The organism is Luteimonas lutimaris, from assembly GCF_039537065.1.
Classification (GTDB): domain Bacteria; phylum Pseudomonadota; class Gammaproteobacteria; order Xanthomonadales; family Xanthomonadaceae; genus Luteimonas; species Luteimonas lutimaris.
Genome location: NZ_BAAAZU010000001.1, coordinates 199,168 through 289,146, shown reverse-complemented (window position 1 = coordinate 289,146; position 89,979 = coordinate 199,168). Strand labels below are relative to the sequence as shown.

At 70.7% G+C, this 89,979-nt stretch carries 79 protein-coding genes, 1 tRNA gene and 1 riboswitch; of the genes, 51 read left to right on the top strand and 29 right to left on the bottom strand.

Annotated features, from left to right (window positions below; genetic code table 11):
- Positions 1-126: 126 nt before the first annotated feature.
- The 3 genes from ABD679_RS01320 (at position 127) to ABD679_RS01310 (ending at position 7,194) form a co-directional block, all read left to right on the top strand.
- On the top strand, positions 127-1,902 hold the full coding sequence (locus tag ABD679_RS01320; protein ID WP_344758116.1) for an autotransporter assembly complex protein TamA: 1,776 nt from the start codon (positions 127-129) through the stop codon (positions 1,900-1,902).
- A 1-nt stretch (position 1,903) separates the two neighbouring features.
- Entirely contained in the window at positions 1,904-6,166 is a 4,263-nt protein-coding gene (locus tag ABD679_RS01315) for a translocation/assembly module TamB domain-containing protein (protein ID WP_344758115.1), read from the top strand.
- Positions 6,167-6,486: 320 nt separating this feature from the next.
- Positions 6,487-7,194, top strand: a complete 708-nt coding sequence (locus ABD679_RS01310) for an SIMPL domain-containing protein (RefSeq protein WP_344758114.1) — start codon at positions 6,487-6,489, stop codon at positions 7,192-7,194.
- A 27-nt stretch (positions 7,195-7,221) separates the two neighbouring features.
- Here ABD679_RS01310 and ABD679_RS01305 read toward each other — a convergent pair whose 3' ends face one another.
- Entirely contained in the window at positions 7,222-8,505 is a 1,284-nt protein-coding gene (locus ABD679_RS01305; protein ID WP_344758113.1) for a sialidase family protein, read from the bottom strand.
- A gap of 87 nt (positions 8,506-8,592) precedes the next feature.
- Here ABD679_RS01305 and ABD679_RS01300 point away from each other — a divergent pair, with 87 nt between their 5' ends.
- A complete protein-coding gene (locus ABD679_RS01300) occupies positions 8,593-8,967 on the top strand; it encodes a putative signal transducing protein (RefSeq protein ID WP_344758112.1) in 375 nt (124 codons plus the stop codon).
- 85 nt (positions 8,968-9,052) lie between these two features.
- Complete coding sequence (locus tag ABD679_RS01295) at positions 9,053-11,383, top strand: Tex family protein (RefSeq protein ID WP_344758111.1); 2,331 nt, start codon at positions 9,053-9,055, stop codon at positions 11,381-11,383.
- A gap of 149 nt (positions 11,384-11,532) precedes the next feature.
- Here ABD679_RS01295 and mnmG read toward each other — a convergent pair whose 3' ends face one another.
- Together mnmG and ABD679_RS15590 are read right to left on the bottom strand one after the other, a co-directional pair.
- Positions 11,533-13,419: a tRNA uridine-5-carboxymethylaminomethyl(34) synthesis enzyme MnmG gene (gene mnmG / locus ABD679_RS01290; protein WP_344758110.1), complete on the bottom strand. Its 1,887-nt coding sequence runs from the start codon at positions 13,417-13,419 to the stop codon at positions 11,533-11,535.
- Positions 13,420-13,940: 521 nt separating this feature from the next.
- Positions 13,941-14,609, bottom strand: a complete 669-nt coding sequence (locus ABD679_RS15590) for a hypothetical protein (protein WP_425561817.1) — start codon at positions 14,607-14,609, stop codon at positions 13,941-13,943.
- A gap of 117 nt (positions 14,610-14,726) precedes the next feature.
- On the opposite strand from ABD679_RS15590, the gene ABD679_RS01280 reads away from it, so the two are divergent.
- Positions 14,727-15,680, top strand: a complete 954-nt coding sequence (locus ABD679_RS01280) for a pyridoxal-phosphate dependent enzyme (protein WP_344758109.1) — start codon at positions 14,727-14,729, stop codon at positions 15,678-15,680.
- A gap of 185 nt (positions 15,681-15,865) precedes the next feature.
- Here ABD679_RS01280 and ABD679_RS01275 read toward each other — a convergent pair whose 3' ends face one another.
- From ABD679_RS01275 to bioB, 7 genes are all read right to left on the bottom strand, one after another.
- Complete coding sequence (locus ABD679_RS01275) at positions 15,866-16,450, bottom strand: hypothetical protein (RefSeq protein ID WP_344758108.1); 585 nt, start codon at positions 16,448-16,450, stop codon at positions 15,866-15,868.
- A 222-nt stretch (positions 16,451-16,672) separates the two neighbouring features.
- A complete protein-coding gene (gene bioC / locus ABD679_RS01270; RefSeq protein ID WP_344758107.1) occupies positions 16,673-17,590 on the bottom strand; it encodes a malonyl-ACP O-methyltransferase BioC in 918 nt (305 codons plus the stop codon).
- Positions 17,587-18,366 carry a pimeloyl-ACP methyl ester esterase BioH gene (bioH, locus tag ABD679_RS01265; protein ID WP_344758106.1) on the bottom strand — a complete coding sequence of 260 codons (780 nt, stop codon included), beginning with the start codon at positions 18,364-18,366 and terminating at the stop codon, positions 17,587-17,589. Before bioH ends, bioC begins: the two co-directional genes overlap by 4 nt.
- Positions 18,363-19,367: a multidrug resistance efflux transporter family protein gene (locus tag ABD679_RS01260; RefSeq protein WP_344758105.1), complete on the bottom strand. Its 1,005-nt coding sequence runs from the start codon at positions 19,365-19,367 to the stop codon at positions 18,363-18,365. The genes bioH and ABD679_RS01260 overlap by 4 nt, the downstream gene beginning before the upstream one ends.
- Positions 19,364-20,572 carry an 8-amino-7-oxononanoate synthase gene (gene bioF / locus ABD679_RS01255; RefSeq protein ID WP_344758104.1) on the bottom strand — a complete coding sequence of 403 codons (1,209 nt, stop codon included), beginning with the start codon at positions 20,570-20,572 and terminating at the stop codon, positions 19,364-19,366. The genes ABD679_RS01260 and bioF overlap by 4 nt, the downstream gene beginning before the upstream one ends.
- Positions 20,565-20,921: a hypothetical protein gene (locus ABD679_RS01250; protein ID WP_344758103.1), complete on the bottom strand. Its 357-nt coding sequence runs from the start codon at positions 20,919-20,921 to the stop codon at positions 20,565-20,567. Before ABD679_RS01250 ends, bioF begins: the two co-directional genes overlap by 8 nt.
- A 21-nt stretch (positions 20,922-20,942) precedes the next feature.
- A complete protein-coding gene (gene bioB, locus ABD679_RS01245) occupies positions 20,943-22,010 on the bottom strand; it encodes a biotin synthase BioB (protein WP_344758102.1) in 1,068 nt (355 codons plus the stop codon).
- A gap of 49 nt (positions 22,011-22,059) precedes the next feature.
- On the opposite strand from bioB, the gene ABD679_RS01240 reads away from it, so the two are divergent.
- From ABD679_RS01240 to ABD679_RS01230, 3 genes are all read left to right on the top strand, one after another.
- Positions 22,060-22,803, top strand: coding sequence for a ComF family protein (locus ABD679_RS01240; RefSeq protein ID WP_344758101.1), 744 nt, complete (start codon positions 22,060-22,062; stop codon positions 22,801-22,803).
- An 87-nt stretch (positions 22,804-22,890) separates the two neighbouring features.
- Positions 22,891-23,331, top strand: coding sequence for a MarR family winged helix-turn-helix transcriptional regulator (locus ABD679_RS01235; RefSeq protein WP_344758100.1), 441 nt, complete (start codon positions 22,891-22,893; stop codon positions 23,329-23,331).
- A 161-nt stretch (positions 23,332-23,492) separates the two neighbouring features.
- On the top strand, positions 23,493-24,971 hold the full coding sequence (locus tag ABD679_RS01230) for an aldehyde dehydrogenase family protein (protein ID WP_344758099.1): 1,479 nt from the start codon (positions 23,493-23,495) through the stop codon (positions 24,969-24,971).
- Between the two features lie 28 nt (positions 24,972-24,999).
- Here the strand turns inward: ABD679_RS01230 and ABD679_RS01225 are convergent, their stop codons facing one another.
- Positions 25,000-26,418, bottom strand: a complete 1,419-nt coding sequence (locus ABD679_RS01225; RefSeq protein WP_344758098.1) for a short-chain fatty acid transporter — start codon at positions 26,416-26,418, stop codon at positions 25,000-25,002.
- A 137-nt stretch (positions 26,419-26,555) separates the two neighbouring features.
- Positions 26,556-27,482 carry a 4-hydroxybenzoate octaprenyltransferase gene (ubiA, locus tag ABD679_RS01220; RefSeq protein ID WP_344758097.1) on the bottom strand — a complete coding sequence of 309 codons (927 nt, stop codon included), beginning with the start codon at positions 27,480-27,482 and terminating at the stop codon, positions 26,556-26,558.
- A 57-nt stretch (positions 27,483-27,539) separates the two neighbouring features.
- Here ubiA and ABD679_RS01215 point away from each other — a divergent pair.
- The 4 genes from ABD679_RS01215 to zapE all read left to right on the top strand — a co-directional run bounded on the left by ABD679_RS01215 (position 27,540) and on the right by zapE (position 30,189).
- Positions 27,540-27,616: transfer RNA gene (locus ABD679_RS01215), tRNA-Arg, on the top strand.
- Between the two features lie 57 nt (positions 27,617-27,673).
- On the top strand, positions 27,674-28,192 hold the full coding sequence (locus ABD679_RS01210) for a c-type cytochrome (RefSeq protein ID WP_344758096.1): 519 nt from the start codon (positions 27,674-27,676) through the stop codon (positions 28,190-28,192).
- Between the two features lie 199 nt (positions 28,193-28,391).
- Positions 28,392-29,060: an alpha/beta hydrolase gene (locus tag ABD679_RS01205; RefSeq protein WP_344758095.1), complete on the top strand. Its 669-nt coding sequence runs from the start codon at positions 28,392-28,394 to the stop codon at positions 29,058-29,060.
- Positions 29,053-30,189, top strand: a complete 1,137-nt coding sequence (zapE, locus tag ABD679_RS01200; protein WP_344758094.1) for a cell division protein ZapE — start codon at positions 29,053-29,055, stop codon at positions 30,187-30,189. The genes ABD679_RS01205 and zapE overlap by 8 nt, the downstream gene beginning before the upstream one ends.
- Positions 30,190-30,421: 232 nt before the next feature.
- Here zapE and ABD679_RS01195 read toward each other — a convergent pair whose 3' ends face one another.
- Both ABD679_RS01195 and ABD679_RS01190 read right to left on the bottom strand, forming a co-directional pair.
- Positions 30,422-31,891, bottom strand: a complete 1,470-nt coding sequence (locus tag ABD679_RS01195; protein ID WP_344758093.1) for an RNB domain-containing ribonuclease — start codon at positions 31,889-31,891, stop codon at positions 30,422-30,424.
- Positions 31,892-31,922: 31 nt separating this feature from the next.
- Positions 31,923-32,843, bottom strand: coding sequence for a LysR family transcriptional regulator (locus tag ABD679_RS01190; RefSeq protein ID WP_344758092.1), 921 nt, complete (start codon positions 32,841-32,843; stop codon positions 31,923-31,925).
- Positions 32,844-32,944: 101 nt separating this feature from the next.
- Here ABD679_RS01190 and ABD679_RS01185 point away from each other — a divergent pair, with 101 nt between their 5' ends.
- The 9 genes from ABD679_RS01185 (at position 32,945) to ABD679_RS01145 (ending at position 42,294) form a co-directional block, all read left to right on the top strand.
- Entirely contained in the window at positions 32,945-33,256 is a 312-nt protein-coding gene (locus ABD679_RS01185; RefSeq protein WP_344758091.1) for a putative quinol monooxygenase, read from the top strand.
- A 49-nt stretch (positions 33,257-33,305) separates the two neighbouring features.
- A complete protein-coding gene (locus ABD679_RS01180) occupies positions 33,306-34,298 on the top strand; it encodes an aldo/keto reductase (RefSeq protein ID WP_344758090.1) in 993 nt (330 codons plus the stop codon).
- A 337-nt stretch (positions 34,299-34,635) separates the two neighbouring features.
- Positions 34,636-34,941, top strand: a riboswitch (cobalamin riboswitch).
- A 179-nt stretch (positions 34,942-35,120) separates the two neighbouring features.
- A complete protein-coding gene (locus ABD679_RS01175; RefSeq protein WP_344758089.1) occupies positions 35,121-37,634 on the top strand; it encodes a ribonucleoside-diphosphate reductase subunit alpha in 2,514 nt (837 codons plus the stop codon).
- Positions 37,635-37,798: 164 nt separating this feature from the next.
- A complete protein-coding gene (locus ABD679_RS01170) occupies positions 37,799-38,860 on the top strand; it encodes a ribonucleotide-diphosphate reductase subunit beta (protein WP_344758088.1) in 1,062 nt (353 codons plus the stop codon).
- Between the two features lie 248 nt (positions 38,861-39,108).
- Positions 39,109-39,588 (top strand): flavodoxin, encoded by a 480-nt coding sequence (locus ABD679_RS01165; protein WP_344758087.1) that lies wholly within the window; start codon positions 39,109-39,111, stop codon positions 39,586-39,588.
- Positions 39,560-39,889, top strand: coding sequence for a thioredoxin family protein (locus tag ABD679_RS01160; protein WP_344758086.1), 330 nt, complete (start codon positions 39,560-39,562; stop codon positions 39,887-39,889). Before ABD679_RS01165 ends, ABD679_RS01160 begins: the two co-directional genes overlap by 29 nt.
- Before the next feature lie 40 nt (positions 39,890-39,929).
- Positions 39,930-40,394 carry a hypothetical protein gene (locus tag ABD679_RS01155; RefSeq protein WP_344758085.1) on the top strand — a complete coding sequence of 155 codons (465 nt, stop codon included), beginning with the start codon at positions 39,930-39,932 and terminating at the stop codon, positions 40,392-40,394.
- Positions 40,395-40,442: 48 nt separating this feature from the next.
- Positions 40,443-40,844, top strand: a complete 402-nt coding sequence (locus ABD679_RS01150) for an acyl-CoA thioesterase (RefSeq protein ID WP_344758083.1) — start codon at positions 40,443-40,445, stop codon at positions 40,842-40,844.
- Positions 40,845-40,953: 109 nt separating this feature from the next.
- Complete coding sequence (locus tag ABD679_RS01145) at positions 40,954-42,294, top strand: M20 family metallopeptidase (RefSeq protein WP_344758082.1); 1,341 nt, start codon at positions 40,954-40,956, stop codon at positions 42,292-42,294.
- A 115-nt stretch (positions 42,295-42,409) separates the two neighbouring features.
- On the opposite strand, the gene ABD679_RS01140 is transcribed toward ABD679_RS01145, so the two are convergent.
- Positions 42,410-43,054 carry a glutathione S-transferase family protein gene (locus ABD679_RS01140; RefSeq protein ID WP_344758081.1) on the bottom strand — a complete coding sequence of 215 codons (645 nt, stop codon included), beginning with the start codon at positions 43,052-43,054 and terminating at the stop codon, positions 42,410-42,412.
- Between the two features lie 90 nt (positions 43,055-43,144).
- On the opposite strand from ABD679_RS01140, the gene queF reads away from it, so the two are divergent.
- The 6 genes from queF to ABD679_RS01110 all read left to right on the top strand — a co-directional run bounded on the left by queF (position 43,145) and on the right by ABD679_RS01110 (position 48,903).
- Entirely contained in the window at positions 43,145-43,960 is an 816-nt protein-coding gene (gene queF / locus ABD679_RS01135) for an NADPH-dependent 7-cyano-7-deazaguanine reductase QueF (protein ID WP_344758080.1), read from the top strand.
- Positions 43,961-44,050: 90 nt separating this feature from the next.
- Positions 44,051-44,410 carry a LysM peptidoglycan-binding domain-containing protein gene (locus tag ABD679_RS01130; RefSeq protein ID WP_344758079.1) on the top strand — a complete coding sequence of 120 codons (360 nt, stop codon included), beginning with the start codon at positions 44,051-44,053 and terminating at the stop codon, positions 44,408-44,410.
- A 55-nt stretch (positions 44,411-44,465) separates the two neighbouring features.
- A complete protein-coding gene (locus ABD679_RS01125; RefSeq protein WP_344758078.1) occupies positions 44,466-44,969 on the top strand; it encodes a hypothetical protein in 504 nt (167 codons plus the stop codon).
- 369 nt (positions 44,970-45,338) lie between these two features.
- The gene (locus ABD679_RS01120; RefSeq protein WP_344758077.1) at positions 45,339-46,121 is read left to right on the top strand and encodes a hypothetical protein; all 783 of its coding nucleotides are present in this window, start codon (positions 45,339-45,341) and stop codon (positions 46,119-46,121) included.
- Positions 46,122-46,131: 10 nt separating this feature from the next.
- The gene (locus ABD679_RS01115; RefSeq protein WP_344758076.1) at positions 46,132-46,491 is read left to right on the top strand and encodes a hypothetical protein; all 360 of its coding nucleotides are present in this window, start codon (positions 46,132-46,134) and stop codon (positions 46,489-46,491) included.
- A 177-nt stretch (positions 46,492-46,668) separates the two neighbouring features.
- Positions 46,669-48,903, top strand: a complete 2,235-nt coding sequence (locus ABD679_RS01110; protein ID WP_344758075.1) for an NADP-dependent isocitrate dehydrogenase — start codon at positions 46,669-46,671, stop codon at positions 48,901-48,903.
- Between the two features lie 93 nt (positions 48,904-48,996).
- Here the strand turns inward: ABD679_RS01110 and ABD679_RS01105 are convergent, their stop codons facing one another.
- Positions 48,997-49,209, bottom strand: a complete 213-nt coding sequence (locus tag ABD679_RS01105; protein ID WP_344758074.1) for a hypothetical protein — start codon at positions 49,207-49,209, stop codon at positions 48,997-48,999.
- Between the two features lie 121 nt (positions 49,210-49,330).
- On the opposite strand from ABD679_RS01105, the gene ABD679_RS01100 reads away from it, so the two are divergent.
- The 5 genes from ABD679_RS01100 to ABD679_RS01080 all read left to right on the top strand — a co-directional run bounded on the left by ABD679_RS01100 (position 49,331) and on the right by ABD679_RS01080 (position 54,657).
- A complete protein-coding gene (locus ABD679_RS01100) occupies positions 49,331-50,254 on the top strand; it encodes a LysR substrate-binding domain-containing protein (protein ID WP_344758073.1) in 924 nt (307 codons plus the stop codon).
- Between the two features lie 232 nt (positions 50,255-50,486).
- On the top strand, positions 50,487-51,860 hold the full coding sequence (gene mgtE, locus ABD679_RS01095) for a magnesium transporter (RefSeq protein WP_344758072.1): 1,374 nt from the start codon (positions 50,487-50,489) through the stop codon (positions 51,858-51,860).
- A gap of 70 nt (positions 51,861-51,930) precedes the next feature.
- The gene (locus tag ABD679_RS01090) at positions 51,931-52,788 is read left to right on the top strand and encodes a class I SAM-dependent methyltransferase (protein ID WP_425561816.1); all 858 of its coding nucleotides are present in this window, start codon (positions 51,931-51,933) and stop codon (positions 52,786-52,788) included.
- 74 nt (positions 52,789-52,862) lie between these two features.
- Entirely contained in the window at positions 52,863-53,414 is a 552-nt protein-coding gene (locus tag ABD679_RS01085) for a pseudouridine synthase (protein WP_344758071.1), read from the top strand.
- A 127-nt stretch (positions 53,415-53,541) separates the two neighbouring features.
- On the top strand, positions 53,542-54,657 hold the full coding sequence (locus tag ABD679_RS01080; RefSeq protein ID WP_344758070.1) for a hybrid sensor histidine kinase/response regulator: 1,116 nt from the start codon (positions 53,542-53,544) through the stop codon (positions 54,655-54,657).
- Between the two features lie 156 nt (positions 54,658-54,813).
- Here the strand turns inward: ABD679_RS01080 and ABD679_RS01075 are convergent, their stop codons facing one another.
- Both ABD679_RS01075 and hrpB read right to left on the bottom strand, forming a co-directional pair.
- Positions 54,814-55,167: a hypothetical protein gene (locus ABD679_RS01075; RefSeq protein ID WP_344758069.1), complete on the bottom strand. Its 354-nt coding sequence runs from the start codon at positions 55,165-55,167 to the stop codon at positions 54,814-54,816.
- Between the two features lie 198 nt (positions 55,168-55,365).
- A complete protein-coding gene (gene hrpB / locus ABD679_RS01070; protein ID WP_344758068.1) occupies positions 55,366-57,888 on the bottom strand; it encodes an ATP-dependent helicase HrpB in 2,523 nt (840 codons plus the stop codon).
- A gap of 266 nt (positions 57,889-58,154) precedes the next feature.
- On the opposite strand from hrpB, the gene ABD679_RS01065 reads away from it, so the two are divergent.
- Positions 58,155-58,976 (top strand): TatD family hydrolase, encoded by an 822-nt coding sequence (locus ABD679_RS01065; protein ID WP_344758067.1) that lies wholly within the window; start codon positions 58,155-58,157, stop codon positions 58,974-58,976.
- On the opposite strand, the gene ABD679_RS01060 is transcribed toward ABD679_RS01065, so the two are convergent.
- Positions 58,951-59,124 (bottom strand): hypothetical protein, encoded by a 174-nt coding sequence (locus ABD679_RS01060; RefSeq protein ID WP_344758066.1) that lies wholly within the window; start codon positions 59,122-59,124, stop codon positions 58,951-58,953. The genes ABD679_RS01065 and ABD679_RS01060 overlap by 26 nt on opposite strands.
- Before the next feature lie 267 nt (positions 59,125-59,391).
- Here ABD679_RS01060 and ABD679_RS01055 point away from each other — a divergent pair, with 267 nt between their 5' ends.
- Together ABD679_RS01055 and ABD679_RS01050 are read left to right on the top strand one after the other, a co-directional pair.
- Positions 59,392-60,510 carry an efflux RND transporter periplasmic adaptor subunit gene (locus ABD679_RS01055; protein WP_344758065.1) on the top strand — a complete coding sequence of 373 codons (1,119 nt, stop codon included), beginning with the start codon at positions 59,392-59,394 and terminating at the stop codon, positions 60,508-60,510.
- Positions 60,507-63,587 carry an efflux RND transporter permease subunit gene (locus tag ABD679_RS01050; protein ID WP_344758064.1) on the top strand — a complete coding sequence of 1,027 codons (3,081 nt, stop codon included), beginning with the start codon at positions 60,507-60,509 and terminating at the stop codon, positions 63,585-63,587. The genes ABD679_RS01055 and ABD679_RS01050 overlap by 4 nt, the downstream gene beginning before the upstream one ends.
- Before the next feature lie 180 nt (positions 63,588-63,767).
- Here ABD679_RS01050 and panE read toward each other — a convergent pair whose 3' ends face one another.
- Genes panE through ABD679_RS01035 form a run of 3 tightly spaced genes read right to left on the bottom strand, consistent with a single transcriptional unit; the run spans position 63,768 to position 66,533 of the window.
- Positions 63,768-64,685, bottom strand: coding sequence for a 2-dehydropantoate 2-reductase (panE, locus tag ABD679_RS01045; protein WP_344758063.1), 918 nt, complete (start codon positions 64,683-64,685; stop codon positions 63,768-63,770).
- A complete protein-coding gene (locus ABD679_RS01040; RefSeq protein WP_344758062.1) occupies positions 64,685-65,506 on the bottom strand; it encodes an ABC transporter permease in 822 nt (273 codons plus the stop codon). Before ABD679_RS01040 ends, panE begins: the two co-directional genes overlap by 1 nt.
- A gap of 40 nt (positions 65,507-65,546) precedes the next feature.
- The gene (locus ABD679_RS01035) at positions 65,547-66,533 is read right to left on the bottom strand and encodes an ABC transporter ATP-binding protein (RefSeq protein ID WP_344758061.1); all 987 of its coding nucleotides are present in this window, start codon (positions 66,531-66,533) and stop codon (positions 65,547-65,549) included.
- A gap of 87 nt (positions 66,534-66,620) precedes the next feature.
- Here ABD679_RS01035 and ABD679_RS01030 point away from each other — a divergent pair, with 87 nt between their 5' ends.
- The 4 genes from ABD679_RS01030 to ABD679_RS01015 all read left to right on the top strand — a co-directional run bounded on the left by ABD679_RS01030 (position 66,621) and on the right by ABD679_RS01015 (position 71,096).
- Positions 66,621-67,388 carry a ferredoxin--NADP reductase gene (locus ABD679_RS01030; RefSeq protein WP_344758060.1) on the top strand — a complete coding sequence of 256 codons (768 nt, stop codon included), beginning with the start codon at positions 66,621-66,623 and terminating at the stop codon, positions 67,386-67,388.
- Positions 67,389-67,574: 186 nt separating this feature from the next.
- Positions 67,575-69,170 carry an alpha/beta fold hydrolase gene (locus ABD679_RS01025; RefSeq protein ID WP_344758059.1) on the top strand — a complete coding sequence of 532 codons (1,596 nt, stop codon included), beginning with the start codon at positions 67,575-67,577 and terminating at the stop codon, positions 69,168-69,170.
- Between the two features lies 1 nt (position 69,171).
- Positions 69,172-69,927, top strand: a complete 756-nt coding sequence (locus ABD679_RS01020) for an ABC transporter ATP-binding protein (RefSeq protein WP_344758058.1) — start codon at positions 69,172-69,174, stop codon at positions 69,925-69,927.
- Entirely contained in the window at positions 69,924-71,096 is a 1,173-nt protein-coding gene (locus ABD679_RS01015) for an ABC transporter permease (protein WP_344758057.1), read from the top strand. The genes ABD679_RS01020 and ABD679_RS01015 overlap by 4 nt, the downstream gene beginning before the upstream one ends.
- 94 nt (positions 71,097-71,190) lie before the next feature.
- Here the strand turns inward: ABD679_RS01015 and ABD679_RS01010 are convergent, their stop codons facing one another.
- The 5 genes from ABD679_RS01010 to rpmH all read right to left on the bottom strand — a co-directional run bounded on the left by ABD679_RS01010 (position 71,191) and on the right by rpmH (position 76,131).
- On the bottom strand, positions 71,191-72,246 hold the full coding sequence (locus tag ABD679_RS01010; RefSeq protein WP_344758056.1) for an energy transducer TonB: 1,056 nt from the start codon (positions 72,244-72,246) through the stop codon (positions 71,191-71,193).
- A 98-nt stretch (positions 72,247-72,344) separates the two neighbouring features.
- Entirely contained in the window at positions 72,345-73,697 is a 1,353-nt protein-coding gene (mnmE, locus tag ABD679_RS01005; protein ID WP_344758231.1) for a tRNA uridine-5-carboxymethylaminomethyl(34) synthesis GTPase MnmE, read from the bottom strand.
- Positions 73,698-73,755: 58 nt separating this feature from the next.
- Positions 73,756-75,492 (bottom strand): membrane protein insertase YidC, encoded by a 1,737-nt coding sequence (gene yidC, locus ABD679_RS01000; protein ID WP_344758055.1) that lies wholly within the window; start codon positions 75,490-75,492, stop codon positions 73,756-73,758.
- Positions 75,492-75,935: a ribonuclease P protein component gene (rnpA, locus tag ABD679_RS00995; RefSeq protein WP_344758054.1), complete on the bottom strand. Its 444-nt coding sequence runs from the start codon at positions 75,933-75,935 to the stop codon at positions 75,492-75,494. Before rnpA ends, yidC begins: the two co-directional genes overlap by 1 nt.
- A gap of 55 nt (positions 75,936-75,990) precedes the next feature.
- Positions 75,991-76,131: a 50S ribosomal protein L34 gene (gene rpmH, locus ABD679_RS00990; RefSeq protein WP_076585856.1), complete on the bottom strand. Its 141-nt coding sequence runs from the start codon at positions 76,129-76,131 to the stop codon at positions 75,991-75,993.
- Positions 76,132-76,392: 261 nt separating this feature from the next.
- Between rpmH and dnaA the strand changes: the two genes are divergently transcribed.
- From dnaA to ABD679_RS00935, 11 genes are all read left to right on the top strand, one after another.
- On the top strand, positions 76,393-77,718 hold the full coding sequence (gene dnaA / locus ABD679_RS00985; RefSeq protein WP_344758053.1) for a chromosomal replication initiator protein DnaA: 1,326 nt from the start codon (positions 76,393-76,395) through the stop codon (positions 77,716-77,718).
- 255 nt (positions 77,719-77,973) lie between these two features.
- Entirely contained in the window at positions 77,974-79,074 is a 1,101-nt protein-coding gene (gene dnaN / locus ABD679_RS00980; RefSeq protein WP_344758052.1) for a DNA polymerase III subunit beta, read from the top strand.
- Between the two features lie 72 nt (positions 79,075-79,146).
- Positions 79,147-80,232 carry a DNA replication/repair protein RecF gene (gene recF, locus ABD679_RS00975; protein ID WP_344758051.1) on the top strand — a complete coding sequence of 362 codons (1,086 nt, stop codon included), beginning with the start codon at positions 79,147-79,149 and terminating at the stop codon, positions 80,230-80,232.
- A gap of 130 nt (positions 80,233-80,362) precedes the next feature.
- On the top strand, positions 80,363-82,810 hold the full coding sequence (gene gyrB, locus ABD679_RS00970) for a DNA topoisomerase (ATP-hydrolyzing) subunit B (RefSeq protein WP_344758050.1): 2,448 nt from the start codon (positions 80,363-80,365) through the stop codon (positions 82,808-82,810).
- Between the two features lie 10 nt (positions 82,811-82,820).
- On the top strand, positions 82,821-83,642 hold the full coding sequence (locus ABD679_RS00965; RefSeq protein WP_344758049.1) for a CPBP family intramembrane glutamic endopeptidase: 822 nt from the start codon (positions 82,821-82,823) through the stop codon (positions 83,640-83,642).
- Between the two features lie 82 nt (positions 83,643-83,724).
- Entirely contained in the window at positions 83,725-84,534 is an 810-nt protein-coding gene (locus ABD679_RS00960; protein WP_344758048.1) for a M48 family metallopeptidase, read from the top strand.
- Positions 84,535-84,646: 112 nt separating this feature from the next.
- Positions 84,647-85,852 carry a tetratricopeptide repeat protein gene (locus ABD679_RS00955; RefSeq protein WP_344758047.1) on the top strand — a complete coding sequence of 402 codons (1,206 nt, stop codon included), beginning with the start codon at positions 84,647-84,649 and terminating at the stop codon, positions 85,850-85,852.
- A gap of 142 nt (positions 85,853-85,994) precedes the next feature.
- On the top strand, positions 85,995-86,669 hold the full coding sequence (locus ABD679_RS00950) for an energy transducer TonB (protein ID WP_344758046.1): 675 nt from the start codon (positions 85,995-85,997) through the stop codon (positions 86,667-86,669).
- 94 nt (positions 86,670-86,763) lie between these two features.
- Positions 86,764-87,540 carry a MotA/TolQ/ExbB proton channel family protein gene (locus ABD679_RS00945; RefSeq protein ID WP_344758045.1) on the top strand — a complete coding sequence of 259 codons (777 nt, stop codon included), beginning with the start codon at positions 86,764-86,766 and terminating at the stop codon, positions 87,538-87,540.
- Positions 87,541-87,563: 23 nt separating this feature from the next.
- Positions 87,564-87,992, top strand: coding sequence for an ExbD/TolR family protein (locus ABD679_RS00940; protein WP_344758044.1), 429 nt, complete (start codon positions 87,564-87,566; stop codon positions 87,990-87,992).
- A gap of 12 nt (positions 87,993-88,004) precedes the next feature.
- Entirely contained in the window at positions 88,005-88,421 is a 417-nt protein-coding gene (locus tag ABD679_RS00935) for an ExbD/TolR family protein (RefSeq protein ID WP_344758043.1), read from the top strand.
- Positions 88,422-88,574: 153 nt separating this feature from the next.
- Here ABD679_RS00935 and ABD679_RS00930 read toward each other — a convergent pair whose 3' ends face one another.
- Positions 88,575-89,318 (bottom strand): pyridoxine 5'-phosphate synthase, encoded by a 744-nt coding sequence (locus ABD679_RS00930; RefSeq protein ID WP_344758042.1) that lies wholly within the window; start codon positions 89,316-89,318, stop codon positions 88,575-88,577.
- 16 nt (positions 89,319-89,334) lie between these two features.
- The gene (locus ABD679_RS00925) at positions 89,335-89,592 is read right to left on the bottom strand and encodes a hypothetical protein (RefSeq protein ID WP_344758041.1); all 258 of its coding nucleotides are present in this window, start codon (positions 89,590-89,592) and stop codon (positions 89,335-89,337) included.
- Positions 89,593-89,979 lie beyond the last annotated feature (387 nt).

The window sequence follows — 89,979 nt, the reverse complement described above, 5'->3', positions numbered from 1 at the left end:
GTAAAGCCATCGCGGCTTCCGCCGCTCCTACAGCATCCGGCCATCGCGGGCGCCGCTCCCCACGCGACCGTCGCCCGTGATCGACCCGTTAATCGTCTTTTGACACATGCCGGTTATGCTCCCCGCATGCCCCCGGCCTTCCCCCGCACCGCCGCCGCAGCCCTGCTCCTGATCGCCTGCGGCGTCGCCGATGCGGCGACCGTGCGCTCGGTCGAGATCCACGGCCTCGACGACCCCATGACCGAGAACGTGCGCGTCTCGCTGTCGCTGGTCGACGCGATCGGCAAGGATGTGGCCGGCCGCCGCCTTGCCTATCTGGTGCGCGAGGCCGAGGACGAGACCCGCGAGGCGCTGGAACCGTTCGGCTACTACTCGCCGCAGATCACCGTCGAACGCAACCGCGGCGACGGCGGCCTGGACGTGGTGATCACGGTCGATCCCGGCGAACCGGTGCGCGTGCGCAACGCCGACATCGCGATCGTCGGTGCCGGTGGCCGCGACCGCTACCTCAGGCAGGACCTGGGCAAGTTCCAGCCCAACACCGGCGATGTCTTCAACCACGCCCTGTACGAGGCCAGCAAGACCCGCATCACCCGCCGCCTGGCCGAACGCGGCTACTTCGACGCCGACTTCGCCTCGCACCGGGTCGAGGTGACGCGCGCGGACAACGCCGCCGACATCGACCTGGTCTGGACCAGCGGCGACCGCTACGACATGGGCCCGATCGATTTCGAGCAGACGCCCAAGCGCGTCGTGCGCGAGCGCCTGCTGCGCAAGCTGGTGTACTGGAAGCAGGGCCAGTACTACCACCAGGGCCGGCTGGACCGCCTGCGCGAGTCGCTGGTGGCGCTGGACTACTTCAGCCGCATCGACATCCAGCCGTACCCGGAGAAGGCCGTCGACGGCGAGGTCCCGATCGAGGTCACGCTCACCCCGGCCAAGCGCGACGTCTACACCGCCGGCCTGAGCTACGGCACCGAGAGCGGGCCCGGCGTGCGCCTCGGGCTGGAGCGCCGCTACGTCAACACCCGCGGGCACAAGGCGCTGGCGCAGCTGGACTACGCGCAGAAGCGCAAGACGCTGACCCTGCAGTACCGGATCCCGGCATTCGCCTGGCTCGACGGCTGGTATACCGCCAGCCTGCAGTTCGCCGACGAACAGACCGACTACATCGACACGCGCCGGGTCGAGTTCGTCGCCAGCCGCAGCGGCCAGTACAACCGGCACCTGAACCTCGTCGCGGCGCTGCACGTGCTGCGCGAGCGCTGGGCCTACGTGGACGAGGACGACGGCGACCCCGACACGCCGACCGCGTACCGCTACGCCACGTTTACCTATCCGTCGCTCACCGCCGAATACGTGGACGTGGACAGCAAGATGTTCCCGCGCCGCGGCATCGGCGGCTCGCTGACCCTGCGCGGCGGCGTCGAGGGCGCCGGCTCCGACGCCAGCTTCACCCAGCTGCACGCGCGCGCGAGCTGGTTCAAGGGCCTGGGCGAGCGCAACCGCCTGATCGTGCGCGGCGAGATCGGCCACACCTTCACCGACGCGCTGACCGCGATGCCGCCGAGCCTGCGCTTCTACGCCGGCGGCGACCGCAGCATCCGCGGCTACGAGTGGCGCGAGGTCGGCCCGCGCATCGGCGACTTCTCGATCGGTGCCAAGAACGTGGTCACCACCAGCGCCGAGTTCGAACGCTACTTCACCGACAGCTGGGGCGGCGCGGTGTTCGTCGACAGCGGCAGCGCCTTCGATGGCACCGACCCCGACTGGCACACCGGCGTGGGCGTGGGCGTGCGCTGGCGCTCGCCGGTGGGTCCGCTGCGCTTCGACATCGCGCGCGGCCTCGACCACCCCGACTCGCCGTTCACCATCGGCCTGAGCATCGGGGCCGAGTTCTGACATGGCGCCGGGCTTCCGCCGCCGCCCGCGCATCGACCCCGGCCTGACGCCGGAGCAGCGCGAGGCGCGCATCGCCGAACTGCGCGCCAAGCGCCGCGCGCGGGCACGCAAGCTGGCGCGGCGCAGCGCGTTCACCGCGGTCGGGCTGGCGCTGCTGGTCGTGGTGGTGGCGTGGTGGCTGCTGTCCACGCTGGGCGGGCGCGACTTCCTGCTTGCGCAGGTCAAGGCGCGGCTGCCGGCCGGCGTCGAGCTGTCGTGGTCCAGCGCCGAGGGGCCGGCCCGCGGCCCGATGACGCTGCACGACGTGCGCTTCGTGCAGAAGACCTGCCCGCAGGAAGGCGGCGAGCCGGTGCCCTACGGGCAGTGCCCGAAGCCCGGCACGCTGACCTTTACCGCGCGCCGGATCGTGATCGATCCCGACATCCGTCCGCTGCTGGGCAAGCTGCTGCGGCTGGACACGATGATCGTCGAGGGCGCCACGCTCGATCTGCCGAAGACCGATTCACCGTTCGAACTGCCCACCTGGCCCGAAGTGCTGCCCGACATCACCCCGCCGCTGGGGCTGCAGGCCGACGCGATCCAGGTGGACGGCTTCCGCGTCTCGCAGGAGGGCGAGCACCTGATCGACATCCGTCGCGTGCGCGGCGGCCTCGATGCGCGCACCCAGACGCTGCACCTGGAACACGTCGTGGTCGACAGCGACCGCGGCCGCTTCACCGCGCACGGCGACTACGCGCCGCGCGACAACTACCGCATGGACCTGGCCGCGACCGCGGTGATCCCGGTGGCATCGGGCACGCTGCCGCTGCGCCGCGCGCTGCAGGTGGGCGTGATCGCGCGCGGCGACCTGGAGCACCTGGAAGTCGGCGTCGGCGGCGCCCTGCCGGGCCAGGTGCGCGCCCGCCTGTCGCTGTCCGGCAGGGACCGGCCAAGCTGGCAGCTGCGCGCAAGCGCCGACAAGATCGACACCGCCCTGCTCGCCGGCGCGGACGAGGCCAGCGAAAACCCGCTGTCGCTGCAGCTGCAGGCAGACGGGGTCGGCGGCCGCGCCACGCTGCAGGGCCGCTTCGAGCAGGGCGACCTGCACGCCACCGTGCGGCCGTCGAAGCTGGTGCTGGAAGACAAGGTGCTGGCGTTCGAACCGCTGGTGCTGGACATCTTCGACGGCACGATCACCGCGCGCGGGCGCGGCGACTTCAGCGATCCCGAACACGCCACGTTCCGCTATGCGACCAATGCGCGCGGCCTGCGCTTCGGCGGTGCGGCGGCCGATCCGGCCACGGGCACGGAGGCGACGCCGGTAATCGCGGTCGACGCCGACCTCGGCCTGGCGGGCACCACGGCCGCATGGGCCGTGGCGGGCAAGGCCGACGTCAGCCGCGACGGCGAACGCGCCGAGGTGGTACTCGACGGCCGCGGCCGCGACGGCGGCATGGCGCTCAAGTCGCTGCGCGCGACCACGCCGACCGGCGCGCTCGACGCCCACGGCGACATCGCCTGGAACCCGGCCACGCGCTGGAAGCTCGACGCGACCCTGGACGGTTTCGACCCCGGCTACTTCGTGGCCGGCTGGGACGGCGACATCGACGGCACCTTGGCCACGCAGGGCCGTGCGCTCGACGTCGGCGGCTTCGAGGCGACGCTGGACGTGCCCAAGCTCGGCGGCACGCTGCGCGGACGCACGCTCGACGGCAAGGCGCACGCCACCGCGCACGGCGAGGACTACACCGCCAGCGTGAACCTGGCGCTGGACCGCGGACGCATCGACGTGGAGGGCACCGCCGGCGTCGCGCCGCGCCTGCATTGGGACGCGAAGGCCACGCTCGACGGCTTCGACCCGGGCTTCTTCGTCGACGGCTGGAACGGCGCGGTCGACGCCAACCTCGCCAGCCAGGGCAGCGCGCGCGAGGACGGCGGCTACGACGCCACCGTCGATGTCCCCCACATCGGCGGCCAGCTGCGCGGACGCGCGCTCGACGGCCACGCCCACGCCGAGCTCAAGGCGCTGGCCAGCAACACGGTGCAGCCGGTCTACTCGGGCGAGGTCGCGCTGCGCGCCGGCAACAGCCGGATCGACGCCGAGGGCCGCGTCGACCGGGTGATGGCGATCGACGCCCGGCTCTCGCCGCTGCACCTGGACGACCTGCTACCCGACGCGAAGGGCACGCTGCGCGGCACCCTGCGGCTGGCCGGCCCGCGCGACGCGCCCGACGTCGAGGCCGACCTCGTCGGCAACGACCTCGCCTGGGGCGACTACACCGCCGCCGCGCTGACCGCGCGCGGGCACCTGCCCTGGCGCAACGGCAACGGCGCGCTGGCGCTTGAGGCCCAGGGGGTGCAGGCCGGCGTCGCGCTCGACAGCGTGCAGGTCGACGCCCGCGGCGCGGTCGAGGACCTGCAGCTCGACGCCCGCGCGCGCGGCGAGATCGGCGCGCTCGACCTGTCGGGCAGCGCGGAAAAGCGCGGCGCAAACTGGCAGGGCACCCTCGCCAGCCTGCAGCTCGCGCCGGCCAAGGGTGCCTTCTGGCGCCTGCAGTCGCCGGCGCAGTACGCGCAGCGCGGCAGCGCCTGGACGCTCTCGCGCAGCTGCTTCGCCGCCAGCGACGGCGGCGCGCTGTGCGCCAGCGCCGACTGGCCGCGCAACGGCCTGTCCGTCGAAGGCCAGGGCCTGCCGCTGTCGCTGGCCGAGCCCTACCTGCCCGAACGCGGCGACAGCCGCCCGTGGGTGCTGCGCGGCGAAATCGCGCTCGACGGCACCCTGCGCCCGGCCGGCGGCGCCTGGCAGGGCCACTTCAACGTCACCTCCGCCGACGGCGGCCTGCGCCTGAGCCAGCGCTCGCGCCGCGACGTGATCGGCTATTCCAACCTTGCACTCGAAGCCAGCTTCGATCCGCAGCGCATCGAAGCGACCCTCGCCAGCGGCTTCAACGGCGACGGCCGCATCGACGCGCGCGTGGCCACCGGCTGGAGCCCCGACGCGGCGATGTCCGGCGCGCTCGACATCAACACCGACGATCTCATCTGGCTGGAGTTGTTCTCGCAGGACATCGTGGAACCGGTCGGCCGGCTCGAAGGCCATGTCACGATCGCCGGCACCCGGGCCGAGCCGGCGCTGGGCGGGCAGGCGCGGCTCACCGGCTTCGGCACCGAACTGCCGGCACTGGGCATCGCGCTCGACAACGGCAACATCGACCTGGACGCGCTGGCCGACGGCACCGCGCGGATCAGCGGCAGCGTGCGCTCCGCGCCGCCCGACAGCGCCACCGACGCCGGCATCCTGCACATCGACGGCAGCCTGGGCTGGCGCGGCGACGACACCCCGCTGGTGCTGCGCCTGCACGGCGACGACGTGCTGGTGTCCAACACCCGCGACCTGCGCGCCAGCGCCAGCCCCGACATCACCGTGCGCTACGCCGCACGGCAGCCGCTCAACGTCACCGGCAAGGTCACCGTGCCCAGCGCGCTGATCGACCTGGAACGCCTCGACCAGGGCGTGTCGGCCTCGCCGGACGTGGTGGTGCTCGACCCGGTCGATCCCGAGGAAGGCCCCGCCGCGCCGCTGGAGCTCGACCTCTCGCTGGTGATGGGCGACGACGTCAAGCTCAAGGGCTTCGGCCTGGACGGCACCCTGGGCGGCCAGATGCGCGTGCGCGCGGTGCCCGGGCGCGAGATGACGGCCACCGGCAACCTCGAGGTCGGCGGCCGCTACGCCGCCTACGGCCAGAAGCTGCAGATCGCGCGCGGCCACCTGACCTGGTCGAACAGCCCGGTGTCCGACCCGATCCTCGACATCAGCGCGACCCGCAGGATCGAGGCCCAGGACATCACCGCCGGCATCGACGTCACCGGCCGCGCCTCGTCACCGCAGGCGAAGGTCTGGACGGACCCGGCGACCAACGACTCCGAGGCGCTGTCGTACCTGGCGCTCGGCCGCTCCACCTCCAACCTGTCCAGCGACGAGAACAAGCAGCTCAACGCCGCCACCGCCGCGCTCAACGCCGGCGGCAGCCTGCTGGCCGGCCAGGTCGGCAGCAAGATCGGCCTCGACGACGCCGGCGTGATGGAATCGCGCGCGCTCGGCGGCAGCGTGCTCGGCGTCGGCAAGCAGCTCTCGCCGCGGCTCTACGTCGGCTTCGGCGTGTCCCTGCTCGGCACCGGCCAGGTGCTCACGCTCAAGTACCTGCTGAAGAAGGGCTTCGACGTCGAGATCGAATCGAGCAGCGTGGAGAACCGCGGCTCGGTGAACTGGCGGAAGGAGAAGTAGGGACCGGAAGCCGGAAGCCGGAAGCCGGAAGCCGGAAGCCGGAAGCCGGAAGCCGGAAGCCGGAAGCCGGAAGCCGGAAGCCGGAAGCCGGAAGCCGGAAGCCGGAAGCCGGAAGCCGGAAGCCGGAAGCCGGAACAGCTTGCGGCCTGCCTTCCGGTCTGTCATCCCGAGCGCAGCGAGGGATCTGCTTCACGAAGCGACCAGGACAGCAGATCCCTCGCTGCGCTCGGGATGACAGGAACGGGGGCGTGGCGCTTCGGGCACACTCCGCAAAGCCCGCGGCGGAAGCCGCACCCACAAGAACCACGCGGAGCTCTCCGATGCGGATCCTGATCGCCACCCTCCTGCTGCTCGGCTGCAGCGCCGCCCTCGCCGGCACGCCGCTGCCCGACACGCCGCACATCGTCGCTTCCGGCCAGGGAAAGGCGACGGCAAAGCCGGATACGGCGCGCATCACGTTCCAGTTCGAACAGCGCGCACCACAGCCGCTGCCGGCCAAGCAGGCTGTCGATACGGCGGTCAACCGGCTGCTTGCCGGCCTCGATGCCTATGGCGTCGCGGACGATGACATCACCGCATCCAGCCTCGACGCGTCGGAAGACATCGACTACGACGACGACGGCAGGCGCACGAGCCAGGGCTTCGTCGCCGCGCGCAGTGTCACCATGCTGCTGAAGGACGTCGACCGGCTGAATGATTTCCTCGACGCCGGCCTGGCTGCGGGCGCACACGGCATCGGCGGGATCGAGTTCGAGTCGAGCCGCAAGGAGGCGCTGCGCGAGCAGGCCCGGCACGAGGCCGTCAGCGACGCGCGCGCGAAGGCGGCGGAAATGGCGGCCGCGTTCGGGGCCCGGTTGGGGGCGGTATACAGCATCGGCAGCCTGGATTCCCGCTACGGGGACCAGTACGGCGCGACGACCCTGGACCGGGTGGAGGTGTCCGGCTCGCGCACCCGGCCGGGACGCTACCTGCAACCGGAGGTGGCATACACCGAACGCGTCAGCGCGGTATTCGAACTGCAACGCTGAGGCCGCCGCGGGAGGCGGACGCCGCGATCAGCCCGCCGGCACGACCCGCACGCCCTGCAGCTGCGGCCCGCCGTTGGCGATGTCGGTCCACACCAGGAACGCCTCGCCGTCGCGCACCACGAGCTTCGGGAAGCCGGTGCCGCGGCCGCGGCCCTGCAGCTTCGCGACCTCCGTGCGCGAGAGTTCGCGCGACAGGTCCGGCGCGTAGCGCGCCAGCCACAGCGACTGGCCGCCGGCGTCCTCGCGCAGCCAGGCCACCCAGGCCTGCCTGGCGTCGAGGGCGACGTCGACGCGGCCCTGCACGGCCTCGCCTTCATCCACGACCACGGCGTCGGCGAAGCTGTCGCCGGCGTCGCCGCTGTGGGCGAGCTGCACCTTGGGCACGTCGCTGGCGGCGCTGTACCAGGCCACGACCGCGTTGTCGTCCGCGGCGGCGACCGCGGGGCCGTTGACCGGGCAGGCGGCGATCTTCCAGCCGTCGTCGTGCACCGCCCGCGGCGCGCCCCAGGCGTCGCCGTCCAGCCGCGTGGCATGGATGTCGCGGATCTCCTCGGCGGTGCGGTCGCGGTAGACCAGCAGCGGGCCGCGCGTGGTCATCGCCACGTCGGTGCCGCAGCAGTCGCAGACGGTGGCGTCGACTTCCACCGCGTCGGCGATGTGCGAGGCGGTGTCGATGCTGGCCGCCCGCAGCGAGGTCATCCCGGTGCCGGCCGCCGTGGCTTCGCCGCCCTCGTGCCCGGCGTGCGCATCGCCGGTCGTGTTGCGCCCGTCCAGCCACGCCACGCCGATCCGGTCGCGCGCGGCCGGCCAGAACGAAACGAAGCCGTGCTCGACCGGCTTGCCGTCGTCGTGCACGCGCACCGGCGGGCTCCAGGTCAGGCCGTTGTCGGTCGAGTGCGAGGCAATCACGTCGTAGGCGTGGCCTTCGCCCTCCCCGCGCGTCTTCTGCAGCCAGTGGGCCCAGAGCGTGCCGTCGGCGGTGGCGGCGATGTGCGGCGTGTCGGCCCAGTTGACCACCATCGACGCGCCTACGGCGATCATCTTCGGCGTCCACTCCCAGTGGCCGGTGCGGTCGAAGGTGGTGTACTGCAGCGCGTGCCGGTCCTTCTCGAAAGGCCTGATCCAGCTCAGCAGCAGGCGCCCGTCCGGCGCCAGCGACAGGTCGGGCTGCGCCGCGCCCGCGGGCGCCGGCAGCGGCCACTGGGTGAGCGTGTTGCCCGCGGCGTCGGTACGGGTTTCGGGCTGCGGCACCTGCTGGCAGCCGGCCAGCAGCGCGCACGCGGCGATCGCGGCGAAGGTCGTGGTTTTCATGGCGCCCAAGCCTACTCCAGGCGACCGCGCGCGGCATGCCGGCCGTCGATGGCGCGATCACCCGCGGCGGCGCATCATCGAGCCACCATGTTCACCACCGTCGCCCACTACACCGACCCGATCGAGGCGCACCTGGCGCGCGGGCGGCTGCAGTCCGAGGGCATCGACGCGCACCTGGGCGACGAGCACCTGGCGGTGGCGAACTGGGAATGGCGACTGGCGGTAGGCGGGGTGAAGCTGCGCGTGGCCGAGCGCGATGCCGGCCGCGCGCGCGCCGTGCTCGCGGCGATGGACGCGGGCGAGTACGCGCTGGAAGCCGACACCGAGGACGCGCGGGCGCTGCTGCCGCCCGACCGCGAGAGCTGGTCCAGCCGGCTGGCGTGGCTGGCGCTGATGCTGTTCGCGATCCCGCTGCCGTGGCGGCGCCGCAAGCACGACGGGCGGGCGCGGCGCAGGCTCTGACGCCGGTTCCCGGCGCTGTCAATCTGTTGTCGCACGCACGGCGCGGCGACAATGCCGCGACACGTCGCACGGAATCCACGACACGATGCAGGCCCCCTCCCCCGCGCTGGCGCGCAAGATCGCCGCCACCATCGCCGACGAGATCGGCGCCCGTCCCGACCAGGTCGAGGCCGCCGTCGGCCTGCTCGACGAAGGCGCGACCGTGCCGTTCGTCGCGCGCTACCGCAAGGAAGTCACCGGCGGCCTCGACGACACCCAGCTGCGCAACCTGGAAACGCGCCTGGCCTACCTGCGCGAGCTGGAGGACCGGCGCGCCGCGATCCTCGCCAGCATCGACGAGCAGGGCAAGCTCGACGACGCGCTGCGCGCCGGCATCGAGGCCGCCGACAGCAAGTCGCGGCTGGAAGACCTGTACCTGCCGTACAAGCCGAAACGCCGCACCCGGGCCCAGATCGCACGCGAGGCCGGGCTGGAACCGCTGGCCGACGGCCTGCTCGCCGATCCGACCCGCGTGCCGGAGGAATTCGCCGCCGCTTTCGTCGACGCCGACAAGGGCGTGAACGATGCCAAGGCCGCGCTGGAAGGCGCGCGCGCGATCCTGATCGAGCGCTGGGGCGAGGACGCCACGCTGGTTGGCGAGCTGCGCGAGTGGCTGTCGGCCAACGGCGTGATCCGCGCGCGCGTGGCCACGGGCAAGGAAGACGCGGGCGCCAAGTACCGCGACTACTTCGACCATGCCGAGCCGCTGGCGAAGATCCCCTCGCACCGCCTGCTTGCGCTGCTGCGCGGCCGCCGCGAGGAGTTCCTGCAGCTCGACCTCGACCCGGGCGCCGATGCCGAGGCCGGCAACGCCTACGCCGAGGGCCGCGTCGCCCTGCACGCCGGCATCCGCGCCAGCGGCCGCGCCGCCGACGCCTGGCTCGGCAACGCCTGCCGCCTGGCCTGGCGCGCGAAACTGCATCTGCACCTGATGCTGGACCTGCTCAACCAGGCGCGCGAGAAGGCCGAGGCCGAGGCGATCGACGTGTTCGGCGACAACCTCAAGGACCTGCTGCTGGCCGCGCCGGCCGGACCGAAGGCGGTGCTCGGCCTCGACCCGGGCCTGCGCACCGGCGTGAAAGTCGCGGTGGTCGACGCCACCGGCAAGCTGGTCGCCACCGACACCATCTACCCGCACGAGCCGCGGCGGCAGTGGGACCAGTCGCTGGCGACGCTCGGCAAACTGTGCGTCGCGCACGGCGTGCAGCTGGTCGCCATCGGCAACGGCACCGCCAGCCGCGAGACCGACCGCCTGGCCGGCGAACTGCTCAAGCTCGCACCGCAACTGAAGATGCAGAAGGTCGTGGTCAGCGAAGCGGGCGCGTCGGTGTATTCGGCGTCGGAACTGGCGGCGAAGGAATTCCCCGGTCTCGACGTTTCGCTGCGCGGCGCGGTGTCGATCGCACGCCGGCTGCAGGATCCGCTGGCGGAGCTGGTGAAGATCGAACCCAAGGCGATCGGCGTCGGCCAGTACCAGCACGACGTCGACCAGTACAAGCTGGCGCGCGCGCTGGACGCGAGGGTCGAGGACTGCGTGAACGCGGTCGGCGTGCACGTCAACACCGCCTCGGCGGCGCTGCTGGCGCGGGTGTCCGGGCTGTCGGCGTCGGTGGCCGAAAACGTCGTCGCGCACCGCGACGCGAACGGCCCGTTCCGCAGCCGCCGCGCGCTGCTCAAGGTGCCGCGGCTGGGCGAGAAGACCTTCGAGCAGTGCGCCGGCTTCCTGCGCATCGCCGACGGCGACGAACCGCTCGACGCTTCCGCGGTGCACCCGGAGGCCTATCCGGTCGTCGAGCGCATCGTCGCCGCGACGGGCAAACCGATCCGCGCGCTGGCCGGCGACGCCGCGTTCGTGCGCACGCTGAAGGCCCGCGAATTCACCGACGAGCGCTTCGGCGAACCGACCGTGCGCGACATCCTCAAGGAGCTGGAAAAGCCCGGCCGCGACCCGCGCCCCGAGTTCAAGGCCGCGCGCTTCGCCGACGGCGTGGAGGACATCAAGGACCTGCGCGAAGGCATGGTGCTCGAAGGCGTGGTCAGCAACGTCGCCGCGTTCGGCGCGTTCGTCGACATCGGCGTGCACCAGGACGGACTGGTCCACATCTCCGCGCTGGCCGACCGTTACGTTAGGGACCCGCGCGAGGTGGTCAAGGCCGGCGACATCGTCAAGGTGAAGGTGCTGGAGGTCGACGTGGCGCGCAAGCGCATCGCCCTGACGCGACGGCTGGACGACGCGCCGGGTGAAGGCAGGCCGCGCGACGAACGCGGCGCCCGCAATCCGCGCGGCGAGCGGCGCGATGCCCGCCCGCCGAAGCCTTCGCCGCCGCCGCCGGACAACGCGCTGGCCGCCGCCTTCGCCAAGGCGCGCCGCAGCTAGACCCCAGTCACCCCGTAGCCCGGATGCAGCGCAGCGGAATCCGGGGCCCGTGCCTCGTCGGAGTCGCTTTGCTCCAACTACGCAGGACAGGATGCTGCGCCGCGGAGTTGGGATTGCCCGGCCCCGGATTCCATTTCATTCCATCCGGGCTACGCCACCTCGCGCCGCGCGCGCGACAGGTGCACCAGCAGCAGCGAGACCGCCGCCGGGGTGACGCCGGGGATGCGCTGCGCCTGGCCGACGGTCTGCGGGCGCACGCGCTCGAACTTCTGCCGCACCTCGGCCGACAGGCCGTGCACGGCGGCGTAGTCGAAGCCGTCCGGGATCGCGGTGCCCTCGTGGCGGCGGGCGCGGGCGATTTCCTCGCGCTGGCGGTCGAGGTAACCCGAATACTTGGCCTCGATCTGCACCTGTTCGGCGACCGCCGGATCCGCGGCCGCGGGTGCGAACGCGGGCACTGCGGTGAGCCTGGCGTAGTCCAGCTCCGGCCGCCGCAGCAGGTCCAGGCCGCTGCATTCGCGGCTGAGCTCGATGCCCAGCGTGGCGACCGCCTCGCGACCGGCGGCGTTGTTGGGCGAGGCCCACAGGCCGCCGAGGCGCTGCAGCTCCGCGGCCACCGCGTCGCGCTTGCGGGCGAAGGCCTCCCAGCGCGCGTCGTCGACCAGCCCCAGCTCGCGGCCGACGCCGGTCAGGCGCAGGTCGGCGTTGTCCTCGCGCAGCTGCAGGCGGTATTCGGCGCGCGAGGTGAACATGCGGTAGGGCTCGGTCGTGCCCTGGGTGATCAGGTCGTCGATCAGCACGCCGATGTAGGCCTGGTCGCGGCGCGGCGACCAGGCCTGCCTGCCCTGCACGTGGCGCGCGGCGTTGAGCCCGGCGACCAGGCCCTGCGCGGCGGCTTCCTCGTAGCCGGTGGTGCCGTTGATCTGGCCGGCGAAGAACAGGCCGGACACGGCCTTGGTTTCCAGCGAGGCCTTCAGCCCGCGCGGGTCGAAGAAGTCGTACTCGATCGCGTAGCCGGGGCGGGTGACGTGCGCGTTCCCGAAGCCGCGGATCGAACGCACCAGCGCCAGCTGCACGTCGAACGGCAGCGAGGTGGAAATGCCGTTGGGATAGATCTCGGCAACGTCCAGGCCCTCGGGTTCGACGAAGATCTGGTGGCTGTCCTTCTCCGCGAAGCGCACCACCTTGTCCTCGATCGACGGGCAGTAGCGCGGGCCGACGCCCTCGATCTGGCCGGAATACAGCGGCGAGCGGTGCAGCGCCGCGCGGATGATGTCGTGTGTGCGTTCGCTGGTGTGCGTGATCCAGCACGGCACCTGGCGCGGATGGTCGGCGCGCGAACCGGTGAACGAGAACACCGGGCGCGGGTCGTCGCCGGGCTGTTCGGTCATCACCGAGTAGTCCAGCGTGCGCCCGTCGATGCGCGGCGGGGTGCCGGTCTTGAGGCGGTCGACGACGAATGGGCGCTCGCGCAGGCGCGCGGCCAGCGTGGTCGCCGGTGCGTCGCCCATGCGGCCGGCGGCGTACTGGGTGTCGCCGACGTGGATCTTTCCCGCCAGGAAAGTGCCGGCCGTCAGCACCACGGCCGGCGCCTTGAAGCGCAGGCCGGTATTGGTGACCGCGCCGCGCACGGCGTCGTTTTCGATCAGCAGGTCGTCGACCGCGGCCTGGAAGACGGTGAGGTTGGGCTGCGCCTCCACCGCGCGGCGGATGTAGGCGCGGTACAGGGCGCGGTCGGCCTGGCAGCGGGTGGCGCGCACCGCCGGGCCCTTGGACGCGTTGAGCCGCCGCCACTGGATGCCGGCGGCGTCCGCGGCCTTCGCCATCACCCCGCCCAGCGCGTCGATCTCGCGCACCAGGTGGCCCTTGCCGATGCCGCCGATGGCCGGGTTGCAGCTCATCGCGCCCACGGTTTCGATGTTGTGGGTCAGCAGCAGGGTGCGTGCGCCCGCACGCGCGGATGCCAGCGCGGCCTCGGTGCCGGCGTGGCCGCCGCCGATGACGATGACGTCGTGCTGGTGGAAGGAGTCGGTCATGGGATGCCGGGCACGAATGGGCGGCCGGGGCGACTGCAGCTGGACTGTGCGCGCCGACACAAAACGGGGGCGGATATTCTAGGTCGTCCGGCGGCGATCGCCGCAGGCTGGGGTTCCGGCAGGTTGGCACGCTTCCTGCGTCCCATCCCGCTGCACCCGGCGTGGCAACGCGAGGGGCGTAGGTCGGAATTCGGAACAGGGCCGACCATGCGCACGACGGGGGAGCAACGGGGCCGGATGTCGGGGGACATTCGGCCCCTTTTTTTCTGGTGTGCGCGGGGGTTGATCGTTCAAGCCAACCGCCCGGCGTTTCGTCATCCGGGCCCGCGTCGGCGGGGCGAGGGCGTGGGAACGGTGGATGCTGCTTGGCGAGGGCGCCGACGCCCGGCGGGGAGCGGAACAGGGGGGATCCGGATTACCCCGCCGGGTGTCGACATTGGTCAGTCCGTGTTACGTCCAAAAGAGACGCTACCGGTCAGTCGTGCCTAGCTTGCGTCCACTTCGCGCCGGACGCAAGCGTGTCAGCGCTCCCTTTCACGACGGGGTTCACGTTCCCGGGAAATCGGCCGCGCCGGCGGCGGCGGCGGCTGCGAGACCCGGGGCGCCGCCGGGCGGCTGGAGGCCGGCGGTGGCTGCGTCCGGGACCGCACCTGCGTGCGCGGGACCGGCCGCGACATCGCCGGCGGACGCGCTTCGGCCCGTCCGCGCAACGGCCCCTGCTGCGGCCGCGCCGGCGGCAGCATCGGCCGCGCGCCGTTGCGCGGCAGGACATGGGTCCGGCCGCTCGGCGCCGGGTTGCGGATAACCCGGTTGGGCGGCAGGTTGCCGCCGGTCACGCGCGGCGGGCGCGCATGGTCGTCCTGCGGCGGACGGTGCGGGCGATGGGGGCGTCGCGGCGTGTAGTACCACCAGTACGGATACGCCGAGTAGTAGCCGCCGTAATAGCCGTAGGGCGTCCCGTAACCGTAGCGGCCGGGACCGTAGTAGCCCCCGTAGCCGTAGCCGATGCCGCCGTACCAGCCGCCGGGGGAGCCGTAGATGCTGCCGTAGGGCGCGCCGTAACCGTAGTCGTAGTACTCGACCGACGGGCGTCCGTAGTAGTAATCGCCCACGCCGCCGCGATAGGTGTAGTCGGTCGCACAACCGGACAGCGCGACCGCGGCGACAAGGATGGCGAGGTGGCGGAACATGGCAACATCCCCTGTTTACGTGCCTGCAGCATCGGCTCCAGGCTTTGAATCGGTGCTTAATTGCGCCGGAACGGCGTTGCGTTAGCTGAACGGGCACGACCATCGTACGCTGCGCGCATGAACAGTGCCGCCCTTCCCGGTTTCGACGACATCCTCGCTGCCGCCGCGCGCATCGCGCCGCACGCGCACGCCACCCCGGTGCTGCGTTCGCGCAGCATCGACGCCATCGCGGGCTGTTCGCTGCACTTCAAGGCCGAGCCGCTGCAGCGCGCCGGCGCGTTCAAGTTCCGCGGCGCCTGCAACGCGGTGTGGTCGCTGGACGCCGCCACCGCCGCGCGCGGCGTGGTCACCCATTCATCGGGCAACCACGGCGGTGCGCTGGCGCTGGCCGCGCGCACGCGTTCGATTCCCTGCCACGTGGTGGTGCCGGAAAACGCCGTGGCCGCCAAGATCGCCGCGATCGAAGCCTACGGCGCGACCGTGCACCGCTGCGCGCCGACGATCGCCGCGCGCGAGGCCGCCTGCGCGCGCGTGCAGGTGGAGACCGGCGCCGAACTGGTGCATCCCTACGCCGATCCGCGCGTGATCGCGGGCCAGGGCACCGCGACGCTGGAACTGCTCAATGTCGCCGGGCCACTTGATGCGGTGGTGGTGCCGGTCGGCGGCGGCGGGCTTGCGTCGGGCACTGCCATCGCCGCGCACGCGCTGGCGGCGGAGTGCCAGGTCTGGGGGGCCGAACCCAGCGGCGCGGCAGACACCTTCGAATCGCTGCGCCGCGGCGAGCACGTCACCGACTTCGTCCCCGACACGATCTGCGACGGCCTGCGCGGCACGCTCGGCGCGCCGGGTTTCGCACTGCTGCGCGCACACGCGGTCAAGGTGTTGACGGTCGACGACGCCGATACGGTCACCGCGATGCGGCTGCTGTGGCAGCGGATGAAGCTGCTGGTGGAGCCGTCGTCGGCGATCGCCCTGGCGATGGTGCTGGGGCATCGCCAGCGGTTTGCCGGCAAGCGCGTGGGCGTGATCCTGTCGGGTGGCAACGTCGATCTCGACGCGCTGCCGTGGTGAAGCCCGCGGGAGCGGCTTCAGCCGCGAGCTTTTGAAAGGGCGGGTGAGTTCAAGAGCAAATCCCCCATCCCCCCTTTTTCAAAGGGGGCAACGGCGCGAAGCTTCTCCCGAGTCCCGAGTCCCGAGTCCCGGCCCCTAAAAGCTCGCGGCTGAAGCCGCGCCTGCGAGGGCGCCGGGGCCAACCTTCAGCGCGGCGCCAGCTGCGCCATCCCTTCGCTGAGCATCAGTCGCGTTGCCGCGGCGCGCTGCGCCATCGGCACGTCGGCCAGCGCGTCGAGCATCCAGCCGAACGAGCGGCAGCGCGCGTCGCGGCTGGCCTGGTCGCTGCCTTCGGTGGTCATACCAACCATGAAGCCGTCGTGCAGCAGCATCGCGGTCACGCCGGCGGACTTGAGCGTCTGCTTCGCCGCGGCGGGATCATAGGGCTGGCGCGGATTCTGCAGGCCGCTGGCGGCGATGTCGGCCAGGGCGACGGCGAAGCGTTCGCGGCTGCCGGCGTCGAGCCGGTTGGCGGTGGCGGCCAGCGATTCGAAACTGCGGTCGGCGTGCGGATCGAACAGCGCGCACAGCAGTCTGGCATCGTCTGGCGACTGCGCGGCCGTGTGCGTGGCCTGGAACAGCGCGTCGATCTGCGCATCCGGCGCACGCATGAGCACGTCGCCCGCGCTGGCGAGGATCGCGGCGGGATCGATCTGCGAGAGGTCGACGACGTACTCCTGGGCGGCGGCCGGCGCCGTCGCCAGTGCGCCGGCCAGGAAGAGCGGAATCACGCGGAAGCAAGGGGGCATGGATGCGGTCCCGGGAACGATCGTGGCGGAGTGTAGGCAGCCGCGGCTGAATCGTGGCGACGGTGTTGTTGCGGGAGCGGCCATGGCCGCGATTGCCGGTGACGCTCGCTGCCCACGGTGGAGGTCGCGGCCATGGCCGCTCCCACGTAGCAGGAAGCCACGCCCACAAGACGCCGGCGCGCCTCCCGCCGCGGCGCGATTCACTCAGCGCTTGCGGATCGGGATCTTCGACACCGGGATCGCGGTGACGTCGAAGCCGCCTTCGCGGATCGGCGCGCCCGGCTGCGGGGCCCAGGCGTGGGCGTAGATCACTTCCCAGGTCACGGGCAGGCGGCCGTCGCGGCGCTCGCGTTCGTAGGCGTCGGCCGCGCGTGCGAAGCGGGCCTTGCCGGTCAGCGTGTGGCGGCGACCGGTCAACGCGTTGGTGGCGCCGATTGCGCGCAGCTCGCGCATCAGCGCCGGCAGGTCGTCATGGCCGTGCACGAACGCATCGCGGTCGAGCACCGGGTCGCGGAAGCCGGCGTGCATCAGCGCGTCGCCGAACTGCGCGATCGAGGCGAACGGGCTGACGTGCGGCACGCGGTCGTCGGCCACGGCGAAGGCGTCGCGCAGCTCCTGCAGGGTGTCGGGGCCGAAGGTCGAGACCAGCAGCAGCCCGTCGGGCCGCAGCACGCGGCGGAAACCGGCGAACACCGCTGGCAGGTCCTCCACCCACTGCAGGCACAGGTTGCAGAACAGCACGTCGACGCTGTCGTCGGCCAGCGGCAGCGCGCGCGCGTCGGCGTTGATGCGCTCGATCGGCTTGTGCAAGCCGCTCCACGACAGCGCGCCCCAGCCGCTGCGCGGGCGCGCATGCCGCAGCATCGGCAGCGCCAGGTCCATGGCGAGGACGCGCGCACGCGGCCAGCGCCTGCGCATCGCCGCGGCGGCGTGGCCGGGACCGCAGCCGAGGTCGAGCACGGTGCCGGGTTCGCGGTCCTCAAGGTAGTCGAGCGATTCGAGCAGGCGCCCTTCGACCTCGTGCTGCAGCGCCGCCGCCGCGTCGTAGCTGTCGGACGCGCGCGAAAACGCGCGGCGCACCTGGCGCGCGTCGAACACCGCACCGCCACCGGCGGCGCTCATGCCGGCAGTTCCTGCATGAAAGCGTCGAGCCGCGTCGCGACTTCGTCGGCGTGGGTCAGGAACGGCGCGTGGCCGCCGTGTTCGATGACCGCGAACGAAGCACCCGGCGCGGCGTCGGCGGCCGACCGCATCGCGCGCGGATCGACCAGCCGGTCGCGGCGGCCGGCGATCCACAGGCTCGGCACGGCAAGCGCCGGCAATTCGTCGCGCAGGTCGGCGGTTTCCAGCAGCTCCAGGCCGTCGGCGAGCACGTGCGCGGCCGGTTCGCCGCGCGAGAACACCTCGGCGCGAAGCGTGCGCAGCTCGCCGCGCGCGTCGTCCGAGCCGAACGCCTCCAGGGCGATGAAGCGATCCAGCGTGCCGCGGTAATCGGCGCGCAGGCCGCTGGCGAAGTCGCGGAAGATCTCCGGCGACATGCCGTATTTCCAGCCGTCGCCGCGCACGAAGCGCGGGCTGGCACAGACCATCGCCAGGCCCGGTACCGCATCCGGGCGCGTGGCTGCGGCGTGCAGCGCGACCAGCCCGCCCAGCGACCAGCCGCACCACGGCGCGCGCGGCACGCGCGCGGCGATCGCCGCGGCGCAGGCACCCGGGTCGAGCGGCACCGCGCTGTCGCGGCTGCGGCCGTGGCCGGGCAGGTCGACGATGTACAGCCGGTGGCGTTCGCGCAGGCGTTCGGCCAGCAGCGAGAACACGCCGCCATGCATCGCCCAGCCGTGCAGCAATACCAGCGGCGAGCCGGCGCCGGTTTCCTCGATGTAAAGCCCGTCGTTCATGCCCCTCGATCCGTCCGCAGCGCGCGCGTGCGCGGCAGGCTGCCGGCGCTGCGGCGCGCCACCAGCCGCGCGAACGCGACGATTCCTAGAATCACCAGCAACGCGCCCCACGCGGCGACGCCGCTCGGCCACGCCTCGTGCAGGAACGCCACCCCGAGCAACGTGGCGAACAACAGCTCGGCCGCCTGCATCGCCTCGGCCGCGCCCAGCGCGACCGGGTTGTCGCGCACCATGCCCGTGGCCTGGAAGAACAGGATGGTGGCGATGACGCCCGCGCTCAATGCCACCCCGGCCGCCATCCAGGCCTGCGCGGCCGGCGGCGTGCCGGCCTGCTGCCAGGCGAACGCGGCGATGAGGATCCACAGCGGCTGGCTGGCCAGGGTCATGCCGAACACGCGCTGGGTGGCGTTGAGCTGCTCGCCCGTGCGTTCCAGGTGCAGCAGCAACAGGCGATTGCCGAGCGGGAACATGAAGGCCGCGGCCAGCAGGCAGGCCAGCGCGATCCAGCCGGCACGGTCGAGCGCGCCGCGCGCGTGGCCGAGCTGCAGCAGCAGCACGCCGGCGAAGATCACCGCGCCGATGCCCAGCGCCGCCAGCGGAATCCGGCGCCTGGCATCGCGATAGATGAAGGGCGCCAGCAGCATCCCCGCGATCACGGTGAACTGGAAACTGCCGGCCACCAGCCACGACGGCCCGCTGCCCGCGGCGTAGCTGAGCAGCAGGTAGAAGACGACGAAGCCGATCGCGCTGCAGCGCAGCCACGCCCACGGATGTGCGCGGATTGCGCGCCACGCCGGCGCCATGCCGCCCTGCCACGGCATCAGCGGCAGCAGCAGCGGCAGGGTGATGAAGTAGCGCAGGCTGGCCGTCCACGCCCAGTGCCCGCCGCCGGTGGCGCTGGCGCGGTTGAGCACGTAGGTCAGGGTGAAGAACAGCGCCGAGGCCAGCGCGATCGCGACCGCCGCAAGCGCGCGGCGAGTGTCGGCGGCGGGCGCGTTCACGACCGCGGTGCCGTGGCGGCAGGCGCCAGGCCGCTGCGTTCTGCGGCGACGGCCAGTGCGTCGACCAGCGCCTCGATCTCTTCCGGCGCGTGCAGCGCGGTGAGCGTGATGCGCAGGCGCGCACGGCCCTCGGGCACGGTCGGCGGGCGGATCGCGGCGACCCAGAAACCCTGTTCCTCCAGCGCCGCGGCCATCGCCACCGCCTGCGCGTCGCTGCCGCACAGCAGCGGCTGGATCGGCGTGTCCGAGGCCAGCAGTTCCAGCCCGCGGCGCGCGGCCAGGCGGCGGAACTGGGCCACCTGCGCCAGCAGCTTGTCGCGGCGCCAGCCTTCGCGCCGGGCCAGCTTCACCGCCGCCAGCGACGCGGCGGCCTGCGCCGGCGGCAGTGCGGTGGTGTAGACGTAGGGGCGCGCGGTTTCAGCGAGGTGTCCGATCACATCGGCATCGCCGAGCACCGCGGCGCCGTAGCCGCCCAGCGCCTTGCCCAGCGTCACCAGCTGCAGCGGCGGCGCGCCGTGCAGGCGCGCGACGGCCACGCTGCCGCGGCCGTCGGGGCCGACCACGCCGATGCCGTGCGCGTCGTCGACGTACAGCAGCGCGTGCTGCGCCTGCGCGGCCAGCGCCAGCTCGCGCAGCGGGGCGATGTCGCCGTCCATGCTGAAGACCCCGTCGGTCGCCAGCAGCGCGGCGCCGTCGGGATTGCCGCGCAGCTGGCGCAGCGCGCCGTCGGGATCGGCGTGCGGGTAGCGGCGCAGGCGGCAGCCGGCCAGGCGCGCGGCGTCGACCAGGCTGGCGTGGTTGAGGCGGTCCTGCACGCACAGGTCATCGTCGCCGAGCAGTGCCTGCACCACCGCCAGGTTGGCGAGAAAGCCGCTGCCCAGCAGCAGCGCGCGCGGCGCGCCGATCCAGTCGGCCAGCTCGCGCTCCAGCGCGTCGTGGACGGCGTGGTGGCCGCAGACCAGGTGCGAGGCGGTGCTGCCGGCGCCCTCGCGCGCGGCCGTGTCCTGCAGCGCGTTGACCACCGCGAACTGCTGCGACAGGCCGAGGTAGTCGTTGCTGCAGAAGTTCAGCAGCCAGCGGCCGTCCACCTCGCTGCGCATGCCGTCGCGGCGGGTGACCGTGCGCCGCACGCGCGTGCGCCCGGCCGCGGCGCGCCGTTCGCGCTGCGCGGCGATCCGCGCGTGCAGGTCGGGGCGCTCAGCCACCGCGCTGCTGCCAGAAGGCAAGCACGCCAAGCAATGCGCCGGGCACCAGCAGCAGCTGTCCCAGCGCCGCGGCCAGGCGCGCGGCAGGCGCGACGGGCGCGCCTGCGTCGGCGCGCGCATCGGCGAAGGAGGTCCGCGCCAGCACCGCAATCGCGCACAGCAGCGCCAGACCGTAGGCGACGCCCGCCCCCTCGCCGCGGAAGTACAGCCCCACGCCCCAGGCCAGCACGCTCACCGCCGCAAGCTGCAGAAACGCCAGCCGCGCGCGGCCCGCACGCAGGCCGGCGACGAAGCCGGCCGCGCCGATCATGCACAGCACGCCGAGATAGGCCCAGCCGTACCAGGGCATGTCAGGTCGTCCGTGCGCGGGTCAGGCTGCGCACGAGCAGCCCGAATCGACGATGTCCGCATGCACCGTGCCGCCGTGATCGTGATCGTCCGCATCCACCGTCACCTGCATCGGGCGCAGGCCCAGCCGTTCGAACAGCGCCAGGTCGCGCTCGGTGTCGGGATTGCCGGTGGTCAGCAGCTTCTCGCCGTAGAAGATCGAATTGGCGCCGGCCGCGAAGCACAGCGCCTGCAGCTCGTCGCTCATCTGCTCACGGCCGGCCGACAGCCGCACCATCGATCTGGGCATGGTGATGCGGGCCACGGCGATCGTGCGCACGAATTCGAACGGGTCCAGCTCCGCGGTGCCGTGCAGCGGCGTGCCTTCCACCTGCACCAGCCGGTTGATCGGCACCGAGTCCGGGTGCGCCGGCAGCGTGGCCAGTGTCTGCAGCAGTCCTGCACGCTGGCGGCGCGACTCGCCCATGCCGACGATGCCGCCGCAGCAGGTCTTCATGCCGGCGTCGCGCACGTGTTCGAGCGTGTCGAAGCGGTCCTGCATCTCGCGGGTGTGGATGATGTCGCCGTAGTACTCGGGATCGGTGTCGATGTTGTGGTTGTAGTAGTCCAGGCCCGCGGCCTTGAGCGCGCCGGCCTGCTCGCCGGTCAGCATGCCCAGGGTGGCGCAGGTCTCCAGGCCCAGCGCCTTCACCCCGGCGATCATCTCGGCGACCTTGGGAATGTCGCGGTCCTTGGGCGAGCGCCAGGCCGCGCCCATGCAAAAGCGCGAGGCGCCGGCGTCCTTCGCCTGCTTCGCCTTCGCCAGCACGTCTTCGGTGGACATCAGCTTCTGCGCATCGACGCCGGTGTGGTAGCGCTGCGCCTGCGGGCAGTAGGCACAGTCCTCCGGGCAGCCGCCGGTCTTGACCGACAGCAGGGTGCTGACCTGGACTTCGGCCGGATCGAAGTGTTCGCGATGCACGCTGGCGGCACGGAACAGCAGCTCGGTGAACGGCAGGTCGAACAGCGCCTCGACCTCGCGGCGGCTCCAGTCGTGGCGGGGCGCGGCGGTCGCGGCGGCGTGGTCGCGGGATTCCCTGACGGTGTGCATGACGGTTTCCTGACAGACGGCTCGGCGCAGACCGGGCAGTCTGGAAAGCATGTCGACCCCTGTCAACCAATCCCCGCTCGCGGATGTTGACGGTCGCTGGCGGCGATGGATCGGCGACCTGTGGCCGGCACGCTGCCTGGCGTGTGCCGAAGCCGGCCTGCCCGGCCGTGACCTGTGCGCGGCATGCTTTGCCGCCCTGCCCTGGAACCACCACGCCTGCGCGCGCTGCGCGACTCCGCTGCCGGCGCCGGGCGACACCGTTTCGCCGCAGGTTTGCGGCGCCTGCCTGCGCCGCCCCCCGCCGGTGCAGGCCGCGCATGCGGCCTTCCTCTATGCCGCCCCGCTCGACCGCCTGCTGCCGCGCTTCAAGTTCCACCACGACCTCGCCGCCGGCCGCCTGCTGTCCCAGCTGATGGTGCAGGCGCTCGCCGGTGCCGGGCGCCCGCAGGCGCTGCTGCCGATTCCGCTGCACCACGCCCGGCTGCGGACGCGTGGCTACGACCAGGCGCTGGAGCTGGCGAAGCCGCTCGCCCGGGCCCTGCGCCTGCCGATGCTGCCCGACGCGTTGCGGCGCATCCGCGCCACCGCGCCGCAGTCCGAACTCGACGCCGCGCGGCGCAGGCGCAACCTGCGCCATGCGTTCGACGTGCGGCGGGACGCACCGCTGCCCGCGCACGTCGCGCTGATCGACGACGTCATGACCACCGGCGCCACGCTGCACGCGGCGGCCGATGCGTTGCGGCGCGCCGGCGTCGCGCGGGTCGATGCGTGGGTGTGCGCGCGGGTGCCATGACCGGCGGCTACCGCAGGCAGACGTACGATAGGGCCCACCGGCAACACCGCTTCCCATCCGCCGGAACCGCCTGGAATACAGACGCACATGTCGGTCCAACCCGGAATCGAGATCCTCAACCTGATCAACGCCATCGAACGTCGTACCACGGCCCGCATGCAGCGCCTGCTGCGCGAGGCCGGCGTCGGCCTGGCGGCGATGGAAGCGCGCACCCTGCGTTTCGTCGCCCGCCATCCGGGATGCACGCAAAGCGACATCGTCCGCGCCAGCGGCCGCGACAAGGCGCAGATCGCCCGCATCATCAAGATCCTGCGCGAGCGCGATTTCATCGGACCCCCCGCCGGCGGCGGACGGCGTCCGCAGCCGCTGGCGCTGACGGCAACCGGCACCGCCATCCATTCGCACGCGGAGTCGCTGCGCGCCGACACGGCGCGCGAGCTGGTCGCCGGACTCGGCCCCGACGAACGCTCGCAGCTGGAGGCGCTGCTCGGACGGCTTTCGCCGCTGGAATCCGCCGACCAGGATTGAACGGGCCGCCCCGAACTCTTTGTTGACAATATCAACTTATTCCACAATAGTTGACATTGTCATCTTGGCTCGCCGGGCCGAGCCACCCCGCCAGGAACCTTCCTCCCATGCCGAACCCGACACCCCTCGACACGGATCCTGCCGGCACCGACGCCGCATCGATGCTCCAACACCTCCGCCGCCAGCTCCGGGACCGGCCGCCTGCGGTCCTCATCGACGGCCGCTGGCAACCGTGCGCATCCGGGAAGACGCTGCCGGTCGACGATCCCGCGACCGGCGAGCCGATCGCCGCCATCGCGGCCGGGGACGGGGCCGACATCGACCTCGCCGTGGCCGCGGCGCGCCGCGCATTCCGCGAGGGCCCGTGGCCGCGCATGCCGGCCTGGCAGCGCGCGGCCCTGCTGCAGGCGCTGGCCGATGCCATCGAGGCCCGGCGAGAGACGTTCGCCTTGCTGGAATCGCTCGATGCCGGCCACTGCATCGCGTCGGTCCGCGACGGCGACCTGCCGCTGGGCCTGCGCGCGCTGCGCGACTGCGCGGGCTGGGCCACCAAGCTCGCCGGCGAGGTGCCCATGCGCCCGGCCACGCAGCCGGGCATGGATTATTTCCTGCGCGAGCCGATCGGCGTCGCCGGCCTGATCACGCCCTGGAACGCGCCTTTCCTGATGGTGCTGCAGAAACTCGCCGCGGCGTTGGCGACCGGCTGCACCGCCGTGGTCAAGCCGGCCGAACTGGCGCCGCTGTCGGCACTGCTGATCGGCGACCTGTGCCGCCAGGTCGGCATCCCGGACGGCGTCGTGAACATCGTCACCGGCGCGGGCGCCAGCGCCGGCCAGGCGCTGGCCGACCACGCAGGCGTCGACATCATCAGTTTCACCGGCTCCACCGCGGTGGGCAAGTCGATCATGGCCGCCTCCGCGCACGGCAACCTGAAGCGCGTGGTGCTGGAGCTGGGCGGCAAGTCGCCGGTGGTGGTGTTCGCCGATGCCGACCTGGACCGGGCGGCCAAGGCGATCGTCGGCGAGATCACGTTCAAGTGCGGGCAGTACTGCGCGGCGGGCTCGCGGGTGTTCGTGCAACGTTCCGTGTACGAGGCCCTGCTCCAGCGCATGCTGGCGGCAATGGACGGCCTGCGCATCGGACCGGGCTACGAGGAAGGCAACCAGATGGGGCCGATGATCTCCGCCGCGCAACGCCGGCGCGCCGAAGACATCATCGATCACAGCGTGGCCGCCGGGGCGCGCCTGTTGCGCGGAGGACACGCACGCCCGGGCAACGGCTACTTCTTCGAACCGGCAATCCTGGTCGACGCGGCCGCGGACATGCGGGTTTCGCAGGAGGAGATCTTCGCGCCTGCGCTGACGGTGACGCCGTTCGACGACGACGCCTCGCCGGCAGCCGTCGCTGCGCTCGCCAACGATTCGCGCTACGGCCTCTCGGCCAAGCTGTGGGCCCGCGACATAGGCACGGTGCACACGCTGGTCGGCCTGCTGGAAAGCGGGCAGGTCATCGTCAATGGCGGCGGCGGCGGCGCGACGTTGCCGTTCGGTGGCGTGAAGCAGTCCGGCTATGGCCGGGAAAACGGCCGCATCGGACTGGAGCACTTCACCGAGGTCAAGGCAGTCAGGCTCGGCTACTGAAGCCGGCCGCGGCCCGTGCCGGCAATGCTCATGGCGCCACCGGCGGCACGTATTGCAGCGTCAACCCCAGCACCCACAGCAGGCCCAGTACCAGCGGGATATGCACCAGCAGCTGCAGGAAGGTGAAGCCGACGATGTCGCGCGCGCGCAGGCCCAGCACGCCCAGCAGCGGCAGCATCCAGAACGGGTTGATCAGGTTCGGCAGCGCCTCGGCGGCGTTGTAAACCTGTACCGCCCAGCCCAGGTGGAACTGCAGGTCGTTGGCCGCCTGCATCACGTACGGCGCCTCGACGATCCACTTGCCGCCGCCCGAGGGCACGAAGAAGCCCAGCACCGCCGAGTACACGCCCATCACCAGCGCGAAGGTGTCGGTGGAGGCGACCTGCACGAACACTTCCGACAGCCGGTGCGCCAGCGTCTCGCCGCCGCGGCCCACGGCATGGGTGAGGATCAGCGCGATGCCCCCGTACAGCGGGAACTGGATCAGCACCCCGGTGGTCGCCGGCACCGCGCGCGACACGGCGTCAAGGAAGCTGCGCGGGCGCCAGTGCAGCAGCAGGCCCAGCGACAGGAACAGCAGGTTGTAGGTATTGAGGTTGGCGATCGCGCTGACGGCGGGCTTGCTCGCGAACTCGCCGAACAGCCAGCCGAACGCCAGCAGCGACAGCAGCACGGTCAGCAGCGGGCTGTATTCGAGCCACTCGCCCGGCCGCGTGCGCGGCGGCAGCGCGGGCGCCTTTGCCTCGTCCACGTCGACGAAGTCGCGCGCGGTGCGCGCCGCGTCGCCGGTGGGCGCGGTGAGCCAGGCAACGACCAGCGACGCGAGGATCAGGATCGCGGTCAGCACGATCGACTGCCACAGGAAGATCGTCTGCGAGAACGGCAACACGCCGGTGATTTCCACCAGCCCCGGCGGCATGCTCGCCGGGTTGGCCTGCAGCTGCGCGGCCGAGGACGACAGCCCCATCGCCCACACCGCGCCCAGGCCGAGGTACGCGGACGCACCGGCGGCGCGGTAGTCCATCGCCAGGTCCGTCCGCCGCGCCAGCGCGCGCACCAGCAGACCGCCGAACACCAGCGAGAAGCCCCAGCTCAGCAGCGAGGCCAGCATGCTGACCAGGCCCACGTACACCACCGCGCCGCGCCCGGTCTTCGGCACCCGCGCCAGCAGGTCGATGAAGCGCGCCACCACCGGCGCGGTCGCCACCACGTAGCCGCCGATCACCACGAACGCCATCTGCATGGTGAAGGGGATCAGGCTCCAGAAGCCTTCGCCGAACGCGTGGGCGGTCTCGGCCGGGCTGGCGCCGAAGCCCATCGCGCACGCCGCCACCAGCACCACCCCGGCCACCGCGAACACGTAGGCATCGGGGAACCAGCGCTCGGCGAAGGCCGCGCTGCGCAGCGCAAAGCGGACGGGCCAGCCCTGGGCCTGCGGTTCGGACATGGTGGCGTCTCCCGGTGGCGAAGCCCACATTGTCGCGCGCGCCGCACCCAGCCGGCCCCCGACTTTTGTACGAGCGGCGGAAGCCGCGATGGCTTTACCGGTGAAGCATCGCGGCTCCCGCCGCTCCTACAACGCGCCTACAAAGACAACAGCCGCGACCCGGCCTCCGTCGCCATGAAGTAATCCAGCGCGATCCCCGCGAACACCGCCAGCCCCACCCAGTGGTTGTGCAGGAATGCGCGGAAGCAGGCGTCGCGGTCGCGGTAGCGGGTGATGACGAACTCCCACGCCACCAGCGCCGCCGCCACGCCCATCCCGCCGAAATACCAGACGCCCAGCCCCGCCTGCTGCCCGGCCAGCGCCAGCGCCGTGAAGACCAGCGCGTACAGCACGCCCTGGATCACCAGGTCGAGTTCGCCGAACAGGATCGCGGTGGACTTCGCGCCCATGCGGATGTCGTCGTCGCGGTCGACCATCGCGTACCAGGTGTCGTAGGCGGTCGACCACAGGATGTTGGCGCCGTACAGCAGCCACGCCACCGGCGGCACCGTGCCCTGCACCGCGGCGAACGCCATCGGGATGCCCCAGCCGAACGACATGCCCAGGTACACCTGCGGCAGGTAGGTGTAGCGCTTCAGGTACGGATAGCTGGCCGCCAGCGCCACGCCGACGAAGCTCATCAGGATCGTGAGCCGGTTCAGCGTCAGCACCAGCGCGAACGCGGCCAGCATCAGCACCGCGAACAGCGCCAGCGCCTCGCGCCCGCGCACCGCGCCGGTGGCCAGCGGGCGGTCCTTCGTGCGTTCGACCTGCGGGTCGAGCCAGCGGTCGGCGTAATCGTTGATCACGCAGCCAGCCGAACGGGTCAGCCAGACCCCCAGCGAGAACACCACCAGGATCCACCACGGCGGCACGCCCCCGGCTGCGATCCACAGCCCCCACCAGGTTGGCCACAGCAGCAGCAGCCAGCCGATCGGCCGGTCGCCGCGGGTCAACTTCCAGTACTGGCCCAGCCGCTCGCGCCAGCGGGGCACCGGGGCGGGCTGGAAGCGTTCATAGGACATGGGCAAAGCGTACGCGACTCGCGCGGCAAAGCACGATCGTGGACAATAGACGGCCGGGCGCCTGTAGCTCAGCCGGATAGAGTAGTGGCTTCCGAAGCCATTGGTCGGGGGTTCGAATCCCTCCAGGCGCGCCAGTCTTTATACTTCTGTGCGGAAAAGCACGGCCTCCGAGCGGCCGCCAAGGGTGAAACGTGCGCAACTACGACCTCGTCTTTCTCAAGCATTTCTCGATGGTGATCGGCTTCCTGGTAGTGGTCTCCCTGGCCCTGCTGGTGTTCGCCCACTACCTCAACGGCGTCATTCCGCCGGAGGTATCACCCACCGCGGCGCGCGCCACGCAGGCGCGGATCGCGCCCGCAGGCGACGTCTACGCCGGCGCCACCGGCGCGGCCTCGCAGGCCGCCGCGCAGGCCGCGGCCGCCGCCGCCGCCGCTTCGCAGGTCGCCTATGACGGCACCCTGGACGGCTCGGTGATCTTCAACAACCTCTGCACCGGCTGCCACACCGCCGGCGTCGGCGGCGCGCCGACCATGGACCAGGCGCACTGGAGCGCGCGCATCGCGCAGGGCACCGAGACGCTCTACAAGCACGCCATCGACGGCTACACCGGCCCCGACGGCGGGATCATGCCGCCCAAGGGCGGCAACCCGGCGCTGTCCGACGAGCAGGTCAAGGCCACCGTCGACTGGATCCTCGACAACCTCAAGTAAGCCGTCGCCACCGCGATGCGATGACGCCGCCTGCGGGCGGCGTCACTGTTTACGGGCGTCGCCGACGGGTTGCAATTCCGGCGATCGCGCGCCCATTGCGCCGCATCTTCGGCAATCGACGTCGAACACGGCGGGTGCATTCCTCGCCTGGCGCATCGCCGCCGCGCGCAGCGGCGCGCCAGCGCCTATCATTCCGCGCATGACCAACCCACCCTTCCCGCAGGCTTCGGGCCCCGTCACCCTCGCCGGTCCCGCCGGCGCGCTGGAGCTGCACGTCGACCTGCCCGAGGACGATGTCGCCCCGCGCCCGCTGGTCGCGATCATCTGCCACCCGCTGCCCACCGAGGGCGGCACGATGCACAACAAGGTGGTGACGATGGCGGCGCGCGCGCTGCGCGAGCTGGGCGCGGCCACGGTGCGCTTCAACTTCCGCGGCACCGGCGATTCCGAAGGCACGTTCGACGAAGGCCGCGGCGAGGTCGACGACCTGCGCGCGGTGGCCGCCTGGGTCCGCGAACAGCGTCCGGATGATGCGCTGTGGCTGGCCGGTTTCAGCTTCGGCGCCTATGTCTCGCTGCGCGCGGCGGCCTCGCTCAAGCCCGGCCTGCTGGTCAGCATCGCACCGCCGGCCGGACGCTGGGACTTCGACGACATCGAGCTGCCGACCATGCCGTGGCTGGTGGTGCAGGGCGAGAACGACGAGATCGTCGATCCGCAGGCGGTCTACGACTGGCTGGAACAGTCGAAGGCGCAGGCCGAACTGGTCCGCATGCCCGACACCACGCACTTCTTCCACCGCAAGCTGATCGACCTGCGCGGCGCGATCAAGAACGGCGTCAAGGCCTACCTCCCTGCCGCCAATGGCTGACGCGGGCGTGGTGGCGGCGCGGCCGTCGCAGCGCTACGCCGACGGCGTGGCGCGCGGCGACTGGCAGGACGATCCCGCGCAGCGCGCGGTGCTGGGCGAACTCGACCGCATCCACGACGCCATCGCCGACGCCCCGCGCGCGGGACTGCTGGGCCGGCTGTTCGGCGGCGGCGGCGGCGAGACGGTCGACGGCCTGTACCTGTGGGGCGGCGTCGGCCGCGGCAAGACATTCCTGATCGACCTGTTCTACGCCGGCCTGCCGCTGCCCGAGAGCAAGCCCGGCAGCGACGTGCGCGGCGGCAAGCGCCGCACCCACTTCCACCGCTTCATGCGCAGCGTGCACGAACGCCTGCGCGCGCACGCCGGCGAGCGCGACCCGCTGGTGGCGATCGCGCGCGAGTGGCGCGCGCAGCTGCGGGTGCTGGTGCTCGACGAGTTCTTCGTCAGCGACATCGGCGACGCGATGCTGCTCGGACGCCTGCTCGAACGCCTGTTCGCCGAGGGCGTGGTGCTGGTGACGAGCTCCAACGCCGCGCCGGAAAACCTGTACAAGGACGGTCTCCAGCGTGCGCGCTTCCTGCCGGCGATCGCGCTGATCCAGCAGCACTGCCGCGTGTTGTACATGGAAAGCGACACCGACTACCGCCTGCGCGAGCTGACCCGCTCGCCGGTGTACCGCGCGCCGCTGGACGACGAATCGGATGCCTGGCTGGCCTCGCGCTGGCACGCACTGGGCGGCGACGACGCACACCGCGACGGCAGCATTGACATCGACGGCCGCCGCATCGCCACCCGCGCGCGCTGCAAGGGCATGGCCTGGTTCGACTTCGCCGCGCTGTGCGAGGGCCCGCGCGCGGCCGGCGACTACATCGAGATCGCGCGCGAGTTCCACACCGTGCTGCTTGGGGGCGTGCCGGTGATGGACACCGCCGTGGACGACGCCGCGCGCCGCTTCGTCACCCTGGTCGACGAGCTCTACGACCGCCACGTCAACCTCGTCTGCACCGCCGACGCCGCGCCGCCGGGGCTGTACACGGGCGAGCGCCTGGCGGGCGCGTTCGAGCGCACCGCCTCGCGACTGATCGAGATGCGCAGCGCGGAGTACCTGGCGCAGGAACATCGCGACTGAGGCGGCGCCGATGTTTTGGCAGGAGCGGCTTCAGCCGCGAGCCCCTGCCCCTGCTTGTGTAGGAGCGACGGAAGTCGCGAAGGGCTTTACCGGTAAAGCATCGCGGCTTTCGTCGCTCCTGCCAGGAACGGAATCGAAAGCTCGTGGCTGAAACCGCTAAGCGCCAACAGCGGGTCGGTGCCGATGAAGGCTTCCAGGCGGTGGCCGCGCGGCTGCCGATGCCCGCGCGGCGCTAGAAGCCGTCCGGCTCCGCCGCGATCGTCCCCGCCAGCTCGAAGCGGATGGCGCGGGTGGCCGGGTCGGCCTCCACCAGCCGCGCGCGCACGCGGTCGCCCAGCGGCAGTGCGCCGGGGGATTCGATGCGGGCGAGGATCGCCGGGGCGGCCAGCATGATGTCGCCACGGTGCGGATCCTTGCCGTCGACCTCGACGATGGCGCCCTCGAATTCCTCGCCCACGCGCGGCGCCAGGGCGATCGCCTCGGCCAGGTCGAGCACCGCGTTCTCGTAGCGACCGGCGCGCTGCGAGGACGCCTGCATCGCCGCCGGCAGCCCGGGCAGCGCTTCCAGCACCCACGGCGGCACCGGCGTGCCCGCGCTCAGCGCCAGGCAGACCTCGCCGGTGTAGCGGTCCACCAGCCGCCGCAAGGGCGCCGTGGCGTGGGTGTACTGCGCGGCCAGCGCGGCGTGGTCGGAATGTTCGGGCACGGCGCCGTCGAAGGCGACGTACCCTGCGCCGCGCAGCACCATGGTGCAGGCGGTCATCATCGCGATGTCGCGCGGGTTGCGCGGCTCGAGCGAGCGGATGAAGTCGGGATAGCCGCGCGCCTTCGGCCAGGCGATGCCCAGCGCGTGTGCGGTGCGGCGCAGCTTCGCCAGCGCGCGCGGGTCGGCCGGCGGCAGCGTGCGCAGCAGGCCGACGCGGTGCGCCACCATCATGTGCGCGGCGGCCATGCCGGTGAGCAGCGAGATCTGCTCGTTCCAGTCCTCGACCGGATGCCGCGCGCGGAATTCCAGCGACCAGCGCCCTTCGTCGATGCGCACCTCCTGCTCCGGCAGCGGCAGGCTGACGCCGCCGTGGCGCTGTTCGCGCCGCATGCGCAACTCGCCGATCTCGCGCAGCACGGCGAACATCGGGTCGGCGTCGCCGGCATCGATGCGCGCCTGCACGCCGGCGTAGTCGAGCTGGGCGCGGCTGCGCACCCGCGCGCGGCGCACGTCCACGGCGACGCCTTCGCCGGTGGCGTCCAGGTCGATCGTCCACAGCAGCGCCGGCCGCAGCTGGTCCGGCAGCAGCGAGGCCGCGTCCTCGGACAGCGCCTTGGGGTGCAGCGGGATCTTGTCGTCGGCGCCGTACAGGGTCTCGCCGCGGCGGTGGGCCTCCAGGTCGACCGGGTCGCCGGGGCGGACGAAGGCGCCCACGTCGGCGATCGCGTAATACACGCGGTAACCGTCGCCGGCGCGCTCGACGAACAGGGCCTGGTCCAGGTCCATCGCGCCGGGCGGGTCGATGGTGACCAGCGCCAGCCCGCTGCGGTCCTCGCCCGGGAAGCGCGGGCCGGCCGCCGCGGCCGCCTGCGCCGCTGCTTCGACCTCGGGCGGGAACGCGCCGGGCAGTTGCAGCTCGCGGCGGATCGCGTCGATGCCCGCGTCCAGCGCGTGCTGGCGCCGGTCGTGGATGCGGAGGCGGCGGGTGGTCGACATGCGGGCTCCGGTTGCGGTGCGGCCGGTGATTCTAGGGCAGCGCCGGCTGCGGCCCATGGTCGCGCAGCGGCTCGCGCAGGCAATCGACGAACGCGCGCAGCTTGGGCGGCAGCTGCCGCCGCGCCGGGTAGTAGATGTAGAAGCCGGGGAAGGAGACATAGTGCGGCTCGAGCACGCGCACCAGCCGTCCGGCGGCGATGTCGTCGGCAACATTGTTCTCGAACAGCTGCGCCAGCCCGAGTCCGCGCAGCGCCGCCGCCTGCGCCATCGCGCCGTCGTTGAGGATCAGCCGACCGCCGACTTCCACCGAGTATTCCTGGCCGTCGCGCAGGAACTCCCACGGCACCAGCCGGCCGCTGCTGGTGAAACGGAAGTGGATGCACTGGTGCGCCGCAAGGTCCGCGGGCTCCCGCGGCGGCGGGTGGCGTTCGAAATAGCCGGGCGAGCCGACCACCGCCATCCGCAGCGGCGGCGTCACCGGCAGCGCCACCATGTCGCGGCTGAGGCATTCGCCCAGCCGGATCCCCGCGTCGAACCCCCCCGCGACCAGGTCGCTGAGCCCGTCATCGGCGAACAGTTCAACCTGGACCTCGGGATAGCGCGCGCTGAACCCCGGCAGCCGCTCGGCCACCGTCGGCCATACGCCGCGTGCCAGATTGATCCGCAGCAGGCCGGCCGGGCGGTCGCGATCGGCTTCGACCTGCTCCAGCGCGTCGGCCAGGGCCGCGATCGCGGGCGCGGCCTGCGCCTGCAGGCGCTCGCCAGCCTCGGTCAGGCCGACCCGGCGGGTGGTGCGGTTGAGCAGGCGCACGCCCAACCGGGTTTCCAGTGCCCGCAGATTCTGCGACACCGCCGACGGGCTGACTTCCAGCTGGTCGGCCGCGGCACGGAAACTGCCCAGCCGCGCCACGCGCAGGAATACCGGCAGCGCAGCCAGGGTTTCTGGCGACATCGTGAAGTTTTTCTTCATGGTTCATGAAGGCTAGCACTGTTTTTCCGCACACCGGCGGCGCCCAGACTGCCTGCCGTCGCCCACCCACGAAGGAGTTCACGATGTCGACCCCGCTCACCTTGCTGGCCGAACTCAAGGCCAGCCCCGGCCAGGCCGAGGAACTCGGCGCGCGCCTGCAGGCGTTGCTCGCCCCCACCCGCCGCGAGGCCGGCTGCCTGGGTTACGCCCTGCACCGCTCCAGCGACGACCCCGATCTGTTCGTGCTGTACGAGAACTGGCGCTCGCGCCGCGACCTGGACGAGCACCTGGCCACGCCCTACCTGCTCGACTTCTTCGCGCAAGCCCCCCGGCTGCTGGCGCAGGACGTGGCCATGCGCTTCTTCTCACCGGCCACGGCGGCGGAGCCCGCATGAGCGCCGCCTGTCACACATCCGCCACCCCCTTGCACAGGAGCCCCTTCGCATGAAAACCCGTACCCTCGGCCGCAATGGCCCCACCGTCTCCGCCCTCGGCCTGGGCTGCATGGGCATGAGCTTCGCCTACGGCAGCAGCGATGCCGCCGAGTCGCGCGCCACCCTGGAGCGCGCGCTGGAACTGGGCGTGACCCTGTTCGACACCGCCGACATCTACGGCCCGCATGCCAACGAGGAACTGCTCGGCGGGTTCCTGCAGGGCAAGCGCGACCGGGTCTTCCTGGCCACCAAGTTCGGCATCCGGCTCGACCCCGCCGACCCGGGCGCGCGCGGCGTCGACGGCCGCCCGGAGTACGTGCGCCGCGCGGTGGAAGGCAGCCTGCAGCGCCTGCGCACCGACCATATCGACCTCTACTACCAGCATCGCATCGACCCCAACGTGCCGATCGAGGACACCGTCGGCGCGATGGCCGAACTGGTGCAGGCCGGCAAGGTGCGCTTCCTCGGGCTGTCGGAAGCCTCGGCCGAGACCATCCGCCGCGCCCACGCCGTGCACCCGATCACCGCGGTGCAGAGCGAGTACTCGCTGTGGACCCGCGACCCGGAACGCAACGGCGTGTTCGACGCCTGCCGCGACCTGGGCATCGGCTTCGTGCCGTACTCGCCGCTGGGCCGCGGCTTCCTCACCGGCGCGATCAAGTCGCCCGATGACTTCGACGCCGACGACTGGCGCCGCACCAATCCGCGCTTCCAGGGCGGGAACTTCACGAAGAACCTCGCGCTGGTGGAACAGGTCAAAGCGCTTGCCGCCGGCAAGGGCGCGACGCCCGGCCAACTGGCGCTGGCGTGGGTGCTGGCCCAGGGTGACGACATCGTGCCGATCCCGGGCACCAGGCGCCGCAGGTACCTGGAGGAGAACGCCGGAGCGCTCGACGTCACACTGGACAAGGCGGACCTGGCCGCGATCGGCGCCGCCTTCCCACCCGACGCCGCGGCGGGCCCGCGCTACACCGAGGCGATGATGGGGCTGGTCAACGGCTGATCGGAGACCCGGGCGTGATTGCAGGTTCCAGCAACGCTTTCCGCCGGGAATCCCCGGCGGAAACCCCTGCCGGTGTCAGCGATTATTGAGAACGATTCTCATGCATGGAAGAATCCGGGCACGCCCGCCACGGCCGACCCCTCGACCGGAGCCGCCATGCCACAACGTCCCGTTTCCCGCCCGGCGCCCCGTCGTGTGCCGGGCCTGCTGCAGGCGTTTCTTGCGCGGATGCTCGCGCCCTGATGCCAACGCGCACGCCCGCCGCCCGCGTGGCGGCGGGCGTGAAACCTGCATGCCCGTGTTCCACAACATTTTGTGTTGACAAAATAATTGGCCACGATATGTTGTGTCCGTCGGTTCCGGTGGCGCCCGCCACCGGATGAAAAGGGAAGCCGGTGCGGACGCCTCCAGGGGTCCCATTCCGGCGCTGCCCCGCAGCGGTAATTGGAAACGACCGCCGTCATTGGCACTGGGATGCATCAGGTCCCGGGAAGCGACGGCCAGTAGGAGGAACGGGCTGTTGTAGGAGCGGCGGACGCCGCGAACGCTTTTCCGGATCCGAAAAGCTCGCGGCTTCCGCCGCTCCTACAGGGCCCGACCCGCGTCCACGAGCCCGAAGACCTGCCGACAGCCGCGCGAATGCACGACGCGCGGTGCCGGCCGCGGAATCTCCGGGGGGAGATGGCTGGCGAAGCAGCCCCGGACGCGGCTCGCCCGCGCAGTCCCGGTCCCTGCGACGCCGCCCCAGCATCCTCGGGATTCCAACGCCATCCGGCCTTTCGCGGGAAGGGCCGGGCGCGTGCGCGACGCGTGGAGGACCCCATGACCCAGACCCAGACGCAGGCCGACACCGAGCCGGTCGCCGACCGGATTTCCGATGCCCGCCCCGATGCCCGCCCCGATGCTGCTCCCGTTCCCGCCCGGGCCACCGCGCAGGCCGCGCCCGGCCCGGCCGCGCCGGATGCCACGGACGGCGACGACGCCATCCCCCCGCCGAGAACCACCGACATGCCCACCGCCACCCCCACAGGCCAGGCGGTCGCCACCTGGATCACCAAGGAAGCCGGCAACCGCCGCATCCCGTACGATCGTGCGCGCCTGGAGCGCAGCATCGACCGCGTGCGCGCCGAGTTCCCGCAGCTGGACGTCGCCGACTACAAGCGCAGCGTGTTCGGCTTCGTCGAGCGCAAGGACGCGGTCAACGCCGACGACCTGGTCGACCACTTGATCCGCGAGGCCGAGGCGCGCGTGGACGTCACCGCGCCGGAGTGGGAACAGTTCGCCGCGCGCCTGTACCTGCACCGGCTGTACAAGCGCGCCAGCCGCAACCGCTTCTACGACACCGAGCAGAAGTACGGTTCCTACGTCGGCCTGCAGGAAAGCCTGGCCGACCGCAACGTCTACTCCAACGACATCCTGCGCGCGTACTCGAAGGAAGAGCTGCAGGAAGCCGGGCGCATGATCGACCCGGAACGCGACAAGCTGTTCGCCTACAACGGCCTGTACCTGCTGGCCACGCGCTACCTGGCCACCGACACCTCGCGCGAGGTGTACGAGTTGCCGCAGGAGCGCTGGCTCACCATCGCGCTGTACCTGATGCAGGAAGAGAAGCCCCGCGAGCGCCGCATGCAGCTGGTCGGCGAGGCCTACTGGGCGCTGTCGAACCTGTACATGACCGTGGCCACGCCGACGCTGCAGAACGCCGGCAAGACCGGCGGCCAGCTGTCGAGCTGCTTCATCGACACCGTCGACGATTCTCTGCAGGGCATCTACGACTCCAACACCGACATCGCGCGCGTGTCCAAGGGCGGCGGCGGCGTGGGCGCCTACATGGGCTACGTGCGCGCCTCGGGTTCGGCGATCCGCGGCGTGCCCAACTCGTCGGGCGGCGTGGTGCCGTGGATCAAGCAGCTCAACAACACCGCGGTGTCGGTCGACCAGCTCGGCCAGCGCAAGGGCGCGGTGGCGGTGTACCTGGACGTGTGGCATCGCGACATCGAGGCGTTCCTGGACCTGCGCCTGAACAACGGCGACCAGCGCCTGCGCGCGCACGACGTGTTCACCTCGGTGTGCATCCCGGACCTCTTCATGGAAGCCGTCGAGCGCCGCGGCGACTGGTACCTGTTCGATCCGTATGAAGTGAAGCGGATCAAGGGCTGGTACCTGCAGGACTTCTTCGATGAAAAGAAGGGCGAGGGCTCGTTCCGGCAGAAGTACGAGGAGGTCGTCGCCGACGAGCGCATCGCGCGCAGGACGGTCAAGGCGATCGACCTCTTCAAGCGGATCATGGTCAGCCAGCTGGAGACCGGCAACCCGTTCATGTTCTACCGCGACGAGGTCAACCGGAAGAACCCGAACAAGCACGCCGGCATGGTGTACTCAAGCAACCTGTGCACCGAGATCCTGCAGAACATGAGCCCGACGCGGTTGATGCAGGAGATCATTTCCGGCAACCAGATCGTCACCACCAAGAAGGCCGGTGACTTCGTCGTGTGCAACCTGTCGTCGATCAACCTCGGCCGCGCCGTGGTGCCACCGGCGGGCCAGGGCGACCTGATCACCGACGTGCTCGAGCGCCTGATCCCGATCCAGGTGCGCATGCTCGACAACGTGATCGACCTCAACGCCCTGCCGGTGCCGCAGGCCACGATCACCAACCAGAAGTACCGCGCGATCGGCCTGGGCACGTTCGGCTGGCACCACCTGCTGGCGCTCAAGGGCATCGAGTGGAACGCGAAGGCCGCCGAGGACTACAGCGACGCGCTGTACGAGCGGATCAACTTCCTGACCGTGCAGGCCAGCATGGCGCTGGCGAAGGAGAAGGGCGCCTACAGCGTGTTCGCCGGCAGCGACTGGCACACCGGCGCCTACTTCCGCGACCGCGACTACAACAGCCCGCAGTGGCTCGAGCTGGCCGCGCAGGTTGCCGTCAACGGCGTGCGCAACGGCTGGCTGATGGCGATTGCGCCGAACATGTCCACCGCGCAGATCGCCGGTTCCACCGCGTCGATCGACCCGATCTTCTCGGCGTTCTACTACGAGGAGAAGAAGGACTACCGGCGCCCGGTCGCCGCGCCCGGGCTGTCGCTGGAGACCTGGCCGTTCTACGAGAAGGGTGCCTACAAGGTCGACCAGTTCGCCTCCGTACGCCAGAACGCGCGCCGCCAGCGCCACGTCGACCAGTCGATCAGCTTCAACTTCTACGTGCCCAGCACCATCCGCGCCAGCATCCTGCTGGAGCTGCACATGACCGCCTGGCGGGAAGGCATGAAGACCACGTACTACGTGCGCTCCAACGATATCGACATCGCCGAGTGCGAGTGGTGCAGTAGCTGAAAACGCATTCGCGCTTTCAGCTTCCACGGTTCGCGTTGCGAACCGTGGACCCTGCATCACCAGCACCCACACCCCTGCGCCTTCGGCGCGCCCCCCTGACTCAGGGGGGCTTTCCTCCAGAACGTCCGCGCCGCTGCGCGTAACAGAAACACGAGAAAACACACATGTCCGCCACCGCACCGCTTACTTCCACGCCGCTCGACCGCATCAGGATCCTGGAGCCGCGCCACCCCAACCGCTCGACCGGCATCATCAACGGCCGCACCAGCGGCATCCTCAACTGGAACGACATCCCGTACCCGTCGTTCTACCGCGCCTACAAGGAACTCTCGACCAACTTCTGGATCCCGGACGAGGTCGACATGAAGAGCGACGCCAAGCAGTACGGCGAGCTCTCGGCGCGCGAGAAGAACGCCTACGACTCGATCATCGGCCTGCTGGCGACGCTCGACTCGCCGCAGACGCGCTTCATCTACAACGTCGCCGAGTACATCACCGACCCGGCCGCGCACGCCAACGCCGCGATCATCGGCCAGCAGGAGGTGATCCACAACGAGAGCTACAGCTACGTGCTGGCCTCGATCACCGACCTGGCCAACCAGAACCGGATCTTCGAGATCGCGCGCACCCACCCGACGATCCTCAAGCGCAACGCGCCGATCATGGATTCCTACGACGAGTTCATGCGCGAGAAGACCGCCGAGACCCTGCTGCGCTCGCTGATCCAGTCCTCGATCCTGGAGGGCATCAACTTCTATTCCGGCTTCGCCTACTTCTACAACCTGGTGCGCCAGAACCGGATGACCGGCACCGGCAAGATCATCAGCTTCATCAACCGCGACGAGCTGGCCCACACCAAGTTCATCAGCGAGGTGATCCGCGCCATCGTCGGCGAGAACCCGGAACTGCAGACCGACGAGCTGACCGACTACGTGCACGGCGCCTTCAAGCACGCGATCGAACTCGAAGTGCAGTGGACCGGTGAAGTGCTCGACGGCATCGACGGCATCGACGTCGACGAGATGGTCCGCTACGTGAAGTACCGCGCCAACAAGATGGCCGGGATGCTGGGCATCGAGAAGCTGTACTCGGAGTCCACCGAAAATGTGATGCCGTGGATCAAGGCCTACGCCGACAACTTCACCGAGACCAAGACCGACTTCTTCGAGATGCGCAACGCGTCGTACAAGAAGACGAACGCGGACAACGGGTTCGACGATCTTTGATGGCCGGGATCCGGGATCCGGGATCCGGGATCCGGGATCCGGGATCCGGGATCCGGGATTCGGGATTCGGGATTCGGGATTCGAAGATGCGCCTCGTTCCTGCCATCCCGCCTGTCATCCCGAGCGCAGCGAGGGATCTCGGCCCCGGCGCAGCAATCAGATCCCTCGCTGCGCTCGGGATGACAGGGCGCGCCTACTTCCAATTCCTGATCCCGAACCCCTAACCCCAATCCCCAATCCCCGCCCCCATGCGCATCCTCATTGCCTTCGCCTCGCTCAGCGGCAACACCCGCGACCTCGCGCGCATGGTGCGCGCGCGCTGCGAGGCGCGCGGGCACGCGGTGACCTGGATCGAGACCGACATCCAGGGCCTCGCCGTGGCCGGGCCCGACCCGTGCCACGACCTGTACTTGCTCGGCTCGTGGAGCGACAACGCCGGGCGCACGCCGCCGGAGATGAAGCGTTTCATCGCCGAGCTGGTCGACGCGGTCGGCAAGCCCGGCAACCTCGCAGTATTCGGCACCGGCGAGACGCAGTGGGGCGACGAGTACTACTGCGGCGCCGTACGGCGGATGGCCGCGTTCTTCGGTTCGCGTCATCCGCGCCTGGAGATCGAGCAGATGCCGCACGGCGAACGCGACGCATTGAAAGTCCAACGCTGGACCGACCGCATCCTGGATTCCACCGAGACCACCGACCATGCAGACCCTGCACGCCGCTTCGCCTGACGACTACGCCGCCGCGCTCACCGCGCATCCGCGCCTGCTGGTGGACTACCATAAGGACGACTGCGCCGGCTGCCGCATGCTCGACATGTCGCTGCGCAAGTTTGCCGACAACCCGGCGGCGGCCGGGGTCGTGCTGCTCAAGGTGAAGCTGGAAACCGTCGGCGAGGATTTCTTCCGCGGCCTTGGCCTGCGGCAGACGCCCACGCTGTCGCTGTTCGCCGACGGCAGCGAGGCCGCACGTTTGCCCGGGTTCCAGACCCCGGCGCAAATCGAAGCCGCCGTCGGCCGGAATTTCGGTTGACCACACCCCTCGCAAGATCGATACAAGGAAGTTTTCACGCATGGAACGCAACATCGTCAACATCGTCGGGGCCGTCTTCCTGCTGGTTGGCCTCGCGCTTTTCGCCTTCAGCGGCTCCGCCTTCCTGCGGCACGAGCAGGGCAGCTGGATACCGGTCCTGCTCGGCCTTGCGTTCGCGCTCGTGGGTGGCGGCATCCTCGGATACGGCATCGCCGCGAAACGCCGACGGGCCTGGCTCCTGGCCAACGGCCGCCCGGTGCCGGCCATCTTCGACCACGTCGAGGTCAACACGACCGTGGCCGTCAACGACAAGCACCCCTTCCGCATCGTCGGCCACTGGCACGACCACACGCGCAACGAGCTGCACGTGTTCCGCAGCGCCAACCTCTGGGTCGACCCGAGTCCCTTCGTCACCGACGGACAATCCCTGCGGGTGCTGGTCGACCCCGGCAAGCCCTCGCGCTACCACATGGACATCTCCTTCCTGCCCAAGGTTCGCGGCTGACACCGGCGCGAGAACCGGGCATCGCCCTTCTCCACGAGTCCGATCCGCATGTCCACAAACGACGAACCCCACCGTCCCGTCGAGGCCAGGCTGCCGCAGATGGTCTTCCCCGACCACACCAACCACCTGGGCACGCTGTTCGGCGGCCAGGCGCTGGCGTGGATGGACATGGCCGCCTTCATCGCCGCTTCGCGCTACGCGCGGCGCACGGTGGTCACCGCGCGCTCGGAGCAGGTGGACTTCAAGCTGCCGATCCGCCAGGGCCAGCTGGTGGAAGCCATCGCCCGCGTGGTCGAGGTGGGCAACACCTCGATGCAGGTGGAGGTGGAGCTGGTCGCCGAAGACCTGCTCAGCGGCGAGCGCGAACTGTGCACGCGCGGGCGCTTCGTGATGATCGCGCTCGACGCGCGCGGGCGGCCGACCACGGTCGCGGCGCTGCCGACGGCCTGAGCCGCCGCACACGCGACCGGGACGAATGCCCGACGCCGCTTCGATGGCCAGGCGCCACTGCGTCGCATGCGCGGTAGCATCGGCGCATCTTCCGTCGAAGGACACCACCATGCGCCTCGCCCACCGCATCTCCCCCCTGCTGCTGGCCCTGCTGGCCGGCCCGCTGTCCGCCGTCGCGCAGGAGGCGGCACCGGCGCAGCGGCCCGAGGTCGCCGCCGCCGCGCAGAAGCTGCAGCAGCCGGTGGTCGACTGGCGCCGCGACTTCCATGCCCACCCGGAGCTGTCCAACCGCGAGGAGCGCACCTCGGCCGCGGTCGCCAAGCACCTGCGCGCGCTCGGACTGGAGCCGCGCACCGGCATCGCCCACCACGGCGTGACCGCGGTCATCAAGGGCGGCAAGCCCGGCCCGAAGCTCGCGCTGCGCGCCGACATGGACGCACTGCCCGTGACCGAGCAGACCGGCCTGCCGTTCGCATCGAAGGTCACGACCACCTTCAACGGCCAGCAGACCGGTGTGATGCACGCCTGCGGCCACGACGCGCACACCGCGATCCTGCTCGGCGTGGCCGATGCGCTGGTCGCGATGCGTGACGACCTGCCGGGCGAGGTGATGCTGGTGTTCCAGCCGTCCGAGGAAGGCGCGCCGGGCGACGAGGAGGGCGGCGCCTCGCTGATGCTCAAGGAGGGCCTGTTCAAGGACTTCAGGCCCGACGCGATGTTCGGCCTGCACGTGTTCTCGTCTGTGCAGGCCGGGCAGATCGCGGTACGCGGCGGCCCGCTGATGGCCGCCTCCGACCGCTTCAGCATCACCGTCAACGGCCGCCAGACCCACGGCTCGGCACCGTGGAACGGGGTCGACCCGATCGCCGCCAGCGCCGACCTGATCTCGACCGCGCAGACCATCGTCAGCCGCCGCACCAACATCTCGAAGCTGCCGGCGGTGGTGACCTTCGGCGCCATCCACGGCGGCATCCGCTACAACATCATCCCCGACAGCGTGGAGATGGTCGGCACCATCCGCACCTTCGACGACGGCATGCGCGAGGACATCCTCGCCGACCTGAAGAACGTGGCCGAACACGTCGCCGCCGCCCACGGCGCCACCGCGCAGGCGAACGTGCCCGATCAGACCGGCAACCCGGTGACCTACAACGACCCCGACCTGACCGCGCGCATGCTGCCGAGCCTGCAGGCCGTCGTCGGGACCGACAACGTCTACGAGCCGCCGCTGCAGATGGGTGCCGAGGACTTCGCCTATTACGCCAAGGAGGTGCCGTCGATGTTCTTCTTCGTCGGCTCGACCTCGGAGGGCATCGACCCGGCCACCGCGCCGAGCAACCACTCGCCGGAGTTCCTGCTCGACGAGTCGTCGCTCGACATCGGCCTGCGCGCGATCCTGCAGGTGACGCTGGATTATCTGGAAGGAGGCGCGCCAGCGGCCGGCGCATAGCTCCAAAAAGAGACCCAAAACCCCTGTAGGAGCGGCTTCAGCCGCGAGCTTTTCCACTGAATGGGAACAGGCAAAAGCTCGCGGCTGAAGCCGCTCCTGCACGAAGCCGGAAGGACTACGGCAACTCGTTGGCCGAATGCGGGTCGATCGCATACGGGAACATCTCGTCCAGGAACCGCGGCTGCGCGCGCACGCGTTCGATCCAGTCGCGCAGGTGCGCGTGCGGCTGCAGCGACAACCCGTCGGCCTCGTCGGCGCGGCTGGCGTAGGCGAACAGCGCGATGTCGGCGACGGTATAGCCGTCGCCGGCGATGAAGGCGCGCTGCGCGAACTGCGCATCGAGGACCTCCAGCGCACGCCGCGCGCCGTTGCGCTTCGCCTCCACCAGTGCCGGTGCGCGGCGCGCCAGCTTGCCGGTGAGGGCCCAGTGGCGCAGCGCGCCGACCTGGCTCTCGATCCGTTCCTGTTCGAACGACAGCCACTGCCACACCTTCGCCCGCCCGAACGCGTCGCCGGGCAGCCAGGGCGTGCCGTCGGCCAGGTAGCACAGGATCGCGTTCGACTCGGCCAGCACGCGGCCGTCGTCGAGTTCGAGCGCCGGCACCGTGCCGGTGGGGCTGACGCGCAGGAACGCCTCGCGCCGGCCTTCGCCTTCGAAAATGCCCACGTGTCGCACGCGGTGCGGCCGCTGCAGGTGGTGCAGCAACTGGCGCACCTTCCAGGCGTTCTGCGAAGGCAGGTAGTCGTACAGGGTCAACATGCGCAGTCTCCGGGAAAGGACGCAAGTATCACGCCGTCGCGGCCGGCGCGCGCTCCGGTTCTTGCGCCGGTATCCGCGTAAAATCGGTCCATGGCTGCCCACCACCTCCCGCTGGGCCGCGCGGTCGACTATCCGCGCGGCTACGATCCGTCGCTGCTGTTCCCGATCCCGCGCGCGCACGGCCGTGCCGAACTCGGCATCGCCGACGGCGCCGTCCTGCCTTTCGATGGCATGGACCGTTGGCATGCCTATGAACTGGGCTGGCTGGACGCGCGCGGCAAGCCCGCCGTCGCCACCGCCACGATCACCGTGCCGGCCGCTTCGCCGCAGCTGGTCGAATCCAAGTCGCTCAAGCTCTACCTCAACTCGCTCAACGCCGAGCGCTTCGACGATGCCGAAGCGGTGCGCGCGCGCATCGCCGGCGACCTGTCGCAGGCCGCGGGCACGCCGGTCGAGGTCGCGTTCGGCCTGCCACCGATGACGGCGCATGACGACGCCACCCCGATCGACGCGATCGACATCGACTGCGACACGTACGACGCGCCGCGCCCGGAGTTCCTCGAAGCCGACGCCGGCGACATCGCCAACGAAGTCCTGCGCTCGGATCTGCTCAAGTCCAACTGCCCGGTCACCGGCCAGCCGGACTGGGCCAGCGTGCGCATCGCCTACCGCGGCCCGCGCATCGACCGCGCCGGGCTGCTGCGCTACCTGGTGTCGTTCCGCGAGCACGCCGGCTTCCACGAGCAGTGCGTCGAGCGCATCTTCGTCGACCTGCTCGCGCGCTGCCGGCCCGCAGCGCTGGCCGTGGAAGCGCGCTACACGCGCCGCGGCGGGCTCGACATCAACCCCTGGCGGGTGCTGCCCGGCACCCCGGCCCCGGCCGCCAGGCGCGATCCCCGACAATGAATGCGGCCTTCACGGAATTGCCCGGCGCGATATTTTCTTAACAGGCGCCGTGGGACGCTGCCGTTCGCAAACGCGGCACAGGAGGCCCCGATGAGCAATCCGAACAATCCCAACGATCCCGATTCGCTGTCGCTCGCACCCAGCGGCGGCCAGGGCGACAAGAAAGCCGACTTCTCCAACGTCAAGGGTGGCTCCAGCAGCACCGAAGAGCCCGCCACCAAGCCCAAGGCTGATTTCAGCAACGTGCAGGGCGGCTCCAGCAGCACCGAGGAGACCATCGGCGAGCAGACCTACACCGTGCAGAAGGGCGACACGCTGTCGCACATCGCCAAGCAGTTCTACGGCAATGCCGGCAACTGGAACCGGATCTTCGAAGCCAACCGCGACCAGCTCGACAACCCGGACCTGATCAAGCCCGGCCAGACGCTGAAGATCCCGCAGGGCGGCTGATCGCGGCGCACTGCCCGGCTTTTCGCCATTCCCCTTTCCTCACGGAGACATCCACATGACAAGCAAGACGCTCAATCTCGCGATCGCCGCGGCCCTGTTCGGTTCGCTGGCGCTGGTCGGCTGCAAGAAGAACCAGGACGAAGCGGCGATCACGCCGCCGCCGGCCACCACCGAGCCGGCACCGACCACCACCCCCGAACCGGCGCCGGCACCCGCCGCCGAGGCGACGGTCACCTCGGTCGACCTGGGCAACGCCGTCGGCGCCGACATGAAGATCGACGCGCCGTCGACCACGTTCGCGCCCACCGACACGATCTATGCCTCGGTGGCCACCGCCACCAGCGACCCTGCCGCGACCGTGCCCAGCAAGCTCACCGCGAAGTGGTCGTTCGAAGACGGCCAGGTCGTCAACGAGGAGAGCAGGGACGTGAACCTCAGCGGCGACGGTTCCACCGAGTTCCACATCGAAAAGCCCGATGGCTTCCCGGCCGGCCAGTACAAGGTCGAGATCTCGCTGGACGGCAACGTGGTGCAGAGCAAGGACTTCACGGTCGAGTAACAGCACCGGCGCGCGTGGCGCGAACGGTCGAGGGCGCGGCGCAGGCCGCGCCCTTTTTTGTTCTTCGCCCCGAGGGCGAAGGCTGCATCGGCGTGAAGGCCGGGCGCGGACGCGGTGGCCGCCGCGCAGGACGAAGGCAACTCCCACGCAAGCCTGGGTTCCGGTGCCCCGCTGCGACCGGCGGGCCCGTCAGATCGCGGCGCGAATTGCGATCGGGAAATCAGCCGGCAACCTGTCCCCGGAACAGAAGAAGAACCTGTATCCGCGCAAACGCCCCCTCCGGGTTTTCCCTAGCTGCGGTCCGCCCCAGCTGCCGCTGCGATCACCGGGCTGCCACCCTGCAGCGCAGAGTCCGCGCAGGAGAGGTCCATGCTGTCGATTTCCGGTTCCGGCAATGCCGCCCCCATCCACCCGATCGACCTGCCGTCGCAGGGGCCGCAGCCGCTGGACAACCCCGCGGCCCGCGCGCCGGTCGCCGACGGCGTCGCCCGCATGCTGCATGCCGTGCCCTCCGGCGGCAGCCCGTCGCCACTGCCCACGGGCGAACGCGAGCTGGTCGCCTCCGAGGACAGCGTCACCGCCGGCGGCGTGCGCGATGCCTACGACATGCAACTGTACCGCGAGGCCGACGGCAGCTACACGCTCGAACTGGACATGAAGATCGAATTCGACTTCACCCGCGGGCCGGATGGCCAGACCTGGACGGCGGACGAAAAGGAACAGTTCATGGCCGATTACCGCCAGGCGATCGAGGCCGCGTGGGACGGCCACACCATCACCACCGACGACGGCCAGGAGGTCACCCTGGACGTCAACCTGGACCTTGCCGAGGAAGCCGGCGACAACGGCGAGAACTGGAACATCGAGGTGGTGAAGATCGACAAGGGCGGCTTCAACCAGAGCTACGTGGTGCCCAGCCAGAACACCGGCCGCTTCGACAGCGAGGACGTGAACCCGGTCGCCAAGGGCGCTTCCGACCCGCAGGTGGGCGCGGCGCACGAGTTCGGCCACATGATCGGCCTGCCCGACGAATACAACGGCAGCGCCGGCCCGGACGCGGCGAAGGACACCGACAGCATCATGCACACCGGCATGGACGTGCGCGAGCGGCATCTGGATATCATGGAGTCCTGGATCGAGGGCCACCTCTGAGCAGGTATCGATGAAGAAGCTGTCGCTGCTGGCCTGTACCCTGTTGCTCGTCGCCTGCAGCGGCAGGCTCAAAGGTGAAGGCATGGGCGCACACCAGGATTTCGATGCCGCGTGGCAGGCGGTGCAGGCGGCCGGGACCGCGGAGGACCAGCGCCGCGAGATCGACGCGTTCCTGTCGATGAACCAGCAGGCCGGCGCGCCGCCGCTGCAGGTCAACGTGCGCAGGCGCGACAGCGGCGAGGCCGCGCCGATCGACCAGGCCCTGTGGGACCACCCTGGCGAGTACGAGGTGGTGCTGCGCTACGGCGACCGGAAGTATCCCTTCGTGCCGAAGTCGCGATCGAGCCTGGAACCGCTGTTCCGCGAATAGCCGCGCGCCTCGCGCAGCCGGCATGCAACACCGCTTCCCGCACGCGGCACGCCCGCGCGCTTGGCCCTGCCGTGCCCTGCGGGCGACAATGGGGGGTCATCCCGCGGCCGCGCCGTGGCCACCGCGTGCCGGTGGCCGGCCCCCGCGCCTCCTTTTGCAGCGCAAGGCGAGCCCTCCATGCCCAAGACCCCCACGATCCTCTACACCCTCACCGACGAAGCCCCGTGGCTGGCCACCCAGTCGCTGCTGCCGGTCGTGCAGGCCTATGCCGCCACCGCCGGCGTCGACGTCGGCACCCGCGACATCTCGCTGGCCGCGCGCATCCTGGCGCAGTTCCCCGAGGCGCTGCGCGAAGAGCAGCGCGTGGCCGACGACCTGGCCGAACTCGGTGAGCTGGCGAAGACGCCCGAAGCCAACATCATCAAGCTACCCAACATCAGCGCCTCGGTGCCGCAGCTCAAGGCCGCGATTGCCGAACTGCAGGCGCAGGGCTTCGCGCTGCCGGCCTACCCCGACGAGCCGCGCGACGAGTCCGAGCGCGAGACCAAGTCCCGCTACGACAAGGTCAAGGGCAGCGCGGTCAACCCGGTGCTGCGCGAGGGCAACTCCGACCGCCGCGCGCCGGCCTCGGTGAAGGCGTATGCGCGCAAGCATCCGCACCGCATGGGCAAGTGGGACAAGGATTCGAAGTCGCACGTCGCACACATGGACGACGGCGACTTCTACGGCAGCGAACAGTCGGTGGAAGTCGCCCAGGCGGGCAGCGTGCGCATCGAGCTGGAAGGCCGCGACGGCCGCCGCCACATGCTCAGGACCGGCATCGCGGTGCAGGCTGGCGAGCTGATCGACGCCGCGGTGATGGACGCCGCCGCGCTGTCGCGCTTCGTCGGCGAGCAGATCGACGACGCCCGCGCGCAGGGCGTGCTGTTCTCGCTGCACCTGAAGGCGACCATGATGAAGGTCTCCGACCCGATCATGTTCGGCATCGCGGTCGAGGCGTTCTACAAGCCGGTGCTGGACAAGCACCGCGCCGCGCTGGAAGACGCCGGCTTCGACCCCAACAACGGCATCGGCGACCTGTATGCGCGCCTGTCGTCGCTGCCGGACGACGTGGCGGCGCAGATCAGGGCCGACATCGACGCGCTGTACGCGCAGCGCCCGGGGCTGGCGATGGTCAACTCCGACAAGGGCATCACCAACCTGCACGTGCCGTCGGACGTGATCGTCGACGCCTCGATGCCGGCGATGATCCGCGACTCGGGGCGGATGTGGAACGCCGAGGGCAAGCTGCAGGACACCAAGGCGCTGATCCCCGACCGCAGCTACGCCGGCATCTACCAGGCCGTGATCGCCGACTGCAAGGCCAACGGCGCATTCGACCCGGCCACGATGGGCAGCGTGCCCAACGTCGGCCTGATGGCGCAGAAGGCCGAGGAGTACGGCAGCCACGACAAGACCTTCCGCATCCCCGCCGACGGCACCGTGCGCGTGCTCGACGAGGCCGGCAACGCGCTGATGACCCACGAGGTGCACGCCGGCGACATCTGGCGCATGTGCCAGACCAGGGATGCGCCGATCCAGGACTGGGTGAAGCTGGCGGTCAACCGCGCGCGCCTGAGCGGCACGCCGGCGGTGTTCTGGCTCGATCCGCAGCGCGCGCACGACGCCAACGTGGCGCGCAAGGTCGAGCGCTACCTGGCCGACCACGACACCGCGGGCCTGGACATCCGCATCCTGCCGCCGGTGGACGCCATGAAGCTCTCGCTCGAGCGCATCCGCCGCGGCGAGGACACCATCGGCGTCACCGGCAACGTGCTGCGCGACTACCTCACCGACCTGTTCCCGATCATGGAGCTGGGCACCAGCGCCAAGATGCTGTCGATCGTGCCGCTGATGGCCGGCGGCGGCCTGTTCGAGACCGGCGCCGGCGGCTCGGCGCCCAAGCACGTGCAGCAGTTCACCGCCGAGGACTACCTGCGCTGGGATTCGCTGGGCGAATTCCTGGCGCTGGCCGCCTCGCTCGAACACCTGTCGCAGGCCACCGGCAACGCGCGCGCCAAGGTGCTGGCCGACGCGCTGGACGCGGCCAACGCGCAGTTCCTCGACAACGACAAGTCGCCGACCCGCAAGCTCGGCGGCATCGACAACCGCGGCAGCCACTTCTATCTCGCCATGTACTGGGCGCAGGCGCTGGCGGCGCAGGACGACGACGCGGACCTGAAGGCCACGTTCGCACCGCTGGCCAGGACGCTGGCGGAGAACGAAGAGAAGATCGTCGGCGAGCTGGTGGCCGTGCAGGGCAAGCCGGTCGACATCGGCGGCTATTACCGCCCCGATGTGGCCAGGGCCGAGGCGGCGATGCGGCCGAGCCCGACCTTCAACGCGGCGCTGGAAACGCTGGCCGCGAGGTAGTCGGGACGGCGCTGGTCCACGGTACGGCCCCGCCGCGTGCGCGGGCCGGCGCACACGACGGCGCGTTTTCGGCCCGTAGCGGGCCTGCGCACGTCAGCGGAACAGCGACAGCGCCACCGAGCAGACCGAGACGATCCCACCGCGGCGCACCGGCCCGGCCGCGCAACCGTCACGGAACGTCGGCGCCCGGGCCGCCGCAGACGGTGCGGCGGGTTGCCGGCGGTCGGCGCCATCGACCAGGGAGCGCGCCAGCTTCGGATCGGCGATATGGCCGCCGAGGAACAACAATCCGCTGTAGATGTTCATGCCTGGCTCCGGTTTCACTTGAGGTGCAAGCAAGATAGGCGCATTGTTTGGCGCGAAAAAGCGACATTTCTGCAAGGTCGACTTGAATGCTTTTCAAATCACACCAGCCCCCGGTCCCATCGTGAGCCGCCCGCCGCTGCACGCTCTGCAGGGCTTCGTCGCCGCCGCGCGGCTGGGCAACCTGTCGCGTGCGGCCGAATCGCTCAACCTCACCGTCAGCGCACTCAGCCACCAGATGCGCGGGCTGGAGGCGCGGCTGGGCCAGCAACTGCTGGTGCGCAAGTCGCGCGGCGTGGGTCTGACGCCCGACGGGCAGCGGCTGCTGGAGCGGATCGGCCCGCATCTGGACGCCATCAGCCAGGCGCTGCAGCCGTTCGCCGCGCGCCACGACGACCGGCTGGCGATCAGCGCCACCCCGTCGATGGCCTCGGCCTGGCTGGTACCGCGGCTGGGCGACTTCCTGGCCGCGCATCCGCAGGTGGAGATCAGCCTGCAGTCCACCGAGGCAGTGGTCGACTTCAGCCGCGACACGCAGGTCGTCGCCGCGCTGCGCGTCGGCCTGGGGCAGTGGCCGGGCGTGCTGTCCGAACACCTGTTCGACGAGTGGCTGGTCCCCATGGCCAGTCCGGCGCTGGTCGAGCGCATGGGCGGGCTGGATGCGCGGCCGCTGGGGGAATGGCCGCTGCTCGGCGATCCGGACGGCCAGTGGGAACGCTGGTTCGACACCTTCGGCGTGCAGCCACCAGCGCGCTACGTGGCCGTGTTCGACGATTCCGAATCACACCATCGCGCCGCGCTCGACGGCGTCGGCGTCGCCCTGGGCCGGGTCACCCGCGCGCGCCTGCTGCTCGACTCCGGACAGCTGGTGATGCTGACCCCGCGGCGCCTGAAGGCGCGCTACGCGCACTGGCTGGTCTATCCGCCGGAGGCCGCCACGCACCGCGGGCTGCTGGCCTTCCGCGACTGGCTGCACCGGCAGGCCCGCGAACACGTCCTGCACACGGATGCGGCCGCAGACGCGACGCCCGACGCGCCGGCGCGCTGACCGGCACGGCGCACCGCGCGATTGACCCGCCATCGCAACCGGGCCAGACTGCGCGCCGCGCCGCGCCGCGGCCCGCCCCGTCGAGTCCGGCCACGGCATCTCCCCGGAACCCTTCCCCATGTCCAGCGACAGTCACAGTCGATCGCGCCTGCCGTCCCCGGCCGTCGTGGACTGACCTTTCCGGTCGGGCCCACCGCGCTGCCGGGGACGGCAGCTGCCAGCAGGTGGTCCCATGAATACAACGCCCCGCAACACGCCAGCCGCCGCCGACGCGGCACGCCTGGCCGCGCCGTTCGCCGACCTCAACATCGCCGACGGCATCGAGCGCCTCAACGCCCTCGACCCCGCGCAGGCCGCCGCCACGGTGCAGGCGCTGCCGTGGCCGCGCGTGGTCGACATGTTCGACCGCTCCGAACTGCAGCACGCCAGCGCGATCGCGGCCCTGCTGCCCGGCGACGTCGCCGGGCGGCTGCTCGACGACATGGCCGACGACCGCGCGGCCGACGTCTTCCTGGAACTGGACGAGGACACCCGCGCCAACCTGGTCGGGCACCTGGGCGCGGGCACGCTGGCCTCGATCCGCACGCTCATGCGCTACCCGGCGGGAACCGCGGGCAGCCTGATGACCACCGAGTTCGTCAGCGTGCCGGCGCACTGGACGGTCGCGCAGACCCTCGCGCACATCCGCCAGGTCGAGCGCTCGCGCGAAACCGTGTACGCGATCTACGTGCTCGACGCACGGACCCGCGCGCTGCTGCGCATGGTCAGCCTGCGCCGGCTGATCAGCGGCGACCCGGACGCCTCGATCCTCGACGTCGCCCAGGAAACCCCGCCGGTGACGGTGGCGCCGCTGCTCGACCAGGAGGACATCGCGCGCCTGATCCGCCGCCACGACCTGCTCGCGATCCCGGTGGTCGACGACGCCGGCCACGTGCTGGGCATCGTCACCGTCGACGACATCATCGACACGATGATCGACGAGACCACCGAGGACGTGCAGAAGTTCGGCGGCATGGCGGCGCTGGAAAAGCCCTACATGCAGATCGGCTTCGGCCGCATGATCCACAAGCGCGCCGGCTGGCTGTGCGTGCTGTTCCTGGGCGAGATGCTCACCGCCAGCGCGATGCAGCACTACGAGGTGGAGCTGGCCCAGGCGGTGGTGCTCACGCTGTTCATCCCGCTGATCATGAGCTCGGGCGGCAACTCCGGCTCGCAGGCGACCTCGCTGCTGATCCGCGGCCTGGCGCTGCACGAGGTGCGCCTGCGCGACTGGTGGCGGGTGGCGCTGCGCGAACTGCCCACCGGGCTGCTGCTGGGCGCGATGCTGGGCACGATCGCGATCGCGCGCATCTCGCTGTGGCAGCTTGCCGGCTTCTACGACTACGGCCCGCACTGGATGCTGCTCGCGGCCACGGTCGCCGCGGCGCTGGTGGGCATCGTCACCTTCGGTTCGCTGTCGGGCTCGATGCTGCCGTTCCTGATGCAGCGGCTGGGCTTCGACCCGGCCAGCGCGTCGGCGCCGTTCGTGGCCACGCTGGTGGACGTGACCGGGCTGGTGATCTATTTCAGCATCGCCTCGATGATCCTGGGCGGGACCCTGCTGTAGGCGCACGCGCCGCGGTTCGCGCCCGGCGCCGATGTGGCACGCTGTCCATCCCCGCCACGGAGAACCCCCCATGCGACAAGTCCTGATTGCCTGCGCGCTGGCCGCGGGCCTGAGTGTTTCCATGGCCGCGACGGCCGCCGGACAGGAAGCCGCCGCGCCGGCGCAGGCCGAAGTCGACGCTGCCCTGCAGCAAGCCGTCGCCGGCGACTGGCGCGACCCGGCCAATGTCGCCCGCGACCGGTACCGCCACCCGGCCGAAACGCTGGCGTTCTTCGGCGTGAAGCCCGGCCAGACCGTCATCGAGATCACCCCCGGCGGCGGCTGGTACGCCGAGATCCTGGCGCCGCTGCTGCGCGGGGACGGACATTACGTCGCCGCGGTGGTCGACCCGATGGCGGTGAAGGAGGGCAGCGGCCGCGACTACCAGCAGAAATCGAAGTCGGGCCTGGAGGCGAAGTTCGCCGCCGCGCCGGCGCAGTTCGATGGGGCCGGGCTGGTCGCCTACGACCCCAACGCACCGGTGTTCGGCGCACCCGGTTCGGCCGACGTGGTGCTGACCTTCCGCAACGTCCACAACTGGCGCATGGCCGGGCAGGCCGAGGGCATGTTCCGCGGCTTCTTCGACGTGCTCAAATCCGGCGGCACGCTCGGCGTGGTCGAACACCGCGCCGCCGCCGATGTCGGCGACGACGACAAGTCCGGCTACGTCGGCGTACGGCAGATGATCGCCATGGCCGAGGCGGCGGGTTTCAAGCTCGATGCGCAGAGCGAGATCAATGCCAACCCGAAGGACACCAAGGACTATCCGGGCGGCGTGTGGACGCTGCCGCCCACCAACAACCACGACGACGCCGATGACGCGAAGTACCAGGCGATCGGGGAGAGCGACCGCATGACGCTGCGGTTCGTGAAGCCCGCCCAGCCGTAACCGGACGCCAGGCAGAAGTGGATGCCGCGCGCGCGGCTTGCGCACGGCAAGCCGTTGCACGGACCCGACGCAGGATGTTGATCGCCTTCAACAAACCCTTCCACGTCCTGTGCCAGTTCACCGACCGCAGCGTGCCGCCGCGGCGGACGTTGGCAGGATTCGGCCTGCCGCCCGGCGTGTATCCGGCCGGGCGCCTGGACCACGACAGCGAGGGCCTGCTGCTGCTCACCGACGACGGCGCGCTCGCGCACCGGATCACCGATCCGCGCCACAAGCTGCGCAAGACCTACCTGGTGCAGGTCGAGGGCACGCCGACCGATGCGCAGCTGCAGGCATTGCGCAACGGGGTCGGGCTCAAGGACGGCCGCACCCGGCCAGCGCGCGCACGCGCGCTGGAAACACCGCCGCCGCTGTGGCCGCGCGATCCGCCGGTGCGTTTCCGCAAGACCGTGCCCGACGCCTGGCTGGAACTGGGCATCACCGAGGGCCGCAACCGGCAGGTGCGGCGGATGACCGCGGCGGTCGACCTGCCGACGCTGCGGCTGGTGCGCGTGGCGATCGGCGACTGCCGGCTGCAGGCGCTGCAGCCGGGCGAATGGCGGGACGTGTCCGGCGCGCTTTCCTGAACACGTTCAGCCCTTCGCCTCTTTTTTGCAGTGTCGCCGCAGCCGATCCGCTGTCGCGCCGATCGATTCTGGTAACGTGACGGCGCGCAGATCGCATTCAGTTTCATGGGCACCGAACGACTCCTGCATGACGACCACGACGCCTTCCGCCTCCGGCAGCATCCTCGTCGTCGACGACCAGGCGGCCAACCTGCGGGTGGTCAGCACCCTGCTCTCGCGCCACGGCTACGAGGTCATCACCGCCGACAGCGGCGAGGAAGCACTGGCGATCGCCTTCGAGCAGGCGCCGGACCTGATGTTGCTCGACATGATCATGCCCGGCATGGACGGCTTCGCGCTGCTGGAGCGGATCAAGCAGCGGCCCGAACTGCTGCGCCTGCCGGTGGTGTTCCTGACCGCCGCGCACGACCGCGAACTGCTGCTACGCGCATTCGACGCCGGTGCGGTGGACTACGTCACCAAGCCGTTCATGCCCGAGGAATTGCTGGCGCGGGTCAATGCGCACGTCGGCCTGAAGCAGACCCGCGACCGCCTCGAACGCGTCGCCCACGAGCGCCAGGAACTGGTGAACCTGGTCGCGCACGACCTGAAGAACCCGCTGACCAGCGTGCTGTTCGCCAGCGACATCCTGATCCACAACGGCACCCGGCCCGAACGCATCCCGCGCTACCTGGAGATGATCCACGACAGCGCCAACGACGCGCTCGGCTACATCCGCCGCTACCTGGAGGCGCAGGCCGACAGCGTCCACTCGCGGCAGCACGCCAAGTCCGACAGCACCGCCGCGCTGCCGGAGGTGCTCGACTGGCTCGCGCGCCGCTACGGCCTGCAGCTGGAAAGCCGCGGCCTGCGCCTGCACGTGCGCGCGCCGGCGCGCTGCGCGCCGGTGGCGATCGACGACCTGGTGCTGCGCCAGGTGGCCGAGAACCTGGTCAGCAACGCGATGAAGTACGCCCCCGACAGCGACATCGAGATCTCGGTGCGCGGCAGCGCGCCGGGCTACTGGCAGCTGCTGGTCGAAGACCACGGCCCGGGCATCCCGGCGGCGCGGCAGCGCGAACTGTTCAAGCCGTTCTCGCGGCTGAGCGAGGAAGACCCGGCCAACGGCCTGTCGAGCGGCCTGGGCCTGTCGCTGGCGCGGCAGATCGTCACCAACCTCGGCGGCCAGCTCTGGTACGAGGACCGTGACGGCGGCGGCGCGCGCTTCGTGATCGAACTGCCGGAGGCGGTCGCCGCGCCGTAGGACGGGCTGCGCGTAGCGCACACCCACCGGATCGCCGGGAACAGGTCTTCGGGTATTCGAATCGCAGGGTCGGAAACAGGTGTCGGGCCGGAAAGCGGATGGGTATCGCCCCTGGCTCAACCCATCCTGCGATCTCCCTGCGTCATTCCACCTGCATCATTCCGCGGCAGTCTTGCGCGTGCGCCTGGCGGGGGCGCGCTTGCGGGCGGGGGCCTTCTTCGCCTCGATGCGGGTCGCCTTGCCTTCGATCGGCGCGCTTTCCTGCAGCTTGCGCTGGTGGCGGCGCACGGCATACAGCAGCACGCCGGCACCGACGGCGCTGGCGATCGCGACGGCCGGGTTGCGGCGCACGAACCTGGTCGCCGCGCGGCTGCCGGCCTTGACCGCGCCGAGCGCGGCGCCGGTTTCGATCCACTTCATCGCCCGGTCGGGCACGTTGGTGCGCAGGGTGTCGCCGACGCTGCCGGCCAGTTCCAGCGCGCGGCCGGAGATCGATTCGAACTTGCTCATGGAGAAATGCCTGGGGAGGTTCGCCGGCGGCCAGTGTCGCCACAGCCGCGTTGAGCCGGCGTGAGCGCGGGCGTTGGCGCTGGCGGCCGGTTCACCTGCCGGTTCACCTGTAGGGCGGCTTCAGCCGCGGGCTTTTGCGGCCAGGAGCTCGCGGAAGCCGCTCGTGCAGCAAGCGATGGCGCCCGATGGCGCGGCCGGTCACGTCCCGCGCGGCTTGGCGCGGTGGGTGGCGGCCGCGTTCCAGGGATCTTCCGGCCACGGATGCCGGGGGTAGCGGCCCTTCATTTCGCGCCGCACCTCCGGGTAGGTGTTCTGCCAGAAGCTGCGCAGGTCGCCGGTCACCTGCAGCGGGCGGCCCGCGGGCGAGAGCAGGTGCACGGTCAGCGGCATGCGGCCGTCGGCAATGTGCGGGGTGTCGGCCAGGCCGAACAGTTCCTGCAGCTTCACCGCCAGCACCGGCGGCGCGGCATGGCCGTCGTCGCCGATCGCGTAGTCGATGCGGCGGCGCTGCCCGGACGGCACCTCGACGTGGGTCGGCGCGAGCCGCTCGATGCGCTGGCGCAGCGGCCAGTCGAGCGGCGCCTTCAGCGCTTCGGCCAGCGTGTCCGGCGACAGCGCGTCGAGCCGCGACTTGCCGGCGAACGCGGGGCGCAGCCAGTCGTCAAGCGTGGCCAGCAGCGCGGCGTCGCCGAGGTCGGGCAGGTCCAGCTCCGGCATCCATTCGCGCAAGCCTTGCACCCGAGCGCGCCACTGGCGCAGGCCGTCGCTCCACGGCAGCGCGTCGAGGCCGAGTTCGCGCACCGCGTCGGTCAGCGCCTGCGCGGCCTGCGCGGGATCGACGCGTCCGGCCGGGCGCGCGTCGAGCACGATGCCGTCGAAGCGCTGCACGCGCTCGGCGACCAGCGCACGGCGCTCGCCGTCCCAGCGGGTTTCATCATGGTCGGAGAAGTGCGCGGCAAAGTTGGCGCGCAAGGCGCGTTCGTCGACCGGCGCGGCGCGCAGCAGCAGCGCGTCGCGCGCCTCGAAGCGCAGCTCGCTGGCGACCAGCCACGGCTCGCCGACCAGGGCACTGTCGTCGAACAGCCGCGCCATGCGGCCGTTGGCGAGCTGGTAGCGGCGCATGTCACTGGCGTGGCGATGGGCGATGCGGTCGGGAAAGGCGTGCGCGAGCAGGTCACCGAGGCGGTGTGCCTCGACCTCGCGCGGCGGCGCGGCGTCGACGCGCAGGCGCCGCCGCCACTGTTTCGCGGCGGCATCGATGGCGGCGAGCGCGGCGCGGTTGGCGTCGTGCGGCACGTGGCCGCCGCGGAACGCGGCCAGCGCGCGCCAGCGTCCAGCCAGCGCGTCGGAGCGGCTGCGCAGCGGATCGCGCGCTTCGACCAGCGCGGCCAGGTCACAGGCCAGCGCGCGGTCATCGGCGCCGCGCGCGGCCAGCAGCATCGCCGCCAGTCGCGGATGGGTGCCGAGCGCGAGCATGCGCCGGCCAGCCGGCGTGATCGCATGCGCGGCGTCGAGCGCACCGAGCCGCTGCAGCAGGTCGCGCGCGGCGGCCAGCGCGCCGGGCGGCGGCGGGTCGACGAAGCGCAGCGCGTCGCTGCCCCAGGCCGCCAGCTCCAGCGCCAGCGATGCCAATTCGACCTGCATGATTTCCGCGCGCCGCTGCGGTTCCAGCCGCTGCGACTGCGGCCACAGCCGGTAGGCCCGGCCCGCGGCGACGCGGCCGGCGCGACCGGCGCGCTGGTCGGCGGAAGCCTGGGCGATGTGCACCACGTCCAGTCGCGCGAACCCGCTGTTGGGATCGAAGCGCGGCTCGCGCGCCAGGCCGCTGTCGATCACCACGCGCACGCCGGGCAGGGTGACGCTGGATTCGGCGACGTTGGTGGCGAGGATGACGCGGCGACGCTCGTGGGGGTCGGGTTGCAGGACGCGGGATTGCTGGTCGACGGGGAGGTCGCCGTGGAGCTGGAGGATCGCGACGCCCTGCTCCTCCCCCTGCGGCGGCGGGAGCAGGGCAGCTTCCAGCGCCGCCTGCACCCGCGCGATCTCCCGCCGCCCCGGCAGGAACACCAGCACGTCGCCCTCGTGCGCGGCCAGCGCGTGTTCGACCGCGCGCCGCGCCTGCGCCTCGAGCGATTCCTCTCGGCGCGCGGGGAAGTGCGCGACCTCGACCGGGTAGCTGCGCCCCGCGCTCGACAGCCGCGGCGCATCGAGGAACCGTGCCAGCCGCTCGCCGTCGAGCGTGGCCGACATCACCACGATGCGCATGTCCTCGCGCAGCCCGGCCTGCACGTCGAGCGCGAGTGCAAGACCAAGGTCGCCGGCCAGGTGGCGCTCGTGGAATTCGTCGAACAGCAGCGCACCGATGCCATCGAGCATCGGGTCGTCCTGCAGCATGCGGGTGAGGATGCCCTCGGTGACGACTTCGATCCGCGTGCGCGCCGACACCCGGCTCTCGAAGCGGATGCGGTAGCCGACGGTGTCGCCGGTCGCCTCGCCCAGCTGCCTGGCCATGAACCCCGCGGCCGCGCGCGCGGCGACGCGGCGTGGTTCGAGCATCACGATCTTCCGGCCTGCCAGCCACGGCGCGTCGAGCAGCGCCAGCGGTACCTGCGTGGTCTTGCCGGCGCCGGGTGGTGCTTCGAGCACCAACCGCGGATGCGCGGCGAGCGAGGCGCGGATCTGCGGCAGCAATGGCGAGATGGGGAATGCGGATTTGTCCACGCGCGCAAGGATACGGGTGCGGCCGGCCCTGGTGGGGACATGTGCTCCTGCAGGAGCGGCTTCAGCCGCGAGCCTTGATGGTCGATGGTTGCGATCGAGAGCAGATCCCATACCTCCTTTTTCATAGGGGGTAACGGCACATAGATTTTCCAGAATTCCCGATTCCCGAATTCCGAATTCCGTAAAAGCTCGCGGCTGAAGCCGCTCCTGCAGGAATCCTCGGACCTCGCGCTATGCTTTTGCCAATCACCAACCACCAATCACCAATGCACCTGATCGACATTGGCGCCAACCTCACCCACGACAGCTTCGACCACGACCGCGACGCCGTGCTGCAGCGCGCACGTGATGCCGGCGTGGTGCAGATGGTGGTGACCGGGGCCAGCCGCGAACATTCGCCGCAGGCGCTGGCACTGGCGCAGGCACATCCGGGTGAGCTGTTCGCCACCGCCGGCGTGCATCCGCACCACGCCACCGAATACACCGCCGAATGCGACGCCGAGATGCGCGAACTGCATGCGCATCCGGAAGTCGTCGCGGTGGGCGAATGCGGGCTGGATTATTTCCGCGACTTCTCACCGCGTCCGGCGCAGCGCAAGGCGTTCGAACGCCAGCTGCAGATCGCGGCGGAGACCGGCAAGCCGCTGTTCCTCCACCAGCGCGACGCGCATGTCGACTTCATGGCGATCATGCGCGAGTTCGACGGCCGCCTCGGCCGGGCAGTCGTGCACTGCTTCACCGGCACCCGCAATGAACTGTTCGACTACCTCGACTGCGACTGGCATATCGGTATCACCGGATGGTTGTGCGACGAGCGCCGCGGCGGGCACCTGCGCGAGCTGGTCAAGTCGATCCCGGCCAACCGGCTGATGATCGAAACCGACGCGCCGTACCTGCTGCCGCGCACCGTGCGCCCGCAGCCCTCGCACCGGCGCAACGAACCGATGTACCTGGCGCACATCGTCGAGGAGCTGGCGCGCGACCGCGGCGAGGACACGGCCGTCGCCGCGGCCAACGCCACGGCGACGACACGCGCGTTCTTTGGCCTCCCCGGCGCGCCGGTCACGGCTTCCGGCGACGGGACCTGACATACACGTCGCCCGGGTCGGCGGGCGTCAGCTTGCGGCCGAAGTACAGCCGGGTGCCGTCGGCCGACAGCGCGGCGCGCGTTTCCGAACCCGGCGTGTTCACGTGGCGGTTGGCGATCCGCACCGGCCTGCCCCACTTCGCGCGCACGCTGCGGCGGGTGGCGAAGTCGATGTCCTGGTCGAACGGATCGGCGCTGGCGGCTGGAACTGAAGACGATCTCCAGACCGTCCCTGCGCACGTTCGGCACGGGGTCGTCGAACACCATGCCCGGCCGGGCCACATGCCACCGTCGCCGCGGCGTGCCGGGGCTCCGAGCTGGGAACGTAATCGTCATTTCCTTCAATTACTGAACTTGCCAGTACAATAGCGACTCCGCTGCCGGCCGGTGGCGGTCCCTCCCCCCGGGAACCCCGCATGCACGCAAGCTTTCGCGCCGCCGCCGCCGCCGCCTGCCTGGCCGCCCTGCTGGCCGGCTGCGGCGGGTCCGATCCCGCCGGATCCGACGCCCCCGCCTCCACCCTCGCCGTCACCCTGGTGCGCGCGCAGATGCAGCCGATCCAGCGCACGGTGGTGGTGTCGGGGCCGGTCGCGGCGTTCGAGGAGATGCAGTTGGGGGTGGAGATCAGCGGCGCGCGGGTGACCGCGCTCAACGTCGATGTCGGCCAGCAGGTGCGCAAGGGCGACGTGCTGCTGGAACTCGACCATCGCAGCCTCGACAGCGAGCTGCAGCAGGCCAATGCCGCACTGTCCGAAGCCGAGGCTGGCGTCGCGCTGGCACGATCCAACCTCGCCCGCGGCGAGCAGCTGGCCGGCGACCGCTTCATCAGCGCCTCCCAGCTCGACGAACTGCGCGCCGCGCGCACCCAGGCCGAGGCCCGGCGCAACACCGCGCGTGCCGCGCGCGACGCCGCGCAGCTGCGGCGCGACTTCGCCGAGCTGCGCGCGCCCGCGGACGGCATCATCTCCAAGCGGCTGGTGCAGCCCGGGCAGGTGGTCGCCGCGGGCACCGAGCTGCTGCGCCTCATCCGCGACGGCCGCCTGGAGTGGCGCGCCGAACTGGCGGAAGAGGACCTCGCCCGCGTCGAGCCCGGCGCCACCGTGCAGTTGCCCTCCAGCGCGGGCATCGTCAACGGCCGCATCCGCGCGGTCAGCCCCGGCGTCGACAGCCAGACCCGCACCGGCACCCTCTACGCCGACCTGCCCGAGCCCGGCCCGCTGCAGCCGGGCACCTACGTCGAAGGCCGCATCGTCACCGGCCGCGGCAACGCGCTCACGGTGCCCGCCGCTTCGGTGGTGCAGCGCGACGGCCACGCCTACGTGTTCACCCTCGATGACACGCACGTCGCGCACCGCGTGCGCGTGGCCACCGGCGCACGGGTCGACGGCCAGGTCGAGATCGTGGAGGGCCTGGAGGCCGGCGACGCGGTGGTCGAACAGGGCGCCGGCTTCCTCGGCGACGGCGACACCGTGCGCGTGGTCGAGGGCAAGCCCGCGGCGCCCGCCAAGGCCGCGCCGGCGAAGACCGCACCGTGAGCATCAACTTCTCCGCCTGGGCGATCGGCCGCCCGCTGCCGGCGCTGATGCTGTTCTTCGCGCTGTGCGTGGCCGGGCTGTGGGGCTTCCACGAACTGCCGGTGGCGCGCTTCCCGGACATCGCCTTCCCGATGACCACGGTGACGATCACCCAGCCCGGCGCCTCGCCGTCGCAGCTGGAGGCCGAGGTCACGCGCCGGGTCGAAGACTCGGTGGCGACGATCCCCAACATCAAGCGGGTGATGTCGACGGTCAGCGAGGGCGTGAGCGTCACCGCGATCGAGTTCCACCTGGAAACCGACCTGGCCACCGCGCTCGACGACACCCGCGACGCGGTCACCCGCATCCGCACCGACCTGCCGCAGGACATCCAGGAGCCGGTGATCTCCAAGGTCGACATCGGCGGCTCGCTGATGACCTACGCGGTGGTGGCGCCGAAGATGGCGCCCGACGAGCTGAGCTGGTTCGTCGACCGCGACGTGGCGCGCGCGATGTACGGCGTGCCCGGCGTGGCCCAGGTCACGCGCGTGGGCGGCGTCGACCGCCAGGTGCGCGTGGACCTCGACCCCGACGCGCTGCAGGCGCTGGGCGTCACCGCCGGCGACGTCTCGCAGCAGCTGGCGCGGATCCAGGTCGAGCGCGCCGGGGGCAAGGCCGAGCTCGACGGCGAACAGCAGGTGATCCGCACCGTCGGCACCATCGACAGCGCCAACGCCCTGCGCGACTACTCGATCAGCCTGCCCGACGGCCGCGCGGTGCGGCTGTCGGCGGTGGCGCGGATCACCGACGCGGCGGCCGATCCCACCGAGGCCGCGCTGCTCGACGGCAAGCCGGTGGTGGCGTTCTCGATGTCGCGCACGCGCGGGTCGAGCGAGCTCGAGGTGGCCGACGGCGTCGAACAGGCGCTGGACCAGCTCAAGGCCGACCATCCCGGCGTCGACTTCCAGCTGGTCACCACGGTGATCGACGAGACCGTGCGCTCGTACGAGTCGTCGATGACCATGCTGTGGGAAGGCGCGCTGCTGGCGCTGCTGGTGGTGTGGCTGTTCCTGCGCGACTGGCGCGCGACCTGGGTGTCGGCGGTGGCGCTGCCGCTGTCGATCATCCCGACCTTCGCGGTGATGCACTGGTTCGGCTTCAGCCTCAACCTGATCACGCTGCTGGCGCTGGCGGTGGTGGTCGGCATCCTGGTCGACGACGCGATCGTGGAGATCGAGAACATCGTGCGCCACCTGCGCATGGGCAAGAAACCGATCGACGCCGCGCGCGACGCCGCCGCCGAGATCGGCACCGCGGTGATCGCGACGTCGCTGACGCTGGCTGCGGTGTTCGTGCCGGTGGCGTTCATGCCCGGCATTGCCGGCAAGTTCTTCCGCGAGTTCGGCTGGACCGCGGCGACCGCAGTGATGTTCTCGCTGCTGGTCGCGCGCCTGCTGACGCCGATGATGGCCGCCTACCTGCTCAAGCCGCACGGCGAGGAGAAAGGCGAGTCACGCCTGATGCGCTGGTACCTGGGCCTGGTGGACGCCGCGCTGCGCCACCGCGCGCGCACGCTGTGGATCGCGACCGGCCTGTTCGTCGCCTCGCTGGCGATCGTGCCGTTCATCCCGACGACCTTCATCCCCACCTCCGACCTCGGCCGCAGCAACCTCAGCCTGGAGCTGCCGCCGGGCACCACGCTGCAGGAAACCGTCGCGGTGTCCGAGCGCGCCCGCGCGCTGCTGTCGGACATCCCCGAACTCAAGCAGGTCTACACCGCAGTCGGCAGCGTGCTCGACCTGGGCGACCCCTCGCGCACCGGCGTGGCCGAGCCGCGCAAGTCCACGCTGATCCTCGACTGGGGCAGCGCCGACGACCGCGACCGCGACCAGAAGGCACTCGAACGCCTCGTCCGTACGCGCCTGGCCGACCTGCCGGGCGTGCGCGTGAGCTACGTCAGCACCGAGCCGGGCGAAATGATGCAGCTGGTCCTGGCCGGCGACGACCCGCAGCGGCTGCAGTCGGCCGCCACCACGCTCGAACGCGACCTGCGTGGCATCGAGGGCCTCGGCAGCATCACCTCGTCGGCCTCGCTGCTGCGCCCGGAAATCGTGATCACGCCCGACCCCGCGCGCGCCGCCGACCTGGGCGTGGCCACCGCCGACATCGCCGAGGCCGCGCGCATCGCCACCGCCGGCGACTACGAGCAGCGCCTGGCCAAGCTCAACCTGCCCGAACGCCAGGTGCCGATCCGGGTCGGCTTCGCCGAGGCCACGCTCGCCAATCCCGCGCTGGTCGGCCAGCTGCGCGTGCGCGGCAAGAACGGCCCCGTGCCGCTGTCGGCGGTCGCCGACATCCGCGCCGCCAGCGGTCCGTCGCAGATCTCGCGCTACCAGCGCCAGCGCAACGTCACCCTGACCGCCGAGCTCAACGGCCGCCCGCTGGGCGAGGTCATGAACGAGGTACAGGCGCTGCCGGGCGTGCAGCAGCTGCCCGACGGGGTCAGCTTCCTCAACACCGGCGATGCCGAGGTGTTCATCGAATTGTTCGTGGGCTTCGCGATCGCGATGGTCGCCGGCATCGTCTGCATCTACATGGTGCTGCTGCTGCTGTTCAACCACGCGCTGATGCCGCTGACCATCCTCACCGCGGTGCCGCTGTGCGCGGGCGGTGCGTTCGGCGCGCTGCTGCTCACGCAGAACCTGCTGTCGCTGCCGGCGCTGATCGGCCTGCTGATGCTGATCGGCATCGCCAGCAAGAATTCGATCCTGCTGGTCGACTACGCGGTGATGGCCGAGGACGAACACGGCCTGAGCCAGCACGACGCGCTGATCGACGCCTGCCGCAAGCGCGCGCAGCCGGTGATCATGACCACGCTGGCGATGGGCGCGGGCATGATGCCGATCGCGCTGGGCTTTGCCGGCGATTCGAGCTTCCGCGCACCAATGGCGATCGCGGTGATCGGCGGCCTGATCACTTCGACGCTGCTGAGCCTGATCGTGATCCCGGCGGCGTTCACCGTGATCGACGACGTCGGCGAGTGGATGACGCGCAAGTTCCACCGCCGGCCCCGGCATGTGGCGCAAGCCGAGGGCTGAGCCGCGCGTCCCCGTTTTCGCGCGTCCCCGTTTTTTTGTAGGAGCGGCGGAAGCCGCGAGCTCTTCGCTCCCTTCCCCGCGAAGGCAGGAATCGCAGGAGAAGGGGGCAAGGGCAAAAGCTCGCGGCTTCCGCCGCTCCTACACCAGCCTGGCGTTGTCAGAACCCGCGCGCCCCGCTTCTTACGCCTGCAGGTGCACCCACGCCGTCGCCAGCAGCGGCGCGTCAATGCCGTGGGCGCGGGCGCGATGCAGCATGTCGCCGACGATGTGCTCGCCCTCGACCGCATGCCCGGCCTGCAGGTCGCGCAGCATCGAGGCCTGCAGCGGCGAACCCGCCTGGGTGAGCGTGTCGCGCGCGGTCGCCGCGGCGGCGTCCGGCACCGGTTCGCCTTCGGCCGCGGCGACGGCCAGGCATTCGTCATGCAGTGCGGCCATGAATGCACCGCCGCCCTCGCCGGCGACGATGTCGCCGACACCGGCGCGCATCAGGCAGGTGCCGGCGGCGAGCGCGGCGAGGAAGCTGTACTTGCTCCACAGCTCGCGCGCGATGCGCGGGCTGCGCAGGTGATCGATGCCGGCGCGCGCGCACAGCGCCTCGAAGGCACGCGTGCGCGGGCTGTCGACGTCGCCGCCGCGTTCGCCGAAGGTGATCGACGCCGGCCGGCCGAGGTGGCGGATCGCGCCGTCGCCGTCCTTGGCCACGCTGATGAAACACAGCCCGCCGACCACGCGGTCGGCGCCGAAGCGCGCGTCGAGCGCGGCATAGTGGCGCAGGCCGTTGAGGATGGGCAGCACCGCCGCGCCGGCCTCCACCGCGGGCGCGATCGCGTCGATCGCGCTGTCGAGGTCGTAGGCCTTGCAGCTGAGCAGCGCCAGGTCGAACGGCGCCCGCTTGACCCGCGCGGGCAATGCCTCCGCGGTGACATGCGCGACGTCGAGGTCGGCATCGCCCAGCGGGCTGCGGATACGCAGGCCGCCCTGCGCAAGCTGCGCCGCGCGCGCAGGCCGCAACAGGAACGTCACGTCGGCACCGGACTGCGCCAGCCGGCCACCGAAGTAGCCGCCGGTCCCGCCCGCGCCGAGTACCAGCACGCGCATCAGCTCCGCAGCCCCGTGCCGCGGCGCAGCAACCACAGCGCCAGCGTCGCCAGCACGGCGACGAACCCGAACATCAGCGCGAACGCCACCCACAGCGGCACGTCGCTGGTGCCGAGCAGGCCGTAGCGGAAGGCGTTGACCATGTAGAAGATCGGGTTGGCGTGGGTCAGCGCCTGCGCCCATTCGGGCAGCAGCTTGATCGAATAGAACACGCCGCCCAGGTAGGTCAGCGGGGTGAGGATGAAGATCGGCACGATCGCCACGTCGTCGAACTTCTTCGCGTACACCGCGTTGACGAAGCCCGCCAGCGAGAAGATCGTCGCGCCCAGCAGCACCGTCGACAGGGTGACCAGCGGATGCGGGATGCGCACGGTGGTGAACAGCATCGCGATGCACAGCACGATGACGCCCACCATCAGCCCGCGCAGCACGGCGCCGGCGACGTAGCCGCCGAGGATCACCCAGCTGGGCATCGGGCTGACCAGCAGCTCCTCGACGTGGCGGCCGAACTTGGCGCCGAAGAAGCTCGAGGAGATGTTGCCGTAGCTGTTCTGGATCACGCTCATCATCACCAGCCCGGGGACGATGAAGTCCATGTAGCGGATGCCGTCCATCTCGCCCACGCGCGAGCCGATCAGGCCGCCGAAGATCAGGAAGTACAGGGTCATGGTGATCGCCGGCGGCACCAGGGTCTGGCCCCAGATGCGCAGGATGCGCACCACCTCGCGGCGGGCGACGGTGTACAGCGCGGTCCAGTTGCGGCGCGCGTCGCTGGTCGCTGCGGTGGCGGTGGCGGTGGAGGTCTGGATCCGGGAGCTCATGGAGTGGTGCTGGTCCTGTGGGTCGGCGGTGATGTCGCGCTCACGCCGCCCTGTCCGCCGGCTGCGCGGCATTGCTGCCGGTCATGCGCACGAACAGCTCTTCCAGCCGGTTGGACTTGGTGCGCATCGATCGCACGCGGATGCCGGCATCGCTGAGCACGGTGAACACGCGGTTGAGGTCCATCGCCCGCGGCATGTCGAGGTCGAGCGTGTGCGGGTCGAGCGCCACCAGCGTCGCGCCGTCGATGGCCGGCAGCGCGTCCGGCAGCACGCCGTCGACGTCGAACAGGAAGCCCTCCACGTCCAGCTTGGCCAGCAGTTCGCGCATCGGGCCCTGTTCGACGATGGCGCCGTGGTCGATGATCGCCAGGTGCCGGCACAGGCTCTCGGCTTCCTCGAGGTAGTGCGTGGTGAGGATGATGGTGGTGCCGGCGGCGTTGATCTCGCGCAGGGTCTTCCACATGTCGCGGCGGATCTCGATGTCGACGCCCGCGGTGGGTTCGTCGAGGATCAGCAGCCGCGGCCGCGTCATCATCGCGCGGGCGATCATCAGCCTTCGTTTCATGCCGCCAGACAGCGTGCGCGCGGTCAGCTGCGCCTTGCCCCACAGCTGCGCGCGCTTGAGTTCCTCTTCCGCGCGCACCAGCGCCTCGGCGCGCGCGATGCCGTAGAAGCCGGCGTAGTTGACCAGGATGTCGAGCGGCTTCTCGAACATGTTGAAGTTCAGCTCCTGCGGCACCAGGCCGATCAGGCGCATCGCCTCGTCGCGGCGCGCGTGCAGGTCGACGCCGAACACGTGCACGCTGCCCGAGGTCTTGTTGACCAGCGAGGAGACGATGCCGATCAGGGTCGACTTGCCGGCGCCGTTGGGGCCGAGCAGGGCGTGGAAGTCGCCGGGCTGCACGTCGAGCGAGATGCCCTTGAGCGCCTCGACGCCGTTGTCGTAGGTCTTGCGCAGGTCGTGCACCGACAGCGCCGGAGGCGACGCCGCCGAAGCGCCCGCGAGGGGCTGCGTGGGTGCGGTCATGGGGCTTCCTGGAGCCGCGGTGGCCGCGGCGAGCCGGTATTATAGGCGCCCTGCGGAGCACGCTCCGGCAACACAACGTCCGATTTCTTGTCCGCCATCAAGCGATTTCCCCTGAAGCTCACCGGCCGGCGCATGCTGGCGCCGACCGTGGCCCACCTGTCATTCGTGCGCGATGACGGCCAGCCGCTGGATTTCGTCCCCGGACAGTTCCTGCAGGTGCACTTCGAGTACGCCGACGGCACCGCGACCAAGCGCAGCTATTCGCTGGCCACGATCCACGACCACGCGCTGGCGCCCGGCGACGCGGTCGAGATCGCGGTCAGCTACGTCGCCGGCGGTGCGGCCACGGCGCTGTTCGAGGGCCTGGACGAAGGTGGCCGGGTCGAAGCCAGCGGGCCGTTCGGCCGCTTCTGCCTGATGCCGGCCGACGCCAACGCGCGCTACCTGCTGATCGGCACCGGCACGGGCATCACTCCGTACCGGGCGATGCTGCCGCTGCTGGAACAGCAGATGGCGCAGCGCGGCGTCGAGGTGGTGCTGCTGCAGGGCGCACGCTCGACCGCCGAGCTGCTGTACGGCGACGAGTTCCGCGCCTTCGCCGAAGCGCACCCTGGCTTCCGCTACGTGCCCTGCCTGTCGCGCGAACTGCCCGAAGCCGGCTCGCCGCATGCGCACGCCGACGTGCGCCACGGCTACGTGCAGCAGTTCCTGCCCGGGTTCGCGCCCGACCCGGCGCGCGATATCGCCTACCTGTGCGGCAACCCGAACATGGTCGACGCCTGCTTCGAGGCGCTGAAGGAACACGGCCTGCCGGTGCCGCAGATCCGGCGCGAGAAATACGTTTCCTCCAAATGATGTCCTCGCTCGTAGGAGCGGCTTCAGCCGCGAGCTTTCCGGGGGCAAACGGAAAAGCTCGCGGCTGAAGCCGCTCCTGCAGATTTCGTGGGCGGCGGCCGGCGGCGGCCGGCTCCGGTCACATCCGTCCCGCCGCCACGTCGTGTCATCCTGAGCATCCCGCTTCCGCCGGTTCCACAGGTCGCCATGTCACGCAAAACCCGCTTCATCCTCGTCGCGCTGCTGCTGCTGGCCTTCTTCGGCTGGCGCCAGGTCCGCGACCGCGTCCAGGACGCGCCCGCGGACAACACCGCCGTCGCGGCAGGCAAGGACGCCGCGGCGGCCAGGACGCCGTCCGCGCCGGCACCGCCGCGCATGTTCGGCAGCATCGCGTTCCATCCCTGCACGCTGGCCTCGCCGATGGGCGGGGCGGGCGTCGCGGCGCAGTGCGGCACGCTGTCGGTGGCCGAGGACCCGGCCAAGCCGCAGGGGCGCCGGATCGCGCTCAACCTCGCCTGGATCCCGGCCGGGGAAGGCGCCGACGACCCGCGCAATCCGGTGTTCATGCTCGCCGGCGGCCCCGGCCAGGCCGCCGTGGCCACCTATCCGACCGTCGCGCCGGCGTTCCGCGAGGTCGCCAAGCACCGCGACGTGGTGCTGGTGGACCAGCGCGGCACTGGCGACTCGAACCTGCTGCAGTGCGCGGACATGCTCGAAGCGCTGGGCGGCGGTGATGACGCGGACGAAGCGGGCGACGAGGCCGCGTCGCGCGCGGCCATGCGCGAGGCCACCGCGCACTGCCGCGACACGCTGTCCAGGCACGCCGACCTGCGCTTCTACACCACCACCGACGCGGTGCGCGACCTCGACACGGTGCGCCAGGCCCTTGGCGTGGAACAGGTCAACCTGCTCGGCATCTCCTACGGCACCCGCGTCGCGCAGCGCTACGCGGGCACCTATCCGCAGCACGTGCGCGCGCTGGTACTCGATTCGCCGGCACCCAACGAGCTGGTGCTGGGCAACGACTTCGCGCGCAACCTGGAGGACGCGCTGGCGCTGCAGTTCGGACGCTGCGCGAAGATCCCGGACTGCGCCAATGCACTGGGCGACCCGCGCGCGCAGCTCGACTCGCTGATGGCGCGGCTGCGGGACGATCCGCCGCTGGTCACCTACCGCGACGCCAACAGCGGTCGCCAGCAGCAGGAACGCCTGCAGCCCGCGCGCATCGTCGGACTGGCACGGATGTACGCCTACTCGCCGATGGCCGCGTCGATCCTGCCGCTGCTGATCCACGAGGGTGCACAAGGCCGTTACGACGGACTGATGGCGCTGTCGAAGATGCTTGCCGATTCGCTTCCCGAGCAGATGGCCTACGGCATGCAGCTGTCGGTGATCTGCAGCGAGGACGCCGACGGCCTGCGCGCGGACCCGGACATGGCCGCCTCGCTGCTGGGCAACGAGCTGGTCGACGGCCTGCTCACGCAGTGCGAGGCATGGCCGAAGGGCACGCGCCCGGACGACTTCCACAAGCCGCTGGCCAGCAACCTGCCGACGCTGCTGCTGTCGGGTGAACTCGACCCGGTCACCCCGCCCGCCTACGCCGAACAGATCGCCAGGACCCTGCCCAACAGCCGCGTGCTGGTGCTGCGCGGCCAGGGCCACAACGTCATCGGCACCGGCTGCATGCCGCGGCTGTTCGCGCAGTTCCTCGACACCGCCGACGCCAGGGGCCTGGACGCGAAGTGCCTGGACAAGCTGGCGTACACGCCGCCGTTCACGAGTTTCAACGGCTGGGGACCCTGACATGATCACTGCCGAACACCTCCGCAAGACCTTCCCCGGCAAGGGCAGGGACAAGGCCCGCGTGGTCGCGGTCGACGACGTCGGCTTCGTCGCGCACGACGGCCAGATCACCGGCCTGCTCGGGCCCAACGGCGCCGGCAAGACCACGACGCTGCGCATGCTGTATTCGCTGATGGCGCCGGAAAGCGGTCGCGTCCTCGTCGACGGCCGCGACGTGGCCGAAGACCCGGTCGCCGCGCGCCGCGCACTGGGCGTGCTGCCCGACGCGCGCGGCGTGTACAAGCGCCTGACCGCGCGCGAGAACATCCACTACTTCGGCCAGCTGCACGGCATGTCGCAGGCGCAGGTCGAACAGCGCATCCACGCGCTGGCCGCGGCGCTGCAGATGGAGGATTTCCTCGATCGCCAGACCGAGGGCTTCAGCCAGGGCCAGCGCACCAAGACCGCGATCGCGCGTGCGCTGGTGCACGACCCGCGCAACGTGATCCTCGACGAGCCGACCAACGGCCTGGACGTGATGACCACGCGCGGGCTGCGCGGATTCCTCGGCGAACTGCGCGCGGAAGGACGCTGCGTGATCTTCTCCAGCCACATCATGCAGGAGGTCGCCGCGCTGTGTGACCGCATCGTGGTCATCGCGCACGGCCGCGTGGCCGCGCAGGGCACGCCGGACGAACTGCGCGCGCAGGCCGGGCACGACAACCTCGAGGACGCATTCGTGACGCTGATCGGAACCGACGAAGGGCTGCTGGCATGAAGGCGCTGTGGATCGTCTGCCTGAAGGAACTGCGCGAGCTCTCGCGCGACCGCCGCACGCTGTTCCTGGCGCTGGTGATGGGCCCGCTGCTGGTGCCGGCGCTGATGATCGGCATGCTGACGCTGGCGCAGAAGCGCGCCCAGAGCCAGACCGAGAAGCCGCTGGAAATCGTCATCGTCGGCGCCGACCGCGCGCCGGAGCTGGTGAAGTGGCTCGCCGGCGAAGGCATCTCGCGCAAGACCATCACCGGTGACCCGGACGCGGCGATCCGCGACCAGGACGAGGACGTCTACCTGCGCATCGGCGACGACTACGCCACGCAGTGGACGACGGGCACGCCTGCGCTGGTGGAGATCGTGCACGACTCCACGCGCCAGGATTCGGGCATCCCGGTGCGGCGCATCGAAACCGCGCTGCAGCGCTACGGCCAGCAGGTCGGCGCACTGCGGCTGCTGGCGCGCGGGATCAACCCGGCCGTGGCCGCGCCGCTGCTGCCCACGCGCAAGGACCTGTCGACGCCGGAGGCGCGCAACAAGGGCTTCGCGATGGCGTTCCTGCCCTACCTGCTGATCCTCAGCTCGTTCCTCGGCGGCGCGCACCTGATCGTCGACACCACCGCCGGCGAACGCGAGCGGCAGTCGCTGGAACCGCTGCTGGCCACGCCGGCGCCACGCGGGGCGCTGGTCAGCGGCAAGGTGGTGGCCGCCTCGGTGGTCGGCCTGCTGGCGCTGCTGCTGACCCTGCTGGCGCTCAAGATCGGCGCGATGCTGGTGCCGGACATGGCCAGCCTGATGGACGTGAGCGTGCTAGCGATCGGCAAGATGCTGCTGATCCTGGTGCCGATGCTGCTGATCGGCACTGCGCTGCTGACGTACATCGCCGCGGGCGCCAAGTCGGTGAAGGAAGCGCAGAGCTACATGCCGGTGCTGATGCTGCTGCCGATCGTGCCGTCGATCCTGCTGATGGTCAGCCCGGTGCGGACCCAGCTGTGGCAGTACGCGGTGCCGTTCCTGGCCCAGAACCAGATGCTGCTCAACGTGATCCGCGGCGAGGCGGTCGCGCCGCTGGCGTGGCTGGTGTATTTCGGCGCGGGCCTGGGGCTGGCCGCGCTGCTGTGGTTCGCCGCCACGCGCCGCTACCACCAGGAGCAGCTGGCGATCTCCGCCTGAGCGCGCGCACTGCGCAAACGTCCGCGTCCCCCGCATTGGCGGACGCGGCAAAGAAAAACCCGGCCGAGGCCGGGTTTTCTTGTCGCCATCCCGGTTACTGCCCCGGGTTGAAGCCGATCGTGCGGCGGGTGGTGACCGTCGTGCCCGGCGGCTCGAAGCGCCAGCGCTTGACCGCCGCCACCGCCTCGCGGTCGAAGACCCGCGGCGGATCGGCGCGCACCACGCGCGCATTGGTCACCGAGCCGTCCGGGCCCACGGTGAACTCGACCTGCACTTCGCCCGAACGGCCCGCGCGCAGGGCGTTGACCGGATAGCGCGGGGCGGGCGTGCTGATCGGGCGCAGCTCGGCCGCGGTGACCTGCCTGGGCTCGGCCGGCTGCGCCGGCGCCTGCTGCGCCGCGCGCTGCTCGGCGGCACGCTGCTCGGCGGCGCGCTGTTCCGCAGCGCGCTGTTCGGCCGCACGCTGCTCGGCTTCGCGCTTGCTGGCGGCCTCGGCCTCGGCCTGCTGCGCGGCCAGCTGTTCGGCAGCCTGCTGCTGCTGTTGCTGCTGTTGCGCCTGGCGTTCCTTTTCCAGCTGCACGCGCCGCGCCGCTTCCTCTTCGGCGCTGAGCCGCTGCTGCTCGGCGCGCTTGGCCTCGTTCTCCTGCGCGGCGGCGATGCTGGTCTTCAGCCGCGACAGCGCCGGGTGGTCCTTGTCGGCCTTCTCGATCAGGCCGTACAGGCGCTGCGCTTCCTCGAAGTCGCCGCGGTCGCGGCTCTGTTCGGTGGCGATCACCGTCATCGGCAGCAGGTCGGTCAACGCGCTGGACACGCCCGGGTCGCCCGGCAGCTTGTCGCGCAGCGCGAGGTAGTACTCCATCGCGTTGTCGCCGGCCGGCGCGTAGAGGCGGCTTTCCTGGTAGGCCTCGGTGGCCTTCTTGCGCAGGTCGTCGGGGCTGAGCGCGGCGACCTGTGCCGAGACCGCTTCGGCCGGCGGCTTGACCGGCTGGGTCGCGGCGGCGGGCTCGGCCGGGCCGGCGGGCGGGCCGGCTTCTTCCTTCTTGCCGCATGCGCTGACGGCGACGACCAGCAGCACCCCCAGCGCCAGGCGCAGGTGGGCCGGTCGCGCCTCCCCGGGCGCAAGCGGTGACACGGTTGTTGACGGATACATTCGGTAATTCCCCCTGGATGTGCGATGGCTGCACCTGCCTAGGACGCGATAGTACAGCCGGTTTGTCAACACCCGGCCCCGCCCGGGCGCGCGTGGCGCTACTTGCCGATGCAGAAGGTCGAAAAAATGTGACCCAGTAGATCGTCCGGCGCGGTGCGGCCGGTGATCTCGCCGAGCGCGTCGTGGCCGGCGCGCAGGGCCTCGGCGGCCAGGTCCAAGGCTTCGGCGGCCAGCGCGTCGCGGGCGGCGTCGAGCTCGGCAGCGGCGCGGCGCAGGGCGTCGACGTGGCGCGCGCGCGCGGTGAACGCGCCGCCGGCGTCCTCGCCCGCATCGCCCTGCCACAGCGCGCGCAGGCGCGCGTGCAGGGCGTCCAGACCGGCGCCGGTGCGGGCCGAGACCGGCAGCGCGCCGGCCATGCCGGGCGGCGGCGCCGGTGGCGCGGTGAGCAGGTCGGACTTGTTGAGCAGCCACAGCCGGGTCGGCACGCCGGCCACCGCGGCGTCGACGTCGGCGCGCCCTGCCCCGGGGTCGCGCGCGTCGAGCACCACCAGGGCAATGTCGGCGCGGCCGAGTTCGTCGCGCGCGCGGCGCATGCCCTCGCGTTCGATCAGGTCCTGCGATTCGCGCAGCCCGGCGGTGTCGACCAGGGTCAGCTCGACACCGTCGATGCGCACGGTTTCCTGCAGCAGGTCGCGGGTGGTGCCGGCGATGTCGGTGACGATGGCGCGGTCGTTGCCGGCCAGCGCGTTGAGCAGCGAACTCTTGCCGGCGTTGGGCGGGCCGACAATCACCGCGTGCAGGCCGTCGCGCAGCTTGCGCCCGCGCTCGGCGTCGGCCAGCAGCCCGGCGAGCGCGTCGACGGCCGCGTCCAGGCGCGCACGCAGTGCGCCGCCGCCGAGGGTGTCGAGCGGCTCGTCGGCGAAGTCGATCGCGGCCTCGGCGTGCACGCGCACGGCCAGCAGCTCGGCGGCGATGGCGGCGACGCGGCGCGAGAACTCGCCCTCCAGCGCGCGCCGCGCCGCGCGCGCGGCGCGGGCGTCACCGGCGGCGATCAGGTCGGCGACCGCCTCGGCCTGGGCCAGGTCGAGCTTGCCGTTGAGGAAGGCGCGTTCGCTGAACTCCCCCGGCCGCGCGCCGCGCGCGCCCAGCGCCTGGCAGCGTTCGACCAGCTGCTGCAGCACCGCGCGGCTGCCGTGGGCCTGCAGCTCGACCACGTCCTCGCCGGTGTAGCTGGCCGGGGCGCGGAAGCGCAGCGCGATGCCGTCGTCGATGGTCGCGCCGTCGGCGTCGACGAAGCGCGCGTGCAGCGCGCGGCGCACCGGCAGTGCGCGGCCGCCGCACAGCGCGCGTCCGATCGCCGCCGCGCGCGGACCGGACAGGCGCACGATGCCCACCCCGCCGGCACCCGGCGCGGTGGCGATGGCAACGATGGTGTCGCGGTCGTCGTGCATGGCCGCCATGTTCGCAGACCCGGATGCGCAGGGCCCGCCTTGCGGCGGGCCCTTGCAATCAGCTCTTGGCCGGCGTCGCGCCGTGCGGCGGGTCGGCGTACTTCCTGGTGATGATCCACTGCTGCAGCAGGCCCAGGCCGCCGTTGGCCACCTGGTACAGCACCAGGCCGGCCGGCAGGAAGGCCAGCACCACGCCGAAGATCAGCGGCATGGTCTGCATCATCTTCTGCTGCATCGGGTCCATGCCGGACATCGGCGTGAGCTTCTGCGTGGACCACATGATCGCGATGTTGAGCACGGGCAGGATGAAGTACGGGTCGCGCGCGGTCAGGTCCTGGATCCACAGCGTCCACGGCGCCTGGCGCAGCTCCACCGACTCCATCAGCATCCAGTACAGCGCCATGAAGATGATCATCTGCGGCAGCACCGGCAGGCAGCCGCCGACGGGATTGATCTTCTCCTTCTTGTACAGCTCCATCATCGCGGTCTGGAACTTCTGCTTGTCGTCGCCGTAGCGCTCCTTGAGCTGCGCGATGCGCGGCTGGAAGCGGCGCATCTTGGCGGTCGACTTGTACTGCGCCGCCGACAGCGGGAACAGCACCAGCTTGAGCATGCAGACCAGCGCGATGATCGCCCAGCCCCAGTTGCCGAACAGCGCGTGCAGCTTGGCCAGTACCCAGAACAGGCCCTGGCCGAGCACGGCGAAGATCTTGAAGCGGCTGTAGTCGACCGCGCGCTCCAGGCCCTTGACGTCCTGCGCGGCCAGCTGCGAGACCAGCTTCGGGCCGACCCACAGGCGCGCGTCGCTGACCGCGGTCCCGCCCGGCGCGAGCGAGAACGACGGCCCCATCGCGTGGATGCCGTCGACCTTGCCGGCCGTGGTCAGGCCGAAGCGCGCGGCCTGATCCTTCTGCGGGATCCAGGCGGTGAAGAAGTGGTGCTGCAGCAGCGCGATCCAGCCGCCGGTGACGGTGATGTCGAGCGGGCCGTCATCGACGAAGTCCTTGAACTTGCGGCCGTCGTAGCCGTCGGCCGCGCTGAACCACTTGGCGCCGGCGAAGCTGTACGACGCCGGGTCGGTCATGCTGCTTTTCTTTTCCGGCGGGATCCGCGCCAGCTGGCGGAACACGTAGCCCTGCCACGGCTGCCCCGACGCATTGACGACCTCGTCGTGGACCGCGATCGCGTAGCTGCCGCGGGTGAGCGTGTAGGTGCGATGGATGCGCACCGCCGCGCCGGGCGGCGAGACGAAGCTGACCTGCACGCTGTCCTGGCCGTCGGCGAGGCTGACCTGGCGCGGCTGCTCCGCGGCGGGCACAAGCTCGGGCACGGTCGCCCCGCCCTGCCCGATCCAGCCGCTGCGGGCGATGTAGTAGTTGGCCGGGTCGTCGTCGAGCAGCTTGACCGGCGGGCTGCCGGGGTCGCGGGTCTGCGGGTACTGCAGCAGCTGCGCGTCGAAGACGTTGCCGCCGTCGAGCGACAGCGTCAGCACGTCGGTGGTGACGCTCACGCGGTGGTCGCTGGCGACCGGGACCGGGGCGACGGTCGCTGCCGGCGTGCCGGATGACGCCGGGGTGGCCGAGGGCACGTCGTCGGCGCCCGCCATCGGCGCCGCGGCGGGGATCGTGGGCGCCGACGCGTCCGGCTCCATGCCCGGCAGCGCGCCGGCGCTGGGAGCGGAGGTTTCGGTCGCCGCCTGCGGCGGCGGGGTCTCCTGGTCCTTGCCCCACTGCATCCACAGCAACACCGCCACCATCAGCCAGGCGAAGATCAGGAAGGTACGGGTCTGGTTCATCAGGCAGGCAGGCTCGAGCCGTCGGCTGGGTCATCCGACGCGGGGTGGGAAGGAGGGGCAGCGGTCGCCGCGGGGGGGATTGTGCCGCCCGCGCCGGGCGGGGGCAATGCGCCGGCCTGCTGCAGCAGGCCGATGAAGCCCTCGCGCAACAGCCGGTTTTCCGTGTCCGCGGCTGCCCGGCGCGCGACCACGACGTAGTCGCCGGCGCGCAGCTGCGGGCGCAGCTGGCGGAACGCGTCGCGCAGCACGCGCTTGATGCGGTTGCGGCCGACCGCGTGCGGATCGACCTTGCGCGAAACGGCAAGGCCCAGCCGCGCCGGCGGCGGGCCGGCGACGAAATGCAGGGAGAACAGGGGCGACGCGGTCCGCCGGCCCTGCTGGAAGGCGCGGTCGTATTCCGCGCGCGCGCGTACCCGCACGTGGCGCGGGAACCGGGCAGTCATGGAAGCAACGACGCAATCCCGGTCATCGGCGACGGCCGGCCGGGATGGAACGGCCTCAGGCCGACAGGACCTTGCGACCCTTGGCACGGCGACGGGCCAGGATCTTGCGGCCGTCGGCGGTCTTCATGCGGGCACGGAAGCCGTGGTCGCGCTTGCGCTTGAGGTTGCTGGGTTGATAGGTGCGCTTGGTGGCCATGGCGTGGACTCGAGCAGTGACGCGTCGGAAAGAACCGGCGATTTTACCGGCTGGCGGATTGGCCGGTCAAGCAGGCCCCCGCGCCGCCCGCGCGCCCTGCCCCGCCCGGCGCCTCGCCAGTCCTCAACCGCCGGTGGCCGCGCACGCGTGATGCGCCTGCAGGGGTGCGGTGGTAGTCTGCCTGTTCCCTCGTTTCCGCGACCGCCGCGCACCCGGACCGGATGCGCGGCGCGCCGCCGTCATCGTGCAGAATCGAACGTAATGGATGCCTGGCCCCGCTGTCTCGAACGCCTCGAAGCCGAATTCCCGGCAGAGGACGTCCATGCCTGGCTCAAGCCGCTGCAGGCCACCTGGCGCGACGACGCCACCGTGCTGTACGCGCCCAACGCCTTCGTCCGCGACGAAGTCCGCAGCCGCTACCTGGAGCGGATCCGCGAGCTGCTGGGCCACTTCGCCGGCACCCCGGAGGTGACGCTGAAGATCGGTTCGCTGCCGCGCGCGGCCGCCGAGCGGCCAATGACCCCGGCAGTGCCCACCCGCGGCCCGCACGAGACCGTGGCCTTCGCCGGCAACCTCGACAGCCACTACACCTTCGACAACTTCGTCGAGGGCCGCAGCAACCAGCTCGGCCGCGCCGCCGCCTGGCACGCGGCGCAGAACCCCGGCGACCGTGCCCACAACCCGCTGCTGCTGTACGGCGGGACCGGCCTGGGCAAGACCCACCTGATGTTCGCGGCCGGCAACGAGATGCGCCGCCACAATCCCGGCATGCGCGTGCTGTACGTGCGCAGCGAGCAGTTCTTCAGCGCAATGATGAAGGCGCTGCAGGACAAGGCGATGGACGGCTTCAAGCGCCAGTTCCAGCAGGTCGACGCGCTGCTGATCGACGACATCCAGTTCTTCGCCGGCAAGGACCGCACCCAGGAGGAGTTCTTCCACACCTTCAACGCGCTGTTCGACGGCAAGCAGCAGATCATCATGACCTGCGACCGGTTCCCGCGCGAAGTCGAGGGCCTGGAGCCGCGGCTGAAATCGCGCCTGGCCTCGGGGCTGAGCGTGCCGATCGACCCGCCCGACTTCGAGACCCGCGCCCAGATCGTGCTGTCCAAGGCGCGCGAGCGCGGCGCCAACATCCCCGAGGACGTGGCGTTCCTGATCGCCAAGAAGATGCGCAGCAACGTGCGCGACCTGGAAGGCGCGCTCAACACTCTGGCCGCGCGGGCCAACTTCACCGGGCGGGCGATCACCCAGGAATTCGCCCAGGAGACCCTGCGCGACCTGCTGCGGGCGCAGCAGCAGGCGATCAGCATCGCCAACATCCAGAAGACCGTGGCAGACTACTACGGGTTGCAGATCAAGGATTTGCTGTCGAAGCGCCGGACCCGTTCGCTGGCCCGCCCCCGCCAGGTGGCGATGGCCCTGTCGAAGGAGCTGACCGAACACAGCCTGCCCGAGATCGGCGATGCCTTCGCCGGGCGCGACCACACCACGGTGCTGCATGCCTGCCGCCAGATCCGCGGCCTGCTCGGCACCGACGGCAAGCTCCACGAGGACTGGGAGAAGCTGATCCGAAAGCTCAGCGAGTGAGGAAACCGTTCGGCAGGGACCGGGGGACAGAAGGTGGAAAGCCTGTGGATAAAACGGGGGCGATCCCGGGGCCTGAAACTTATCCACAGAATGCCCCACCCGCGGCGGAGCAGTTATCAACGGCTTCGTCACCTCTAAAAGTCTAGTAAATTCAATACGTTACTGGCGTTACAACCAGATTTCAGCGACTCCAGCACCACCAGCTTTTGTATTTATCCCATTCTTTGAAGCAAGGGCATTGAGGAACGAACCGGCATGCGTTTCAGTCTGCAGCGCGAAGTTTTCCTGAAGCCGCTGGGCCAGGTGGTCAACGTCGTCGAACGACGCCAGACCCTGCCCGTGCTGGCCAACCTGCTGGTCCAGGTCAAGGACGGGCAACTGTCGCTGACCGGCACCGACCTGGAAGTCGAGATGATCGCCCGTTCGGCGGTCGACGACGCCCAGGACGGCGAGACCACGATCCCGGCACGCAAGCTGTTCGACATCGTCCGTGCCCTGCCCGACGGCAGCAAGATCTCGATCTCGCAGACCGGCGACAAGGTCACCGTGCAGGCCGGCCGCAGCCGTTTCACCCTGGCCAGCCTGTCGGCCAACGACTTCCCGTCGGTGGACGAAGTCGAAGCCACCGAGCGCGTCAGCGTGCCGGAAGCGGCGCTCAAGGAACTGATCGAACGCACCGCCTTCGCCATGGCCCAGCAGGACGTGCGCTACTACCTCAACGGCCTGCTGTTCGACTTGGGCGACCGCCGCCTGCGCTGCGTGGCCACCGACGGCCATCGCCTGGCCCTGTGCGAGACCGCGCTGGAGGCCGAAGGCCAGACCAAGCGTCAGATCATCGTCCCGCGCAAGGGCGTGCAGGAGCTGCAGCGCCTGCTCGAGGGCGGCGACCGCACGCTGGAGCTGGAAATGGGCCGCAACCACATCCGGGTCAAGCGCGACGATGTCACCTTCACCAGCAAGCTGATCGACGGCCGCTTCCCCGACTACGAGGCGGTGATCCCGATCGGTGCCGACCGCGAGGTCCGCATCGACCGCGAGGTCCTGCGCGCGGCCCTGCAGCGCGCGGCGATCCTGTCGAACGAGAAGTACCGCGGCGTCCGCCTGGAGGTCTCCCCCGGGCAGCTGAAGATCAACGCCCACAACCCCGAGCAGGAAGAAGCCCAGGAGGAAGTCGAGGCTGATACCAAGGTCGACGACCTGGCCGTGGGCTTCAACGTCAACTACCTGCTCGACGCGCTGGGCGCCCTGCGCGACGAGAACGTGGTGATCGCGCTGCGCGACGCCAATTCCTCGGCGCTGGTGCGCGAAGCGTCCAACGAGCGCTGCCGCCACGTCGTGATGCCGCTGCGGCTGTGATGCTGGGCGGTTTCACGTGGAACATCAACGCCCGGCCCGCTCCGGGCGTTTTGTTGTGCGCCGGCTGAGCCGATGCGCCTGTCCCGGCTCGAGGTCCGCCACCTGCGTCGTCTGTCCGGCGTGGCCATCGCGCCTGCTCCCGGCCTGAACCTGTTCGTCGGCGACAACGGTGCCGGCAAGACCAGCCTGCTGGAGGCCGTGCACCTGCTCGCCTATGGCCGCAGCTTCCGCGGCCGCGTGCGCGATGGCCTGGTGGCCACCGACGCCGCGGCGCTGGAGGTCTACGCCGAATGGCGGGAAGAAGCCGCGCAGCGGACGCGCAAGGCCGGGCTGCGCCACGGCGGACAGGCTTGGGAAGGTCGCCTGGACGGCCAGCCGGTGGCGTCGCTGGGCGAGCTGTGCGCGGCGCTGGCGGCGGTGAGCTTCGAACCGGGCAGCCACGCGCTGGTCGGTGGCGGCGGCGAACCGCGGCGACGCTACGTCGACTGGGGGCTGTTCCACGTGGAACCTGCCTTCCTGCCCCTGTGGCGCCGCTACGCGCGGGCGCTGAAGCAGCGCAACAGCCTGCTCAAGCAGCGCGTCGGCGCCGGACAGCTCGATGCCTGGGACCACGAGCTGGCCGAGGCCGGCGAACCCATGACTGCCCTGCGCGAGGCCTACCTGCAGCAGTTGCAGGCGCCGTTGGGCGCGATTTCGATGGAGCTGGCGCCCGTGCTGGGCGCGGCGACGGTCGAATTCCAGCCCGGCTGGCGTCGCGACGAGCTGTCGCTGGCCGACGCCCTGCTGCTGGCGCGCGACCGCGACCTGCAGGCCGGCTTCACTTCGGTCGGCCCGCATCGCGCAGACTGGCGCATCCGCCACGGGGCCCTGCCGCAGGGCGAGACGCTGTCGCGCGGGCAGGCCAAGCTCACCGCCCTGACCTGCGTGCTGGCGCAGGCCGAGCACTACGTCGACCAGCGCGGGGAATGGCCGGTGGTGCTGCTCGACGACCTGGCCTCGGAGCTTGATCGCGGCCACCAGCGCCGCGTGCTGGCGCGGCTGGCGGCCGGGCAGGCGCAGGTTTTCGTCACCGGCACCGAGCTGCCGGCCGCCGATGCGCTGGCGGGGCGGGACCACGCGGTGTTCCACGTGGAACAAGGCGGGATCCGCCCCGCCTGAACCGGGTCGCGGCGCGGCCTGCGACGATGGCGTGGCCCGTGAATTGCTATATGAGTTGCTATAATGGCAGGCATCCATAGCTAATGTGTCTGGGCGCCGGCCTCCCGTCGCCCCGGGAGTGCTGAGCCGAATGACCGAACCTACCCTTGGCGCCGAGCAGGGCCAGAGCAACGCCTACGATTCCAGCCGGATCACCGTGCTGCGCGGCCTGGAGGCCGTGCGCAAGCGCCCCGGCATGTACATCGGCGACGTCCACGACGGCACCGGCCTGCATCACATGGTGTTCGAGGTGGTCGACAACTCGATCGACGAGGCCTTGGCCGGGCACGCGGACGACGTGACCGTGACCATCCACGAGGACGGCTCGGTGTCTGTGTCCGACAACGGGCGCGGCATCCCGGTCGACATCCACAAGGAAGAGGGCGTCTCGGCGGCGCAGGTCATCATGACCCAGCTGCACGCCGGCGGTAAATTCGACGACAACAGCTACAAGGTCTCCGGCGGACTGCACGGCGTCGGTGTCTCGGTGGTCAACGCGCTGTCGCAGAAGCTCACGCTCGACATCTGGCGCAACGGCTACCACCACCACCAGGAATACGCCATGGGCGAGCCGGTGGCGCCGCTGGAGCGGCTGGAGCCCTCCGACAAGCGCGGCACGCTGGTGCGGTTCTGGCCAGCGCACGAGACCTTCAGCGACGTCGAATTCCACTACGACATCCTCGCCCGGCGCCTGCGCGAGCTGTCCTTCCTCAATTCCGGGGTCAAGGTCGTGCTGGTCGACGAGCGCGGGGAAGGGCGCCGCGACGTGTTCCAGTACGAAGGCGGCATCGCCTCGTTCGTCGAGCACCTGGCCCAGGTCAAGACGCCGCTGCACCCGAACGTCATCTCGGTCAGCGGCGAAGAGGCCGGCATCACCGTCGACGTGGCGCTGCAGTGGACCGACTCCTACCAGGAGACGATGTTCTGCTTCACCAACAACATCCCGCAGAAGGACGGCGGCACCCACCTGATCGGCTTCCGCGCCGCGCTCACGCGCACGCTGACCAACTACATCGAGCAGAGCGGGATCGCCAAGCAGGCCAAGGTCAACCTGTCCGGCGACGACATGCGCGAGGGCATGATCGCCGTGCTCAGCGTCAAGGTGCCGGATCCGAGCTTCTCCTCGCAGACAAAGGAAAAACTCGTCTCATCTGACGTGAGACCAGTCGTTGAGCACACGTTCGGCGCACGTTTGGAGGAGTTCCTGCAGGAACACCCCAACGAGGCCAAGGCCATCGCCGGCAAGATCGTCGACGCCGCCCGCGCCCGCGAGGCCGCGCGCAAGGCCCGCGACCTGACCCGGCGCAAGGGTGCGCTGGACATCGCCGGCCTGCCGGGCAAGCTCGCCGACTGCCAGGAGAAGGATCCGGCGCTGTCGGAGCTGTTCATCGTCGAGGGCGACTCGGCCGGCGGCTCGGCCAAGCAGGGCCGCAACCGCAAGAACCAGGCGGTGCTGCCGCTGCGCGGCAAGATCCTCAACGTCGAGCGTGCGCGCTTCGACCGCATGCTGTCCTCGGACCAGGTCGGCACCCTGATCACCGCGCTGGGCACCGGCATCGGCCGCGACGAATACAACCCGGACAAGCTGCGCTACCACCGCATCATCATCATGACCGACGCCGACGTCGACGGCGCGCATATCCGTACGCTGCTGCTGACGTTCTTCTACCGGCAGATGCCGGAGCTGATCGAGCGCGGCTACGTCTACATCGGCCTGCCGCCGCTGTACAAGATCAAGCAGGGCAAGACCGAGCTCTACCTCAAGGACGACGCGGCGCTGGACGCGTACCTGGCCGGCAACGCGGTCGAGGGCGCTGCGCTGGTCCCGGCCGACGGCGAGCCGCCGATCGAGGGCCAGGCGCTGGAGCAGCTGCTGCTGGCCTATGCCCGCGCGCGCGACACCATCGCCCGCAACGCGCACCGCTTCGATCCGCTGGTGCTCGAGTCGCTGATCGACTTCACCCCGCTGGACGCCGAGCACTTCGCCCGCAACACCGACGAGCGCCACGAGCTGGACGCGCTGGAAAAGCGCCTCAACCGCAGCGGGCTGGGCAAGCCGCGCTATTCGCTGGAGCTGCAGGCGGCCAGCGACACCCGGCCCGGCGCGCTGCTGGTCACGCGCCGGCACATGGGCGAGGAGCTGGTGCAGGTGCTGCCGTTCTCGGCTTTCGAAACCGGCGACCTGCGGCCGCTGCGCGACACCGCGGCGCTGCTGCACGGCCTGGTCCGCGAGGGCGCGAGGATCGTGCGCGGCAACCGCGTGCAGCCGATCGCCAGCTTCGCCGACGCGCAGGCCTGGTTGCTGGACGAGGCGAAGAAGGGCCGCCAGATCCAGCGCTTCAAGGGCCTGGGCGAGATGAACCCGGAGCAGCTGTGGGACACCACGGTCAATCCGGACACGCGCCGCCTGCTGCAGGTGCGGATCGAGGACGCGGTGGCCGCCGACCAGATCTTCAGCACCCTGATGGGCGACATCGTCGAGCCGCGGCGCGAGTTCATCGAGGACAACGCGCTGAGGGTCGCCAACCTCGACATCTGACCGGCGCCGCGTGGAAACCCCAGCCGCCGTGGCCGACGCGCCACCGCCGCTGCCGGCACTGCCGCTGAAGCCGGCGCTGCGCGCGTTCGCGGCCGATGGGCTGCTGGCGCTGCTGCTGGTGTTCGGCGTCTCCGTCGCCGGGGGCCTGGCGTGGGCGATATGGCAGGGCGTCAAGCTGGGACTGGAAGGCGGCGGCGCAGCCGACCCGGCGCAGGTCGCCGCGCGGATCGGCGAACCGCAGGGCCTGGCCCTGGTCGCGATCAGCGTGCTGGCCACCGCATCGGCCGCGCTGCTGCTGTACGTCTGGCGACGCCGGGCCACGCCCGGCGAGCGGGCCGCGTCCCGCGCCGCCGCGCGCCGGCCCGCGACCTGGGGCTGGGCACTGCTGGCCGGCCTGGCCGCGTTCGCCTTCAGCGCCGTCTCCACCATGCTGGCCGGGCAGGCCGGCGTCGAACCGGTCCCCACCAACCAGCCGCTGATCGAGGCGGTGGGCGAGCGCTTCCCGCTGCTGCTGCTGGTATTCGTGGCGCTGCTGGCGCCGGCCTACGAGGAGCTGCTGTTCCGGCGCGTGCTGTTCGGTCGCCTCTGGGCCGCCGGGCGCCCGCTGCTGGGTTTGATGCTGAGCAGCGCGCTGTTCGCCTGCATGCACGAGGTGCCGGGGCTGGGCGACAACCCGCCGCTGGCCAGCGGCCTGCTGTGGCTCTGCTACGCGGTGATGGGCGCGCTGTTCGCCTGGGTCTACCGCCGCACCGGTACGCTGTGGGCCGCGGTCGGCGCCCACGCCGTGAACAACGCCATCGCCGGGATACTGCTGCTGGCGGGCATGCATTGACGGATCCATGCATTGACGGGTCCTTGATACGCCGCGGGCTACAACCGGCGGCAGCCTTCCATCCAAACCAAGGGGAAACACCATGAGGAAGCTCCTGCTCGGCCTGGCCATCGCCGCGGCCACCGCCGGCTGCGCGACCATGACCTCGCCCACCGGCCGCACCCAGTACGTGGGCGCGGTCTCGCAGGCCCAGCTCGACCAGATGGGCGAGCAGGCCTTCGCCGAGGCCAAGGCCAAGACGCCGCAGAGCAAGGACAGCAAGCAGGTCGCCTACGTACGCTGCGTGGTCGACGCGCTGGTGCGCGAACTGCCGGCCGGCAGCGGCCAGGGCACGGCCTGGGACACCGCGGTGTTCGTCAACGACGAGCCCAACGCCTTCGCCCTGCCGGGCGGCAAGGTCGGCGTCTACACCGGCATCTTCAAGGCGGCGGAGAACCAGGACCAGCTGGCCGCGGTGATCGGCCACGAGATCGGCCACGTCATCGCCCACCACCACGACGAGCGCATCACCCGCCAGCTGGCCGCGCAGGGCCTGCTCGGGGTGGCCGGCGAAATGGCCGGCGCGCGCTACGGCGAGGGCGCGGCCAACACCACCACGCAGCTCGGCGGCATGGCGGCGCAGGGGTTCTTCCTGCTGCCCAACTCGCGCGCGCAGGAGTCCGAAGCCGACGTGGTCGGCCAGCAGCTGATGGCCAAGGCCGGCTTCGACCCGCGCGCGGCGGTGGACCTGTGGCAGAACATGATCGGCGCCGGCGGCAGCCGCCCGCCGCAGTGGCTGTCCACCCACCCCGATCCGAATGCACGCATCGGCGAACTCGGTTCGCGCGCCAACGGCCTGCTGCCGACCTACGAACAGGCGCGCGCGGCCGGCCGCAAACCACGCTGTGGCTGAAACTTGCGTTAAGCGGGCAATAGCGCGCGTAATGGCGTTTCTGCTAGTTTCGCAAACCCGCCCTGCAAAGGCGGCGCGATCTCTGCTTCCAATCCATGCTGCCAGGTGACCCATGTCGACCCATCTCCTTCGCACCCACCTGCTGACCGCCGCGATCGCCGGCGCGGTCATGCTGGTGTCCACGACCCCGTCCCTGGCGCAGACCCGTGCCCAGCAGTCGCACGACCAGCGCGCGAACAAGTCGGAGAAGGGCGCCGCCGCCCAGGAGCTGTTTCCCGAGGCCACCCGCAAGCAGCCGACGGAGAAGGCCTCGGCCAAGCTGTCGTCGAAGCTGCAGAAGATGATCGACCTGTACAACGACGACAAGAGCGCCGAAGCCCGCGCCGCGGCGGACGAGATCATCGCCAATGACAAGGCCAACGCCTACGAGCGCGCCCTCGCCAACCAGATCGCCGCGCAGGCCGCCTATTCGGCCGACGACAGCGCCGCCGCGCAGGACTACCTGAAGGCCGCGCTGGAAGCCGACGGCCTCGACAACAACGGCCACTACCAGTCGATGTACATGCTCGCCCAGCTGCAGATGGAGGACGAGAAGTACACCGAGGCGCTGGCCACCATCGACCGCTACCTCGATGAGACCAAGTCGCAGAAGCCGGAAAACCTCGTGGTCAAGGGCAACATCCTGTACCGGCTGGAGCGCTACCCCGAGGCGATCGCCGCGCTCAAGCAGGGCATCGACGCCGCCGGCGAAGACGCGCGTCCGGACTGGCAGCAGGTGCTGATGGCCGCCTACTTCGACAGCGACCAGCCCGCCGAGGCGGCCAAGGTCGCCGAGGCCGCGCTGGCCAAGAGCCCGGACGACAAGAAGCTGCAGATGAACCTGATCTCCATCTACATGCAGGCCGACCAGAACGACAAGGCCATCGCGCTGATGGAGAAGATGCGCGCCTCCGGACAGCTCTCGGACGAGCGCGACTACCGCAACCTCTACGCGATGTACATGAATACCGAAGGCCGCGAGAAGGAAGGCATCGCGGTCATCAAGGAAGGCCTGGACAAGGGCGTCCTGAAGCCGGATTTCCAGACCTACCTCGCGCTCGGCCAGGCCTACTACTTCACCGACCAGCCCGCGCTGGCGATCGAGAACTACCGCAAGGCCGCACCGCTCGCCCCGGATGGCGAGACCTACCTCAACCTGGCCCGGCTGCTGTGGGGCGAGGGCCAGTTGGGCGAAGCCAAGCAGGCCGCCCAGCAGGCGCTGGACAAGGGCGTCAAGCAGCCCGAGGAAGCAAAAAAGATCCTCGCACAGAAGGGATAAGGACCTCCTGCAACCGGGCAGGAACTGTTGGTATCGACTGCCCGGATTGGTATAAGCTTGGAAATTCCCGCGGCCGAAAGGGCCGTGGATCAACACCATCCGGGGCGCTGCGGCGTCCGGCCCTATTTCGAGCCCGCTGCGCATGACGGAACTGTTGCCGACCCACTACAAGCATGACAACCGCGAGGACGATGGCCTGAACTGGCCGCGCATCGCGGGCATTACCGTGGCAATCGCGGTGCACGTCGCGGCGCTGATGCTGATCCTGGCCCCGGTGGCGCCCCCGGGCGGCGCCGACGAGGAAGACGACGCGACCCGCGTGGTCATCATCGAGCCGCCGCCCCCGCCGCCCCCGCCGCCGCCGCCGCCGCCGGAGCCGCCGAAGCCCCAGCCGATCAAGGAGCTGGTGCCGCCGCAGCCCGCGCCGCTGCCGCCGCCGCCGGAAGAGCCGCCGGTGGTCTTCGACGAGCCTTCGCCGATGGACACCCCGGCACCGCCGCCGGCACCGCCGGCACCGCCGGCACCGCAGGCGGACATCGGCGCCTCGGTCGACATCTCCTCGAAGAACATGAACCCGCCGCGGTATCCGCCGTCGGCAGTCCGCGCCGGCATCGAAGGCACGGTGATCCTGGTCATCGACGTCGACGCCAACGGCAACGTCGTCGACGTGTCGGTGGAGAAGTCCAGCCGCAACCGCGACCTGGACCGCGCCGCCATCGCCGCCGCCAAGAAGTGGCGCTTCAACCCGTCGATCGTGAACGGGCAGAAGGCCGCCGGCCGCGTCCGCGTCCCCGTCGACTTCAACCTGGGCGGCTGATCCACCGCCGCCCGCCCGAGACACCGGTTCCACGCGTCATCCGTTACACCGATCCATCCAACTCCAAACCACAACATTCAAAAAGGTAAGCGCCATGCTGCAGGAAACCACCAACGCGCCCGCCGCCGCCCCCGGAGGCGACGCTGCTGCTGCTCTCTCCCAGATGGGTGCCGACCATCTGATCAACGAGATGGTCACCAATCCTGGACAGCACGTCGTCCAGTGGGTGGTCTCCCTTACCCTGATCCTGATGTCGGTCATGGCGATCTACTGGATCGTCGTCAACCTCCTGAAGAACATGAACCTGCGTCGCCGCGGCGACTCGGTCGTGAGCACCTTCTGGGAGACCACCAACGCGCAGGATGCGATCCGCTACATGGAAGAGCAGCCGAGCAGCGAACCGTTCTCCAAGATCGCCCTCGACGCCGCCCAGGCCGCTGCGCACCACCAGCAGCATGAAGGCTCGCGCCTGGTCGAATCGCTGAACCGCTCCGAGTTCGTCGACCGTGCCCTGCGCCAGGCCGTGACCCGCGAGTCGATGCGCCTGGAAAGCGGCTTGACCGTGCTTGCCTCGATCGGCGCGACCGCCCCGTTCGTCGGCCTGCTCGGTACCGTCGTGGGCATCTACGGCGCACTGATCCGCCTTGGTGCCGGTGGCCAGGCCTCGATCGACGCGGTGGCCGGCCCGGTGGGCGAGGCGCTGATCATGACCGCGTTCGGTCTGTTCGTCGCGATCCCGGCGGTGCTTGGCTACAACTTCTTCGTGCGCCTGAACCGCATCACGAACAACAAGTTCGACACCTTCGCGCACGATCTGCACGACTTCTTCGCTACCGGCGCCCGCGTCGGCGAAGTTCAGGTCAAGCGCTAATTCGCATCTGACGGAGTCCGGATATGGCTTTCAGTGCCAACGACAGCGGCAGCGGCGCGCCGAAGGCTGACATCAACGTCGTTCCCCTCGTCGACGTGCTGCTGGTGCTGCTGATCATCTTCATGGTCACGGCACCGCTGATGTCGCACAAGATCAAGGTGGAGCTGCCACAGGCCAACCTTGACCAGGTGGACGAGTCCAAGGTCAAGGTGCAGCCGATCACGCTGGCTGTCACCGAGAACGGGGACGTCTACTGGAACGACCAGGCGGTGACCCGCGACATGCTGGAAAGCCAGCTTGCGGTCGAGGCGCAGAAGACGCCGCAGCCGGCGGTCAACATCCGCGGCGACAAGACCACCCGGTATCACTCGATCAACGAGGTGGTCAACCTCGCGCAGGCCAAGGGGATGCGCAAGGTCGGTTTCGTGGCCACCAAAGAACAGAACCGCTGAGGACACTGCGTCATGGCATTTTCTTCCAACTCCGAAGACGGCGGCGCGATGTCCGACATGAACATCATTCCGCTTGCGGACGTGATGCTCGTACTGTTGGTCATCTTCATGATGACGGCGCCGATTCCGTCGTACCCGATTGACATCGACCTGCCGCAGCGCTCGCTGACGCCGCCGGTCAATCCGATCGAACCGCCGGAGCCGATCCGCCTGCGCATCGACCAGTCCGGCACGGTGTACTGGAACGACAGTCCCACGCCGCTGTCGGCGCTGCGCAACATGATGGAGACCGAGGTCCAGCGGGACGTCAACAACCAGCCGACGCTGGAGATCGACGTCAACGAAGAGGCCGAGTACGAAGTGCTTGCCAAGGTCCTGGCCTCGGCCAAGAACGCGCAGATGCAGAAGATCGGTTTCGTCAAGAAGTAACCGCACCACCGCCGGCCGCGCACCTGCAGCGTGCGGCCGGCGGGCTTGCCAATTTGGAACGCCGCCCACATGGGCGGCGTTTTCTTTTGTGCCGCGCATGCGCTTTCGCCGGGTAGGGCGGTTTCGCGCCCGGGACGCGCGCGGTCGTGTGGCTCAGGCCAGGATCGACAGGTAGCGGCGCACGGTGGCGGCCAGGCCCTCGTACAGGGCCTCGCCGACCAGAGCGTGGCCGATCGAGACTTCCAGTACGTTCGGCACCGCGTCGAGAAAGGCGCCCAGGTTGGCCTGGTCCAGATCGTGGCCGGCGTTGACGCCGAGTCCGGCGCCGGCCGCGGCACGCGCGGTGTCGGCATAGGCGGGCAGGGCATCGGCCGCGCCGCCGCCGGCGAAGGCCTCCGCATACGGCCCGGTGTACAGCTCCACCCGCGCCGCGCCGATCGCGGCGGCCCGCGCCACATCGGCGCCGGTGTCGGCGAACAGGCTGACCCGGCAGCCCAGCGCCCGCAGCCGGGCGACCAGCGGCGCCAGTGTGTCGGCGTCGCGGGCAAAGTCGAAACCGTGGTCGGAGGTCAGCTGCGCGTCGCTGTCCGGCACCAGCGTGGCCTGCGCCGGACGCACCGCCTCGCACAGGGCGATGAAGCCCGGATAGCCGGGCCGCGGGGGCGCGAACGGATTGCCCTCGAGGTTGAACTCCACGCCGTACTCGCGCGTGACCGCGGCCAGCGCATGCACGTCGTCCTCGCGGGTGTGGCGCGCATCGGGGCGCGGGTGCACGGTGATGCCGTGCGCGCCGGCGTCCAGGCAGGTGCGCGCGGCGCGCACGATGTCCGGCTCGCGGCCGCCGCGCGAGTTGCGCAGTACCGCGATCTTGTTGAGGTTGACGCTGAGGACGGTCACGCTGTGCGCGCTGCGGTCAGGCCGCCGGGGGCTGGTCGCCGCCGGCCGCGCGGTTGGCCGCGGCCTGCTCGCGCAGGCGGTGCAGTTCGGCGGGGTCGAGGATGAAGTTCTCGTCCCGGCTCTGGCTGCCGATGCGCCGCGCCAGCAGGCCGAGCACGGCAGCGACCACGAAGCCCAGCGCGGCCAGCAGGCAGACCACCGCCAGTGCCACCGACGTCGACTTGAGCGCCACCGCGAACGCGGCCAGCGCCAACAGCAGGTAGAGCCAGACCATGCGCCATTCCTCGGCTGGTGGAGTCGGCGACAGTCTAACCGGCCGACGCCGGGACCCGGGCTGCCGCCCGGCGCCGGGGTGGGCGCGCCCGTCGCCACGCGGCTGACCGTCTCCGCGCGGGCAGTGTCGGACTCCGAACCCTTCTCCCGCTTGCGGGAGAAGGTGCCGAAGGCGGATGAGGGCGCGAGCGCAGCGAACCGCTTGTGCCGTTTCCGCGGAGAACAGGATCAACCGCGTTTCGCACGCCGCCCGTGCACCACCCTTCATGCGTGTGCAAAGAAGCCTGGCGCAAAGGAAATCCCGCCTGCGCGGGGATGACGATCCATGGGCACGGAAGATGACGCGGCACGGAGCGGTGCCCCTGTGGGAGCGGCCATGGCCGCGATG

Coding starts and splice junctions, on each gene's coding strand:
- zapE (WP_344758094.1), top strand. CDS start 29,053: ATGGCTGACGCGGGCGTGGTGGCGGCGCGGCCGTCGCAGCGCTACGCC.
- gyrB (WP_344758050.1), top strand. CDS start 80,363: ATGACCGAACCTACCCTTGGCGCCGAGCAGGGCCAGAGCAACGCCTAC.
- rnpA (WP_344758054.1), bottom strand. CDS start 75,935: ATGACTGCCCGGTTCCCGCGCCACGTGCGGGTACGCGCGCGCGCGGAA.
- panE (WP_344758063.1), bottom strand. CDS start 64,685: ATGCGCGTGCTGGTACTCGGCGCGGGCGGGACCGGCGGCTACTTCGGT.
- ABD679_RS00940 (WP_344758044.1), top strand. CDS start 87,564: ATGGCTTTCAGTGCCAACGACAGCGGCAGCGGCGCGCCGAAGGCTGAC.
- ABD679_RS01085 (WP_344758071.1), top strand. CDS start 52,863: ATGTTGATCGCCTTCAACAAACCCTTCCACGTCCTGTGCCAGTTCACC.
- ABD679_RS01295 (WP_344758111.1), top strand. CDS start 9,053: ATGCAGGCCCCCTCCCCCGCGCTGGCGCGCAAGATCGCCGCCACCATC.
- ABD679_RS00960 (WP_344758048.1), top strand. CDS start 83,725: ATGAGGAAGCTCCTGCTCGGCCTGGCCATCGCCGCGGCCACCGCCGGC.
- ABD679_RS01160 (WP_344758086.1), top strand. CDS start 39,560: ATGCAGACCCTGCACGCCGCTTCGCCTGACGACTACGCCGCCGCGCTC.
- ABD679_RS01040 (WP_344758062.1), bottom strand. CDS start 65,506: ATGAGCTCCCGGATCCAGACCTCCACCGCCACCGCCACCGCAGCGACC.
- bioC (WP_344758107.1), bottom strand. CDS start 17,590: ATGAGCGCCGCCGGTGGCGGTGCGGTGTTCGACGCGCGCCAGGTGCGC.
- yidC (WP_344758055.1), bottom strand. CDS start 75,492: ATGAACCAGACCCGTACCTTCCTGATCTTCGCCTGGCTGATGGTGGCG.
- ABD679_RS01150 (WP_344758083.1), top strand. CDS start 40,443: ATGTCCACAAACGACGAACCCCACCGTCCCGTCGAGGCCAGGCTGCCG.
- ABD679_RS15590 (WP_425561817.1), bottom strand. CDS start 14,609: ATGTTCCGCCACCTCGCCATCCTTGTCGCCGCGGTCGCGCTGTCCGGT.
- ABD679_RS01155 (WP_344758085.1), top strand. CDS start 39,930: ATGGAACGCAACATCGTCAACATCGTCGGGGCCGTCTTCCTGCTGGTT.
- ABD679_RS00925 (WP_344758041.1), bottom strand. CDS start 89,592: ATGGTCTGGCTCTACCTGCTGTTGGCGCTGGCCGCGTTCGCGGTGGCG.
- ABD679_RS01190 (WP_344758092.1), bottom strand. CDS start 32,843: ATGTCGCCAGAAACCCTGGCTGCGCTGCCGGTATTCCTGCGCGTGGCG.
- ABD679_RS01035 (WP_344758061.1), bottom strand. CDS start 66,533: ATGACCGCACCCACGCAGCCCCTCGCGGGCGCTTCGGCGGCGTCGCCT.
- rpmH (WP_076585856.1), bottom strand. CDS start 76,131: ATGGCCACCAAGCGCACCTATCAACCCAGCAACCTCAAGCGCAAGCGC.
- recF (WP_344758051.1), top strand. CDS start 79,147: ATGCGCCTGTCCCGGCTCGAGGTCCGCCACCTGCGTCGTCTGTCCGGC.
- ABD679_RS01145 (WP_344758082.1), top strand. CDS start 40,954: ATGCGCCTCGCCCACCGCATCTCCCCCCTGCTGCTGGCCCTGCTGGCC.
- ABD679_RS01020 (WP_344758058.1), top strand. CDS start 69,172: ATGATCACTGCCGAACACCTCCGCAAGACCTTCCCCGGCAAGGGCAGG.
- ABD679_RS01195 (WP_344758093.1), bottom strand. CDS start 31,891: ATGTCGACCACCCGCCGCCTCCGCATCCACGACCGGCGCCAGCACGCG.
- ABD679_RS01130 (WP_344758079.1), top strand. CDS start 44,051: ATGAGCAATCCGAACAATCCCAACGATCCCGATTCGCTGTCGCTCGCA.
- ABD679_RS01010 (WP_344758056.1), bottom strand. CDS start 72,246: ATGTATCCGTCAACAACCGTGTCACCGCTTGCGCCCGGGGAGGCGCGA.
- ABD679_RS01310 (WP_344758114.1), top strand. CDS start 6,487: ATGCGGATCCTGATCGCCACCCTCCTGCTGCTCGGCTGCAGCGCCGCC.
- ABD679_RS01080 (WP_344758070.1), top strand. CDS start 53,542: ATGACGACCACGACGCCTTCCGCCTCCGGCAGCATCCTCGTCGTCGAC.
- ABD679_RS01175 (WP_344758089.1), top strand. CDS start 35,121: ATGACCCAGACCCAGACGCAGGCCGACACCGAGCCGGTCGCCGACCGG.
- ABD679_RS00935 (WP_344758043.1), top strand. CDS start 88,005: ATGGCATTTTCTTCCAACTCCGAAGACGGCGGCGCGATGTCCGACATG.
- ABD679_RS01110 (WP_344758075.1), top strand. CDS start 46,669: ATGCCCAAGACCCCCACGATCCTCTACACCCTCACCGACGAAGCCCCG.
- ABD679_RS01015 (WP_344758057.1), top strand. CDS start 69,924: ATGAAGGCGCTGTGGATCGTCTGCCTGAAGGAACTGCGCGAGCTCTCG.
- ABD679_RS00945 (WP_344758045.1), top strand. CDS start 86,764: ATGCTGCAGGAAACCACCAACGCGCCCGCCGCCGCCCCCGGAGGCGAC.
- ABD679_RS01240 (WP_344758101.1), top strand. CDS start 22,060: ATGTCGACCCCTGTCAACCAATCCCCGCTCGCGGATGTTGACGGTCGC.
- ABD679_RS01075 (WP_344758069.1), bottom strand. CDS start 55,167: ATGAGCAAGTTCGAATCGATCTCCGGCCGCGCGCTGGAACTGGCCGGC.
- ABD679_RS01115 (WP_344758076.1), top strand. CDS start 46,132: ATGAAGAAGCTGTCGCTGCTGGCCTGTACCCTGTTGCTCGTCGCCTGC.
- ABD679_RS01125 (WP_344758078.1), top strand. CDS start 44,466: ATGACAAGCAAGACGCTCAATCTCGCGATCGCCGCGGCCCTGTTCGGT.
- ABD679_RS01090 (WP_425561816.1), top strand. CDS start 51,931: ATGCGACAAGTCCTGATTGCCTGCGCGCTGGCCGCGGGCCTGAGTGTT.
- ABD679_RS00950 (WP_344758046.1), top strand. CDS start 85,995: ATGACGGAACTGTTGCCGACCCACTACAAGCATGACAACCGCGAGGAC.
- queF (WP_344758080.1), top strand. CDS start 43,145: ATGGCTGCCCACCACCTCCCGCTGGGCCGCGCGGTCGACTATCCGCGC.
- mnmE (WP_344758231.1), bottom strand. CDS start 73,697: ATGCACGACGACCGCGACACCATCGTTGCCATCGCCACCGCGCCGGGT.
- ubiA (WP_344758097.1), bottom strand. CDS start 27,482: ATGTCCTATGAACGCTTCCAGCCCGCCCCGGTGCCCCGCTGGCGCGAG.
- mnmG (WP_344758110.1), bottom strand. CDS start 13,419: ATGACCGACTCCTTCCACCAGCACGACGTCATCGTCATCGGCGGCGGC.
- ABD679_RS01140 (WP_344758081.1), bottom strand. CDS start 43,054: ATGTTGACCCTGTACGACTACCTGCCTTCGCAGAACGCCTGGAAGGTG.
- ABD679_RS01055 (WP_344758065.1), top strand. CDS start 59,392: ATGCACGCAAGCTTTCGCGCCGCCGCCGCCGCCGCCTGCCTGGCCGCC.
- ABD679_RS01165 (WP_344758087.1), top strand. CDS start 39,109: ATGCGCATCCTCATTGCCTTCGCCTCGCTCAGCGGCAACACCCGCGAC.
- ABD679_RS00955 (WP_344758047.1), top strand. CDS start 84,647: ATGTCGACCCATCTCCTTCGCACCCACCTGCTGACCGCCGCGATCGCC.
- dnaN (WP_344758052.1), top strand. CDS start 77,974: ATGCGTTTCAGTCTGCAGCGCGAAGTTTTCCTGAAGCCGCTGGGCCAG.
- ABD679_RS01120 (WP_344758077.1), top strand. CDS start 45,339: ATGCTGTCGATTTCCGGTTCCGGCAATGCCGCCCCCATCCACCCGATC.
- ABD679_RS01185 (WP_344758091.1), top strand. CDS start 32,945: ATGTCGACCCCGCTCACCTTGCTGGCCGAACTCAAGGCCAGCCCCGGC.
- ABD679_RS01230 (WP_344758099.1), top strand. CDS start 23,493: ATGCTCCAACACCTCCGCCGCCAGCTCCGGGACCGGCCGCCTGCGGTC.
- ABD679_RS01180 (WP_344758090.1), top strand. CDS start 33,306: ATGAAAACCCGTACCCTCGGCCGCAATGGCCCCACCGTCTCCGCCCTC.
- bioH (WP_344758106.1), bottom strand. CDS start 18,366: ATGAACGACGGGCTTTACATCGAGGAAACCGGCGCCGGCTCGCCGCTG.
- bioB (WP_344758102.1), bottom strand. CDS start 22,010: ATGCACACCGTCAGGGAATCCCGCGACCACGCCGCCGCGACCGCCGCG.
- mgtE (WP_344758072.1), top strand. CDS start 50,487: ATGAATACAACGCCCCGCAACACGCCAGCCGCCGCCGACGCGGCACGC.
- ABD679_RS01250 (WP_344758103.1), bottom strand. CDS start 20,921: ATGCCCTGGTACGGCTGGGCCTATCTCGGCGTGCTGTGCATGATCGGC.
- ABD679_RS01025 (WP_344758059.1), top strand. CDS start 67,575: ATGTCACGCAAAACCCGCTTCATCCTCGTCGCGCTGCTGCTGCTGGCC.
- ABD679_RS01280 (WP_344758109.1), top strand. CDS start 14,727: ATGAACAGTGCCGCCCTTCCCGGTTTCGACGACATCCTCGCTGCCGCC.
- ABD679_RS01205 (WP_344758095.1), top strand. CDS start 28,392: ATGACCAACCCACCCTTCCCGCAGGCTTCGGGCCCCGTCACCCTCGCC.
- dnaA (WP_344758053.1), top strand. CDS start 76,393: ATGGATGCCTGGCCCCGCTGTCTCGAACGCCTCGAAGCCGAATTCCCG.
- ABD679_RS01170 (WP_344758088.1), top strand. CDS start 37,799: ATGTCCGCCACCGCACCGCTTACTTCCACGCCGCTCGACCGCATCAGG.
- ABD679_RS01065 (WP_344758067.1), top strand. CDS start 58,155: ATGCACCTGATCGACATTGGCGCCAACCTCACCCACGACAGCTTCGAC.
- ABD679_RS01235 (WP_344758100.1), top strand. CDS start 22,891: ATGTCGGTCCAACCCGGAATCGAGATCCTCAACCTGATCAACGCCATC.
- ABD679_RS01315 (WP_344758115.1), top strand. CDS start 1,904: ATGGCGCCGGGCTTCCGCCGCCGCCCGCGCATCGACCCCGGCCTGACG.
- ABD679_RS01305 (WP_344758113.1), bottom strand. CDS start 8,505: ATGAAAACCACGACCTTCGCCGCGATCGCCGCGTGCGCGCTGCTGGCC.
- ABD679_RS01300 (WP_344758112.1), top strand. CDS start 8,593: ATGTTCACCACCGTCGCCCACTACACCGACCCGATCGAGGCGCACCTG.
- ABD679_RS01105 (WP_344758074.1), bottom strand. CDS start 49,209: ATGAACATCTACAGCGGATTGTTGTTCCTCGGCGGCCATATCGCCGAT.
- ABD679_RS01225 (WP_344758098.1), bottom strand. CDS start 26,418: ATGTCCGAACCGCAGGCCCAGGGCTGGCCCGTCCGCTTTGCGCTGCGC.
- ABD679_RS01320 (WP_344758116.1), top strand. CDS start 127: ATGCCCCCGGCCTTCCCCCGCACCGCCGCCGCAGCCCTGCTCCTGATC.